The sequence below is a fragment of the Variovorax sp. GW821-FHT09B05 genome, assembly GCF_059418265.1.
In genome coordinates, this window is sequence record NZ_JBWKPN010000011.1 from 54,811 (window position 1) to 166,004 (window position 111,194).

Sequence of the window (111,194 nt, forward strand, 5' to 3'; positions counted from 1 at the left end):
CATCGCGCGCTCGGCCTTCGAGTTGGCGTTGACGCGCAAGCGCCACCTCACGCTCGTACACAAGGCCAACGTGCTGAAGATCGGCGACGGCATGTTCCTGGACATCTGCCGCGAGGTGGGCAAGGAATTTCCGGAGGTGCGGGTCGACGACTTCATCGTCGACGCGATGATGGCGCACGCGGTGCGCGCGCCGCAGCGCTTCGACGTGATCGTCACGACCAACATGTTCGGCGACATCCTCTCGGACCTCACGGCCGAACTCTCCGGCAGCCTTGGCCTGGGCGGCTCGCTCAACGCGGGCAGGGACCACGCCATGGGTCAGGCCGCGCATGGCTCGGCGCCCGACATCGCGGGGCACAACATCGCGAATCCGTATTCGCTGATCCTGTCCGCGGGCCAGTTGCTCGGTTGGCACGGGCAGCGCAAGAACCTGCCGGCCTTCACGGCAGCGGCCCAGGCCATCGACGCAGTGGCGACGGCAGCGATCCAGGCGCGCGAGGGCACGCGCGATGTCGGCGGCGAGCTGGGCACGGCCGAAGCGGGGCAGGCCTTCGTACGGCGGCTGCTGGCGGCGTGATGCCGATGGGCGGGCCCGCCGATTCGCGATTGCCGCCGAAGGCGTGCGATTGCCATGCGCACGTCATCGGACCCCGCAGCGCCTATCCGATGGTCGAGGACCGGCACTACACGCCGGGCCCGGCATCGCACGATGCATTGCTGGCGCACCTCGCGCTGCAAGGATTGCAACGCGTCGTCATCGTGCAGCCCAGCGTCTATGGCACCGACAACCGCTGCCTGCTCGACAGCCTGGACCGCCTGCCGGACACCGCTCGCGGCATCGCGGTACTGGACGAGGAGGTGGACGCCGTCACCTTGAGCCGCTTGCACCGGCGCGGCGTGCGCGGGCTGCGCGTGAATGTCGAAAGCGCGGGCGTTCGCGATGCGCGGGCCGTGCAGTCGGCGCTCGCGCGATGGGCCGACCGCATCTCCGGCCTCGGCTGGCATCTGCAGGTCTACGCGGCGTTGGACACCGTTGCCGCGCTCGCCGAGCCGTTGGCGCGCCTGGCCGTGCCCGTGGTGCTGGACCACTTTGCGATGCTGCCGGCGGATACCGCGCCCGATGACGCGCGCGCGGCCGCGCTGGTGGAACTGCTGCGCTCGGGCAATGGGTACATCAAGCTCTCCGCGCCCTACCGGCTCTCTCCTTCCGGCGCACCCGACCCGCAGCGTGTGACCCATTGGGCTGGCGCGTTCGTGCAGGCCGCCCCCGAGCGTGTGCTGTGGGGCAGCGACTGGCCTCACACGTTCAGGGAGGCCGGCAAGGCTCCTCACGAAGAGAGCCGCTACCGCACGCTGCCCACGGGCTGCCTCGGCGAATCGATCGCCGACTGGCTGCCGACGCCCGCGCTGAAACAGCAGGTCCTCGTGGAGAACCCGGCGCGCCTCTACGCGTTCTGAGCACGGGACGCGCCCCTGCGCGCTGGCGTAGCATTGCCCGATGTTTGCCGCCGCCATCTTCGACATGGACGGGCTGCTCATCGACTCGGAGCGGCCCATCATGGCCGCCTGGATCGAGGCGGCCCGCACGCTCGACATCGAGCTCTCCCGCACCCAGTACCTGCAGGTCGTCGGTCTCGCCACGGTGGAGTCCGAAGTGATCCTCGGCACGCTGCTCGGCGGACCCGAGGCCTACCGCCATGCGATCGCGCATGTGCGCAAGCTGCTGCAACTCGAACGCTCCGACGGCACGCCGCTGTTCCCCATCAAGCCCGGCGCGGCCGAGTTCCTGGGCGCCCTGCGCGCGCGCGGCACGCGCTGCGCCGTGGCCTCGTCCTCGACCAGCGGGCAGATCCAGGCCTGCCTCGGCAGCCTCGGCGTGCTGCATCACTTCGAGGCTTTCGCGGGCGGCGACGAGGTGCCGCGCGCCAAGCCCGACCCGGCGCTCTACCTGCTCGCGGCTTCGCGCCTGGGCGTGGACCCGACGCAGTGCATCGCCTTCGAGGACAGCGAGAACGGCGCCAAGTCGGCGCTGGCCGCGGGCCTGCGGGTGGTGATCGTGCCGGACCTCAAGCACCCGCCGGCGGCGATCGTCGAGCAGGCCTTCCATGTGCTTGAGTCGCTGCACGACGCGAACGCGCACCTGCCGCGCTGGTTTCCCGGCGAGATGGTGCGGCCGTGATCAGGATCGGCACCCTGTGCCACGTGCTCGACAGCTGCCTCGCGTCGCCGATGACCGAGCGCGCGGTCGGCCGCATCGTCGAGGTGGTCTCGGCGCCCTATGAAGCGCCCAGCGAGCGCTACCTGCCCGGCACCTACTACGACGTGCTGTTCGAGGGCTGGACCTTCTACTGCCGCAGCGACAAGCTGGTGCCCATTTCCGATCCCGGCGCGGATGTCGGGCGCTGGGAAGACGAGTTCCTCGACCTTCCCGCGAGCGCGCCTCAGAGCACTTCGTCGCGCAGCTGCGGGAACACCTTCGACACCTTCGCCAGCAGGTAGTCGCCGTAGCGGCCGCTGAAGGCGTGCACGTTGGCGCGGTCCCAGCGCTCGGCGCTGTCGTCCGCGGCCACCGCGCCCGCGAGGCCCTCGATGCGCTGCACGCGCGCCTCGAAGTTCGGATCGAAGAACAGCGGGAACGACAACCGGTTGCGCCCCGAGGTGTTGCGCTTCACGCGGTGCGGCGTCGACTTGTAGAGGCCGCCGGTCATGCGGTCGAGCATGTCGCCGATGTTGCAGACGAAGGAGCCCGCGATCGGCGGCGCATCGATCCAGCCGGCGGGCGTGTGCACCGCGAGGCCGCCCACGCTGTCCTGGTGCAGGATCGTCAAGAGGCCGTAGTCGGTGTGCTCGCCCACGCCCCATTGCACGTCGAGGCCCTCGGGCACCGGCTGCGAGGGATAGTCGAAGAGCCGGAACAGGATCAGCGGATCGCCCGTGTAGCGCGCCGCGAAATAGTCGGCCGGCAGGCCGAGGCTCAGCGCGATGCCTTCCATCAGGTGGTGGCCGAGCTGCGTCACGGCCGCCATGTAGCCGAGGATGGTGTCGCGGAAGTCCTCGAGGCCCGGCGCGTCGGGAAAGAGGTTGGGCCCGTGCACCGGCGTCCTGGCCTGCACCAGCGGATGCGTGGCCGGCAGCTCGGTGCCGAGGTAGAGCCCTTCCTTCCAGTCGGGCCGGCCCGAGGTCAGTTCGCCGCCGAGCGGGAAGTAGCCGCGCCAGGCGCGCCCGCCGAGCGCCATGCGCCACTGCATCTTGGTCGCCTCGGGCAGGTCGAAGAAGCGGTGGCTCAGGGTCTCGAGCCGCGCCACCAGCGCGGGGTCGACGCCATGCCCCGTCACGTAGAAGAAGCCGTGCGCGCGGCAGGCCTCGCCGATGCGCGCGGCCACGGCCTCGCGGCCCGGCGCGTCGCCGGCCACCAGCGGCGCGACGTCGATCACGGGCAGGGTCTGGAGGGAAGCGGTGTGGGTCATGGGATGCGTGCGAAGGGCGAGCGGATGTCGGACAGGAACTGCTGCGCGCGCGGATGCTGCGGGCGGTTGAAGAAGTCGTCGGGCGTGGCGCGCTCGAGCACCTTGCCCTCGTCCATGAAGAGCACGCGGTCGGCGACCTCGCGCGCGAAGCCCATCTCGTGCGTCACGCAGACCATGGTCATGCCGTCGCGCACCAGGTCGCGCATCACCAGCAGCACCTCGCCGACCATCTCGGGGTCGAGCGCGCTCGTGGGTTCGTCGAACAGCATCACCGGCGGCTGCATCGCGAGCGCGCGCGCGATCGCCACGCGCTGCTGCTGGCCGCCCGACAGCTCGCTGGGCCAGGCCCGGGCCTTGTTCGCGAGGCCCACGCGCGCGAGCAGCGCCATCGCGCGCTCCTCGGCCTGCGCGCGCGAGAGGCCGTGCAGCTGCATCGGCGCCATGGTGCAGTTCTGCAGCACCGTGAGGTGCGGGAACAGGTTGAACTGCTGGAACACGAAGCCGATGCGCGAGCGGAAGGCGTTCACGTCGGTGCCCGGCGCGTGGATGTCCCGGCCCTCGATCAGGATGCGGCCCGACTGGATCGCCTCGAGCCGGTTGAAGGTGCGGATCAGCGTGGACTTGCCCGAGCCCGAGGGGCCGCAGACCACGACCACCTCGCCCTTGTGGATGGTTTCGCTCACGTCCACGAGCGCGTGGTAGCTGCCGTACCACTTGTTGACGTTCTGGAGTTCGATCATGCGGAAGCCTTGCGGGCGGCGGCCCGGCCCTCGGTGACCGCGACCACCGGCAGGCCGCGCCGCGCGAGGCGGCGCTCGAGCCAGTAGGCGAAGCGCGAGAGGCCGAAGCAGAGGATGAAATAGGTCAGCCCGAGGATGCCGAAGACCTGGGCCGGCTTGGTGAACACCTGGGTGTTGATCTGGGTGGCGATGAACGAGACCTCGGCCAGGCCGATGATGTAGCCCAGCGAGGTCTCCTTGATGGTCGAGACGAACTGGTTCACCAGCGAGGGCAGCATGCTGCGCAGCGCCTGCGGCAGCACCACCAGGCGCATCGCGCGGCTCCAGCTCAGGCCGAGCGCGCGCGCGGTCTCCATCTGGCCGCGCGGCAGGCCCTGGATGCCGGCGCGCACGATCTCGGCCAGGTAGGCGGCGTCGAACACCACCAGCGCGATCAGCATGGTGGCGAACTGGTCGGTCTTCACCCCGGTGACGCTGGGCAGGAAGAAGTAGGCCCAGAAGATCACCATCAGCAGCGGCAGCCCGCGCACCACGAACACGAAGCCGCTGACCGGCCAGCGCAGCCAGCGCCACGGGCTCACGCGCGCCAGCCCGAGCACGATGCCCAGCGGCAGCGCGAGCACCAGCCCGCACGAGGCCAGCAGCAGGGTCAGCACCAGCCCGCCGAGCGGGCCGTTGGGGTACTGGCCGATCAGGAAGTAGAGCCAGTAGTCCTGGATCAGCTCGATCATCGCGAAGCCTCCGTGCGCATCACAGCGTCCTCACCGGGAAGCGGTGGTGGTACCAGCTCGCGAGCGCCGTGATCGCGAGCGAGACCGTGAGGTAGGCCGCGCTCGCGAAGGCGAAGGACTCGAAGCTGCGGAAGGTCGCGCTCTCGACCTGGCCGGCCTGGTACATGAGTTCGGCCACGCCGATCACGGTGGCGATGGAGGTGTTCTTCCACAGGCTCAGGGTCTGCGAGATCAGCGGCGGCACGGTCACGCGCAGCGCCTGCGGCAGCACCACGCGGCGCATCGTCGCGAGCCAGCCGAAGCCCAGCGCGCGACCGGCCTCGAACTGCACCGCGGGGATCGAGCGGATGCCGCTGCGCATGTCCTCGGCCATGAAGGCGGCCGTGTAGAGCGACAGCGCGACGATCGCGCTGTAGGCCTCGATATGGCCCGCGTAGAGCCATTGCTTGAAGCCTTCGGGCAGCAGCTCGGGCGCGCCGAAGTACCAGAACAGCATGTGGGCCAGCAGCGGGATGTTGCGGATCGATTCCACGTAGGCGAAGCCGAGCCAGCGCAGCGGTGCCAGCGGCGCGAGCCGCAGCATGGCCACCACGAGCGCGATCGGCAGCGCGCACACCAGCGAGGCCGCGAGCAGCTGCAGCGACAGCCACAAGCCCGCGACGAGCATGTCGTGGTACTTGCCGGTCAGCAGCAAGGAATAGTCGAACAGGGGCATGGGGGCGACAGTATCGCTGCCGCGTGGGGGGATTGGCTCCCTCCCCCGCCGGGGGAGGGTTGGGGTGGGGGCACCGGGCGGTCGGTGCGCAGGCTGCGTGCCCCCATCCCGGCCTTCCCCCGGCGGGGGAAGGAGAAACGCGGGATCAGTCGATCTTGTCGCTCTCGAGCTTGAAGTCGCGCGTCTGGAAGCCCGAGGCGGTGTTCGGGCCGTACCACTTCACGAAGATCTTCTCGGCCTCGCCCGACTTCTCGAGCTCGCGCAGCGTGTCGTCCACCACCGCCTTCAGGCCGCTCTCGCCCTTCTTGATGCCGATGGCCAGCGCCTCGGTGCTGAGGTTCTGCTTGAGCACCACGTACTGGGCCTTCTGCGGGCCGAGCTTGGCGTAGCTGCGCAGCAGCGCGGCCTCGTCGTCGACGTAGCCCACGCCCTTGCCCTGCTGCAGCGCCTGGAAGGCCTGCTGGCTGGTGTCGAAGGTCACGACGTCGGCCGTGGGCACGGCCTTGCGGATGTTGGGTTCCTGGGTACCGCCGCGGATGGTCAGTACTTTCTTGCCGCCGAGTTGCGATACCTCGGCGATGCCGCTGTCCTTCTTCACGATGGCCTTCTGGCCGGTCACGAAGGTGGTCAGCGAGAAGTCGATCTGCGCCTCGCGTTCCTTGTTGTGCGTGAGGCCGGCGGCGACCAGGTCGACGTGGCCCTGCTGCAGCTCGGGAATGCGCGCGGCCACGGCGATCTGCTTGAGCGTGGTCTTCACGCCGATCTTCTTCGCGATGGCGTTGGCGAGGTCGACCTCGTAGCCCACGATCTGGCGCGTCTTGGGGTCGATGAAGGTGGCGGGCTCGTCGGTGCCGAGCACGCCGACCACGAGTTCGCCCTTCTTCTTGATGTCGGCCAGCTGGTCGGCGTGGGCGACGGTGCCCGCGAGCAGGGCGGAGGCGGCGAGGGCCGCGGCGAGGATGTTCAGGCGCATGTGTTTCTTCTCCTTCTGTGAATGCAAGGGCGGCACCTTATCAACAAAACTTCGGTTCATTAAATGGTCAATCCATATATGTACATGGCCGCATGGGAATGAACGTGCGGTAAATTCGCGCCCGCGCGCCCGTCAAGAGACCGGTGCCCGGCGCCTCGCGCGCCACCGTCCTTTTTCTTTCCCCAGACTTGCCTTCCTTCCCATGATCATCCAACCGCGCGTGCGTGGCTTCATCTGCGTCACGACCCATCCCGTCGGCTGCGAGGCCAATGTCCGGCAACAGATCGAGCACGTGCGGGCCCAGGGCCCGGTCGCGGGCGCGCCGAAGCGGGTGCTGGTGATCGGTGCCTCCACCGGCTATGGCCTCGCGGCGCGCATCGTCGCAGCCTTCGGCGGCAGCGCCGACACGCTGGGCGTGTTCTTCGAGCGCGCCGGCAGCGCCACCAAGACCGGCACGCCCGGCTGGTACAACACGGCCGCCTTCGAGCGCCTCGCCACGGCCGAGGGCCGCTATGCGAAGAGCATCAACGGCGACGGCTTCTCCGATGCGGTGAAGCAGCAGGTGATCGAGACCATCCGCCAGGACCTGGGCCAGGTCGACCTGGTGGTCTACAGCCTCGCGGCGCCGCGGCGCACCCATCCGAAGACCGGCCAGGTCTTCAACTCCACCCTCAAGCCCATCGGCCAGGCAGTGAGCCTGCGCGGCATCGACACCGACAGCGGCACGGTCAAGGAGACCGTGCTCGAGCCCGCGACGCAGGAGGAGATCGACAACACGGTGGCCGTGATGGGCGGCGAGGACTGGCAGCTGTGGATCGACGCGCTGCACGAGGCCGGCGTGCTGGCCGAGGGCGCGAAGACCACGGCCTTCACCTACCTCGGCGAGAAGATCACGCAGGACATCTACTGGAACGGCTCGATCGGCGCGGCCAAGAAGGACCTCGACCGCACCGTGCCCGCGATCCGCGCCAAGCTCGCGGCCCATGGCGGCGGCGATGCGCGCGTGGCGGTGCTCAAGGCAGTGGTCACGCAGGCCAGCTCGGCGATCCCGATGATGCCGCTGTACCTCTCGCTGCTGTTCAAGGTGATGAAGGAAGAGGGCACGCACGAGGGCTGCATCGAGCAGGTCGACGGCCTGTTCCGCGAAGGTCTCTACGGCAGCGCGCCGCCGCTCGACGAGGAAGGCCGGCTGCGCGCCGACCGCAAGGAGCTCGCACCCGCGGTGCAGGCGCGCGTGCTCGAACTCTGGCCCCAGGTCACGAGCGAGAACCTGCAGGCGCTGACCGACTTCGCGGGCTACAAGGCCGAGTTCCTGCGCCTGTTCGGCTTCGGCATCGAGGGCGTGGACTACGCGGCCGATGCCAACCCCGACGTGCCGATCCCCGGCCTCGTGCAGGTGGGCTGAGCGATGCAGATCCAGGACAAGCCGCCCTTCGACACGCCCTTCGAATGGATCGGCGGCGAGGAAAAAGTGCGCGCGCTGGTCGAGCGCTTCTACGACCTGATGGACCTCGAGCCCGGCTACGCGCAACTACGCGCGGTGCACGGCAGCGACCTCGACAACGCGCGCCAGCGGCTGTTCTGGTTCCTCTGCGGCTGGCTCGGCGGGCCCTCGTACTACACCGACCGCTTCGGCCATCCGATGCTGCGCGCGCGCCACCTGCCGCAGAGCATCGGCGGCCACAGCATCGGCATCAAGGAACGCGACCAGTGGCTGGCCTGCATGGACCAGGCCATGGGCGAGACCGAGGTGCCCGAGGACCTGCGCGCGCGGCTGCGCGACTCCTTCTTCAAGACCGCCGACTGGATGCGCAACCGCGGCGGCTGAGAACAACGATTTTCGAAAGACTCACTTCATGAATTTCATCGTCATCATCGGCGGCGGCCACGCGGCCGCCCAGTTGTGCGCCGGCCTCGCCGAGGCGGGGCAGGGCGCGCGCGTGCACCTGGTCTGCGAGGAGGCCTGCGAGCCCTACCACCGTCCGCCGCTGTCGAAGGCCTTCCTCAAGAGCGCCGAGGAAGCCACGCAGCCGCACAAGGCGGCCGACTGGTACCGCGAGGCCGGCATCACGCTGCACCTGGGCGATGCGGCCGTGGCCATCGACCGCGAGGCGCGCAACGTGACCCTGCGCTCGGGCGCGGTGCTGCCGTGGGAAGCGCTGGTGCTGGCCACCGGCACGCGCGCGCGCCGGATCGCCGCGCTCTCGCACGAGCTGGTCAACGTCGCGAGCCTGCGCGCGGCCGACGAGGCGCATCGGTTGCGCGCGCGGCTGGCCGAGGCGCAGCGCGTCACGGTGCTCGGCGGCGGCTTCATCGGCCTCGAGGTCGCGGCCACCGCCAAGGCGCTCGGCAAGGAGGTGCAGGTGATCGAGAGCGCGCCGCGCCTGCTGGGCCGCGCGGTCTCGCCCGAGCTCTCGGACCACGTGCTGGCCACGCACCGCGCCGCCGGCATCAACATCGTGCTAGGCGCGACCGCCGACGGCTTCGAGGTCGAGGGCGATCGGCTGGTGTCGCTGCGCGTGAACGGCGCGCAGCAGCCGGTCGACCTGCTGCTGCTGGGCATCGGCGCGGTGCCCGAGACCGCGCTCGCGCAGGCCGCGGGCATCGAGTGCGCCGACGGCATCGTGGTCGACGAACACATGCAAACCAGCGCGGCCGGCGTGCTCGCGGTCGGCGACTGCACGCGATTCCCCGACCGGCGCGCGGGCCGCGCGCTGCGGCTCGAGTCGGTGCAGAACGCCAACGACCAGGCGCGCACCGCCGTTGCCACCCTGCTGGGCACGGCGCGCGCGCACGACGTGGTGCCGTGGTTCTGGTCCGACCAGGGCGGCATGCGGCTGCAGATGGTGGGGCTGGTGCCGGCCGAGGGCACGCCGGGCCATGTCACGGTGCGCCGTGCGGGGCCGAAGCCCGATGCCTTCTCGCTGTTCCATTACGTCGACGGGCAGCTCGCGTGCGTGGAATCGGTGAACGCGCCGGTCGATCACATGATGAGCCGCAAGCTGCTCGACGCGGGCCGCAGCCCCGACCCCGCGGCGATCGCGGACGCCTCGGTACCACTTAAGAATCACCTCGCGTAAACATCCGGTCACGGCTTGTCGCAACGCCGCTGCATTTCAGGATTCATTCACCGGACTGTCACCTCGGCTCCAGAGACTGGTCTTCCTTGAACAGGAGGGAGACCTTTCGATGAAGCCACTTGCAAACACCCGCTTTCCACGCACCGCGTCCATGACCGCCTGTGCCGCACTGATCGCCACTGCCATGCTGAGCGCATGCGGCGGCGGCGATGGCGGCGGCGGCGTGTTCCTGCCGGTGCCGCCGCCCGCGCCGGCGCCGTCCCCGGCGCCCGCCCCCGCGCCGATCGCGGCCGGCACGCGCGCCACCGTCGCGCTGCTCGAGACCACCGACCTGCACTTCAACGTGCGCAGCTACGACTACTTCAAGCTCGCCGAGGACAAGTCCTATGGCTACGAGCGCACCGCCACCCTGATCGCGGCCGCGCGCAAGGAGTTCGCGAACACGCTGCTGTTCGACAACGGCGACACCATCCAGGGCACAGCGCTGGCCGACTACGAGGCGCTGGTGAGCCGCATCCCCTGCACCCAGCCGCTGTCGATGTACAAGGCGATGAACGCCGCCGGCTTCGACGCCGGCACGCTGGGCAACCACGAGTTCAACTACGGCCTCGACTTCCTCAACCAGGCGATCGGCGGCGGCCTCGACGTCGAGGGCGTGGACGGCACGAAGAAGTGCGCCGGCCCGAACTTCCCGCTGGTGCTGGCCAACGTGCAGAGCGTGAAGAGCGGCAAGCCGCTGCTCGCGCCCTACACCATCGTCAACAAGAGCTTCACCGCCACCGCGCCCGACGGTTCGCGCGTGACGGTGCCGCTGAAGGTCGGCGTGATCGGCTTCACCACGCCGGGCATCATGAACTGGGACAAGCGCTATCTCGAGGGCAAGCTGCGCACCGAGGGCGCGGTGGAAGCCGCCACGCGCTACATCCCCGAGCTGCGCGCCAAGGGCGCCGACATCGTGGTCGCGCTGCAGCACGGCGGCCTCGACGCCGCGGCCTACACGCCGACCATGGAGAACCCGGGCCTGCACCTGTCGAAGGTGCCCGGCATCGACGCGCTGCTGATGGGCCACCAGCACGGCGTGTTTCCCGACCGCGGCGCCAACCCCGGCTTCAAGCAGCCGGGCGTGGACAACGCCGCCGGCACCGTGAACGGCGTGCCGGCCGTGATGCCGAGCTCGTGGGGCAAGGCGCTGGGCGTGATCAAGCTCGAGCTGTCGTGGGACGGCAAGGCCTGGGCCATCGACAAGAGCAAGACGGCGGTCGAGGCGCGCTCCACGCAGACCGGCAAGGACGACGCGGGCAAGGCGGTCTACGTCGATGCCGACCCGGCCATCGCGCCGCTGATCGAGACCCAGCACCAGGCCGCGATCGACTACGTGAAGACGCCGATCGGCAGCACCGACTTCCGCATGAACACCTACTTCGCCGACGTCGGCGACCCGGGCGCGATCCAGATCGTGAACCAGGCCCAGGCCGACTACGTGAAGAGCTACATCCAGGCCAACCTGCCGCAGTACGCGAGCCTGCCGGTGCTGTCGGTCAGCGCGCCCTTCAAGTCGGGCTACGAGGGCGGCCGCGACTACACCGACGTGGCCGTGGGCAACCTCGCGATCTTCAACGCCGCCGACCTCTACCTGTACCCGAACACCGTCTACGCGGTGAAGGTCACGGGCGCCGAGATCAAGGCCTGGCTCGAGGCCGCGGCCAAGCGCTTCAACAAGATCAGCACCACGGCCACGGCCGACCAGCAGTTGATCAGCACCTTCCCGGGCTACAACTTCGACATGTTCGCCACGCCCGACGTGCAGTACGAGATCGACGTGACGCAGGAGGTCGGCAGCCGCATCCGGAACCTCACGTACCTGGGCGCGGCCATAGATCCGGCCAAGGAATTCGTGATCGCCACCAACAACTACCGCGCCACCAGCGGCGCGAGCTTCATCCCCGCGCTCGACGGCCGCGCGACGATCTACGCCTCGCCCGATGCCAACCGGGACGTGCTGATCGCCTACGTGAAGGCGAAGAAGACCATCACGCGCGCGGCCAACGGCGCGGCGCGCAGCTGGCGCTTCACCAAGGCCACGACGGCCGGCAACGTGGTGTTCACCTCGGGGCAGGGCCAGCTCGCGTCGGCGACGGCGGCGGGGCTGGACAACGTCTCGCTGCTGATGGCGGACGATGGGAGCGGGAAGGGGCGCTCGGTCTACAAGCTCGATCTGAGCAAGTGAGGGTAGTGGCTCCCTCCTGCCGGAGGGAGCCGCTCAGCGCTTGACGGGCGCCAGCAGAACCACCAGCGCTCCGGCCCCGCCCTCGGCCGGCTTGGCCTGCACGAAGGCCAGCACCTCGTTCTTCTGGATCAGCCAGCGCTGCGTCTTGGTCTTGAGCACCGGCTGCTTGCCGGGCGAGCCCAGGCCCTTGCCGTGCACCACGCGCACGCAGCGCAGGCCCTGCTTGTGCGCGTTGCGGATGAAGCCGCCGAGCGCCTCGCGCGCCTCGTCGCTGCGCAGGCCGTGCAGGTCGACCTGGGCCTGGATCGTCCAGTCGCCCTTGCGCAGCCGCGCGGTCACGTCGGTGCCGATGCCGGGCCGGCGGAAGCTCATGGCGTCGTCGACGTCGAGCAAGGTGGTGACGTCGAACTCGTCGGACAGCGATTCGCGCAGCACGCGCTGCTCGTCGAGCTGGTGCTGCACCGGGATCGGCGCCGGCGGCTCGGGCGCGAGCGGCACGGTGCGCGTCTTCTGGCGCAGCGGCTCGGTGGCGCCGACGGCGCGCGCGAACAGGTCCTTTTCGGCCGCGCGCTTGCGCTCGGCCACGGCGCGCGCCGCGGCCTCGGCCGCTTCGCGTTCGCGGGTTTCGGCGAGCTGGCGCTGCACCTGCTTGAGGTCGGCCAGGTTCTTCAGGCTCTTGGGCGCTGGCGCCGGCGCGGCGCCGGGGGAGGGCGGACGTGCGGCGGCCATCAGAGCAACCCCTGTTCGGCCATCGAGAAGCTGCGGCCCACGCCCACGATCACGTGGTCGAGCACGCGCACGTCGACCAGCGAGAGCGCGGCGCGCAGCGTCTGCGTGAGCGCGTCGTCGGCGCGCGAGGGCTCGATGCTGCCGCTCGGATGGTTGTGGGCCAGCACCACCGCGGCCGCATGGTGGTGCAGCGCGCGCAGCACGACCTCGCGCGGATAGACGCTGGTCTGGGTCAGCGTGCCGCGGAACAGCTCCTCGAGCACGATCAGCCGGTGCTGCGCGTCGAGGAACAGCACCGCGAACACCTCGTGCGGGCGCGTGCCGATGTGCATCTGCACGTACTGCCGCACGGCCTCGGGCGCATCGAGCACGGTGCGCTGCGAGAGCTGCTCGGCCATGGCGCGGCGCGCGAGCTCGAGCACCGCGATGAGTTCGGCGCGCTTGGTGGCGCCGCCCATGCCGCGCACGCCGCGCAACTGCTCGGGGCTGGCCTGCAGCAGGCCCGCGAGGCCGCCGAAGCGCTCGTGCAGCTCCTGCGCGAGCTGCAGCACGTTCTTGCCGGCCACGCCGGTGCGCAGCAGCAGCGCGAGCAGCTCGGTGTCGGCCAGCGCGGCGGCGCCGCGCGCGATGAGCTTCTCGCGCGGGCGGGCATGTTCGGGGAGATCCTTGAAAGCCATGGAGAGCCTGCTAAACCTTGAACGGGGCGGGTGGAAGCGCCCGTCCTTAAAATGCAGCCCAGTTTATCGGGACACCCGTCTTGTCTTTGTCAACCATTGCTGCCTCCATGTCCCAAACGCCCCACGTCGTCACCCCCGGCTCCTTCCTGACCCTGCACTACCGGCTCTCCGGGCCCGCGGGCGACATCATCAACACCTTCGCCGACAAGCCCGCCACGCTGTCGCTGGGTACCGGCGAGCTGTCGCCGGCGGTCGAGCAGCGCCTGCTGGGCCTCGAGGAGGGCGCCCACGCCACCTTCGAGCTGCCGGCCGGCGAGGCCTTCGGCGAGCGCAATCCCGAGATGCAGCAGTGGGTCGCGAAGAAGCTGCTGGCGCAGATCGGCGACCCCGACGAGCAGTACGCCGTGGGCGACGTGGTGCAGTTCCCCACGCCCGACGGCACCGGCAGCTATGCCGGCGCGGTGATCGAGTCCAACGAGACCGGCGTGCGCTTCGATTTCAACCATCCGCTCGCAGGCCAGCCCGTGACCTTCGAAGTGCAACTGATCGGGGTGTTGTGATGGCGCGCGGCACCGCGGCCGGGGAGGCACGATGAACGAAGGCATCGAGGAAGTCATCCTCGCCGAGCCGCGCGGCTTCTGCGCCGGCGTGGACCGCGCGATCGAGATCGTCGAGCGCGCCATCGCCAAGTTCGGCGCGCCGATCTACGTGCGCCATGAGATCGTGCACAACACCTACGTGGTCAACGAGCTCAAGTCCAAGGGCGCGATCTTCATCGAGGAGCTGTCGGACGTGCCGCCCGGCGCCACGCTGGTGTTCAGCGCGCACGGCGTGAGCAAGGCGGTGGAGCAGGAGGCGCGCGACCGCGGCTTCGAGATCTTCGACGCCACCTGCCCGCTGGTGACCAAGGTGCACGTCGAGGTCGCCAAGCTCGCCAAGGAAGGCTACGAGTTCATCATGATCGGCCACAAGGGGCATCCCGAGGTCGAGGGCACGATGGGCCAGCTCTCGAGCGGCATCCATCTGGTGGAAGACGTGGAAGACGTCGCGCGCGTCGCGCCGGGCCAGACCGAGAAGCTCGCGGTGGTCACGCAGACCACGCTGAGCGTGGACGACGCGGCCGAGATCGCCGCCGCGGTGCGCGCGCGCTTTCCGGCCGTGCGCGAGCCCAAGCAGCAGGACATCTGCTACGCGACCCAGAACCGCCAGGACGCGGTGAAGATCATGAGCCCGCAGGTCGACCTCGTGATCGTGGTCGGCAGCCCCACCAGCTCCAACAGCAACCGCCTGCGCGAACTGGCCCAGCGCCTGGGCACCGAGAGCTACATGGTCGATTCGGCCGACGAGCTCCAGCCCGAATGGTTCGAGGGCAAGACCCGCATCGGCCTGACCGCCGGCGCCTCGGCGCCCGAGGTGCTGGTGCGCGAGGTGATCGAGCGCGTGCGCGCGTTCGGCGCGGTCTCGGTGCGCAAGATGGACGGCATCGAGGAAACCATCAAGTTCCCGCTGCCCAAGGGCCTCAAGCTGGCCGACATTCCTCCTCCTGGACACATCTCTTGACCGCTGCTGCAATCACCGAATGGCGCTCTGAAATCGATAGCGCCTGGCAACGCCTGAATGAACGTTCGGGCCACTTCCTGCGCCAGACCCCGCTGTGGAAGCTGCCCGCGGCGGCGCTCGGCGTCGCGGCGCCCGGGGCCGAGGTCTGGCTCAAGCTCGAGCACCTGCAGGTCAGCGGCAGCTTCAAGGCGCGCGGCATGATGAACCGGCTGCTGGCCAACGCCATCCCCGAGAGCGGCGTGATCGTCGCCTCGGGCGGCAATGCCGGCATCGCCACCGCCGCCGCGGCGCGCGCGCTCGGCGTGCGCTGCGAGGTCTACCTGCCCGGCGTCTCGCCCGAGGCCAAGCGCGCGCGCCTGCGCGCGCTGGGCGCCGAGGTGGTGGTGGTCGGCCAGCTCTATCCCGATGCACTGGCCGCCTGCCTGGCGCGCCAGGCCGAAACCGGCGCCCTGCTGACCCATGCCTACGACCAACCCGAGGTGGTGGCCGGCGCCGGCACCCTGGGCCGCGAGATCGAGGCCCAGGGCGGCCTGCCCGATGCCGTGCTCGTGAGCGTGGGCGGCGGCGGCCTGATCGGCGGCCTCGCCGGCTGGTTCGAGCAGCGCGCGCGCGTGATCGCGCTCGAGCCCGAGGGCGCGCCCACGCTGTTCCGTGCCCGCGAGGCCGGCGCGCCGGTCGACGTCGAGGTCGGCGGCATCGCGGCCGATTCGCTGGGCGCGCGCCGCATCGGCGCCATCGCCTGGGACATCGCGCAGCGCCACGTCGCCGATGCGCTGCTGCTGTCCGACGAGGCGATCCGCGCCGCGCAGCAGTGGCTGTGGAAGGAAATGAAGCTGGCCGTCGAACCGGCCGCCGCGCTGCCGCTGGCCGCGCTGCAGACCGGCGCCTACGTGCCGCGCGCGGGCGAGAAGGTGTGCCTGATCGTCTGCGGCGCGAACGTCGATCCGGCCAGCGTCGGCTGAACGAGCCCCGCGCGGGGCGTAGTGCGGGCGCGCCCACCTAAAATCGGGCGATGCTCGACATCACCCTGCTCCGCAAAGACCTGGCCGCCGCCGTGGCCGGCCTCGAAAAACGCAAGAAGAACCAGCCCTACCTCGACGTCTCGGCCTTCACCGCGCTCGAGGCCGAGCGCAAGACGCTGCAGACCCGCACCGAGGAAATCCAGGCGCGCCGCAATACGCTGAACAAGCAGATCGGCCCGCTCAAGGCCAAGGGCGAGTCGGTCGACGCGCTGATGGCCGAGGTCAACGCGCTCAAGGGCGAGCAGGAATCGCAATCGAAGCGCCTCGACGAGATCCAGCCCGAGCTGCAGGCGCTGCTGCTGGCCGTGCCCAACCTGCCGCACGCCAGCGTGCCGCTGGGCGAGGACGAGACCGGCAACGTCGAGCAGCGCCGCTGGAGCCCGCAGGGCGGCGCCGGCGCCTCGGCCACGCCGCTGGGCTTCGCGCCCAGGGACCACGTCGACCTGGGCGCGCCGCTCGGCCTCGATTTCGAGATGGGCGCCAAGCTCTCGGGTTCGCGCTTCACCGTCATGAAGGGCCCGATCGCGCGGCTGCATCGCGCGCTTGCCCAGTTCATGCTCGACATCCAGACGCAGCAGCACGGCTACACCGAGTGCTACGTGCCCTACATCGTCAATGCCGCCACCCTGAGCGGCACCGGCCAGCTGCCCAAGTTCGAGGGCGACCTGTTCGCCGCCAAGAAGGGCGGCCAGGACGGCGAGCCCGCGCCCGACCTGTCGGCGCTCTACCTGATCCCGACCGCCGAGGTGCCGCTCACGAACTTCGTGCGCGACGAGGTCGTGCCCGAGGCGCAGCTGCCGATCCGCCTCACGGCCCACACCCCGTGCTTCCGTTCGGAAGCCGGCAGCGCGGGCCGCGACACCCGCGGCATGATCCGCCAGCACCAGTTCGACAAGGTCGAGATGGTGCAGGTCGTGCATCCCGAGAAGAGCTACGAGGCGCTCGAACAGATGACCGGCCATGCCGAGGTGGTGCTGCAGGCGCTCGAGCTGCCGTACCGAGTCGTGCTGCTGTGCACCGGCGACATGGGCTTCGGCTCGACCAAGACCTACGACCTCGAGGTCTGGCTGCCGGCGCAGGACACCTACCGCGAGATCAGCTCGGTCTCGAACTGCGAGGCCTTCCAGGCGCGGCGCCTGCAGGCGCGCTTCAAGAATGCCCAGGGCAAGAACGAGCTGGTGCACACCCTCAACGGCTCGGGCCTGGCGGTCGGCCGCACCCTGGTCGCGGTGCTCGAGAACCACCAGAACGAGGATGGCTCGATCAACGTGCCGAAGGCGCTGCGGCCCTACCTGGGCGGCACCGAGGTGCTGCGCGGCTGACGAAAAAACGACAGGGAAATCGCGGCACGGGGTGGTTGTGTCGATTTTCCTGGCTATAATCGCAGGCTCGACAGAGCGACCGGAGAGGTGGCAGAGTGGTCGAATGTACCTGACTCGAAATCAGGCGTACTAGCGATAGTACCGAGGGTTCGAATCCCTCCCTCTCCTCCAAGAATGGCCCCGCAAGGGGCTATTTTTTTGCCTGCTCGCCATCGGAACCCGACAAGCGTGGCCTCCTGCCACGAAGAAGAAGCGTAAGCGGCCAGCCAAGTCATGTTGACGTCGCTCGGCGCCTATACCGCTACGTCGCGAGATTGGCGCCGGCTGGAACCTCGCCGCGCAGGAACGCTTCCCGCTGGGCCCTATCGCCCAGTTCCATCTCGAAGTGAACCCAACGACCTTCCTTGTGCAGGCCCATCCACCATGACCCGCGGACGTTCTCAGAGAACTGCCAGACGACGTGGTATCCCTCTTCGTTCGAGAACCCTTCGCCATCTGCCTGAAAGATTCCGCCGAGGTCGTTCCACAGTTTCGTCTTGACCGCTGCAATGGCTGACCAGCCGTCATTCACCTCGGCGCCGCTCAGGATTTGAAAGGCATAGATGGTCTTCACCTTGGGAAGGAAACCCCGCAGCCACTCCGCACCTGAGGTAGGTTTGAGCTCGTGGGACTCTTCCAGGAATTCCTGCAATTCCTCGGCAGCCATCGATTCATGGCCAACCGTGTTTCGCTCAATAGCAGCGATCTCACGACCGTTCGTGTGTGCGAGGAGCAATTGGCCCCATGCGTCATCGGTCCCGCTTTCTACCGTCAGCGTCGAACTTTCGAGAGACGTGACAAGGTCGCGAACTGGAATGACTTGATCGGAGGTGCTAAGAAGGCGGACGTAGTAGGCCATGCGCTTTTGGGCTTTTAGTTGAGGTGAGCTTGCAAAGGTGACATCCCCATTCATTCTCTGGCCTCGCAGGACAGGCGAGACTACGCGCCGGGCGGGCCAATGACTATGAGGCAGATAAAGGAGCCCAATGTTGGGGCAGTAGCTCGTCGATATTGCGGGCGGACTGCGTCGGCAGCCGCTGCAGGATGTCACGCAGGTACGCATACGGGTCATGCCCGTTGAGCTTCGCCGTCTGGATGAGGCTCATGATGGCCGCCGCCCGCCGCCCTGCGAGCAGCGTCCCAGCGAACAGTCAGTTCTTGCGCCCCGTGGCCCATGGCCTGATCTGCTACCTGCGCCACCGGCGCCGCGCGCGTTTGTCGTTCTCGCAAGCGATCCTCTGCTGCCTTCACTTCCCGCTCGATGCCGTAGAGCTGCCCGATGAACTCGATGGCGGTGGCCGCTAAGGTGCTCTTGTTGGTCAGGTGCAGCTCCACGAACTTGCGGCGCGCGTGGGCCATGCAGCCCGCCTCCTTGATGCCGCCGTCGAGGAACAGCGCCTTGTAGCCGGCGTAGTCGTCGCACACGAGGCTGCCCTTCCAGCCGCACTCCGTGCCGTGACCAAGGAAGGTCCGTGGATGCTGGTCAGAGCGGCTCTCGGTCTCATGCACCCAACGCCGCAGCAGGTTGGCGTTGATGCCGTGAGCCATCGCCACGGCCGCCATCGAGACACCCGGCTGCTGCGAAGCTTCCACAGCCTGGGACTTGAACTCTGCGCTGTGTACTCGCCGCCGGCGACCTGGCGATGCTTGGTCCATAGTGCGTACGTATCCATCAAGTCGTTGATGGATACGAGCATCTTAGGCGCGGCTCAACGGATCAACATGACTTGCCTGGACGCTTACGAAGAAGCGCCCGAAGACCGCGTTCAGGGAGGGCCGGCTGCCGATGGCCGTTGCCGGCCCCGGCGTCACAGGGCAGGCAACCCGTCCATCACCAGCTTCACGCCATCCGCGAGTTCCTTGGCGCTGACATCCGAAACCTTGCCGGCCTTGCGCAAGGCTTCCACGCCGTCGGCATAGCTCTTCAAGTCGTTGCGGATCGAGTCGTAGACAAACTGCGAGCCGCTGCTCTTGTCCGCGAGTGCCACGTTCTTCGCGATGCGGGCCGCCCGATCCATGTAGGCGTCGAGTTGAGCCGGGGTGCTCCAGAGATAGAAGTAGGTGATCTCCAGCAGATCCTGCGCGGCCATGTAGGCCGCGGTGTTCTCCGGCCGTGTCGTTCCTCCATCGAATTCCAGCTGATCCGCCACGAATTTCGTGTGCTTGGCATCCTCGGGAACCAGGATGCCGGCCTTCACGCTGTCATCGATCGCCAGCGAGACCAGATCGGTGTAGCGCCGGCGGGACGGATAGAGCTGCTCCGTGTAGGCCGGAGAGAAGGGGTAGTAGCTGCCATAGAGGCTGCAGAACGTCCCGCCCTCGCCGCCGGGCCTGGCGCTGTTGCCGGTGCCGGCGTTCCATGCGGTGGGAACCAGCATCTCGGGAAGGCGCACGCCGCCCTGCGAGTTCTTGTCCTCGTGGCCAGGGTCGGTGTCCCGGACGATCGTGGTGCCGCTGGTGAGGATCGCCGGCATGCGCGGCGGGTTGTATGAGGGGTTGTCCATCCACTTGACGAGATGGTCGTAGACGGCATTGGTCACGTGCTGGACGGGCACGCGCGGATGGACCGGGTAGACGCAATCGACACCCGTCAGCGGCCAGTCGTCGCGTGCGGCGAGCGGCCGGGAATTCAGCGCGGTGCGTCGTCCCGAGTGGGTGGCGCCAGCGACTTCCCAGCTGCGGTAGTTGCCTGCTTCATCGTTGCCCGTCGGGCGAGAGGCCACCTGGCCGGCGACATCGGTCTCGGAGATCACCTTCCAGACCGGGACGGCGAGGTTCCGGTTGAGGTAACCGCCCGCGATGTAGACCATGTAGGAGTCGATCGGACCCTTGTTGTCGGGTGTGCGTGCGTTGCCATAGATCGGATCCAAGCTGTTGACGATCCGTTGCAGGTAGCCGCCCGACTGCGACACGCCAGTGACGATCATTTTCCTGGCCCGCAGCGGGCCCAGGGGATTGATGCCCTTCCCGGGGTATCGGATGGCCTGCAGCGCCTGCAGGAAGACGTCGTGGGAGATCGCATTGCCCAATGTGCTGGAGCCGCCGCCCACATCGAGCGAGTCGTAGCGCCCGCTGAAGCCGTCGGCCTTCGCGCTCCACTTCTTCAGTTGATTGACGCCCACGGGCTGGGCCGAGATGCCCACATAGACATAGCCCTCGCGAATCATGTGCTCGAACCCGGAGCCCCACAGGGCATCGAGGTCGTAGCCCGCGGTGACGTTCTGCCACTCGGCGATCACCGTGCCATTGAACTTGTCCGCCGACGCCGGGCGGCGGACGAGGATGCGCGTCTTGTAGCGGTTGCCGGTCGTCGCCACGGTGGCCGGCACGCCGACCGTCGTGGCGCTGTTCGCGGCGCTGTACGACGCGGGAAAGTTGTAGGTGTTCGCGTTGCCCTCGATGAAGTATTCCTCTTCGACGTAGCCGACGGCCGCCAGGTTGTGCATGGTGGCCAGCCATGGGTAGTCGTGTTCCTTGTGTCCCTGCGCCGTACCCGGCATCGCCCCCTTCGCGATGGGGCCCGTCACGACCGGGTTGGGCACCTTCGACGTGGTGGCTTCCGGTTGCGGTTCGACCTCCGGTTGCGTCCCGGGCTGGGGCTGCGGTTGCGTCTGCACCGGGGGAATGAACGGAACGTTGCCGGAGCCGCCGCTGCCGCCGCAGCCCGCGATCAGCGCGCCGACGGCCATGCCGACAATGCCCAGCCTCGGACTCCAATGGAACGGCGCCGATCGCGCACTGGATCCTGCAATCTGCCTCTGCATCGATGTCTCCTTGAAACTGAATGAAATGCGGTGCGTTCGATCCAACGCCGTATGCATCCGAATCAGTCTAGGAAGCGGTCGCGCGACGCGCTTGTATGCAGTTGTCATGCGGTCTAAGGAATTTCCCCAGGCAAGACTCGAGGGGACCACGATCCTTCCGCTTCGCCATCCGCTCGAAGCACGCGCTGATTTTTTTCAGCGATGCCTCTTGCTCGGTCCCCGAGCTACGTCTGGGCAGGCAACCCGAGCTCCGCCCGCATGCCCGAAACCCGCCGCACATAGAACTCCACGAAGGCCCGGATCCGCATCGGCATGTGTTCGCGGCTGGGATAGCAGAGGTAGTGCGCCCGCCCCTGGGGCGCATAGGCATCGAGGCAACGGACCAGCCGGCCGGCGCGCAGATCGTCTGCGACTTGGTAGCCCGCGACCTGGGCGATGCCCAGGCCATCCCGCAAAGCGCCCACCACCAGCTCCGGATCGCTGTAGATCCGGCTGCCCTTCGGCATGAGCTTGCGCACCCGGCGACCGCCGCGCTCGTCGTCCGCGGGCGGCTCCATGAACTCCCATTCGTACAGCCCGCCCGACCCGAGACGGAACTGGATGCACGCGTGGCGCTCGATGTCCTCGAGCGTCTCGGGCAGGCCGTGGCGCGCCGCGTAGGCGGGCGATGCGCACACCATCATCTCCATGGGCGCGAGCTGGCGCGCGATGATGCTGCTGTCCGCGAGGCGGCCGTTGCGGAAGCTGACGTCGATGCGGTCGGCGGTGAAATCGGTGATCCGGTCGTCGAGGATGAGCTCGACGTCGATGCCGGGATGCAGCCTGTAGAAATCGGCCAGCAGCGGACCGACGATCCTGCGGCCGAAGCCGATCGTCGAACACACGCGCAACTGCCCGCGCGCGGGTCCGTCCTGCAGTTCGTGCACCTGCTGCATCGCCTGCATGATCTGCTCGACGCCCGGGCGGCTGAGCTCGTAGAACATCTCGCCCTCGGGCGTGAGGGCGACATTGCGGGTCGAGCGCTGCAGCAGCCGTGTCTTCATCTGGGTCTCGAGCCGCTGCACGTTGCGGCTCACGGCCGAGCGCCCGAGGCCCAGGCGGTGGCCTGCCTTCATGAAGCTCAGTTCCTCGGCGACCGCCATGAACGACAGCACGCCGGTGTAGCTGGCGGCCAATCCGGAAGCCAGTGCATCGGGCATCGAAGGGGTGAGGACGGGATTCTTCATGGTCGATGGGTCGGGTGGAGCGGCGCAGGCAAAAAGCATCGCGCGGCCTCGCCGGCAGGAGCGCCGGCGAATCATGGGAGGTAGGAGCGCCGATGTCGGTGCGCGTTCGCACAATCGGCGCGTGGTGGCCGGGCATTGGTGATCAAAGCTGGATATCGGATTGCATCGGAGCATGCCAATTTGCGCGGGCGTGCCTCCTACGATGACCGTTTCAGACGGATCCCCCCGCCATGGCGCTCGCCCTTCATCGTCCCGCTCTTTTCTCCTCCAGCTCGGATCTCGCCTGGTCATGGCTGCCGCCATTTGCCGCGGTGCTCGCGTATCCGCATCTGCTCGCGGCGTTCTACCAACGCTTCAATGCACAGGACGGCAGTCCGGTGCTCGCCGTGCTCGCCATGGCATCGGCCTTTGCGGTCACCGCCTTGGGATTCGCTTTCGCGTGGCGGCTGGGACACGCGCCACATCCGACGGCGCGATCGCTGACCGCGCGCCGCTTCGCGTACCTCACGGTGGCGGCGCCGCCGCTGTTCACGTTCATGGGGGTGCTGCTGTACCTGATGAAGATCGATGGCGCGGACGCGGCGGTCTGGACCGGCCTGTGGACGGCCGCGGCGGCATGGGTCGCGATGCTGCAACTCACGCGGCGGTCCGATGGGGACGCCGTCGATGAAGCCGGTGCCCCGGCGGGCATGCAGGCCACGCGCGGACTCGCGGCATTGCGAGTCACCCACGGCATCTCGGCGGCCGCGCTGATCGTCGTCTTCCTCGCGCCTCATCTGTTCAACCATCTCGTCGCCTGGCTGGGCGACCAGGCGCACCAGTCGCTGATGCTCCAACTGCGCAAGCTCTATCGCCATGCCTGGGTCGAGCCCGCGATGCTGCTCGCGATGGCGTTCCAGTTGCTGTCGGGACTGGCGCTGTGGTTGCCGAAGACGCGCCGGAAGGCGAATCCCTTCGATGTGCTGCAACTGGCTTCGGGCATCTATCTGACTTTCTTCATTGCCTCGCATGTCAACTCGGTGTTCGTGCTGGCCCGTCATTTCGGTGTCGACACCAATTGGGCCTGGGCCGTGAGCGCACCGGCCGGACTCACGGGCGACGCATGGAGCGTGCGGCTGATTCCCCACTACGCAATCGCGGTGTTCATGCTGCTCGGGCACCTGGCCTGCGGCCTGCGCGTCGTTCTGCTGGGGCATGGCGTGAGCGATGCGAGGGCAGGGCACTGGGCCTGGATCGCGCTGGCGGCGGCAACCATCGTCGCGATCACCATTTCCGCGGCAATGCTCGGCGCCCGACTGTGAGCGCGGGAATCGGCATGCCCGGACTCCGAATGCGCATGCCAATTGCGGAGTTGTTGAATTATTCTTTGGAGTCGATTGAACAAATAGCGTAAAGAATAATTTCTCCAAAATCGGAAAAACATTGACCCGGATTCGCCGCATTCATAGCATCGCCCCCGCTATTGAAGTGACTCCAAATCTTTTTTCTGATCAAGGGGAGATAGATGATATTTCGGTCGACTGTTCTTCATTTGACATTGCTGTTGAGCATTGTCACCAGCGGCTGTTCGGACGGCAACGCCAACGCGTTCTTCTACAGCAGCACATTGGACCAAAGAACCAAGGACGAGCAGCCCGCGGTGCTCAAGACCCTGGAGGAATTGGTCAATATCGAAAGCGGCACCAATGACGCCATCGGGATTCCCGAAATGGGCAATTACCTCGAAGGGCGTCTCAAGGCACTCGGTGCCGAGGTCACGAGGACACCCGCCAGCAGCGGCGTGGTTGGCGACATCATCGTCGGCCAATTCAAGGGCAGCGGCGGTCGCCACATCCTGATGATGGCGCACATGGACACGGTCTATGTGCGCGGCTCGCTGGCCAAGGCGCCATTCCGCATCGATGGCGACCAGGTTCTCGGCGCCGGCATTGCCGATGCGAAGGGCGGCATCGCGACCATCCTGCACACGCTGGCCTTGTTGAAGGCGCAGAGCTTCCAGCAGTTTGGCACCATCACCGTGATGTTCAACACCGACGAGGAAAAGGGCTCGCTGGGGTCGAACGAACTGATCCAGAAGCTCGCGGCGCAGAGCGACATCGTGCTGTCGTACGAAACCGGCTTCATCTACGAGGGCCAGGAGTTCTTCGTCACCGGCACCTCGGGCGTGGCGGTCGTGGAGGCACGGGTTCACGGCAAGGCGTCGCATGCGGGGGCCGCGTCCCCGACGGCGGTGAATTCCATGACCGAGGCCGCGGACCTGATCCTGCGAACCCAGGACCTGCAGGACCCGCAGCAGGAGCGGCTGTTCAACTGGACGACCATCAAGGGCGGCAGCGCCACCAACATCATTCCGGACCTCACGGTCGTCTCGGCCGACATGCGCTATGGCCGCAACGAGGATCTTCCGCTGCTGGAGGCCGCGCTCGCCGAGCGTGCGCAGAAGAAGCGCCTCGAAGGGGCGCGCATCGATCTCCAGGTGACGCGCCTCATCCCGCCGTACAACGCCACGGACGCCGCCCGGGGCGTGATGAACAAGGCCGTCGCCATCTACGCCGAAGTGGGCGCGAAGCTGGTGGCCGCCAACGTGCGCACCGGCGGCGGCTCGGACGCGGGCTGGGCCGCGCTCTCGGGCAAGCCGGTACTCGAGAACCTGGGCCTGCCCGGCGGCAACCAGCATGCCGATGCCGGTGAGTACGTGCTGGCCTCGGCCATCCCGCGCCGGCTCTACCTGTCGGCGCGCCTGGTCTCGGAGCTCGGGCAAGGGCTCTGAGCGAGGACCAAGGTCTACCGATTCAGTCGATTACCGACCGATCCGGTAAGCGCCTGCGATAGACTGCAGGCCGATGCCCAAGCCCACCCGCTCCCAGATCGACGCCGAAATCATCGACCGCGCCGCGGGTCTGTTCGCCAAGCACGGCTTCGCCCACACCTCGCTCCAGCAGATCGCGGATGCGGTCAACTATTCGAAGGCCGGGCTATTGCATCACTTCCCGAGCAAGCAGGCGATCTACGATGCGGCGCTGCAGACCTGCCGCGACCAGGCGCAGGCGCTGCTCGATGCGGTCGGGCACCTGCCGCCGGGCGCGGCGCGCGAGCGGGTGGTGGTCGAGGCCTCGGTCGACCAGACCTACGAATGGCCCGGCGTGTCGGCGCTCGCGAACCGGCTCGCCGACAACGGCAAGGGCACCGATCCCGCGCTGACCGAGATGGCGTTGATGGTCTACAAGGCTCTCGGCATCGACCTGCAGGCCACCACCATGGAGCGCATCGTGCGCGTCACGAGCGCGCTGTCGGGCCTCGGCGCGTCGGCGATGGTCGCGGCCCACGTGGGGCTGCAGCGCGAATGGCGCACGCCCATCATCGAAGCGGCCATGGACGCGCTCGGCCACGGCGGCAAGCCGCAGCGCCCGGCGCGCAAGCGCGCCTAGTCTTTCTTGCCGGGCCGGCGCCTCAGAGGCCGCCGATCAGTCCGCTGAGCTTCGGCGCGAAGACGCCGTAGCCCATGCTCACCGACACGCGCAATTCGGGCATGAAGGCCGCGAAGGACATGCCGAACCCGACCAGCCCGCCGACCACCAGACCGAGCACGGCGAGCGCTCTCCCGTGCTGCTTGAGGATCGACAGGGTGGCGTGGAGGAAGGTCAATGCGGTGTTCCTTGAAGGCGGAGCACCGGATTATTCAACCAATTTGGTTGGACTTCAACCATTTTGGTCGAAATCGATGGGGAGACCTTTCAAGCCGCGGGCAGAAACTTCCTCACATGCGCCGCGAATGCCGCGGTCAGGGCGGTCGGTGCCTCGCGCGCCAGGGCCAGCGTGACGCCCACGCTCGGCAGCTCGGGAAAGCCGTCGCTCGCGTCGAGGATCTGCAGGTCCTCGGGAACGGCCGTGCGCGTGAGCACGGTGACGGCCTGGCCCGAGCGCGCCATGCCCACCAGGCCCGACAGGCTGCTGCTCGCATAGGCGAGCCGGTAGGCGCGGCCCGCGGCCTCGAGCGCGCGCCGCGGCAGCAGGTGGTCGAGCGCATCAGGCGCGCCGAGCGCGAGCGGCAGCGGAGCGAGGGCGACGGCGGCGCTGCCGCGCTGCGCCACCCACACCAGCGGTTCGTGGCGGATCAGGTCGGCGCCCGCGGCATCGGCGGCCACCGACACCAGCGCGAGGTCGACCGCGTGCCGCGCCAGCAGCTCGTGCAGCCGCGGCGTGGGCGCGCATATCACCTCGAGCTGCACGCCCGGATGCAGGCTCGCGAAGCCCTGCAGCAGGTAGGGCAGGAACACGACCGCGTAGTCGTCGGGGCAGCTGAAGCGCAGCACGCCCGACAGCTGCCGGCCGCGCAGCTCGGCCAGCGCCTCGTCGTGCCGGCGCAGCAGTTCGTTGGCGCGCACCAGCAGGCGTTCGCCGGTCGCGGTGAGCGTCACGCCGCGGCCGGTGCGGTGCAGCAGCGGTTGCTCGACGATGCCCTCGAGCTTCTGCATCTGCATGCTCAGCGCCGATTGCGTGCGGCCCACGCGCAGGGCGGCCTGGCCCAGCACGCCGGTCTCGGCGATGGCGACGAAGCTGCGCAGCAGGTCGATGTCCAGCGATTGGCTCACGGCATGAGTTCCCTTGATAGCTGATCTCAAAACAATTCGCTTCCACGCGCGCGGGGCGCCGCGTAACGTGGGCATTTTGATCGGGAAGCACCCCATGAGCAGGAACGACGACCCCCAGTTCTGGCAACAGGCACAGCGCCATCTCGTGCGCTACGGCGGCAGCTTCGAGCCGCTGATCATCGAGCGCGCGCAGGGCTGTTTCGTCTACGACGCCGACGGCCGCGCCATCCTCGACTTCACCTCGGGCCAGATGAGCGCGCTGCTCGGGCATGCGCATCCCGAGATCGTCTCGGTGGTGTCGGAGCACGTGCGCACGCTCGACCACCTGTTCAGCGGCATGCTGTCGCGCCCGGTGGTGGCATTGGCCGCCGAGATCGCGCGCCATGCGCCCGGTGCGCTCGAACGCTGCCTGCTGCTGAGCACCGGCGCCGAATCGAACGAAGCGGCGCTGCGCATGGCCAGGCTGGTGACCGGCGGCCACGAGGTGGTGGCCTTCACGCAGTCGTGGCACGGCATGACCGGCAGCGCGGCGGCCGCGACCTACAGCGCGGGCCGCAAGGGCTACGGCCCGGCGGCGGCCGGCTCGTTCGCGATCCCGGCGCCCAATGCCTACCGGCCGCGTTTCACCACGAAGGAGGGCGAGCTCGACTGGCGCCGCGAACTCGACGACGGCTTCGAGCAGATCGACCGCCAGTCGACCGGCGCGCTCGCGGCCTTCATCGCCGAGCCCATCCTCAGCAGCGGCGGCATCCTCGAGCTGCCGCCGGGCTACATGGCGGCGCTCAAGAAGAAGTGCGAGGAGCGCGGCATGCTGCTGATCGTGGACGAGGCGCAGACCGGCGTGGGCCGCACCGGCCTGATGTTCGCGTGCGACCGCGACGGCGTGGCGCCCGACATCCTGACCCTGTCGAAGACCCTGGGCGCGGGCCTGCCGCTGGCCGCGATGGTGACCACGGCCGCGATCGAGGACGAGGCCCATGCGCGCGGCTTCCTGTTCTACACCACGCACGTCTCCGACCCGCTGCCCGCGGCGGTCGGCCTGAAGGTGCTCGAGGTGGTCGAGCGCGACGGGCTGGTCGAGCGCGCGCGCGTCGCGGGCGAGCGGCTGCAGCAGGGGCTGCGGCGGCTGCAGTCGCGCCACGAATGCATCGGCGACGTGCGCGGGCGCGGCCTGCTGCTCGGCCTCGAGGTGGTCAAGAGCCGCGACACGCGCGAGCCGGCCTTCGAACTCGGCGAGGCCGTCACGCGCGAATGCATGAAGCTGGGCCTGAGCATGAACATCGTGAAGCTGCCCTCGATGGGTGGCGTGTTCCGCATCGCGCCGCCGCTGACGATCAGCGACAGCGAGATCGACCTCGGCCTCGAGCTGCTCGACAAGGCCATCGCCAAGGCGGTGCGTTTGCAGCCGGCTTCCTGAGCGATCGCCCGGACCTTCAGCCCGGCTTAAGTTTCGCGAACGATACTGGCTTCGACGGTCTTTCGGCGTTGGTAGAGGGCGCTTCGGCACCCGCTGGCTTGCAGCGGTTCCTCGAGCCTGAGGTCGTCACGAATTCCGCGGGACGGCGCACAGGATTGCGCCGGCGCCGACAACCGGCGCCTGCCGTCTTCCTACGTCCCGCCCGACGCGCCATCGCAGGATGGCCCCATGACAAAGGCATCCGCGGACCCGGCGGTCCACATCGGCATCTCCGGCTGGCGCTATGCGCCGTGGCGCGGCAAGTTCTATCCCGCCGGGCTCGCGCAGCGGCAGGAACTCGCCTTCGCCTCACGCGTGCTGCCGACCATCGAGATCAACGGTTCCTTCTATTCGCTGCAGCGGCCTTCGTCGTACGAGGCCTGGCGCGACGACACGCCCGCGGGCTTCGTGTTCGCGGTCAAGGGGCCGCGCTACATCACCCACCTGCGGCGCCTGAACGACGTGCGGGTGCCGCTCGCCAATTTCTTCGCCTCGGGAGTGCTCGCGCTGGGCAACAAGCTCGGGCCGATCCTGTGGCAGTTCCCGCCGCGCATGGCCTGGGAGCCCGAGCGCTTCGAGGCCTTCTTTTCGCTGCTGCCGGCCACCACCGCGGCCGCGCTGAAGCTGGCGCGCGAGCACGACGACAACGTGGCGGGCCGTACCTGGCTGCACGGCGGCGGTCGGCGGCGCCTGCGGCATGCGGTCGAGGTGCGCGACCCCAGCTTCGTCGACCCGGCCTTCATCGCGCAATTGCGCCGCCACGGCATCGCGCTCGTGGTGGCCGACACGGCGGGCCGCTGGCCGCTGCTCGAGGACCTCACGGCCGACTTCGTCTACCTGCGACTGCATGGCGACAAGAAACTCTATGCGAGCGGCTACGGCGAACCGGCGCTCGCGCACTGGGCCCGGCGCATCGCGGCCTGGCGCCAGGGACGGCAGGTGCGCGACGCGAAGCGGGCCTCGAAGGTGGCGGCACCGCGGGGCGCGCGCGAGGTGTTCTGCTACTTCGACAACGACATCAAGGTGCATGCGCCCTACGACGCGGCGCATCTGGCGCAGGCGCTCGGCCTGCCGGCACGGCTGGAGGAGGGCGCGCGCGACCGCTTCGCGCTGCCGCCGGGGATCTCGCTGCGGCCGGCGCGGAAGAAGAAGGCGTAGGACGCCCGCACGGCCATGCTCGCCTGCCAAGTGCATCCAGGTTGCAGCAGCGTCCTACAGGAGGGGCGGAGGACGCGCCCTACTTTCGGTGTCCCGAGGTCACCGACGAGGCGCACATGCCGAGGCCGAACGAGCAGGACGAAGACCGCGCCGGCGCCAGCGCAGGCGCGCAGCCTCCCGCCAAGCGCGGCTTCCTGAACCGCCTCGGCCCGGGCCTCATCACGGGCGCCGCCGACGACGACCCCAGCGGCATCGCCACCTACACCCAGGCCGGCGCGCAGTTCGGCTACGGCATGGGCTGGACCCTGCTGCTGACCTATCCGCTGATGGTGGGCATCCAGCTCGCGAGCGCGCGCATCGGCCGCACCACGGGGCGTGGGCTCACCTCGGCCTTCGCCGCCCTGTGGCCACGCCCGGTGGTGTTTCTCTCGGTCGTGCTGCTGCTGGTTGCCAATGTCGTGAACCTCGCGGCCGACATCGGCGCCATGGCCGAGGTCGCGCGGCTGGGCCTGGGCGGACCCGAGGCGCTCTATGCGCTGGGCTTCGGCCTGCTGTCGCTGGCGCTGCAGGCCTGGCTGCCCTACCACCGCTACGTGCGCGTACTCAAGTGGCTCACGCTCTCGCTGCTGGCCTACATGGGCGTGGCGCTGGTGGCGCACGTCGACTGGAGGGCCGCGCTCGTGGGCGCGCTGGTGCCGCGCATGCACTGGGATGCCGAGAGCATCAAGATGGTGGTCGCGATCCTCGGCACCACGATCAGCCCCTACCTGTTCTTCTGGCAGGCGGCGCAGGAGGTGGAGGAGATCGAACGCATCCCCGAGGACCATGCGCTCAGGACCCACCCCGCGCAGGCGCGCGCGCAACTGCGCCGGCTGCGGCTCGACACCTGGGTCGGCATGGGCTTCTCCAACGCGATCGCCTTCTCGATGATCGTGGCCTCGGCCGCCACCCTGCATGCCCATGGCCAGACCGACGTGAGCTCGACCGCGCAGGCGGCCGAGGCCCTGCGCCCGGTGGCGGGCAGCGCGGCCTTCGCGCTGTTCGCGCTGGGGATCATCGGCACGGGCCTGCTGGCGCTGCCGGTGCTCGGCGGTTCGGCCGCCTATGCCTGCGCCGAATTCCTGCGCGTGCGCCGCGGGCTCGAGCAGCCGGTCGGCGCGGCGCCGGCCTTCTACGGCATCCTCGCGGCCGCCATGGTCTGCGGCATCGGCATCAGCCTGTGCGGCGTCGATCCGATGAAAGCGCTGGTGTGGGCGGCGGTGATCAATTCGCTGATGTCGGTGCCGATCATGGTCGGCGTCATGTGGGCCGCCGGCAGCCGCCGCCTCATGGGCGAGCTGGTGCTGCCGCTGCACTGGCGGGTGCTGGGCTGGGCCGCGACCGCGGTCATGGCGCTGGCGACCCTGGCCTTTCTCTGGACCAGCCTGCGGTCCTGAGCGCTGCCCGCCCCCGGCCCGGGCCCCCGTTCTCACTCCCACCGATTCCCGTAGGACTTAGTCGGGTTTTGTAATCTAGTGTGTTTAATTGCAACGAGTGTTATATTTTTGGCGAGAAACACTATTTAACACTTAGGCATTCAATCAATGGCGGGCCGCGAGGCTTTCCGGGGATGTTTCATCGATGGAAGCGCTTGAATTGCCATTCGGATCGCCAAAAAGCCCCAGTTTGGTGCATCGCCTGCCGGCCGACCGCCGGTCCTCCGCGGACCACGCATGACCGGTTTCAGCGCCTCGCCCCGCGACCGTCGGCCGCTGCTGAGCTTCAGCATCGAAGGGCTGCCGGCCCGTGACGAACTGCTCTTCAAGTCGCTGGTGCGGCTGCTCGACCACCGCACCCACCAGCACTGGGCCTGGCAGGTCGAGGGTGCCGACCTGCGCGTGGTGGGCGACCGGGCCGCGGTGCTGTCGGCCGAGGCGGCCGATTCGCCGCTGCCGCCCGTGCCGCTGCTGACGGTCGGCGACACGCCGCCGCCGCGCGGCCCCTTCCTGCGGCTGCCGCTGCATGCCGATGCGCTCGAGGCCATGCTCAACCGGCTCGGCGCGATGGTGGTCCATGCGCGCGAACTCGGCCTCGCGGCGTCGGCCGAACGCGGCGCGCGCGGCGAGGAATACCGGCTGCTGCGCTGGCCTTCGGTCGCGCTGCTCGACTCGCCCGTGCGCATGAAGCTCGCGACCCTGCTCGCCAGCCGCCCGTCCACGCTGGCGGCGCTGCAGCAGCGCTCGAACGCCAGCGCGCAGGAGTGCGCCGACTTCATCGCCGCGCTCGAGCGCGCCGGCTTCGTGGCGGGCCATGGCGGCGCTGCTTCGCGCGCGCCCGAATCGATCTGGCCCGATTCGCAGGTGCATCCCGGCAGCGAGGCGCCGCCCCCCGCGCGCGAAGGCGTGCAGCCCGGCCTGCTCGCGCGCATCCGCAGCCGCCTCGGGCTGCTGTCCTCGGGATCGCGCGCCTGATGCGCCGCGATCCGCCCCGCATGACCCCAACCGATTCCGATTGAGCGTGGAGCACAAGATCCTTTTCACCGGCACCATGGGCGCCGGCAAGACCACCGCCATCGCGGCGGTGAGCGAGATTCCGCCGGTCAGCACCGAGGTGCGCAACAGCGACACCTCGGTCGCCAAGGCCACCACCACCGTCGGCCTGGACTACGGCGAGCTCACGCTCGACAACGGCGAGAAGCTGCGCCTGTACGGCACGCCCGGGCAGATGCGCTTCGACTTCATGTGGCGCATCCTCGCGCGCGGCGCGCTCGGCCTCGTGATCCTGGTCGACAACAGCCGGCCCGATCCGCTGGCCGATCTCGAGGTCTACCTCGACGGCTTCGCCGAGCTCATCGAGCAGACCGCCTGCGTGGTCGCGGTGGGCCGCACCGAGACCCATCCCGAACCCGGCCTCGACGCCTATGCCCAGCGCATGCAGGACAAGGGCGTGCTGTGCCCGGTGCTGCCGGCCAACGTGACCGATCCGCAGCAGGTGGTGCAGCTGCTCGAACTGCTCCTGATCCAGCTCGAAGCCTGAGCGCCGCCCCTTTCTTTCCTTTCTCTTCCGACATGAACATCCCACCCCGCCTCAAGGACGCCGCCGAGTCCGCCGTCGACACGCTCATGCGCGAGATCAAGGGCGTGAAGGCCGTCGTGATCTCGACCGAGGACGGCCTCGAGCTGGCCGCGCGCGTGGAGAACACCGCGCAGGTCGCGCGCCTGTCGGCCATCGCGAGCTCGCTGGCCGCGCTCGGCGCGGTGGCCGGCGAGGAGAGCGGCCTGGGCCAGTGCGAGAACGTCGCCATCGAGTCCGCGCTGGGTCACATCCTGATGCTGCAGGCGCGCCACGACGAGGCCGACCTGATCGTGAGCGTGGTCGCGGGCAAGGACGCGGTCATCGGCCAGGTCCTGTACTTCGCCAAGCAGGCGACGCTGGCGCTGCAGCGCGCCTGAGGCACGGGCCTTCCCTTCACTGTTACCAACCGGCCGCCGCTCATCACTCGCCCGGGTGGCGGCCGATCCTCAGGGCGATGGACTACGAAAGACACCGATGGCAAATATCAAGCAATCCATGGACGAACTGATGACGATCGACGGCGCGCTGTGCGCGGCGCTGGTCGATTCCGGCAGCGGCATGATCCTGGGTCAGGTCGGCTCGGGCGTGGACCTCGAAGTGGCGGCCGCGGGCAATACCGAGGTGGTGCGCGCCAAGAACAAGACCATGCGCGCGCTCGGCCTGAACGACGTGATCGAGGACATCCTGATCACTCTCGGCCGCCAGTACCACATCATCCGCCCGCTGCAGAAGCACGAAGGCCTGTTCGTCTACCTGGTGCTCGACAAGTCGAAGTCGAACCTCGCGCTCGCGCGCCGCAAGACGCAGGACGTGGAGCAGAGCCTGGCGGTCTGACGCGGCGCGCGTCGGCAACGGACAATGCCGGCGGCACGCACCACGCCGCCGACCCCACGCCGGACTCCGCCGATTGAAGCCCTTTCCCCCCGCCCCGCCGTACCGCATCGTCGCAGCGGACCAGTTGCCGCCGGACCTCGAACAGGCCGCGCCGGCCCTGCCGCCGGCCGCGAGCTGGGCGCTCTACGACCTCGCGGCCGACCGGCTGCTGGGCCACGAGCCCGCGGCCGGCAGCTATCCGCCGGCCGGCCTCGCCAAGCTAGCGACCGCGATGCTGGTGGAGCGCAAGCTGGTCGCCGAACGGCGTGACCGCCGCGCCGAGCGCACGCCGGTCGCGGTCGGCGCCGAGGCCATGGTGCGGCTGTCGGTGCAGCGCCTGCTCGAAGCCGTGCTGATCGCCTCGTCCGACAGCGCGGCCTTCGCGCTCGCCGCCTGGCACAGCGGCACCACCGAGGCCTTCGTCGAGGCCATGAACCGGCAGGCCGCGGCCTGGGGCCTGCGCGACACCCGCTTCGCCTGCCCCGCGGGCCAGGACGAGAGCGCGCGCAGCAATGCCGGCGACGTGCTGCGGCTGGCCGCGCGGCTGATGCACGAGCATCCGGCGCTCGCGGCCATCGCGGGCAAGACCCGGCTCGATCCCTGGGAGCAGGCGCTGCCCAACGTCAACCTGCTGCTGGGCACGGTGCGCGGTGTCGACGGCCTGGCCGCGGCCTTCTCGCCGGCGACGGGCGCGCACCAGATCGCCACCGCGGCGCACGAGGGCCGGCGCCTGCTGGCCGTGGTGCTCGGCGCGCCGGACCGCGTGGTCTGTGCCCGGCTCGCGGCGGCGCTGCTGCGCAAGGGGTTCTCGATGCCGGCGGCGGCGGCGCCGGCCTGAGCGCGGCGGCTCGCTGTCAGGCGCGGCCCGACATCGGCCACAGCCGCACGGCCAGCGCCGCGGCCGAGGAGACGATCGCCAGCGCCGTCACCGCGGCCCAGCCCCATTGCGCGAGTGCCAGCGCACCCACCGCGGAGCCGATCGCCATGCCGATGAACATGGCCGTGAACAGCACCGCGTTGAGCCGGCTGCGCGCGCCGGGTTCGATGCCATAGACGATGGTCTGGTGCGCGATCAGCGTGGCCTGCACGCCGAGGTCGAAGCCGACCACCGCCACCACGATCACCGCGAGCTGCGCGCCCGGCGCCATCAGCGGCGCGAGCGCCATCACCGCGAACGAGACCACCACCAGCGCGGCGCCCAGCCGCGTCACCAGTTCCGGGCCGCGGCGGTCGGCCAGCCGGCCCGCGAGCGGTGCGGCCAGCGCACCGGCCGCGCCGGCCAGGCCGAAGGCGCCGGCCGCGGTGCTGCCGAGGTGGAAGGGTTCGCCGTGCAGCATCACGGCCAGCGTGGACCAGAAGGCGCTGAAGCCGATCGAGATCAGGCCCTGCGCCCAGGCTGCGCGGCGCAGCGCGCCGTGGCGCTGCCACAGCGTGGCGAGCGAGCGCAGCAGCGCGCCGTAGGCCAGGTGCGTGGTGGCCTTGAAGCGCGGCAGCCCGCGCCAGGCGGCCGCGCCGATCAGCGCGATGCTGGCGGCGGCGGCCACGAACATCGTGCGCCAGCCGAAGTGCTCGGCCACGAAGCCGCTGACCACGCGCGACAGCAGGATGCCGAACAGCAGCCCGGTCATCACCGTGCCCACGGTCTTGCCGCGGCTGGCCTCGGGCGCCAGCGTGGCGGCGGCGGGCACGATGTCCTGCGCCATGGTGGCGGCCAGCCCGATCGCCAGGCTCGCGGCCAGCAGCATGCCGACCGAGGGCGAGGCGCCCGCGAGCAGCAATGCCACGCACAGCACGGCCGCCTTGGCGAGGATGATGCGGCGCCGGTCGTAGCGGTCGCCCAGCGGCGCCAGGAACAGGATGCCCAGCGCATAGCCGAGTTGGGTCAGCGTGGGCACGAAGCCGACCGTGCGCGTCGGCGCGCCGATGTCGGCCGCGAGCACGCCCAGCATCGGCTGGCTGTAATAGAGGGCGGCCACCGCGAAGCCGGCGCCGCTGGCGAGCAGCAGCACCAGCGAGGCGGGCAGGGCCGGGGCGGCTGGCGCCAGCGGTTCGGTACCCGCATGCGCTGCTTGAATGGAAGACATGGTATTTACCCTTGGATTCGGCGGAAAGTGCGCGGAGTTTGCAGGGCTGAGCGCTCGAACGGTAGTCCTCGGCGGCGAACAACGTATATACGTCTGATGCATACAAGGCGCAAAATCGCGCCATGGCAACGAATTCCGCCCCCGCCACGCCCGCCGTTCCGGTCGCCAGCGCCCCGGCCGACCGTGTCGAGCTCATGCAGACCTTCGTGCGCATCGTCGAAGCCGGCAGCCTGTCGGCGGCCGCGGCCCAGCTCGGCATGAGCCAGCCCACCGTGAGCCGGCGGCTGCAGGCGCTCGAGCGTTCGCTCGGCCTGCGCCTGCTGCGGCGCTCCACCCATGGCATGAAGCTCACCGAGGACGGCGAGCGCTGCTTCGAGCGCGCGAAGGAGCTGCTGGCCGACTGGGCCGCCTTCGAGGACGAGCTGCGCGGCGCCGGCCGCGCGGCCGAGGGCACGCTGCGCGTGATCGCGCCGCATGCGCTCGGGCAGGACCTGCTGATGCATCCGCTGCACCGCTACCTGCGCGAGCAACCGCGCGTGGACGTCGAATGGCTGCTGCACGACCGGCGCCCCGACTTCATCACCGAGAACATCGACTGCGCGATCCAGGTCGGCGAGATCGACGACCCCTCGGTGGTGGCGCTCAAGCTGTCGGAGATCCCGCGCATCGTGGCCGCCGCGCCGGCGCTGATGGAAGGCCGGCCGCCGATCGCGCATGCCGCCGAGCTCGCGGCGCTGCCCTGGCTGGCACTGCGCACCTTCTACCGCACCGAGCTGCGGCTCTCGCACGTGACGACCGGCGAGGAATGCCGCGTGCCGATCCGCCCGCGCCTGAGCACCGACGGCCTCTACGCGCTGCGCAACGCGGCCGTGCTGGGGCTCGGCGCCTGCATGGGCTCGGCCTGGCTGCTCAACGACGACATCGCGCGCGGCCGGCTGCTGCGGCTGGTGCCGCAATGGCAGGCGCCGCCGCTGCCGGTGTACCTGGTCTATCCGCAGACGCGCTTCCAGTCGGCCAAGCTGCGGCACTTCATCGAGGCGGTGCGCGCCGCGCTGCCGCGCGCGATCGACGTGGCCGATTCGCTCGCGGGCGTGGTGGCCTGAGGCACGGCGACGCCGGCGGAGGACTTCATGCTCACCCACAAGCAGTTGCGCTACTTCGTCGACATCGTCGATGCCGGCAGCTTCAGCCTCGCGGCGGAGCGGCTCTACATCGCGCAGTCGGCGCTGAGCCGGCAGGTCAAGGAGATGGAAACGCAGCTGCAGGTGCCGCTGCTCGAGCGCGGCACGCGCCAGCTCGAGATGACGCCGGCCGGCCGCTCGTTGTATGCCGACGCGCGCCAGATCCTGCGCGCGCTCGATGCCGCCGCGCTGGGCGCGCGCCAGGCGCAACGCGGCATCGAGGGCACGGTGCAGCTGCTGCATTCGAGCTCGGTGCCGCTGTCGCCGGTGCTGCTCGGCGCGCTGCGCTCGCATGCGCTGCGCTGTCCGGGCGTGGCGATCGAGGTCGCGCAGGCCTCGTCCGAGCACCAGGCGCTCGACATCGCCGAGGGCCGCGCCGACATCGGCCTCGCGCGCGCGCCGGTGCTGCGCCGCCATCCGGGCGTGGGCCATGCGCCGCTGTTCGACGAGCCGCTGGTGGTGCTGCTGCCCGCCGCGCATGCGCTGGCCGGGCGCGCGCGGCTGCGGCTCACCGAGCTGCGCGCCGAGCCCTTCGTCGCGCTGCCGCACCGCGAGCGCGGCGGGCTCAGCCATGCGGTGGCCGAGCTGTGCCGCGCCGAGGGCTTCGAGCCCGTGGGCGCGCAGGTGCGCTCGCGCAAGTGGTCGCAGCTCGCGCTGGTGCAGGCCGGCTTCGGCCTCGCGATCGTGCCGGCCTCGATGGCCGCGCAGGCGCCCGCGGGCGTGCGCGCGCTGCCGCTCGACGGCGAGGGCTGCCGCAGCGGCGTGCTGGTGCTGTGGCGCGAGGGCGGGCCGCGGCATGCGCTCGCGCTGCGCGAGTCGCTGCAGGCCGCGTTCGCGCCATCGATCTGATTTCGAGATCGCCGCGCGTCGCATTCGGCATTGGCGCGGCGCGCCGCGAGCGCCTAGATTCGCGTTCGCCCCCACGAAGCGAGCGCCCATGACCTTTTCGTCGTCCCTGCAGCACCTGCTGCCCTTCACGCCGCTGCAGCTGCTGGCCATCTGCGCCGGCATCGTCGCGGCCTACGTGATCTTCGGCATCGCCGGCTTCGGCACCGCGCTGGTCGCCGGGCCGGTGCTCGCGCAGTTCGTGCCGGTGGCCACGGTCGTGCCGCTGCTGGCGCTGCTCGATTTCGTCGCGGCCGTGATCAACGTGAGCCGCGATGCCGGCGCGGCCGACCGCGCCGAGCTGCGCCGGCTGGTGCCGCTGATGGCGTTCGGCAGCCTCGTGGGGGCCGCGCTGCTACTGCTGGGACGGCCGCAGTCGATGCTGCTGGCGCTGGGCATCTTCGCGGTCGCCTATGCGCTGTATGCGCTCAGCGGCTGGCGGCCGGTCGCGCGGCTCTCGGCGCGCGCGGCCGTGCCCTTCGGCTTCGTCGGCGGCATCTTCTCGGCCATGTTCGGCAGCGGCGGCTTCATCTATGCGATCTATCTCGCGGGCCGCATCGACGAAAAGGAACGCGTGCGCGTCACCCAGTCCACGCTGATCGGCCTCAGCACGCTCACGCGCGCGCTGCTGTTCCTGGTGGCGGGCGTGTATGCCGAGGTCTCGATCCTCGCGCTCGCCGTGCTGCTGCTGCCCGCGATGCTGCTGGGCACCGCGCTGGGCCGGCGCATCACGCTGCGGCTGTCGCGCGAGCAGTTCCTGCGCGTGGTCGCGCTCGCGGTGCTGTGCTCGGGCGCCTTCCTGATCGTGCGCTACGCGATGGGCTGAAACCCGTGCGCTCAGGCCGCCTGCAGCCGGGGCGGCGCGACCTCGGGTTCCGCGCGCAGCTCGGCGCGCCGCGCGGCGATCGCTTCGGCGAGGAATTCCGCGTCGCGCGCCACGCCCGAGAAACGCCCCGAGCCCCAGGTGTGCAGCCACGGCAGCCCGAGGAAGTACAGCCCCGGCTCGCGCGTGACGCCGCGCTGGTGCACCGGGTGGCCGCGGCCGTTGAACACCGGCGCGTCGACCCAGGCGAAGTCGGGCGAGAAGCCGATGCACCACAGCACGCTGGTGATGCCCGCGGCCGCGAGATCGAGCCGGGTGCGTTCCTCGGCCGGCTCCCACACGGGCGCGTAGACCGAGGGCGGCGGCGCCTCGATGCCGTTGGCGGCGATGAACTTGTCGATCGAGGCGTTGATGCCGTTGTAGATGCGGTCGGCATGGTCGAGGTGCTCGCGCAGGTTGGGCTGGAACTGCAGCACGCCCTGGTCCAGGTCGGTCAGCAGGCCGAACAGTTCCATGCCCTCGCGCGCGAAGCGCCGCAGGTCGATGTCGCGCCCGCCGTCGCGGCCGGTCACGTAGTGGTTGGTGTTGTCGCGCACGCCCTCGCGCAGCGGATGGGCGGTGACCGGCATGTCGTAGTACTGCATGTCGGCCAGCCAGTCGACCACCTCGCGGCCGCGGTAGAAGCGCGCGCAGCGCGGCGCATCGCCCGTGGCCAGGTAGACCTTGCGGCCGGCCAGGTGCAGGTCCTCGGCGATCTGCGCGCCCGACTGGCCGCAGCCCACCACCAGCACCGCGCCCTCGGGCAGCTGCGCGGGGTTGCGGTACTGCGCCGAGTGGTACTGCGCCACCGAGGCCGGCAGCTTCTCGGCCAGCCGCGGCACGATCGGCTTGTGGTAGCCGCCCGAGGCCACCACTACCTGGTCGGCGGTGTAGAGGCCGGCGTCGGTCTGCACCTCGTAGCGGCCGCGCTCGCCGCTTTGCGGCACGTGCACCACGCGTTGCACCGTCACGCCCTCGAGCGCGGGCGGCTTCACCTGCGCCACGAAGCCCGCGAGCCAGTCATTGATCTGGTCCTTGACCATGAAGCCGTGCGGATCGTCGCCCTGGTAGGACCAGCCCGGCAGCTGGCACTGCCAGTTGGGCGTGACCAGGCAGAACGAATCCCAGCGCTGCGTGCGCCAGCTGTGGACCAGGCTGCGCTTCTCGATCACGAGGTGGTCGATGCCGCGCTGCTGCAGGCAGTGGCTCAGCGACAGGCCGGCCTGGCCGCCGCCGACGATCGCCACGCTGTAGTGGCTGCGGCCGCCGTAGGGATGCTCGGGATGGGTGGGGTGGGACATGGGGTCTCTCTTTCTCGATGGGGGCGCAAGGGGGAGGTCAATCGAAGGCCAGCACGGTGACTTCGGCGGCGGGCTCGAAGCGCGCGGCGATGCGTTCGATCTCGGCGAGCTGGTCCATCGCCTGCGAACAGGCGAAGCCATACTTCGCGCGCACGCGTTCGGAGGCGATGCCGAGCGCCTCGCGCGTGCGCCGCAGGAAATCGTCGAGCGCATAGCGTTCGCCGGGCGCGAGGAAGTCGCGCACCACCAGCGAGGGCGAGTAGCAGTGCGATTCGCTGGCATCGGGCCAGCGCACCTGGAAATGCATCACGGGCATGGGGCGGTCCTCGTCTCGATGGCGTGGGGGCGGCGCAGGCCTTCGCGGTAGAGAGCGACGTGCCGCTGCGCGCTCTCGGCCCAGCTGAAGTGCCGCGCGAGCCGGGCCGCCGATCGCGCGATGCGCGCGTCGTCGCGCCGCGCGAGCGCCTCGGCCAAGGCCTGCGCGATCGAGCCCGCATCGAGCGGGTCGGCCCAGCTCACGTCCTCGGGCGCGAGGTAGTCGGTGAAGGGCGCGATGCGCGAGGCCACCACGGGCCGCCCGCTCGCCAGGCCTTCGAGCACCACCAGGCCGAAGCCTTCGCGCAGCGAGGGCATCGCGACCACGTCGGCCAGGCGATAGAGCGCGGGAATGTCCTCGTCGGCCAGCGGCCCGGTGAGCCGCACGGCGCGGTCCGGGCCTTCGGCCAGCCCGAGGCGCGCGAGCGCGCTGGCGAAGGCCTGCATGGTGGCGCTGTGGTCGAGCAGGCTCGCGCCGCCCGCGATCACCAATTGCGCATCGGCCTGGCCCGGGCGCTGCCGCAGCAGTGCGAAGGCCTCGAGCAGGCGCAGCGTGTTCTTGCGTTCCTCGACGCCGCCGACGGCCAGCACCACCGGCGCGCCGGTGCGCAGCCCGAGCCGCCGCGCGAGCGCCGCGTCGCCGGCCTGCATGCGCGGCGAGAAGCGCGCGGTGTCGATGCCGTTCGCCACCTCCTGCGCCGCGATCCCGTGGTGCCGAGCGAGATGCTCGCACCACAGCCGGCTCACGCAGAAAACCTGCCGCGCGCGGACGAAGGCCTGGTGCTGCCAGTGCGCGAGCTGCGCATCGGCGAAGTCGTCGAGGTGATGGACCGTGCGCACGAAGCCCTCGATGCGGCCCATGTCCTGCAGCCGCGCCAGCGCGTTGCCGCCGATCGAGTCGTGGGTGTGGAGCACGTCGAAGCGCTCGTGCTCGAGCAGCGTGCCCAGGTGGTCGACGAAGGCCGCGATGCGCGTGCGCACCATCGCCACCGTGTCGGCCGGCGTGCCGTGCACCGGCACGAGCTCGGCGCGGCAGGGCGGTTCGCGGAAGAAGCGCTGGCCCGGCGCGGCCGGCGCGAACACGGTGACGGCATGGCCGGCCTCGTGCAGCGCACGCGCGAGTTCCAGCGTGTGGACCACGCCGCCGCGCGGGTTGACCGAATGCGTCAGCATCCCGATGCGCAGTGGGCGCTCGAGGTCGTCGTCAGCCATGGCGGGCCTCCTCGCGCAGGGCGGACGGCGCCGGCGGCTGGATGAAGGCATCGCGGCCGAAGTCCCACAGCAGGGCCTCCTCGCCATCGGCGCGCAGGCGCACGGTGCGGCTGGGGTCCACGGTGCCGATCACGCCGCAGGCGATGTCGCGCGCCGCGAAGCGCGCGAGCACGCGCGCTAGCTGCGCGGGCGCGACGCTGAGCACGAAGCCGTAGCTCGGGAACGACGACAGCCAGCGCAGCAGCGGCACGCCCTCGGGCGTCGGCAGCGCATCGAGCTCGATCGAGGCGCCCACGCCCGAGCATTCGAGCAGCATCATCGCGGTGCCGACCGCGCCGGCCATGCTGATGTCCTTGCCGGCGCGGCACAGGCCGGCCTCGGCCAGCGCGGGCAGCAGCTCGAGGTCGGCGCGCAGCCGCGCGGCCGGCGCGCGCGTCGAGGCGTTCCAGTAGGGGAAGGGCTCCTCGTAGGCGCCGCGCAGGTCGGCCGCCATCACCAGCAGGTCGCCGGGCCGCGCATCGAAGCTCGTGATCAGCCGGCGCGCATGGCCGAGGATCGCGACCGCGAGCTGCGGCCGCTCGCTGCGGTTGTTGCTGTGGCCGCCGACGATCGGCACGCCGTAGCGCGCCGCGGCCTCGGCCATGCCGCCGAGCACCTGGTCGGCCGGGTTCATGCCGCTGCTCCACAGCGCGTCGACCACCGCGGTCGGGCGCCCGCCCATCGCGTAGATGTCGCTCACGTTGACCATCACGCCGCAGTAGCCCGCGAACCAGGGCATGCGCACGATGAAGTCCTCGACCAGCCCCTCGATCGCGAACAGCAGGTAGCCGCCGCGGCCGTCGGGAATGGCGGCGCAGTCGTCGCCCACGGGCACGGCCTGCGCGAGCGCCGCGTGGCCGCCGGGCAGCGAGCGGCCCAGCGCGGCCACCACCTCGCTGATGTCGCGCTTGTGGGCGAAGCCGCGCGTGGCGCGCAGCGCTTCGGCGATCTCGGCGGCGCGGCTCATCGCGGCACCTTCGCGCGCGTGACGAAGCCGCTGACCGGATCGTGGCAGGGCGGATAGAAGCCGAGGTCGGCGCGCATGCGCGCATGCGGGCGGCTCTGCACCTCGCATTCGCCGAGCGTGGTCCAGCCGAGCTTGCGGAACAGCGGCTCGTTCTGCAGCTGCACCTGCGCGAGGAACAGCGTGCAGCCCAGCGCATGGGCGCGCGACACCGCGAGCCGGATCAGCGTCGCGCCCAGGTGGCCCTGGCTGCGGAAGGCCGGGTGCACCGCGAGCCGCGAGCCCCACCATTCACCCGCGGCCGCGCCGCGATGGATGCGCACCGTGCCCACCACCTGCTCGGGCATGCCGGCGTTGCACGACATCGCCACCAGCAGCAGCGCATGGTCGTCGATCGCGTCGCGGTCGTCGCGCGCGAAGATGCCCTGCTCGATGCAGAACACGGCGCGGCGCAGCGCCATCGCCTCGTCGCGCTCCCATTGCTGGGAGGCCTCGCGCACGAGGTATTCGACCGGCGCGTAGGCCAGCGGCAGCTCGCTCCAGGCTTCGGCGGTCTTCATCTCAGGCCTCGTAGACGGACAGCGACGAGCAGGCGCCGCACTTGCCGCAGCCGGCCTTGATGTCGGCCGAGCGCAGGCCGGCCGCCGCGACGCGTCGGCCCAGCGGCTCGAGCAGCGACTTCATGAACTCGGGCGTGGGGGCGGGATGGTCCTCGAGCGGCGTGCCGCTGATCGGCACGAAGGGCACGACGAAGGGGTAGACGCCGCGCGCGAGCAGTTCGTCGCAGACCGAGAGGATGGCCTCGCGCGAATCGCCGAGGCCCGCGAGGATGTAGGTGCTGACCTGGCCGCGGCCGAACACCGCCACCGCGGCCTCGAAGGCGCTCATGTAGCGCGACACCGGCACGCTGGCCTTGCCCGGCATGATGCGTTCGCGCACATCGGGCGTGACCACCTCCAGGTGCATGCCCAGCGTGTCGATGCCCGCGGCCTTCATGCGCTGGAACCAGCGGTCGTCGTCGGGCGGCTCGCACTGGCCCTGGATCGGGATGTCGACCGCGGCCTTGATCGCGAAGGCGCTCTCGCACAGCACGGCCGCGCCGCGGTCAGTGGCGTTGGGCGTGCCGGTGGTCAGCACCATGTGCTTCACGCCGTCGAGCAGCACGGCCGCGCGCGCCACCTCGGCGAGCTGCTGCGGCGTCTTGTGCGCGATGGTGCGGCCGGCCGCGAGCGACTGGCCGATCGCGCAGAACTTGCAGCTCTTGCGCCGGCTCTCGTAGCGGATGCAGGTCTGCAGCACGGTGGTGGCGAGCACGTCGCTGCCGTGCAAGGTGGCGATGTGCGAATAGGGCACGCCATCGAAGGTCTGCATCGCATAGAAGCGCGGCTGGCGCGGAAAGGCGATGTTCGCGATCGGGATGCTGCCGCGCATCACGCGGCTCACGCCCTGCGCGTTCGGCGCCTCGGCCGTGAACGGCGAATGCCAGGCGCTCGCGGTGTGCACCGGCACCATGATCGTGTGGCCGTCGACCAGCACGGCCTTGTGGTCCGAGGGGCCGGCGCCGCCGCGGCGGCTGGCGGCGCCCGCGCCGGGATCAACCAGCCGCAACCCGAAGGACTGGAGCTCCGTCATCAGCTGGCGGCTGTCCACCGGCGCGGAATTCGGTGCGGGATTCGGTGCGAGGGCGGCGGTCGTCGTCATGGTCGGGGCTCCGTGGGTGGGAAGAAAGGGTGTGCATCGGCACGGTGGTGGCCGCGGGCCGGTCGTCGATGGCGAGCGAGAGCAGCTCGGGGCGCGCGTAGTGGCCGACCGAATCCATCATTCGCTTGCGCTTGGCGATCAGCGCCATGTCGAGGTCGGCGATCACCATGCCTTCGCCCTCGGTGAGCGGCGGCGCGAGATGCCGGCCCTCGGGCGAGACGATGGCGGTGTGGCAGCCGCCGCGCAGCGCCTTCTGCAGGTTCGGGTCGGGCGTGACGCTGCGGATCTGCTCGTCGCTGAGCCAGCCGGTGGCGTTGACCACGAAGCAGCCCGACTCGAGCGCGTGGTGGCGGATCGTCACCTCCATCTGCTCGGCGAAGATCGGGCCCACCAGCGAGCCTGGGAACTGCGCGCAGTGGATCTCCTCGTGCTGCGCCATCAGGCTGTAGCGCGCCAGCGGGTTGTAGTGCTCCCAGCAGGCCAGCGCGCCGACGCGGCCGATGGCGGTGTCGACCACCTTGAGCCCGGCGCCATCGCCCTGGCCCCAGACCATGCGCTCGTGGTAGGTCGGCGTGATCTTGCGGCGCTTGAGCGCGAGCGTGCCGTCGGCGTCGAATACCAGCTGCGTGTTGTAAAGGCTGCCGTGGTCGCGCTCGTTCACGCCGAGCACCACCACCACGCCGCGGGCGCGCGCCCGCTCGGCCACGGCCTGCGTGACCGGGCCGGGCACCACCACCGCGCGCTCGGCCAGCAGCAGGTGCGGCGCGCCCTGCAGCACCGGCGGCAGCACGAAGCTGAAGTAGGGGTAGTAGGGCACGAAGGTCTCGGGGAAGACCGCGAGCTGCGCGCCCTTCGAAGCGGCCTCGTCGATCGCGCTGCACACCCGATCGAGCGTGCCGTCGGGACGGTCGAAGTCCGGCGCGATCTGGATCGCCGCGGCGCGGACGATGCGGGAAGAATTGGAGGTCCCCATCGCCGCACCTCAGCACGATGCCGCGGCGAGCGCAGCGAGGCCCGTTCGGGAAACACCGCGGAACCGGCTTTGCCGGGCCGCTGGTGTTGCCCCCTTGAGGGGGGAGGCGGCTACACGAAGTGAGCAAGCAACGGGGGTGGGCATCACAGCGTCCAGGTGTCGAGGATGAAGGCGTTCTGCTTGCGGTGCAGCAGGATCAGGTCGAGCACGTCGAGCGGGTTGATCGGCTTGATGCCCTCGATCAGCGCGCCCTCGCCATGGCCGTAGAGCGCCTGCAGCGCGAAGCGGCAGGCGTAGACCTTGCCGCCCTCGGCGATGAAGGTGGCGATCTGCTTGTTGAAGTTCTGGTGGCCCGGGAAGGCCTCGTCGCCCAGGGTCGGGAAGCCGCGCTGCACGCCCAGCGTGACACCGGGGCCGTAGAGAAGGATCGAGGTCTCGAAGCCCTTGCGCTTGAGGCGCGTGGCCTGCAGCAGGTTGACGAAGCCGATCGAGCCTTCGAAGGCCACGGTGTGGAAGGTCACGAGCGCCTTCTCGCCGGGCTCGGCCTTCACGTCTTCGAACACCTTCTCTTCGTAGTCGACGAGGAACTCGCCTTTTTCGTTGCGGGGACGGGTCACGGTGGGCATGGGGTACTCCGGTGAAAGGGATGAAGGAGAGGAACGCAGCAGCGTCTGCGCGCCTTCTTCTTCGCATGCCATGTGCCAAGGCGCGGGGCCCGCGATGCAATCAAGTTGCGATCAAGGCGCAGCGGTGCCGCATGCGGGCGCGAAAAAATTTCCGCGCGGGTGCCGCGGACGCGTCGCGCGGCGTTCGCGGCGGGCCGGGCCGCACCGTGGCGAAGCGTTCGGCGTGCGATCAATGCACCCGATCAATGGGGTTGATCGCACCCGTTCGAGGCATCGCTGGCCCTCGGAGCCCCCGGGGGACGGGCACGTTTCCTGCGGGTTGATCGGTCTCCCGATGCAATCAATGGATGCAATCAAGTGGCCGCCACCGACACCGCCCCGATCGCCCCCATCACGCTGCACTGGCGCAAGCAGCTGCGCGCCAGCGCCAAGCCGGCCTACCTGCTGCTGGCCGACCTGATCGCCGACGACATCCGCACCGGCCGGCTCGGCGCGCGCGACCGGCTGCCCACGCTGCGCGAGCTGGCGGCGGACCTGCAGCTCAACTACACGACCGTGGCGCGCGGCTATGCCGAGGCGCGCAAGCGCGGGCTGATCGACTCGCGCGCGGGCACCGGCACCTTCATCCGCACCGGCAGCCCGAGCCTGCGGCTGCGCGGCGGCAGCGGCGCCGAGATGACGATGAACATGCCGCCCGAGCCGCGCGACGAGCACCTGGTGGCGCGCATGCACGAGGGCGCCGCGCAGGCCTTCGCGCAGGCCGACCTCTACGACCTGCTGCGCTACCAGGACTTCGGCGGCACGGTGCACGACCGCGAGGCCGCGATGCAGTGGCTGCGCCCGCACGTGCCCGAGGCCGGCGTCGACCGCATCCTCGTGTGCCCCGGCATCCACGGCGTGCTGACCGCGCTGATCTCGCAGCTCGCGCGGCCCGGCGAACTGGTGTGCGTGGAGTCGCTGACCTATCCGGGCATCAAGGCCATCGCGGCCCAGCTCGGCGTGCAGCTGCATGCGCTGCAGCTCGACGACGACGGCCCGATCGCCGATGCCTTCGAGCACGCCTGCAAGACCCTGAAGCCCAAGGCGCTGTACTGCAACCCGACCCTGCTCAACCCCACCACCGGCACCGTGAGCCGCGCGCGGCGCGAGGCGCTGGCCGACGTGGCGCTGCGCTACGCCGTGCCGATCATCGAGGACGACGCCTACGGCATGCTGCCGCGCCAGATGCCGCCCACGCTCGCCACGCTGGCGCCCGCGCTGACCTACTACGTCACCGGCTTCTCCAAGTGCTTCGGCGCGGGGCTGCGCAGCGCCTACGTCTGCGCGCCGACCGCGCGCCAGTCGCAGCGGCTCGCGGGTGCCCTGCGCGCCACCACGGTGATGGCCTCGCCGGTCACCAATGCGCTGACCACGATGTGGGTCGAGGACGGCACGGCCGACGCCATGCTGCAGGCGGTGCGCGCCGAATCGGCCGCGCGCCAGCTGCTGGCCGCGCGCCACCTCGGCGGCCACGGGCTGCAGGCCCATCCCGAGGGCTTTCATGCCTGGCTGCCGCTCACGCCGGGCTGGAGCCCGGTCGAGTTCGCCTCCTTCCTGCGCACGCGCAACGTGGGCGTGGTCGCCAGCGCGGCCTTCTCGACCGACGGCGATCCGCCCGACGCGGTGCGCATCTGCCTCGGCGGCCCGATGTCGCGCGAGGAGTGCGACGACGCGCTGCGGCTGATCGCGGACACGCTGACGCATCCGCTGCATCCGCACGCGACGGTGCAGGAAAGAGCCTTCTAGCTATGCAGGGTCGTGGCAGCAGACGCAGAGCTTGTTGCCGTCGGGATCGCGGAAGTAGGCGCCGTAGTAGTTGGCGTGGTAGTGCGGGCGCAGCCCGGGCGGGCCTTCGCAACGCCCGCCGTGGGCCAGCGCCACGGCATGGACGCGGTCGACCGTGGCACGGTCGGCCGCCAGCAGCGCGACCATCTGGCCGTTGCCCACCGCCGGCTCCTGGCCGTCGAAGGGCGCGCCGATCAGGAACAGCGGGCGCGGCGCGTCGGGGCGCTGCCAGCCGGCCCAGGGGCGGCTGTCGTCGCGAAAGCGCAGCACATGGCCGAGCTCGGCCATGAGGGCGGCATGGAAGCCGAAGGCGCGCTCGAAGTCGCTCACGCCGAGGAATACGTGGGAAAGCATGGCGGCAGGCCCGGGAAGCGAGGGGGACGGCTATCGTGCCTCAAAGGCCGCGCTATCCCGGCCGGTTGTTACGGCGTGAAACACCGGACTACAGCCCGGTAAGATCGCCGGACTGGCCGGAACGCCGTTCCGGCCGCCGGCTCCACCCGCATCCTCATCCATGGTTTTGGCCCGCTACCGAAGAAAAGGCGCTGCCTGATGGCGACCGCCGCCTCGATCACCAGCCTCACGCCCGTGCCGGCCTCCGCCGACGAGGCCGAGGCCTGGGTGCGCGGCGAGCTGATCCGCAGCCTGATGCGCTCGGCGCGCGGTTCCTACCTCGTGTCGGGCACCTTGATGGTCGGCATGGCGGCGCTCAACTGGTCGGCGCTGCCGCGCTGGGAGGTCCTGACCTGGCTCACCGCCGGCCTGATCTCGATGGCCTGCCGGGCCTGGGCCGCGCGCGTGTACGCGGTGCGCTACGTCGGGCGCAGCGCGCTGGCGCAGCAGCAGTACGCCGACCGCTATGCCTTCGTCTGGACCGCCAGCGCCTTCGTCTGGGGGCTGTCGGTGCTGCTGTTCTTCGAGCGCGTGCCGCAGGTCAACCAGTTCATCAGCTGGCTGGTGATCGCGGGCGTCGCGACCTCGCCGCTCAACGGGCTGGCGCTGCACCCGCCGCTGCTCAAGCGCTTCGTCAACACGCTGTTCGCCACCGTGCTCGGTTCGGTGCTGGTGCGGCTGGTGGTCATCAACCTCGAGCATCCGCAGTTCCAGTACGGCTTCCTGCTGCCGATCCTGCCTACGCTGCACTGGTACCTGCTGCTGCGCGCCGGCCATCACATCCACGAGACCGCGCGCAACAGTCTGGAGCTGCTGTTCCACAACCACATCCTGATCAAGTCGCTGACCCAGCAGCGGCAGGCGGCGGTGGCGGCCGTGGCGATGAAGAACCGCTTCCTCGCGAGCGCCGCGCACGACATGCGCCAGCCGGTGCTGGCGCTGTCGCTGTATGCCGACTGGCTGCGCAACGAGCCCGAGCTGGTGCTCGAGCTGGCGCCGAAGATCGTGCGCGCCACCCATGCGGTCAATGCGCTGTTCGATTCCATGTTCGACCTCGCGCGCATCGACTCGGGCCAGGTGCGGCTGCACATCGAGCGCGTGGACATCGCCGAGCTGCTGCAGGACCTCGAGCTGCAGTACCGCCCCGTGGCCGAGAGCAAGGGGCTCGACTTCCGCGTCCACGTGACCGAGGGCAGCTTCCTCACCGACCCGATCCGGGTGCGCCGCATGATCGGCAACCTGCTGGCCAATGCGATCAAGTACACGCCCGAGGGCGGCGTACTGTTGGCCTCGCGCCGCACCCGCGAGGGCATGCGCGTGGAGGTCTGGGACACCGGCATCGGCATCGCGCCCGAGCACCTGCGCGACGTGTTCCTCGAGTTCTACAAGGTGGCCGACCATGCCGGCACCTCCGACGGCTTCGGCCTCGGCCTGGCGATCGTCGCGCGCCTGTCGCACGTGCTGGGCCACCCGGTCAGCGTGCGCTCGCGCCTGGGCAGCGGCAGCGTGTTCCGCGTGGCGCTGCACGATGCGGACGAGGCGGTGGCGCAGGCGCGGGTGAGTGCGGCGGTGGGCTGAGAGCCTCCGCGTCACCAGGCCGACCTGGGGATTTGGCGCAGGGCCGAGGTGCCCGCTGCTGTTATCTTCCCCGCCATCTCGAAACGGAACCGCAGAGCCGCATCCAGCAGGCCGTTTCCGTTCTTTCAAGACAGGGCACGGGAGGGCCCGCAGAGATGATCCACAAGTTCAGATACGCCGTGGGAGCGGCCATGGTCGCGATGCTGTGCGCATGCGGTGGCGGAGGCGGCGGTGGTTCCGCCGGTTTCGCTTTCCTGCCGCCGGTTGCTCCGCCCGCGACCGGCGGGCCTTCCGGTCCCTCCGGCCCCTCGGAACCCGAAACCCCCACGCCCACCGACAACGCGCCGCCGGTCGCCGCGGCCGCGAAGGCTTCGGCGGGCACGCTGGGGCTGGTCGCCACGCTCGATGGCAGCGGCAGCAAGGCTTCGGCGGGGCGGTCGCTGAGCTATGCCTGGATCCTGCAGTCCAAGCCATTGGGCAGCCAGGCGGTGCTGGCCGATGCGAATGGCGCGAAGCCGTCGCTGCTGCTCGACGAGCAAGGCGACTATGTCGTGCGGCTGGTGGTGAACGATGGCGTGAAGGACAGCGAGCCGGCGTATATCACCGTCACACCGGCCGTTCCGGCCACGACCGGTCCGATCTACAAGTTCGCGTTGATCGAGACCACACCGACGCCCGACACCGATCGGCGGGGGCAGTACGCGTTCTGCGAATTCCGTCGCCAGGAAGGGCGTGCGCAGGACTTCTGGCCCGCCGGGGGCGATGCCATCAGATACTGCTCCGTGCTGCTTCCCGGCATGGAGCAGGGCGCGGCGAGGGGGCTTGGCACCATTTCCGGCATCGCGCCCGACAGGCTGCCTTCCTTCGTTCACACCTCCATCGGGACGCCCAGCTTGGGGGCCTATCCGGCAGACACGCCGGCCATGCCGGTCGGCATGAGCTACGACATATCGCCGGACGTCGTCAGGATTGCACGAACGCCGCTCGGAAAGAGCGTCGGCGAGTCGCTGGGATTCACGCTCGAGGGGATCCGGGGTGCGTTCGGGAAGGGCCGCTACAGGATCGCCGGTGCGGTCCTTGCGCAGAATGCGCCGCCGGGCTGGGACGCCGCGGTGGAGATGACGGTGCGGGTCCGCATGGCGGCCTACGACCGCGGCACGCTCGTCGCGAACTTCGACATCTATTCGAAGCGGTTCACCGCGGATTTCTCGGACGACGTGGAGTTCGATCTCGCCGCGAGTGCCTACCAGGTGCAGGCGCCCGGCGCGACGCAGGTGGTTCAATCGCTCGAGGTGACCCAGCAGGTCGCCTATTCGCGCAAGACGCCCTGAGTAGCTGGGGGTGCCGCCCCCGCGGCGCCCCCAAAAGAAAAAGCCGCGCACACGGCGCGGCCCCTTCACGACGCTGCAGCCGGCCTCAGCCCGACAGCAACCCGTTCGTGCGCGCGTAATGCAGCGCCTGCGTGCGGCTCTTCACGCCGAGGCGGCGGAACAGGCGCCACAGGTGCACCTTCACCGTGTGTTCGCTGATCTCGAGGTCGGTGGCGATGTCGCGGTTGCTCATGCCCTTGTCGAGCATGGCGATCAACTGGGTCTGGCGCTTCGAGAGCTTGCTGTTGCTGGCCAGCGGCGGCTCGTCGGTTTCTTCCGAACCGGCCATCAGCAGGCCGCGCAGGGCCGCCGCCAACTCGGCCGAGCTGGCCGACTTCTCGATGTAGGTGTCGGCACCGGCTTCGATGCAGGCGTCTTCCATGTCGGCCGAGGGCGCCGCCGAATAGACGGCGATCGGCACGTTGGGATAGACCTGCTTGACCGCGATCACGCCCGAAACGCCGTTGGTGTCGGGCAGCTTCAGGTCGAGACAGAAGAGCGTGGGCGCTCCGCGCTGCGCGACGGAACTCGCGAGCTTGTCGAGCCGTTCGAGCTCGACGATGTTCTCGGCCGGACGAAGGCGCCGCAGGACCATCACGATCGCGTCGCGCATCAGGGGGTGGTCGTCGATGACATATATGCTCATGTTTTCTTCCTTTGTGATCGCACCGTCTTCTCTCTTCACGTCCACCGGCGGATGGGCCGATGGCGGTTGCCGGATCATCCGCCCTTGGTGGTGGCGGTGGCCTCCGACAGTGCCTCCAGCGCCTCGCTCGCGGCGCGCAATCCTTCATCCGTGGCGATCGGCTCGAGCCGATCCGCATAAGTCGTCAAGGCCGCACCGCGCTGCTCCTGCAGCGCCGCGATGGTACGGCCGGCCTCCTGCGGCGAGGCGAATGCTCGGCTCTGCAGCAGGGTTTCGCCGCTCGCGTCGAGCAGCTTGAAATAGAACATCCCGTCGCGTTCGCGGTACTGCTTGAAGCCGGCCTTGCCGGCCCCCTTGCCGCCCTTGCGCGCCTTGGCGCCGTCGCCCGCGTCGGCCAGGTTGCGCAGTCCGACGGCATGGCGCAGCCGCGTCATGAACGGGCGCGACAGCGCGCGCGCCTTGTCGGCACCGACGAGCAGCGTGCGCTCGATCTGCGCCGGGTCGGCCATCAGCGCCTCGTAGCGCTCGCGCAGCGGCGCCACCTCGCGGTCGATGCGCTCGAACAGCACCTGCTTGGCGTCGCCCCAGGCGATGCCCTCGGCGTAGGACTTGCGCAGCGCCTCCGTTTCGTCGGCGCTCGCGAAGGCCTGGTAGATCTGGAACAGCGCCGAGCCCTCGGTCTCCTTGGGCTCGCCGGGCGCGCGCGAGTCGGTCACGATGCTCGCGATCTGCTTCTGCAACTGGGCGCGCGGCGTGAACAACGGGATCGTGTTGTTGTAGCTCTTGCTCATCTTGCGGCCGTCGAGGCCGGGCAGGGTGGCGACGGCCTCGTCGATCTCGGCGTCCGGCAGCGTGAAGTGATCGCCGTAGAGGTGGTTGAAGCGCTGCGCCATGTCGCGCGCCATCTCGATGTGCTGCACCTGGTCGCGGCCCACGGGCACCTTGTGGGCGTTGAACATCAGGATGTCCGCGCCCATCAGCACCGGGTACATGAACAGGCCCGCCGTGACGTCGGCATCGACGTCCTCGCCCTTGGCCGTGTTCTTGTCGACCTGGGCCTTGTAGGCATGGGCGCGGTTGAGGATGCCCTTGCCGGTGACGCAGGTCAGGAACCAGGTGAGCTCGGGGATCTCGCCGATGTCGGACTGACGGTAGAAGGTGACGCGCTCGGGATCGAGCCCGCAGGCCAGCCAGCTGGCGGCGATCTCCAGCGTGGAGCGCTGGATCTTCGCGGGCTCCTGCACCTTGATGAGGGCGTGGTAGTCGGCCAGGAAGAAGTAGCTCTCGACGCCGGGTGCGACGCTCTGGCGCACCGAATGGCGGATCGAGCCGACGTAGTTGCCGAGATGGGGCGTGCCGGAGGGCGTGATGCCGGTGAGGACGCGCAGCGGGGAGGGGGAGGACGAAGCCATGGTCGGAACTGGAAACTAACGCAACATCAACGCAACAGGGCCTGCAGCGGCCCGATCAGCAGATCGAGCACCTCGTAGCCCACGCTCATCAGCGGCATCAGCCAGAACTTGCTGACGATGCCCGCGAGCACCAGGCCCATCACGATGAAGAAACCGTAGGGCTCGATGCGAGCGAGGAAATTCTGCGCCGGCCCGTTGGGCAGCAGCCCGGCCAGCACGCGGCCGCCGTCGAGCGGTGGCAGCGGGAAGAGGTTGAAGGCCCACATCACGAGGTTGACCAGCACGCCGCCCTGCGCCATCTTGACGAAGAAGGGCTCCTGCACGCCCACGCCGATGAGCACCGCCCAGACCACGGCCCAGAGGATCGCCTGGATGAAGTTCGAGGCCGGACCGGCCAGGGCCACCCAGACCATGTCGCGCTTGGGATGGCGCAGCCGGCCGAAATTGACCGGCACCGGCTTGGCATAGCCGAACAGGAAGGCGCCCGAGGTCGCGAAGTAGAGCATCAGCGGCATCAGGATGGTCCCGATGGGGTCGATGTGCTTCATCGGATTGAGCGTGACGCGGCCCATGACCGCCGCCGTGTTGTCGCCGAGGTAGCGCGCCACGTAGCCGTGCGCGGCTTCGTGCACGGTGATCGCGAAGATCACGGGCAGCGCATAGATCAGGACCGTCTGTATCAGATTGGAGATATCCACTGCGAGATTGTGTCAGACGGAACAAGAGAAGAACGAGGGTCGCATCACAGGCCCAGCACCGAGAGCGCCCCGCGCCCCTGCCGCACCACCACCGGATCGTCGCCGCTGCCCATGGGCGTGAGGTCGACCACGGTGGTCGGCTGGGAGGGGCAGGCGCCGGCGTCGATCACGCCCGCGATCTGCTTCTCGAAGCGCTCCCGGATGACCTCGGCGTCGTTGAGCGCCTCGGTCTCGCCGGGCGCGATCAGCGTGGTGGCCAGCAGCGGCGCGCCATGCAGCGCCAGCAGCTCGAGCAGCACCTTGTGGTCGGGCACGCGCAGGCCGATGGTCTTGCGCTGCGGATGGCTCACGCGCCGCGGCACTTCCTTGGTGGCCTCGAGCAGGAAGGTGTAGGGGCCGGGCGTGGCGGCCTTCAGCAGGCGGTATTGCTTGTTGTCGACGCGCGCGTAGTTCGCGAGCTCGCTGAGGTCGCGGCAGATCAGGGTCAGGTGGTGCTTGTCGTCGACCTGGCGGATGCGGCGCAGCTGGTCGACCGCGTCCTTGTCGTCGAGGTGGCAGGCCAGCGCGTAGCTGGAGTCGGTGGGCACGGCGACGATCTCGCCGCGCTGCAGCAGCGCCGCGGCCTGCTTGAGCAGCCGCTGCTGGGGGTTCTCGGGGTGGACTTCGAAGTACTGGGCCATGAAAAACGCTCCTGATCAGGATTCCGCCGGTTCGATCGGCACGCGGCGCTCGCGCACGGTAAGCCAGGCACCGGCCGCGCCGCAGACGGCGATCATCGCCATGCCGACCAGCGACACGACATCGGGCACGTGGGAGAACATCAGCCAGCCGCCGAGCATCGCGAACGCGATCTGCGCATAGAGGTAGGGCGTGAGGGTGGAGGCCGGCGCGCGCTGGTAGGCGAGGATCAGCATGAAGTGTCCCACCGTGCCCATCAAGCCCATGAGGCACAGCAGCGCCCACCAGTGCCACGAGGGCAGCGCGGTCCAGGCGAAGGGCACGGCCAGCGAGGCCAGCAGGGTGCCGACCCAGCCGGTGTAGAAGTGCATGGTCAGCGGGTTCTCGGTCTGCGCGAGCTTGCTCGTGAGCACCTGGAACCAGGCGTTGGTCATCACCAGGCCGATCGGCAGCAGGATGGCCCAGCTGAAGGCGCCGCCGCCGGGCCGCAGGATGACCAGCGTGCCCGCGAAGCCACCCGCCACCAGTGTCCAGCGCAGCGGCGAGACATGCTCCTTGAGCGTGGTGGCCGCCAGCAGCGTGATCACCAGCGGCGCGATCAGCACGATCGAGGTGAACTCGGCCAGCGGCATGTAGCGCAGGCTCATGAAGGCGAACAGGCTCGAGCCCAGCAGCAGCGCCCCGCGCAGCGCCTGGTAGCGCGGATGGGCGGTGCGCAGCAGCGCGGTGCCGCGCAGCGGCAGCAGCACGGCGGTGGTGGCCACGGCCTGGAAGGCATAGCGGAACCACACGCCCATCAGGATCGGCACGCTCGCGGTCGAGATCTTGGTGGCGGTGTCGAGCGTGGCGAAGCAGGCCACGGCCAGCACCACGAGGCCGATGCCGGCCAGGATGCGTTCGGATTCACGGCTGGAGGCGGCCTGGGCCGCGGCGCGGGCCTGGGCCAGCGCCTGGGTGGCGGCGCTCTCGGTCGCGGTCCCGGACAGCTGGCTCACGCTTGTATTCGGTGAGCGAGCAGTTCCCATACCGGCGTGAGCGAAGCGTGCAGCGGCGGCAGCTTGCCGAGGTCGCAGTGGCTCTCGTCGGGGCTGTGGAAATCGCTGCCGCGCGAGGCGGCGAAACCGAACTCGAGCGCCTTGTCGGCGTACTCGACGTACTCGGCCGGGGTGTGGCTTCCGGTGACGACCTCGATCGCCTGGCCGCCATGCGCCTTGAACTCGAGGAACAGCGCGTACTCCTCGTTGGCGCTGAACTTGTAGCGGCCCGGGTGCGCGATCACGGCCAGGCCCTTGGCCGAGGTGATCCAGTGCACCGCGTCCTTCAGCGTGGCCCAGCGGTGCGGCACGTAGCCGGGCTTGCCCTCGGTGAGGTACTTGCGGAACACCTCGGGCGTGTCGCGGCAGTGGCCCTGCTCGACCAGGAAGCGCGCGAAGTGAGTGCGCGAGATCAGCTCGGGGTTGCCGACGAACCGCAGCGCGCCTTCGTAGGCGCCCTGGATGCCGACCTTGGCCAGCCCCTCGGACATTTCCTGCGCGCGCTTGCCGCGGCCGCCGCGGGTGTCGTACAGGCCCTGGGTCATGGCGGCGTCGTCGGGGTCGAAGCCCAGGCCGACGATGTGCACGGTCTCGCCCGCGAAGGTGACCGAGATCTCGGTGCCGGTGAGGTAGCGCATGCCGTTCTCGCGCGCGGCGGCGGCGGCGCGGTGCTGGCCGCCGATCTCGTCGTGGTCGGTCAGCGCCCACAGGTCGACGCCATTGCTGGCGGCGCGCACGGCGAGTTCTTCGGGCGTCAGTGTGCCGTCGGACACCACGGAGTGGCAGTGCAGGTCGGCATTGAGAATGGAGGACACCGGTCGATTCTAGGCGCTCCGGCCTGTCGACACGGTCGCATGGGTGCTCGTATTTGCTACTAGATAAATAGCATTAACCGCAGCGGTGGAGCGGCTCAGCGCTTCTTCCTGAAAGCGGCCCAGGCGGCCACCGCGGTGAAGGTGGCGACGATCGCGACCACGATCCAGAAGCCGTGCTTGTGCTCGGCCAGCGGGATGCCGCCGACGTTCATGCCGAACAGGCCGGCCAGGATGTTGATCGGCAGCGCCAGCACCGTGACCACCGTCAGCACGAACAGGCTGCGGTTGTTGTCCTCGTTGACGTTGGCGGCGATCTCTTCCTGCAGCAGCTTGATGCGCTCCTGCAGCGCCTGCATGTCGCGCAGCACCACCGAGAATTCCTCGGTCGCGCCGCGCAGCTCCTGCGTGTCGTCCTCGGCCATCCAGCCCGGCGGGCGCTGCAGCAGCCGGAACAGCGCCGCCGGCTCGGGCGCCAGCAGGCGCTGCAGCCGCACCAGCAGCCGGCGCATCAGGCCCAGGCGGGCGCGCTTGTTGTCGAGTCGGCCGGCCAGCAGTTCGTCCTCGATGCGGTCGACGCGGCCGGTCACGCCGCGCACGATCTTCACCAGCACGTCGGCCTGCGCGCGCAGCAGGTGCTCGAGCAGCTCGGTGCTCGAGCGCGGCGCGTCGCCGGCCTTGACCGCGGTGCGCAGCGCGTCGACCGAGCGCAGCGGCTTGCTGCGCGCGGTCACGACCAGCCGCGCGCCGACCGCGATCCACAGCGTGGAGATGTCCGAGGGCTCGAAGCTGAAATCGAAGTGCACGTCGTTGATGACCGCGATCAGCGCATCGTCGGCGCGCTCGATGCGCGTGGAGGGAAGGCCGTCGTGCAGCGTCTCGTAGAAGGTGTCCGACAGCCGCGCATGGCGCTGCAGCCAGCGCTCGGCCTGGGCATGGCTCAGGTTGAAGTGCAGCCACGCATAGGGGCCCGCGTAGGCGCCCTCGGAAGGCGCGGCGGCCAGTTCCTCGTCGGGCGGCAGGGCGTCGAGCCAGACCGCGGCCTGGTTCGAGTCGATCTCGCGCGAGGCGTCGGGACCCGACGCGCCCGGGTCGAACAGGTAGCCGCAGATCAGCCCGGCTTCGTCGCCGCCATACGAATTGGCGGCCAGGTCATGGAGTGCCGGCAAGGTGCGCGATGCTTCAGAACAGGTGCGTGAAGAACCAGTACAGCCCGCCCGACAGCAGCATCGCCGCCGGCAGGGTCAGCACCCAGGCCAGCGCGAGGTTGCGCAGCGTGGACATCTGCAGCCCCGAGCCGCTCGCGGTCATGGTGCCGGCCACGCCCGAGGACAGCACGTGCGTGGTCGAGACCGGCAGGCCGTACATGTCGGCCGCGCCGATGGTCACCATCGCCACCACCTCGGCCGAGGCGCCCTGGGCATAGCTCAGGTGGGTCTTGCCGATCTTCTCGCCCACGGTCACCACGATGCGCTTCCAGCCGATCATGGTGCCCAGGCCGAGCGCGATCGCCACCGCCACCTTCACCCACAGCGGGATGAAGCGGGTGGCGTCGTCGAGTTCCTGGCGCAGCGCGCCGACGCGAGCCTTGGTGTCGGCGTCGAAGCGCGCGGCACCGCTCTTGTCCAGGTGGCGGATCGCCTCGGAGGTCAGGTACATGTCGTTGCGCACGTTGGCCACCGCGTCGGCCGGCAGGCGGGCCAGCGAGCCGTGCTGCTTGACCTGCTGCGCGATGCTGCCGGTGACCGAGGCCAGCGCGGGCACCACCGTGTCGTTGAACTCGCGGGTGCGCACGTAGGTCGCGAGCGAGTCGCGCGCGGCCGCCGGCTGCAGCGCGGGCAGCGAGGTCGGCAGGCTGCGCTGCATCGCGCCCTGCGCCACCTCGGCCACGGCGACGAACTTCACCGTCTGGTCGGCCGGCATGGCGCGGTTGAGCGCATAGGCCATCGGCACCGTGCCCACCAGGATCAGCATGATCAGGCCCATGCCCTTCTGGCCGTCGTTGGAACCGTGCGCGAACGAGACGCCGGTGCAGGTCAGGATCAGCAGGCCGCGGATCCACCACGGCGGCGGCTCGCTGCCCTTGGGTTCTTCATAGAGCGCGCGGTTCTTGACGAAGGCGCGCAGCGCCAGCAGCAGCAGCGCGGCGCAGCCGAAGCCCACCAGCGGCGACAGCAAGAGCGAATAGCCGACCTTGGTGGCTTGCGCCCAGTCCACGCCGCTGGTGCCGTCGCGGCCGTGCATCAGCGCGTTGGCCACGCCCACGCCGATGATCGAGCCGATCAGCGTGTGCGAGGAGGAGGCCGGCAGCCCCAGCCACCAGGTGCCGAGGTTCCAGATGATGGCGGCGATCAGCAGCGCGAACACCATCGCGAAGCCCGCGCCCGAGCCCACCTGCAGGATCAGCTCCACCGGCAGCAGCGCGATGATGCCGAAGGCCACCGCGCCGCTGGAGACCAGCACGCCCAGGAAATTGAAGAAGCCCGACCACACGACCGCGAAGTTCGGCGGCAGCGAGTGGGTGTAGATCACGGTCGCCACCGCGTTGGCGGTGTCGTGGAAGCCGTTGACGAACTCGAAGCCCAGCGCGATCAGCAGCGCCACGCCCAGCAGGATGTAGGGCACCCAGGTGGTCATGGGCGCGCCGGAGTCCGACACGTCGCTCACCAGGCTCCAGGCCGTGTAGAGCAGGCCGACGGCGAGCAGGCCGACGAAGGTGATCAGGGCGACCGGACCGGGCCGGGCGTCGAGCTTCGGGCGGTGGGCTGCGGACCCTGCCGGCGCGGCCGGCATGTCCGTATTCGGGGCGGCGAGCGTGTTCATGGGAGCGTTCTGGAGTGTTGTAGTGGGGAGAAATGGTGTTCGCGCCGTGTGACAACGGCGTGTCGGCCTACGGGAATCGGCCGCAAAACCGTCACGCCGGCGTCATCTGGTCCATGCAGCATGGTTTTCCCCGATCCCGCCACTCTTGCCCTTTCACCATGCCGACGAGCGCCCTTCCCGACCACGAAGAACTGATGCAGCGCATCGCCCGAGACCTCATCGACAGCTACGACGAGGAGCTCGAGCTGGAGATCGAGGACCGCAACATCGACGGCCTCGACGGCGAGCCTGCCAGCACCAACAGCGCCTCCGACAAGGCGGCCCGCCAGGCCTATTTCAAGGAACTGTTCCGCCTGCAGGGCGAACTGGTGAAGCTGCAGGACTGGGTCCAGCACAGCAAGCAGAAGGTCGTGATCCTGTTCGAGGGCCGCGACGCGGCCGGCAAGGGCGGTGTCATCAAGCGCATCACCCAGCGCCTGAACCCGCGCGTGGCCCGCGTGGCCGCGCTGCCGGCGCCGAACGACCGCGAACGCACCCAGTGGTACTTCCAGCGCTACGCGGCCCACCTGCCGGCGGCCGGCGAAATGGTGCTGTTCGACCGCAGCTGGTACAACCGCGCCGGCGTCGAGCGCGTGATGGGCTTCTGCTCGGACGACGAGTACGAGGAGTTCTTCCGCACCGTGCCCGAGTTCGAGAAGATGCTCGTGCGCTCGGGCATCAAGCTCATCAAGTACTGGTTCTCCATCACCGACGACGAGCAGCACATGCGCTTCCTCGGCCGCATCCACGATCCGCTCAAGCAGTGGAAGCTCAGCCCGATGGACCTCGAGAGCCGCCGTCGCTGGGAGGAATACACCAAGGCCAAGGAAACGATGCTGGAACGCACCCACATCCCCGAGGCGCCGTGGTGGGTGGTGCAGGCGGTCGACAAGAAGAAGGCGCGCCTGAACTGCATCAGCCACCTGCTGGGCCAGCTGCCCTACGAGATGGTGCCCCATGCGCCGGTGGAGCTGCCGGCCCGCGTGCGCCATGCCGACTACCTGCGCCAGCCGGTACCTGCCAGCATGATCGTCCCCGAGGTCTACTGACTTCGCCGGGGCAGCGGGCGATCGCTGTCCCGTCGCGGCGCCATGCGTCACACTGCGCCATGGCCCGCCGTTCCACCGCTTCCGTCTTCGCCCGCGCCTACGAGCGCAACCTGAAGGCGCTCACGAAGCTCACGCTGCGCAACAGCAAGCGCGTGGCGGGCCAGGTGCAGCGCGCGACGGCCAAGCGGCTCAAGCCGCCGCCCGGCAAGGGCGACTGGCTCGGCGGCATGGCGATCGGTCCCGGCGGCGCGCGGCGCTATCACCTGTTCCGTCCCGCCGACCTGCATCTGCAGCCCGGCGAGAAGCTGCCGCTCATGGTCATGCTGCACGGCTGCGGCCAGACCGGGCGCGACTTCGCGGCCAGCACGCGCATGAACGCGCTGGCGGCGCGCCAGCGCTTCCTGGTGCTCTACCCCGAGCAGGACCGGCTCGCGCATCCCCAGGGCTGCTGGAACTGGTATGAGCGCCGCTCCGGCAAGGCCGATGCCGAGGCCGCGACGCTGATGGCCGCGGTCGACCAGGCCTGCATGCTCTACCCGGTGGACCGCGAGCGCGTCGCGCTGGCCGGTCTCTCGGCCGGCGCCAGCATGGCGGCGCTGCTGGCCACGCGCTATCCGCAGCGCTTTCGCGCGGTGGTCATGCATTCGGGCGTGGCGCCCGGTGCGGCCAAGTCGTCGGCCACCGCGCTCGGCGCGATGCGCGGCCAGAACGTGCCGCCGATGCCCGTCACCGCCGTCGGCAAGGCGATGGGCGCCGCGGCCGTCCTCGCGACCCTGCCGCCGATGCTCGTGCTGCACGGCGATGCCGATGCCGTGGTCGTGCCCAGCAATGCCGTCAACAGCGCCGCCGTGTGGGCCACGGCCATGGGCGCGCGGCCTGGCGTGGCGCGCGACGTGCAGCGCGGCAAGCGCCGCCCGATGCGCGTGACCGACTTCAAGCGCAAGGGCCGCACGGTGGTCTCGCTGTGCGAGATCGCGGGGCTGGGGCATGCGTGGAGCGGCGGCGCGTCGAAGCTGATGTTCAGCGATGCGGCCGGGCCCGATGCCACGCGGATGGCCTGGGCCTTTGCCATGACGCAGTTCAGGCACGCGGCCAAGCAGGCCTGAGGCGCTCTTTCACGCCGTGGCGTTCTCGCGCGCCGCGGCGCGCCATGCACCGGGCGCCATGCCCTTCTCGCGCTTGAAGGCCTTGCTGAAGGCGGCTTCCGATTCGTAGCCCACCGCGCCGGCGATGGTGCCCAGCGCGGCGTTGCCCTGGCCCAGCATGTTGCCGGCCTTGAACATGCGCCACTGCGTGAGGTATTCCAGCGGCGCCTGCCCCACGCGCTCGCGAAAGCGCTGCGCGAAGGCCGAGCGCGACAGGCTCGCGGCCGAGGCCAGCGATTCCACCGTCCAGGCGCGTGCCATGTCCTTGTGCATCGCGCGCAGCGCGGGACCGATGCGCGCATCGGCCAGCGCGGCCAGCCAGCCGGTCTGCGCATCGCCCGCGGCCGCGACATGCGCGCGCACCGCCTGCACGAACACGATGTCGGCCAGCCGGCTCACGAGCAGGCCGGAGCCCAGGCCGGGCTCGCCGGTCTCCATGGCCAGCAGTTGCAGCGTGCCCTGCAGCGCGAGGGCGCGCGCCTGTTCCATCTTCACGTGCAGCAGCACCGGCAGCAGGTCGAGCAGCGGACGCGCGGCGCGCTGGTCGAAGTGGAACCAGCCGCAGATCACCGAGGCCGCGGTGCCCGTGCCGCCCAGCTCGACGACGCCGCCGATGCGGTCGCGCACGACCGAGGCGCAGCTCACGGTGGGCGTGGTCGGATGGTCGCGCAGCACATAGGGCGTGCCGTGGGCGAGCACGTAGCAATCGCCCGCGGCGAGCGCGACGGGGTGGTCCGCCCCCTCGACCTCGAGCAGGCAACCGCCGCGCACCACGAGGCCGAAACGCGCGCTCTCGCCGCCGGCCAGGCGCACGCCCCAGGGTGCACCGGCCTCGAGCCGGGCATACAGGGCGCTGCGCACGCGCATGGCCGCGAAAACGTCGTCGAGGGGGTCCATGAAGGCTCCGGTGGCGGTGGACGAATGGACAAGATTGTCGGCTTTACAGGCATTCACTGTCCATCGAGTGCGGCAGAAACTGCCGCTTCACTCTCACCGCACAGGAGCACACGCCATGCATGCCAAGACCCGCTTCACCGAACTGGCCGACCGCTACGTCGCCCTCTGGAACCTGACCGACGCCGACGCCCGCCGCGACGCCATTGCCGCACTGTGGGTGCCCCAGGGCGAGCACTACGTGCGCACGCTGCAGGCCAAGGGTTACGAGGCGCTGGCGCGGCGCGTCACCGGCTCGCACGAGAAGAACGTGCGCGATGGCGGCTTCCGCTTCATCGCCACCGGCGATGCGCAAGGGCTGCACGACACCGTGATGTTCCATTGGCAGATGGTCCCCGCCGCGGGCGGTCCCGTGGCGGCGCTCGGGCTCGAGTTCCTGCGGCTGGCCGAGGACGGCCGCATCGCCGTCGACTACCAGTTCATCCTGCCGACCCCCGGCGTCTGATCGCTTGACCTCCGGGGTCATTGCCGCAGCGCGCCCTCCCTCCAAGACTCGAGCCCACCATGACGCAGTCCAACATCGCCGTTCCGGCGGCATCGCTTTCCTCCACGGCCGGCCAGAGCGCGGACGCGGCCAGGCCCGGCCGGCTAGCCCTGTGGGTCATGCTCAGCGGCACCTTCCTGGTGGTGCTGGACTTCTTCATCGTCAATGTCGCGCTGCCCTCGATGCAGCGCCAACTGCTCGCGAGCACCGCCACCTTGCAGCTGGTGGTGGCGGGCTACGGTCTCGCCACCGCCGCGGGCCTGATCACCGGCGGCCGGCTCGGCGACCTCTTCGGGCGCCGCCGCATGTTCATGGCGGGTCTGCTGCTGTTCACGCTGGCCTCGGCGGCCTGCGGCCTGGCGCCCAATGCCGAGCTGCTGGTGGCGGCCCGCGTGCTGCAGGGCCTGGCCGGTGCGCTGCTGCAGCCGCAGGTGCTCGCGATGATCGGGCTGGTCCATACCGGCGAGGACCGTGCCCGCGCCTTCGCCGCCTACGGCCTCACGCTCGGCCTCGGCGCCACGCTGGGCCAGCTAGTGGGCGGGCTGCTGATCCAGGCCGACCTCTGGGGCCTCGGCTGGCGCAGCTGCTTCCTCATCAACCTGCCGATCGGCCTGCTCGCGCTGCTGCTGGCGCCACGCGTCATTCCGCCGCTGGCCAATGGGGGCCACCAGAGCCGGCTCGATCCCGCCGGCATGCTGCTGGTGGCCGCGGCGTCGGTGGCGGTGGTGCTGCCGCTGGTCGAGGGCCGGCAGCAGGGCTGGCCGCTGTGGAGCTGGCTGTGCCTCGCGGCCGCGCTGCCGCTCGCGCTGCTGTTCGCCTTCCAGCAGCGCCGGCTCGCCGCGCGCGGCGGTGCGCCGCTGGTGGCGCCGGTGCTCATGGCCGATGCGCGCTTCGTCAACGGCCTGCTGACCACGCTGGCCTTCTATGTCGGCAATGCCTCGCTGTACTTCGTGCTCGCGCTGTACCTGCAGCAGGGCCTCGCGCTCGGCGCGCTGCGCTCGGGCCTGGTCTTCACCGCGCTGGCGCTCGGCTTCTTCGCCACCTCGATGGGCGGCGCCCGCATCGCGCGCCGCTTCGGCGGCAAGCCGCCGATCGCGCTCGGCGCGCTGCTGCTCGCGGCCGGCCATGCGCTGCAGTACCTCAACGTCGCGGCCTTTGCGGGCCATGCCCACCTGCTCGCGTGGATGGTGCCGCTGCTGCTGGTGCAGGGCGCGGGTCTGGGCCTGGTGATGGCGCCCCTGGTCTCGAGCGTGCTCGCCGGCCTGCCGCCACAGCATGCGGGCGTGGCCTCGGGCGTGCTGTCGATGGTGCAGCAGGCGGGCAATGCGCTGGGCGTGGCGCTGATCGGGATCCTGTTCTACGGGCGGCTCGGCGAGCGGGGCGATGCGGCGGCCTACGCGGCGGGGCTCGGGGTGGCGCTGGTCTATCTGATGGGGTCGGCGTTGCTGGTGGCGGTGTTGCATCGGCGGGGCGCGCGGCGGCCTTCGACGAGCCGCTGACGAACCTGCCCAATTTGGGCACGAGCCTGCCCAAATTGGGTCAATGGAGGGCTCTCGGGGCGCATGTCACACTGACCGCCCCTCCAGAAAAGCCACCATGGATTCCGACCTCCAGACCCTCACCCAGGCCCTGCGCGACTTCGCCCGCGAGCGCCACTGGGAACCCTTTCACTCCCCCAAGAACCTCGCTGCGGCGCTCTCGGTCGAGGCCGCCGAGCTGCTCGAGCATTTCCAGTGGCTCACCGAGGGGCAGAGCCGCGAGCTGCCGGCCGACAAGCGCGCCGAGGTCGGCGCCGAGATCGCCGACGTGCTGCTCTACGTGCTGCAGCTGGCTGACCAGCTCGGCATCGATCCCGTCGAGGCCGCGCGCAGCAAGATGGTCGCGAACGCGCGCAAGTACCCGGCGCCGTAGCCCCGCGCGCCGTTGACGCGCCTGAGTACCTCCGTGTACGCCACCCGGCGTATTTCTCCTTCCTGGTGCATTCCGCAGACTCCCTCCCATCGCTCGGCACCGCGCCGGCGAACAGGTTCAACCCACCGGAGCAGGAGTCCACATGCAACGTCGTTTCACTCTCAAGGCGCTCACCGCCGCCGTCGCGCTGGCCAGCATCTCCGCTGTGCCGGCATTCGCCGCCGACACCATCAAGGTCGGCGTGCTGCACTCGCTGTCGGGCACGATGGCCATCTCTGAAACCGTGTTGAAGGACACGGTGCTGATGGCGATCGACGACATCAACGCCAAGGGCGGCGTGCTCGGCAAGAAGCTCGAGCCCGTGGTGGTCGACCCGGCCTCGAACTGGCCGCTGTTCGCCGAGAAGACCAAGCAGCTGCTCGGCCAGGACAAGGTCTCGGTGATCTTCGGCTGCTGGACCTCGGTGTCGCGCAAGTCGGTGCTGCCGGTGGTCGAGGAAATGAACGGCCTCTTGTTCTACCCGGTGCAGTACGAGGGTGAAGAGCTCTCGAAGAACGTGTTCTACACGGGTGCCGCGCCCAACCAGCAGGCGATTCCGGCCGTCGACTACCTGATGAGCAAGGAAGGCGGCGCCGCCAAGCGCTGGGTGCTGCTGGGCACCGACTACGTCTACCCGCGCACCACCAACAAGATCCTGCGCGCCTACCTCAAGAGCAAGGGCGTGAAGGACACCGACATCGACGAGAAGTACACCCCCTTCGGCCACAGCGACTACCAGACCATCGTCGCCGACATCAAGAAGTTCTCGGCCGGCGGCAAGACGGCCGTGGTGTCGACCATCAACGGCGACTCCAACGTGCCCTTCTACAAGGAACTCGGCAACGCCGGCCTGAAGGCCAAGGACGTGCCGGTGGTGGCCTTCTCGGTCGGCGAGGAAGAACTGCGCGGCGTGGACACCAAGCCGCTGGTCGGCCACCTGGCCGCGTGGAACTACTTCATGTCGATCAAGAACCCGACCAACACGGCCTTCATCAAGCAGTGGAGCGACTACGCCAAGGCCAAGAACATCGCCGGCCACAAGGACAAGCCGCTGACCAACGACCCGATGGAAGCCACCTGGATCGGCATCCACATGTGGAAGCAGGCGGTCGAGAAGGCCAAGTCGACCGACACCGACAAGGTGATCGCCGCCATGGCCGGCCAGACCTTCACCGCGCCCTCGGGCATCGTCTCGAAGATGGACGAGAAGAACCACCACCTGCACAAGAGCGTGTTCATCGGCGAGATCAAGGCCGACGGCCAGTTCAACGTGGTGTGGAAGACGCCGGGCCCGGTCAAGGCCAAGCCGTGGAGCCCGTACATCGAAGGCAACGACAAGAAGCCCGACTACCCGGCCGGCAAGTCGATGTAACTGCGTTCCTCCCTCCCCCGCCCGGGGGAGGGCCTTTCCTACTTCCGCTTCAAGATGCTTCGACGAACCCTCCACTGCGCATTCGCCGCCATGCTGTTCATGGCAACGGCCGCCCAGGCGCTGACCGCCGACGAAGCCCGGGCCATCGCCGCCGGCGATTCCGAAGCCCGCATCGCTGCGCTCAACAAGGCCGTCACCAGCGCCGACGAGAAGACCGCCGCCTTCATCCAGGCGATGTCGGACGACGCGGTCAAGTACACCGAAGACAAGGTCTTCGTGATGAAGGACGACAAAGGCTACGACCCCGTGACCGGTGCCGAGCTCAAGGTGCCCGACACGGCCGAGGACGTGGTCAACAACAACCTGATGCGCGGCGCGCTCGATGCCGCGCAGGCCGCGCTCAAGCTCGGCAGCAAGGACGACGCGGTGCGCGCCGAGGCCGCGCAGGCGCTGTTCAAGGAGCCCGACGAATCGCGGCTGCCGCTGGTCGAGAAGGCGCTGGCCGCCGAGACCAACCCGAAGATCAAGGCGCGGCTCGAACTGGTGCGCGCCGCCAGCATGCTCGGCAGCGCCGACAAGGCCAAGCGCCTCGTGGCCGCGCGCGAGCTCGGCGAGAGCCGCAGCCCCGACACCAAGCTGCTGCTCAACCAGCGCCTGGCCGACGAGACCGAGGCCGACGTGAAGGCCGCGATCGTGGCCTCCATCGCCAGCATCGACGGCTCGCTGGTCTGGGGCGACCGCCTCAATGCCGTGTTCAGCGGCGTCAGCCTGGGCTCGGTGCTGCTGCTGGCCGCGCTGGGCCTGGCCATCACCTACGGCCTGATGGGCGTCATCAACATGGCGCACGGCGAGCTGATGATGATCGGTGCCTACGCCACCTACGTGATGCAGGGCATCTTCCAGAAGTACCTGCCCGAGGCCGCCTTCGGCTGGTACCTGGTGGCCGCCATTCCGGTCTCGTTCCTGGCCTCGGCGCTGGTGGGCGCGGTGCTCGAGCGCGGCGTGATCCGCTTCCTCTACGGCCGCCCGCTCGAGACCCTGCTGGCCACCTGGGGCATCAGCCTGATGCTGCAGCAGCTGGTGCGCTCGCTGTTCGGCGCGCAGAACGTGGGCGTGGAGAACCCGGCCTGGATGAGCGGCGGCCTGTCGCTGCTGTCGAACGTCACGCTGCCGTGGAACCGCCTGTGCATCATCGTCTTCGCGGTGCTGGTGCTGCTGGCCATGGGCTGGCTGATCGGTCGCACGCGGCTGGGCCTGTTCGTGCGCGGCGTGACGCAGAACCGCCCGATCGCCTCCTGCATGGGCGTGAACACCGCGCGCATCGACACCTACGCCTTCGCGCTCGGCTCGGGCATCGCCGGCCTCGCGGGCTGCGCGCTGAGCCAGATCGGCAACGTCGGCCCCGACCTGGGCCAGAGCTACATCGTCGACAGCTTCATGGTGGTCGTGATGGGCGGCGTCGGCCAGCTCGCGGGCACCGTCTACGCGGCGCTGGGACTGGGCATCCTCAACAAGTTCATCGAAGGCTGGGCGGGCGCGGTGCTCGCGAAGATCGCGGTGCTTGTCTTCATCATCATCTTCATCCAGAAGCGGCCGCAGGGCATCTTCGCGATGAAGGGCCGGAGCGCAGAGGCATGAGCAAGGTCGTACTTCCAACCAAGGGGCCGCTGCTGAGCGGCAAGGGCTGGACGGCCTTCTTCGTCGCGCTGATCGTGGTGTGCGCGGTGGCGCCCGTGCTCAACATGTGGGTGCCGGTCGACAGCCCGCTGCACATGAGCGACTACGCGGTGGCGCTGGTCGGCAAGATCATGTGCTACGCGATCTGCGCGCTGGCCATGGATCTGATCTGGGGCTACACCGGCATCCTCTCGCTGGGCCACGGCCTGTTCTTCGCGCTCGGCGGCTACATGATGGGCATGTACCTCATGCGCCAGATCGGCCGCGACGGCAACTACAAGAGCGACCTGCCCGACTTCATGGTGTTCCTCGACTGGAAGACGCTGCCCTGGCACTGGACCTTCAGCGACAGCTTCATTGCCACCTTGGTGCTGATCGTCGCGGTGCCGGGCCTGATCGCCTTCGTGTTCGGCTTCTTCGCCTTCCGCTCGCGCATCAAGGGCGTGTACTTCTCGATCATCACGCAGGCCCTGACCTTCGCGGCCATGCTGCTGTTCTTCCGCAACGAGACCGGCTTCGGCGGCAACAACGGCTTCACCGACTTCAAGCGCATCCTCGGCATCCCGATCGCCACGCAGGAGATGCGCATGACCATCTTCGCGCTCACCGGCGTGACCCTGCTGGCCTTCTTCCTGTTCGCCAAGTGGCTGATCGCGAGCAAGTTCGGCCGCGTGCTGCAGGCCATCCGCGACGCCGAGTCACGCGTGATGTTCTCGGGCTACAACCCGCTGCCCTACAAGCTCAGCATCTGGGTCATCTCGGCCGTGATGTGCGGCGTGGCGGGCGCGCTCTACGTGCCGCAGGTCGGCATCATCAACCCGAGCGAGATGAGCGCGGCCAACTCGATCGAGATCGCGATCTGGGCCGCGGTGGGCGGGCGCGCTACCTTGATCGGGCCGATCATCGGCGCCTTCATCGTCAACGGCGCGAAGAGCTGGCTCACGGTGGCCTATCCCGAGTACTGGCTGTACTTCCTCGGCGCGCTGTTCATCGCGGTCACGCTGTTCCTGCCGAACGGCATCGTGGGGCTGGTGCGCCAGTGGCTGTCGCGCGAGAAGGCGGCGCCCGTTGCGGCATCGCCGGCGCGCGCCGAGGCCCAGCGTTCGCTGGCGACCGAACAGGGCATGGAGCCCGAGGCGATCGCCGCGCCGCTGCATGCGGAACCGAAGGGAGCCCGCGCATGACGCCCGACCTGATGGAAGCCGGCGCCGAGCGCGCCTCGCGCGCCAAGGGCCAGCCGCACGACACCGGCGCCACCGAATCGGGCGGCCGCACGGCGGGCTTCAGCCGCATCGCGACGCCCGGCGAGGTCGACGTGACCCACGGCCGCATCCTCTACCTGGAAGACGTGAGCGTGAGCTTCGACGGCTTCAAGGCGATCAACAAGCTGTCGCTCGACATCGCGCCGGGCGAGCTGCGCTGCATCATCGGGCCCAACGGCGCGGGCAAGACCACGATGATGGACATCATCACCGGCAAGACCCGGCCCGACGAGGGCACGGTGTTCTTCGGCAGCACCATCGACCTGCTGCGCCACAAGGAGGCCGAGATCGCGCAGCTGGGCATCGGCCGCAAGTTCCAGAAGCCGACCGTGTTCGAGCATCTCACGGTGTTCGAGAACCTCGAGCTCGCGCTCAAGACCGACAAGGGCGTGCGCGCCTCGATGCTGTTCAGGCTCGACTCGGCGCAAAGCGACCGGCTGGCCGAGGTGCTCGAGACCATCCACCTCGCGGCCAGCGTGTCGCGCATGGCGGGCAACCTGAGCCATGGCCAGAAGCAGTGGCTCGAGATCGGCATGCTGCTGATGCAGGACCCGAAGCTGCTGCTGCTCGACGAGCCCGTGGCCGGCATGACCGACGAGGAGACGGCGCGCACGGCCGAGCTGTTCCTCACGCTCAAGGGCAAGCATTCGCTGATGGTGGTGGAGCACGACATGAGCTTCATCCGCACCATCTCCGAGATCGTGACCGTGCTGTGCGACGGCTCGGTGCTCGCGCAGGGCTCGCTCGACGAGGTGCAGGCCGACGAGCGCGTGATCGAGGTCTACCTGGGCCGCTGAGGAAAACACGCCATGCTGACAGTCAAGAACATCCACCAGTACTACGGCGGCTCCCACATCCTGCGCGACGTGAGCTTCGAGGCCACGCTGGGCAAGGTCACGGTGCTGCTGGGCCGCAACGGCGTGGGCAAGACCACGCTGCTGAAGTCGCTGATGGGCCTGGTGCCGATCAAGAGCGGCAGCATCGAGCTCGAGGGCCGGCCGATCCACAAGGCCACGCCCTACGACCGCGCTCGCGCGGGCATCGGCTTCGTGCCGCAGGGGCGCGAGATCTTCGCGCGCCTCACGGTCGAGGAGAACCTGCGCATGGGCCTGGCCTACAAGCGCGGCGGCACGCCGATCCCGGTCGAGCTGTTCGAGCTGTTCCCGGTGCTCAAGCAGATGATCGGGCGCCGCGGCGGCGACCTCTCGGGCGGCCAGCAGCAGCAGCTCGCGATCGCGCGCGCGCTCGCGCCCAAGCCGAAGCTGCTGATCCTCGACGAGCCCACCGAGGGCATCCAGCCGAGCATCATCAAGGACATCGGCCGCGTGATCCGCATGCTGGCCGACCGCGGCGACATGGCGATCGTGCTGTGCGAGCAGTACTACGACTTCGCGCAGGAGCTGGCCGACGACTACCTCGTGATGGAGCGCGGCGAGGTGATCGCGCGCGGCCTCGGCAAGGACATGGAGGCGCAGGGCGTGCGCCAGTTGGTGGCGATCTGACGCTTCAGCGCGCCCAGTCGCGGCGCAGGTCGGCCGCGAGGCGCAGCAGCAGTTGCGCGTGCGCCTCGATGGCGTCCGCCGACACTTCCTCCGCGGTGGGGAAGCTCACGTTCATCGCATAGAGGCTGCCCGAAGGCGCGCGCAGCGGCAGCGCCACCGCGGTCATGCCCGCGGCCCAGTTCGCGTGGCAGAAGCCGCGTTCGCGCACCGCTTCGAGCGCGGCCTCGACCCGCGGCTGCAGCGCGCGCCATTCGGCGCCGTGCGCCTGCCGCAGCCGGCCCAGCAGGGCCTTGCGCTCCGCGGCCTGCATGCCGGCGAGGAAGGCGCAGCCCAGCGAGGTGCTCGCGATCGGCAGCCGCGAGCCCGGGAGGATGCGCCGGAAGATCCCGAGCCGGCTCAGGCGCACCGACTCCAGGTAGACCATCTCGAGCTGGTCGGCCACCGCGAGGCCGACGTTGACGCGCCGGCCCTCGGCCAGCGCGCGCATCAGCGGCAGCGCGCGCGCCAGCGTGGCCTCCGAACTGCGGAAGGACAGCGCGAGGCTCAGGCAGGCGGCCGTGAGGCGGTAGCCGCGCTGCTCGAGGTCGTAGGCGAGAAAACCCGTATCCACCAGCGAACGCGTGAGCCGGCTGACCGTGGGCCGCGGCAGCTGCGTGCGGTCGGCCAGCTCGGCGTTGGTCAGCACGTCCACGCCATGGCGGAAGGCGCGCAGCAGCGCGAGGCCGCGTTCGAGCGAATGGCTGCCGGGCGTGCTGCGCACGAAGGTGCCGGTGGCCTGCGTGCGGGCGCGCGTCGAGCCGGCGGTGGAGGGGCGGGGCATGGCCATGATTTCGTTCTCCGAAATTCTAAGGTTGTAGCCGCCGGGGCCCGCCGGAATACTGGCCGCACGCCCATCGCAGGGCGCAACAGACCAGGAGACACGCTTGGATTTCACGCAACTGAGGTACGCGGCGATCGGCCGCGTGGCCTCGATCACCTTCGACCGGCCCGACCGGCTCAATGCCTGGACACCCACGCTCGAGGCCGAGCTGCGCGCGGCCATCGCCCATGCCGAAGCCGACGACGCGGTGCGCGCCATCGTGCTCAGCGGTGCCGGCCGCGCCTTCTGCGCCGGCATGGACATGGCGGTGCTGTCCGACCCCGGCCGGCCACCCGTGCCGCAGGCCGATTCAGATGAAGACGCGGCGCAGCGCTACGGCTACCTCGGCGCGCTCGCCAAGCCACTGGTCGCCGCGATCAACGGCGCGGCCGCGGGCGTGGGCCTGTGCATCGCGCTGCATGCCGACCTGCGCTACGTGGCGGCCGGCGCGAAGCTCACGCTGCCCTATGCGCGCCGCGGCCTGGTGGCCGAGCACGGCACGGCGTGGCTGCTGCCGCGGCTGATCGGCCCGATGCATGCGGCCGACCTGCTGCTGACCGGCCGCACCCTGCAGGCCGAGGAGGCCGATCGCATGGGGCTGGCCTGCCTGCTGCCGGCCGAAGGCTTTCTCGATGCGGTGCTCGCGCGCGCCACCGAGATCGCCGAGCTGAGTTCGCCGCGCGCGGTGCGCATCATCAAGCGGCAACTGGTCGAGGCCCGCTACCAGACCCTCGGGCAGGCCACGCGCGTGGCCGACCGCGAGATCGCGGCCTGCCGCGACACCGAGGATTTCCGCGAGGGCGTGCGGCACTTCGTCGAGAAGCGCGCGCCCCATTTCACGGGACGCTGAACCATGGCGGACGACACGAACAGCAGCACCGCGCTGCCGCTGGCCGGCATCAAGGTCATCGAGCTCGGGCAGAACATCGCCGGGCCCTACGCGGGCGAGATCCTGTCCTCGCTCGGCGCCGAGGTGGTGAAGATCGAGCGGCCCGGCACGGGCGACGACGCGCGCGGCTGGGGCCCGCCGTTCTGGCGCGGCACCGCGACCACCTTCCAGGCCATGAACCATGGCAAGAAGAGCATCGCGCTCGACCTCAAGGACCCGGCGCAGGCGCAATGGCTGCGCGAGCGCGCGGCCGAGGCCGACGTGTTCGTGCAGAACATGCGGCCCGGCTCGCTCGAGGAACTGGGGCTCGGCCCGGATGCGCTGCGCGCGCTCAATCCGCGGCTGGTGTACTGCTCGCTCTGGGCCTTCGGCCACAAGGGGCCGATGCGCCTCGCGCCGGGCTACGAGCCGATGGTGCAGGCCTTCGCGGGCATCTTCAGCATCAACGGCGCCGAGAGCGGGCCGTCGGCGCGCGTGGGCATGCAGGTGCTCGACCTGGGCACCGGCGTCTGGGCCGCGCTGGGCTGCATCGCGGCATTGCTGCGCCGCGCTTCGACCGGGCAGGGCTGCGTGGTCGACACCTCGCTGTTCGAGACCGCGCTGGGCTGGCTGCAGGTGATGATGGCCGGCTTCCATGCCACCGGGAAGCAGCCCGAGCGGCACCGCAGCGGCAATCCCAACGTGGTGGTGTTCCAGGCGCTGCCGACCGGGGACGGCGAGATCGTGGTGGCCGCGGCCAACGACCGGCTGTTCGCCAAGCTCGCGCGCGCGGCCGGCCACGAGGAATGGACGCGCGACGAGCGCTTCGCGAGCAATGCGCTGCGCGTGCAGCACAAGGCGCTGCTGATCCCCGCGCTCGAGGCGGTGTTCCGCACGCGCTCGACGCAGCAGTGGCTCGAGGCGCTCGAGGCCCTGGGCATTCCCTGCGCGCCGATCCAGGACTTCGCGCAGGTGCTCGCGCAGCCGCAGACCGAGGCCATCGGCATCCTGCAGACCATTCCCGGCGAGGAGCTGCGCATCGTCGGGCTGCCGCTGTCCTTCGACGGCGAGCGGCCGCGGGTGCGGCACCGCGCGCCCGGCGTGGGCGAGCACAACGAGGCGCTTGGCGCGAAGGCCCCCGGCTGAGCGCGCCCTTCCATCGACACCAACAACAGGAGACGACATGCAGAGAAGACAGTGCCTCGCCGCGCTCGCGGCCTTGCCGTTCGCGGCCGCGATGGCGGCGGACAACCACAAGCCGATCCAGATCGTCGTGCCCTTCGGCCCCGGCGGCTCGGGCGACATCTCGGCGCGCATGCTGGCCGAGTTCCTCACGCGCAAGACCGGCCGCGCGGTGGTGGTCGACAACCGCCCCGGCGGCAACGGCATCATCGGCGTGGAGGCGGTGCGCAATGCGCCGGCCGACGGCTCGGTGCTGCTGCTGGCCACCACCTCCACCCACTTGGCCAATCCCAGCCTGTTCCGCAAGCTGCCCTACGACCCCGGGCGCGACTTCCGGCTGGTCGGCTCTTTCGGGCCCGGCTCCACCTACATGCTGGTGCGGCCCGACGCGCCCTACAGGACGCTGCAGGACTTCGTCGCCGCCGCGAAGAAGGCGCCGGGCACGATCAACTACGGCCACTTCAACGCCACCTCCAAAGTCACGGCGGCGCTGTTCGCGCACGAGGCCGGCATCGAGCTCGCCGCGATTCCGTACAAGCAGGTGAGCCAGGCGATGTCGGAGCTGATCGCGGGCCAGATCCAGGTGGTGTTCACCGACACCGTGGCCGGCGATGCCTTCGTGGCCTCGGGCCAGTTGCGCGCGCTCGCGGTGCACAGCGACGCGCGGCTCAAGCGCTATCCCGAGCTGCCGCTGATCGCCGAGAGCTATCCGGGCTTCAGCATCCGCGGCGGCTTCCTCGGCATCGCGGTGCCGGCCGCCACGCCGGTGGCGCTGCAGCAGCAGCTCAACCAGTGGATCAACGAGGCCGTGACCACCGACCCGATCCGCGCGCGGCTCGAGGGCTTCGCCTTCGCGCCCGCGAAGGTCAGCCTGGCCGAGCTCGCGAGCTTCGAGCGCCAGGAGCGCGAGAAGTGGAAGGGCTACGTCGACATCGCGAAGCTGGAGGTGCAATGAGCGCGGTCGCTTCGCTGGAATCGGGCCATGCGCACGTGGCGCTGCTCGAGCTGCGGCGCGCGCCGTTCAACTACCTCGATGTGGCGCTGCTGCGCGAACTGGCCGACCGGCTCGCGCAGCTCGATGCCGACCCCGATTGCCGTGCCGTGGTGCTGGCCGCCGAAGGCCGGGCCTTCAGCGCGGGCGCCGACTTCAGCGGCAAGGACGATGCGCGCGACCCCGCGCCGCTCTACGAGCAGGCCATGCGCCTGTTCGGCAACGCCAAGCCGCTGGTGGCCGCGGTGGATGGCCCGGCCATCGGCGCCGGGCTCGGCCTCGCGCTGGCGGCCGACTTCCGCGTGGGCTGCGCCGAGGCACGCTTCAGCGCCAACTTCAACCGCCTCGGCTTCCATCCGGGCTTCGGCCTGAGCCTGACCTTGCCGCGGCTGGTCGGCGCGCAGCAGGCCGCGCTGCTGTTCTACACGGGGCGCCGCGTCGGCGGCGAGGAGGCGCTGCGCATCGGGCTGGTCGACCAGCTGGTGCCGGCCGCTGAAGTGCGCACCAGCGCGCTGGCGCTCGCGGCCGAGATCGCGCTGTCGGCCCCGCTCGCGGTGGAATCGACGCGCGCGACCTTGCGGCGCGGCCTGGCCGAGGCGGTGGCCGCGGCGAACCGGCACGAGCGCGAGCTGCAGTGCGTGCAGTTCGCGAGCGAGGACTTCAAGGAGGGCGTGCAGGCCATGGCCGAACGCCGCGCGCCGCGCTTCCTGCGTCGTTGAGCGGCAGGGGCAAAAAGGTATCGGGCGGGGCGCAAGACCTCATCAGCGCGCGTTAAGGGTTTACCCTAAAATCGGGCTTTGCCCGCGCTCGCCGGGCATCCCCCCAGGAGCTCCGGCCTTGAACGCCCCACCATCCGCCCTCGAAGGCGCGGACACCCCCGCCATTCCGCCCGTCTCGTCGGCCCAGTTCCTGCGCGCCGTGCTCGCGCTCGGTGTCGGCGGCTTCGCCATCGGCACCGGCGAGTTCGTGATCATGGGCCTGCTGCCCGAGGTCGCGAACGACATCGCCGTCAGCATCCCGCAGGCCGGCCACGTGATCAGTGCCTATGCGCTGGGCGTGGTCATCGGCGCGCCCGTGCTCGCGGTGCTCGCGGCCGGCTGGCGCCGCCGCGCATTGCTGATCGCGCTGATGGCCGTGTTCGCGGCCGGCAACTTCGCGAGCGCGATGGCGCCCGGCTACACCTCGCTGAACCTGCTGCGCTTCGCGACCGGGCTGCCGCACGGCACCTACTTCGGCGTGGCCGCGCTGGTGGCCGCCACGCTCGCGCCGCCCGGGCGCCGCGCGCGCGCCGTGGGGCTGGTGATGCTGGGGCTCACGGGCGCCACGCTGGTCGGCGTGCCGATCGCGGCCTGGCTCGGCCAGCTGTTCGGCTGGCGCGCGGCCTTCGTGTTCGTGGGCGTGATCGCGCTCATCGCCGTGGTGCTGCTGCGCCGCGACATCCCCGACCTCGCCGCGCCCGCGGGCGCCAGCCCCTGGCGCGAACTCGGCGCGCTCAAGCGCAAGCAGGTCTGGTTCACGCTGGGCATCGGCGCCATCGGCTTCGGCGGCATGTTCTCGGTGTTCAGCTACATCAAGCCCACGCTGATCGAGGTGGCCGGCATGCCGCTGGGCGGCGTGCCGCTGGTGCTCGCGCTGTTCGGGCTCGGCATGGTGGTCGGCAACCTGGTCGGCGCGCGGCTGGCCGACAGGTCCCTGATGCGCACCATCGGCGGCCTGATGGCCTATGCGGCGCTGGTGCTGGCGCTGTTCACCTTCTCGGCGCACAACATCTACACCGCGGGCTTCAACGTGTTCCTGATCGGCACCACCGTGGCCATCGGCCCGGCGCTGCAGATCCGGCTGATGGACGTGGCCGGCGATGCGCAGACGCTGGCGGCCGCGCTCAACCATTCGGCCTTCAACATGGCCAATGCGCTCGGCGCCTGGCTCGGCGGCGTGGCGATCGCCGCGGGCTTGGGCTGGACCTCGACCGGCTGGGTCGGCGCGCTGCTCGCGCTCGCGGGCATGGGCGTCTTCTGCTGGGCCGTGGCGAGTGCGCGCGCCGATGCGCGGCGGCCGCGCGTGGCGGCCTGCGAAGGCTCGGCGAGCTGAAGGTCTCCGCCTAACGGGGCTTCAGCTGCTCGCGCAGGATGCGCCGGATCTCGAGGATCGCGAGCGGGTTCTCCTGCACGCTGTGCGCCGACGGGATCACCAGCTCCGAGGCCGCGCCGTCGAGGTGCGCGCTGGCATAGGGCACGATGCCGTCGCTCGACAGCGCCTGCGCCAGGCCCGGCGTGTCGTTGCCGATGATCGAGTGGAAGCGCACGCGCGGATTCATCGGCAGGCCCGAGGAGAGCCGCACGAAGGGATCGCGGTCGCTGAGGTTGTCGATGCTGTTGGGAATGCGCAGCGGCCCCGCGTCCTGCCGGCCCGGCGCGATGCGGATCAGCTCGCGCGAGATGTCGCTCAACTGCCCCAGCATCGCCACCGGCAGCGTGATCAGGTTGGCGACCCAGCGCGAGATGCGGTTGTTGGCGAAGTCGGTGCCGCGGTGCGGCGAGGCGATGAAGATCGCGTCGCTGACCTGCGGCAGCGGCTCGAAGCGCAGGTAGGGCGCGAGCTTCTCCTCGATGCGCCGCTGCTGCGCGCCCTGCATGGGGTAGCTGGCCAGCAGCGCGTCCCAGAGCTTGTCCTGCGACGACGACACCATCAGCCGCGACAGCACGCCGCCCATGCTGTGGCCGATCAGCGTGATGTTCTTCGAGGCCGGGGCCTGGCCCGTGGGATCGAAGTGCTGCAGCGTCTGCGTCACGGCCTCGCGGATCGCGAAGTTGTTGAGCGGCAGCGGCGCATTGGTCGGGTAGTAGACCTGCCAGATCTGGTAGCGGCGGCGCAGGGTCTCGTCGCCGAGCACCTCGTTGGCCACGTTGATCCAGGCCTCGGGGCTGCTCGCGAGGCCGTGCAGCATGATGACCGTGCGGCGCTCGGGATCGTAGGGCTGCATCAGGTAGATGCGCGGCTGCGTGAGCCCGTCGCGGCCGCCGAACAGGCTGCGCAGCGCCTGCAGCGCGAAGTCGGAGCGGGCCAGCCACAGGCCGTAGCCCGAGGTGAAGTTGGCGGCCAGCGGCACCTCCTGCCCGGCCAGTTGCACGTTGGCGGTGCGGTAGGGGTCGTAGGCCGCGATGCGCAGCGTGCGCGTGGCCAGCACCTCGGCGAGGTTGCCGCCGTCGAACAGCAGCAGCGCGGTGACGGCGGGGAAGGGCATCTCGCGGTAGGGCGGGCGCGGGTCGGCGGTAGCGAGCGCGGGCGCCTTCTCGTCGGTGCGCTGGCTGTCGGCCGCCACCAGCTCGGCACCGAAGCCGTCGCGCCGGTAGGTGTTGCGCAGGCCCGAAAAGGTCAGCGAGGCGGCGGGGATCAGCTCGTCGGGCAGCGGCGCGTCGGCGGGCAGGCGCAGGCCCGAGACGTCGGCCTCGATGCGCCAGTCGCCCACGCGCGGCACCTGCGGCTGTGCCGCTGCGTTGCGCCGCACGCCGCGGTACAGGCCCGTGATGGCCTGCTGCACCGCGTAGTTGTAGTAGTCGCGCACCTGCGTCTGCCGGTCCTCGAAGGCGCGGTCGCGCGGCTTGCGCGCGGTGAAGAACAGGTAGGCATAGGCATGGCGCGCGCTCTCGAGCCAGGCCTCGATGGCGGCGGTGTCGGCGCGCGAGCCCGGCGGCGTCGCGCTGCCGCTCTTCTCGGCCGCGATCGCCACCTGCAGCCACACCTCCGACAGCGCCGACAGCCGCTGCTCGTCGCTCAGCCCCGGCGAGTCGGCCAACGCATTGCGGCAGGCCGGGCCGTCCTTGCCGCACAGCTCGGCGTCGGAGCCGATCACGCGCAGCACCTCCTCGGCCGAGGTGCTGAGCCGGCCCGTGGTGAGCACGTCGCCGCGGCGCTGCGCGAGGTATTCGGCGGGCGAGATCGAGCCCACCTTCACGCCCGCGCAGCCCGCGAGCAGCGCGGCGGCGCACAGCAGGGCCGCCAGGCCGGGAAGACGCGCGCGCATCGTCACGGGGCCTCGGCGCCCGGCAGCCCCTGCCGGATCGCGCGCGAGAAATCGACGCCCGGGGTGGCATCGCTCGCGATCGCGCGCTGCGTGATGCGCCCGTTCGCGCGCAGCGCCTCGAGGCTGTAGCCCGGCGTCAGCCCGCCCACGTCGTACAGGTAGTCGGGCAGGTAGCCCGAGGCCAGCAGCCGCCAGTCCATCGGCAGGCCCGGCACGATGCGCCTGGCGAGGTCGTAGACGATGGTGGTGCAGTTGGCCGTCAGCGTGTTGTAGAAGCTCGGCGCGCGCAGCAGCGCGGCACTCTGGTCGAGGTAGGCCAGGAACAGCGAGCGCATCTCGGCCTGTGGCAGCCGCACGCGGTACATGTGGACGTCCTCGCCGCGCACGTTGGTGCGCACGCGCAGCACGTCGCGCTCCTCGGCCGCGACCAGGCTCAGCTCGAAGCGCCGGAAGAAGCCGCCGATCGACGAGAAGCTCTCGCCGCGCTCCTTGCGGATCTCGATCGAGAAGGTGAGGAAGCGGCCGTCGTCGAAGCCGAAGGACACCAGCGTGTGCGCGATCGCCGGGCCCATCCAGTACGAGACCGAGACATCGACCGAGCGCAGGCGCTCGAGGTCGTAGCGGCGCGTTTCCCAGCGCGGCGTGTAGTCGGTGTCGCTGCGCCAGTCGAAGTTGCGCACGTTCTCGAGCGTGACCATGTTGCCGTCGACACGCGCCACCAGCTGGCGCGCGACGTCGTCGGCCCAGTCGCGCTGCTGCAGCGGCACGATGGTGTTCCACCAGCCCAGCAGCAGCGCGAAGCCCACCGCGTAGGACAGCAGGGCGCGCGCGGCCCGGCCGCGCCACAGCAGCACGAGGGCCGCGAGGCCGAAGCCGCTCCACAGCACGGCGGCGAGGACCTTGCCCGTCTCGCCCACGGGCAACTGGTACCAGAGCGCGAGGCAGGCCCAGCCCGTCGACAGCAGCAGCACCAGCGAGGCCGCGACGCGGCCAACGATGCGCAGCAAGGTCCGGAACCCGGAGGTGGGATGCGTGATGGCTGGGGAGGAGGAGGGGCTCATTCGGGAAACGCGTGGATCGCCGCCGAGCTTAAACGCAGTCCCGCGCGACGACCACGACCGCGCGCGGTGTGCCGCAACGAAGACGGGTTCGGCCGCCCGATCCCGTCTTCAGCCGCTAAGGGCGCACCGCCGTCCTCGCGTGCAGCAGCGCCGCGAAGTGGCGCAACTCGGCCGCGTTGAGGTCCGACACGGCCCAGGCCTGCATGCCGCCCTGGGTCCAGTGCGCGAGCTGGTAGCCCTGGCGCGTCGAGAAGGCGGGAGCCTGCGGCTTCGCATCGGCCGCGGGCCAGACGAAGACATTGATGACGTGCGGACCCGAGCGATAGACCAGCGCCGCCACCGTGCGGCCGTCGAGGTAGTCGAGCCGCCCGCCCGTCAGCGCGAAGCCCTCGGCGGCGAGGTCCACCACCGGCGGCGAGAAGTCGAGCTTGCCGGCGAACCAGGGCTTGACCGTGTGCTGGTCGGTGGAGGCCACGTCGGCCAGGTGCGAGGCCATCAGCGAGCGCACGTGGTTGGCCGTGACCTGCGCGCCCAGCAGCTCGAGGGGCGCCGGCGATGCCAGCAGCACCAGCGCCAGGCCCCAGGCCGCGGCCGCGCCGGTTCCGAACCCGAGCAGGCCCTGCCACCAGCCGTGACGGCGCGGCGCCGGCGTTGCGGGTGCGCCGGCCTCGGAGCGCACCGACAGCGCGATGCGCTCGGCCAGGCCGGCGGGCGGCACATGGCGCGTGGCGTGTTGTCGCATCAGCGCTCCCAGCTCGTCGTCAGGAATTGGCATGCCGTGTCCTTTCCTGCGCCGGGCCCGGGCGCTCGTCGCGCAGGCTTTCGCGCAGCAGGGCCCGCGCGCGCGACAGCCGCGACATCACGGTGCCCAGCGGCACGCCGGCGATGCGTGCGATGTCTTCATAGCGCAGCTCCTCCAGTTCGCGCAGCACGATCGCTTCGCGGTAGACCGCGGGCAGGGCGTCGATCGCGGCATTGACGCGCTCGCCCTGCACGCGCCGCTCCCACAGCCGCGCGGGATCGCCGGCCTCCGGCGCCGTCGCGCCGGCCGACTCGCTGTCGCGCAGCTCGTCGAACTCCACCTGGTCGGCCAGCTGCCGGTTCTGCCGCATCCAGTCGTAGCAGGCGTTGCGCACGATGCCCAGCAGCCAGGGCCGCGCGTTCTCGCCGCGCAGCCCGTCGAAGAAACGGAAGGCCCGCAGGTAGGCCTCCTGCACCGCGTCCTCGGCCAGGCGGTCGTCGCGCAGCAGCCAGCGCGCGAGATTCCAGGCCGCATCGAGATGCGGCAGGGCGGCGGCTTCGAACTGGCGGGTGCGGTCGGTCAAGGGACGTGCTTTGGGGGCATGACGCGGCGGGCGCGCGTTTTATTCCAGCCTTGCGCGAAAAAATTTCGGGGAATAGACGAAAGGCACCGCGCGTCATGCCCTGTGCCGATTCTCTTCCTCTCTTCTTTCAGGAGTCTTTCCCCATGACCGCCTTTCCAGGATTCGCACGCCTGCTCGCCGTTCTCGCGGCCTCCGGCGCCCTGGCCTTCCCGGCGCTGGCCGCCGGCCCCAAGGCCTACGTCGGCAACTTCAAGGACAGCACGCTCAGCGTGATCGATACCGGCAGCGAGCGCGTGCTCGCCACCGTGCCGGTGGCCGCGGGGCCCGATGGCATCGTGATCTCCCCGAACCGCCAGCGCGTGTTCGTCAGCGGCTCCAGCGCCTCGGCGGTGAGCGAAATCGATGCCGCGACCGACCGCGTGACGCACACCATCGAGGTCGGCCAGGGCCCGCAGGGCCTGGCCACCACCGCCGATGGCCGCTGGGTGCTGGTGGCCGTCAACGGCGACGACCGCGTGGCCTTCATCGATACCGCGACCCATGCCGTGGCCGCGAGCGTGGCGGTGCCCAAGCCGCACACCATCGCCGTGCGGCCCGATGGCCGGCAGGCCTACGTGGCCTCGCAGGCACCGGGCCATTTCGCGCTCGTGGTGCTCGACCTGGCGACGCGCAAGGCGGTCTCGGAGATCGCGCTCGACAAGCCGCCGCGCGACCTCGAGTTCGGCCCCGACGGCAAGGCGCTCTACCTGACGCTGGCGGGCGTGCCCGCGGTGCAGGTGCTGGACGCGACCACCAACCAGTGGCTGGCGCCGATCCCCACCGGCGTGTCGCCCCACATCGCGCAGCACTTCGCGGGCATGGCGAGCGGCGTGGTCGTGGTGCAGGGGCCGGGCGAGGTGATGCTGTTCGATCCCGCGACGCGCGCGCCGGGCCGCAGCATCGCCGTGGGCAAGCAGCCACACTGGCTCGACATCTCGGCCGACGGCGGGAAGCTGTGGGTCAGCAACGAGGGCTCGAACGACGTGAGCGTGGTCGATCTCGCCGGTGGCCCGTCGCACACCGTGGCGGTCGGCAATGCGCCGCGCAAGGTGGCGGTGCAGCGCGGCGCGTCGGCTGGGCATGCGGGCGGTTCGGCGCACGTGGCGATCCGCAACTTCGCCTTCGAGCCGGCGCAGATCACCGTGAAGGTGGGCCAGCCCGTGCGCTGGAAGAACGACGATGGCGCGCCCCATGGCGTGGTGTTCAGGAAGGGCGGCCCCGCGGGCATGGACCTGATGCTGCCGGGCCAGGACTTCACGCAGACCTTCGACAAGCCCGGTGTCTACGACTACGCCTGCTCGGTGCATCCCTACATGACGGCGCGCGTCACGGTGATTGCACCCTGACGTGCAGGCCCGAGGCGGCCTGCCTATGATGGTCGTGCAGCCACGCGCGCCTGCGCGGTTCGGCCGTTTCACAGGAACCATCCACCATGAGCATTCCCACCACCCGCCTGGGCCGCACCGGCCTGACCGTCTCCCGGCTCGCGCTCGGCACCATGACCTTCGGCCTGCAGACCGACGAGGCCGTGTCGCACCGCATCCTCGACAAGGCCGCCGAGGGCGGCATCAACTTCCTCGACACCGCCGACGTCTACCCGCTGGGCGGCACGGTCGAGACCACGGGCCGCACCGAGGAGATCATCGGCAACTGGCTCGAGAAGCAGGGGCCCGCGGGCCGCCGGCGCTTCGTGGTCGCGACCAAGGCGGTCAACAAGGTCGGCCCCAATCCCTGGGACCAGGGCGCCTCGCGCAAGCACCTGCTCGATGCCATCGACCTCTCGCTCAAGCGGCTGAAGACCGACCACGTCGATCTCTACCAATTGCACATGGACGACCGCGAGACGCCGCTCGAGGAAAGCATCGAGGCGCTCGACACCATCGTGAAGTCGGGCCGCGCGCGTTATGTGGGCGTGTCGAACTTCCTGGCCTACCGGCTCGCGCGCGCGCTCGGCAAGTCCGACCTGCTGCGGCTCACGCGCTTCGTCTCGGTGCAGCCGCGCTACAGCCTGCTGTTCCGCGAGATCGAGCGCGAGCTGCTGCCGCTCGCGAGCGAGGAAGGCCTGGGCGTGATCCCCTACAACCCGCTGGCCGGCGGCCTGCTCACCGGCAAGTACAAGCCCGGCGCCAGCCCCGAGGCGAACACCCGCTTCACGCTCGGCACGGCCGGCAACATGTACCAGGACCGCTACTGGAACGAGCGCAGCTTCAACACCGTGACGCAGCTGCATGCGCTGGCCGACGAGGCGGGCGTGCCGCTCGCGACGCTGGCCGTGGCCTGGGTGATGGCGAACCCGCTGATCACGGCGCCGCTGCTCGGCGCGAGCCGGCCCGAGCAGCTCGACGCGACGCTCGCGGCGGCCGAGTACAAGCTCGACCCGGCGCTCAAGCAGAAGCTCGACGAGCTGACGGCCGAGTACCGCAAGGGCGACGCGCCGCGCTGAACGCGGCCGGAGGCGCCTTGCGCCTCAGCGCCAGCCGCGGTGCCAGCCCGCGTGCGGGTTGTACCAGCCCCAGCCATAGTGCGGGTGGTAGCGCCAGCCCCAGCCGGGGCCGGGCGAGACATAGGTCGGGCCGATGATCGCCACGCCCACCGGCGGTTCGATCGGCGCGGCATACACGGCCGCGCCGCGCACCGGCCCCACCGGTGCCACCACGCAGGCACTGAGACTGGCCGCCGCGGCGAGGGCCGCGGCAATCGCTGCGAGTTTCATGGGTTGCTCCTGAAGAATGCGTCGTTGAAGGCTTCGGCTTCTTCAATGCCGCGACCGGTGCGCGAGCCGACGCGGCGGCGGTAAAGATTTCTTAGCGCGCGCCAACTGACAGCTTTGTCAGGAAGTCGACAGCGAGCGGTTGGAAGGCGCGGCCTAGAGTGGCCGCACCATGGCTCGCTCCGCTGCAACATCCTTCCCCGACCTTCCGCGCCGCGCCCTGCGCGCGCCCGCCGCGGCCGCGCTGGCCGCGCTGCTGCTCGCGGGCTGCGCGGTCGGCCCCGACTACGTGCGACCCTCGATGGAGGTTCCCGCGGCCTACAAGGAAGACGGTGCGTGGAAGACCGCCACGCCGCAGGCCATCGATCCCTCGCATCCCTGGTGGGAGGCCTATGGCGACGCCACGCTGAACGGGCTGGTGGTGCAGGCCAATGCCGCCAACCAGAACATCCGCCAGGCCGAGGCCCAGTACCGCGAGGCGCGCGCATTGGCCTCGGCCGCGCGCGCCGGCTTCTATCCCACCCTCGGCCTCAACGCCGGCGCCAACCGCGCGCAGACCAACAGCACCGGCAGCATCGAGCGCCGCACCACCGACACCCTGGGCCTTGCCGCGAGCTGGGAGCCCGATGTCTGGGGCGCGGTGCGCCGCTCGGTCGAGGCCGGCGACGCCAGCACGCAGGCCAGCGCCGACGATCTCGCGGGCGCGCGCCTGAGCATCCAGACCACGCTGGCGCAGGACTACCTGCAGCTGCGCGCCATCGACCTGCAGCGCGCGCTCTACGCCACCACCACCGCCGCCTATGCGCGCGCGCTCGAGCTCACGCAGCACCAGTACGCGGCCGGCACCGTGCTGCGCTCCGACGTGGCGCTGGCCGAGAGCCAGCTGCGCACCGCGCAGGCGCAGGGCGTGGACCTCGAGGCGCAGCGCGCCCAGCTCGAGCATGCGATCGCGGTGCTGACCGGCCAGGCGCCGGCGCGCTTCACGCTGGCCGCGCTGCCGGCCAGCGAGAACCCCGCGCTCGCCAATGCGGGCACGCTCGGCGTCCAGCTGCCGCTCGCGCCCGCGGGCCTGCCTTCGGAACTGCTCGAGCGCCGCCCCGACATCGCCGCGGCCGAGCGCCGCGTGCAGGCCGCCAATGCGCAGATCGGCGTGGCCAAGGCCGCGTACTTCCCGCAGATCGTGCTGAGCGCGAGCGGCGGCTTCAGCGCCGGCAAGCTCGCTTCGCTGTTCGACACGCCGAGCCGTGTCTGGTCGCTGGGCGCGGTGCTCGCGCAGACCGTGTTCGACGGCGGCCTGCGCAAGGCCCACAGCGAACAGGCCGTGGCCGCCTACGACGCCTCGGTCGCGCTCTACAAGCAGACCGTGCTCGGCGGCTTCCAGCAGGTCGAGGACAACCTCGCCACCCTGCGCGTGCTCGACCACGAATCGCAGCTGCAGGCGCAGGCCGTGCAGGCCTCGCAGACGGCCGAGCGCCTCGCGCTTGCCCAGTACCGCGCGGGCACCGCCACCTACCTGAGCGTGGTGACCGCGCAGCAGCTCTCGCTGACCAACCAGCGCACGGCCGCGCAACTGCTGGCGCGCCAGCTCGCCGCCAGCGTGGCGCTGATCGCGGCCACCGGCGGCGGCTGGCATGCCGACGCCGCCGATGCCGCCACCACCGCCGCCGCTGCAACGACTTCCGGAACCTGATGCCATGACGAATCCCGCTCCTTCCCACACCGGCCCCGCCAGCGACGACGCCGGTCCCCCCGCGCGACGCAGCGTCGCCTGGTTCGCCATTGCCGCCCTCGTCGCCGTGCTCGGCGGCGGCGCCTGGACCCTGGGCCACAAGGCCTCGGCCGCCACGCCCGAGGCCAAGGCGCCGCCGGTGCTGGTGACCACCGCGCCGGTGCAGGCGCAGGACGTGCAGGTCTACCGCGGCGGCATCGGCACCGTGGCCTCGATGGCCACCGTCACCGTCAAGGCGCGCATCGACGGCCAGCTCGACAAGGTGGGCTTCGTCGAGGGCCAGGACGTGAAGGCCGGCCAGATGCTCGCGCAGCTCGATCCGCGCACCTTGCAGGCCCAGCTCGCGCAGGCCAGCGCCACCCAGGCGCGCGACCAGGCGCAGCTCGAGAACGCGCGCGCCGACCTCGCGCGCTACACCACGCTGATCGCGCAGGACGCGGCCACGAAGCAGCAACTCGACACCCAGAAGGCGCTGGTCAGCCAGCTCGAGGCCACTGTCAAGACCGATGCCGCGCAGGTGCAGTTCGCGCAGGTGCAGCTGAGCTTCACGCGCATCGACGCGCCGATCGACGGCCGCGTGGGCGCGCGGCTGGTCGACCCCGGCAACATCGTGCATGCAGCCGACACCGGCGGGCTGGTGGTCATCAACCAGATCGACCCGATCGCGGTGCAGTTCACGCTGCCCGAGGACGCGGTGCAGGACATCAACCGGCTGCAGCCCAAGGGCGCGGCGCCGCTCTCGGTGGTGGCCTACGACCGTGCCGGCACGCAGCTGCTGGGCACCGGCAAGCTGATCCTGCTCAACAACCAGATCGACACCACCAGCGGCACGGTGCAGCTCAAGGGCAGCTTCGCCAACCCGCAGCACACGCTGTGGCCCGGCCAGTACGTCAACGTGCGGCTGCAGCTCGACCGCCGCGCGGGCGCGCTGACCGTGCCGGCCGCGGCGGTGCAGCGCAGCCAGGACGGCACCTACGTCTGGGCCGTCGATGCCGAGAACAAGGCCAACTCGGTGCCGGTGCACGTGGTGCAGATCGCCGACGGCACGGCCGTGCTCGACCAGGGCGTGGCCGCCGGCCAGCGCGTGGTGGTCGACGGCCAGTACAAGCTGCGGCCCGGCGCCACGGTGGCCGAGAACAAGACCGCGGCCAAGGCCGCGCCCCCGGCCGCCGCGGCCGGCGGCAACAACCCGAGCGGGGTGCGCAATTGAGCATTTCCGCCGCCTTCATCAAGCGCCCGATCGGCACCACGCTGCTCGCGCTGGCCATCCTGCTGGTCGGCGCCGCGGTGTTCCCGCTGCTGCCGGTGGCGCCGCTGCCGCAGGTCGACTTCCCGACCATCCAGGTCTCGGCCAACCTGCCGGGCGCCAGTCCCGAGACCATGGCCTCGAACGTGGCGCAGCCGCTCGAGCGCCAGTTCTCGCTGATCGCGGGCCTGTCGCAGATGACCTCGACCAGCGGCCTGGGCAGCACCCAGATCACGCTGCAGTTCGACCTCGACCGCAACATCGATGCCGCCGCGCTCGATGTGCAGGCGGCCATCAATGCCTCCACCGGCCAGCTGCCGGCCAACCTGCCGAGCCCGCCGACCTTCCGCAAGGTGAACCCGGCCGACTCGCCGATCCTGATCCTGTCGGTGCAGTCGAAGACGCTGCCGCTGACCGAGGTCAACGACTACGCCGACAACATCCTCGCGCAGCAGATCTCGCAGATCTCGGGCGTGGGCCTGGTCAACATCGGCGGCGCGCAGAAGCCGGCCGTGCGCATCCAGGTCGACCCGGCCAAGCTCGCGGCGCTGGGCCTGAGCCTGGAGGACGTGCGCACCGTGCTGTCCTCGGCCACCGTGAACGCGCCCAAGGGCACGATCGACGGGCCGAACCAGAGCTTCACGGTCTACACCAACGACCAGCTGCTCAAGGCCCAGCCCTGGAACGACGTGGTGCTGGCCTACCGCAACGGCGCGCCGATCCGCGTGCGCGACCTCGGCGTGGCGGTCGACGGCCCCGAGAACGCGAAGATCGCGGGCTGGGCCTATGCCGGTGCTGCCGCGCCCGAGGGCAGCACGGTGCAGAACGGCCGCTCGATCGTGCTGGCCATCACCAAGCAGCCGGGCGCCAACGTGATCGAGACGGTGGACCGCATCAACGCCGCGCTGCCGCGGCTCAAGGCCTCGATCCCGCCGACGGTGGACGTCAACGCCATCATCGACCGCACCCAGACCATCCGCGCCTCGGTCAAGGACGTGGAGTTCACGCTGCTGTTGACCATCGCGCTGGTGGTGGCCGTGATCTTCGTGTTCCTGCGCAACGTGCCGGCCACGCTGATCCCCAGCGTGACGGTGCCGCTGGCGCTGCTGGGCACGGTGGCCGTGATGTACCTGCTGGGCTACAGCCTCGACAACCTCTCGCTGATGGCGCTGACCATCGCGGTCGGCTTCGTGGTCGACGACGCGATCGTGATGCTCGAGAACATCTACCGCTACGTCGAGGAGGGCATGGCGCCGCTGGAAGCCGCCTACAAGGGCGCGGGCGAGATCGGCTTCACCATCGTCTCGATCTCGGTCTCGCTGATCGCGGTGTTCATCCCGCTGCTGCTGATGGGCGGCATCGTCGGGCGGCTGTTCCGCGAGTTCGCCGTCACCGTCACGCTGACCATCGTGGTGAGCGTGGTGATCTCGCTCACGCTCACGCCGATGCTGTGCTCGCGCTTCCTCAAGAACGAGCATGCGCGGCGCCATGGGCGGCTGTACCTGCTGTTCGAGCGCGGCTTCGACGCCATGCTCAATGGCTACAAGCGCGGGCTGCACGTGGTGCTCGACCACCAGTTCATCACCTTGATGGTGTTCATCGCCACCGTGGTGGCCACGGGCGCGCTGTTCGTGGTGATCCCGAAGGGCTTCTTCCCGCAGCAGGACACGGGCTTCATCTCGGGCTTCGCCGAGTCGGCGCAGGACGCCTCCTTCGCCTCGATGAATGCGCGCATGCTCGAGCTGGCCGACGTGGTGCGCAAGGACCCCGACGTGACCGGCTTCGGCATGAACGGCAGCTCGTCGACCTACAACACCGGCAACTTCTTCATCAGCCTCAAGCCCAAGGACGAGGGCCGCACCGCCAACGCCGACGAGATCATCGCGCGGCTGCGCCCGCAGCTCGCGAAGGTGCAGGGCGTGAACCTGTTCCTGCAGGCCGGGCAGGACATCCGCGTGGGCGGGCGCTCCTCGCGCACCCAGTACCAGTACACGCTGACCGACTCGAACCTCGACGAGCTCAACACCTGGGCGCCGCGCCTGTTGGCCAAGCTGCGCCAGGTGCCCGAGGTGACCGACCTGGCGACCGACCAGCAGAACGCCGCCGCCTCGGCCGTGCTGACCATCGACCGCGACCGCGCCTCGAGCTTCGGCATCTCGCCGGCCGCGATCGACGCCACGCTGTACGACGCCATCGGCCAGCGCCAGGTGGCGCAGTACTTCACGCAGCTCAACAGCTACCACGTGGTGCTGGAAGTGACGCCCGCGTTGCAGCAGGACCCGGCGCTGTTCAGCAAGCTCTACCTGAGCTCGCCGATCACCGGCCAGCAGGTGCCGCTGTCGACCTTCGTGAAGGTCGACACCAGCAAGACCGCCTACCTCTCGATCAGCCACCAGGGCCAGTTCCCGGCCGTGACGATCTCGTTCAACCTCGCGCCCGGCGCCTCGCTGGGCCAGGCGGTCGACGCGATCAAGGCCGCGCAGTCCGAGATGGGCATGCCGCAGTCGCTGACCGGTGCCTTCCAGGGCACGGCCCAGGCCTTCCAGGATTCGCTGGCCTCGCAGCCCTACCTGATCGCGGCGGCGCTGGTGGCGGTCTACATCGTGCTGGGCCTGCTCTACGAGAGCTACATCCATCCGCTGACGATCCTCTCGACCCTGCCCTCGGCCGGCGTGGGGGCGCTGCTGATCCTGATGGCGGGCGGCTACGACCTCAGCGTGATCGCGCTGATCGGCATCATCCTGCTGATCGGCATCGTCAAGAAGAACGGGATCATGATGATCGACTTCGCGCTCAAGGCCGAGCGCGAGCAGGGCATGAAGCCGCACGAGGCGATCTACCAGGCCTGCCTGCTGCGCTTCCGCCCGATCATGATGACCACCATGTGCGCGCTGCTCTCGGGCCTGCCGCTGATGCTGGGTCATGGCTCGGGCTCCGAGCTGCGCCGGCCGCTGGGCTACGCGATGGTCGGCGGGCTGGTACTCTCGCAGGCGCTCACGCTGTTCACCACGCCGGTGGTCTACCTCTACCTGGACCGCGCCCACTACTGGTACCTGCGCCGCAAGGAAGCGCGCCGGATCCGCAAGGGCGGCCAGGCCCCGGCGGCGGCCGAGGCGCATTGAGCACCGGAGACAACGCACCGCCTCGCACCGCAGCACGCCACGCCATGAAGATCCTGATCGTCGAAGACGAGTTGAGAACCGCCGACTACCTCTCGAAGGGGCTGACGGAGCAGGGCTGCGCGGTCGACATGGCGCACAACGGCATCGACGGCCAGCACCTGGCGCTCACGCACGACTACGACGTGATCGTGCTCGACGTGATGCTGCCGGGCCAGGACGGCTTCTCGGTGTTGCGCGGGCTGCGCGCCGTGAAGCAGACGCCGGTGATCATGCTGACCGCGCGCGATCGCGTGGAGGACCGCGTCAAGGGACTGCACGAGGGCGCCGATGACTACCTGGTCAAGCCCTTCTCGTTCCTCGAGCTGCTGGCGCGGCTGCAGGCGCTGAACCGGCGCGGCCGCAAGCAGGAGCCGATGCAGCTGCGCATCGCCGACCTGCAGATCGACCTGCTCGCGCGCAAGGCCTTCCGCGGCGCCACCCGCATCGACCTCACGGCCAAGGAGTTCGCGCTGCTCGCGGTGCTGGCGCGGCGCCAGGGCGAGATCCTCTCGAAGACCGCCATCGCCGAGCTGGTGTGGGACATGAACTTCGACAGCAACACCAACGTGGTCGAGGTCGCGATCAAGCGGCTGCGCGACAAGATCGACGTGCCTTTCTCGCCCAAGCTGCTGCACACCATCCGCGGCATGGGCTACGTGATGGAGCTGCGCGAGGACGGCGCCACGCCATGAAGCGCTCGATCGCCGCGCGGCTGGTGCTGATGTTCGCGGCGGCGGCGCTCGCCACCTTCGCGCTGATCGGCGCGGCGTTGCAGGGCGTGCTGCTGCGCGAGCTCGAGCGCCACCAGTACGAGGAGCTCGACACCACGGTCAAGAGCCTGCAGTTCTGGATCCAGGCCATCGGCACGCCCGAACGCTGGTCGCGCGTGCAGGCGCGCATGGACGCGCTGACGCCCGAGGACGGCAGCACCCGCTTCTGGGTGCTCAGCGACGATCCGCGCTTCCAGTACGGCAAGGGCATGGCCGAGATCGACGCGCTCACGCGCGAGACCGGCCGCAGCCTGCTGCTGCCCGGCGAGGAGAAGCCCTACCGCACGCTGTCGGCCCACATCCCGCCGTTCGAGCAGCGTCCGGCCGTGCGGCTGATCGTCGGCAAGAACACCGAGCCCTATGCGCGCACGCGCCGCACCTTCCTCACGGCGCTGGTGTCGCTCGGCCTGGGCGCGGTGCTGGTGGTGGCGGCCGCCGGCTACTGGATCGCGCGCGTCGGCCTGCGCCCGCTCGACCAGCTCTCGCGCGAGGCGCAGGCGCTGCGGCCCAAGATGCGCTCGCAGCGGCTGCGCTCGGGCGCGCTGCCGGTCGAGCTGTCGGGGCTGGCCGAGGCCTTCAACGGCGCGCTCGCGCGGCTCGAGGAAGCCTATGGCCAGCTCGAGGCCTTCAATGCCGACGTGGCGCACGAGCTGCGCACGCCGCTGGCCAACCTGATCGGCAGCACCCAGGTCGCGCTGTCGCGCCAGCGCAGCGCGCCGCAGTTCGAGGAGGTGCTGCAGGCCAACCTCGAGGACCTGGAGCGGCTGCGCTCGATCGTCAACGACATGCTGTTCCTCGCGCGCGCCGACCGCGGCGAGGTCGCCACCGGCCTGGTGCTGACGCCGGTGGCGCAGGAGGTGCGCAAGACCATCGAGTTCTTCGAGTTCGTGCTCGAGGAGAGCGGCGCGCGGGTCGAGATCGAGGGCGACGTGCTGGCCGAGGCGCAGCTCGAGACCGCGCTGTTCCGCCGCGCCATGTCGAACCTGCTGCAGAACGCGATCGAGCATTCGCCGCCGGGCGCGCGCATCGCGGTGCGGCTGCGCGAGACGCCCGCGGCGACCTGGATCGGTGTCTCGAACCCCGGGGCGCCCATCGCCGAGGCGCACCTGCAGCACCTGTTCGACCGTTTCTACCGCGTCGACGCCGCGCGCAACGACGGCGGCGAGCACCATGGCCACGGGCTCGGGCTGGCGATCGTGCGGGCCGTGGCCAGCATGCACGGCGGGCAGGTCGCCGCGGCCAGCGCGGACGGCGTGAATACCTTCGAATTCAGCGTCGCCAGGCCGGCGGCCTGAACCCGTCGCGCGGGGGCCGGCCATGACCCCCGGAACGCGCCGCAACCCGCATGGCCAATGGCCTCCCGGCGACAGGCCCTTGCGCCATGCCGCAGAATCCATGCCGCCCATGACCACGTTCGCACCCTCTTTCGCCATCACGGAGCCGTTGCCATGGCACAGCTGATGTCGCTGCTGGTGCAGAACGCGATCCTGGTGGTGTTCGCCGCCAGCTTCGCCGCCCGCCTCGGCCTGCCGGTGCCGGCGGCCGCGGTGCTGGTGGTCACCGGCGCGCTGCTCGCGGCCGGCGACATCTCGCTGGCCGGCGTGGTGCTCGCGGCGGTGGCGGCCAACCTGCTGGGCGACGGCGCCTGGTTCTATGCCGGGCGGCGCTTCGGCTACCGCTTCATGCGCCTGCTGTGCCGGATCTCGCTGGCGCCCGACTCCTGCGTGCGCCGCGGCGAATCGCTGATCGGCGACTGGGGCGGCCTGTCGCTGGTGGCCGCCAAGTTCGTGCCGGGCGTGTCGGTGGTGGCGCCGCCGATGGCGGGCGCGCTCGGCATGTCGGTGCCGCGCTTCATCGGCTTCGACATCGGCGCCGCGCTGATCTGGACCGGCCTGTTCCTCGGCCTGGGCTGGGGCTTCCGCAACCAGATCCAGGACGTGCTCGCGGTGATGGCGCAGGCCGGCGGCATCGCCACCATGGCCCTGGGCGTGTTGCTGGTCGTGTTCCTGGTGGTGCGCTGGTGGCGCCGCCGCGCCTTCATGCGGCTGACCGGCATGCCGCGCATCTCGGTCGACGAGCTGCACGAGATGCTCGCGGGCGACGAGCCGCCGCTGGTGATCGACGTGCGCGGCGCGGCCGGCCAGCAGGTCGATCCGCGCCGCATCCCGGGCGCGCTGTCGTACACGCTCAAGGCGCTGCAGCAGCGCGGCCTCGACCTGTCGGCCGCGGCCGGGCGCGACGTGGTGCTGTACTGCAACTGCCCCAACGAGGTGTCGGCCGCGCAGGCCGCGCGCGTGCTGCTGGCACGTGGCGCGCGGCGCGCGCTGCCGCTGACCGGCGGGCTCGATGCCTGGGTGGCCTCGGGCCGGCCGACTTCGCCGCACTGATCCTCATGCGCGTCGGGCGCGTGCCATGACCAAGACCCGCGTGCCCGCACCGTCCATCGTCGCCGCGCTCGAGCACGCGCTGGGCCCGGTCCATGGCTTCGTGCCGCTGGCCGAGGGCGAGGAATCGCAGGCCTTCGCCTTCCGCGCCGAGGGCATGGGCAGCGCGGCCCAGGCCGAGCACGTGGTGCGCATCCACCGTTCGCGCGAGGGCTTCGACAAGGACGACTTCGCGGCGCGCCGCTTCGCGCGGCCGGGGCTGCCGGTGCCCGCGGTCACGGCCATCGGGCGCATCGAGGACCTGTCGTTCGACCAGAGCTTCGAGGGTCCGTTCTTCGGCAAGCCCTTCTATTGCGTGTCGCGGCGCCTGCCGGGCAGCACGCTGCAGGACCTGCCGATCGACATGCTGTCGCTGCTGGCCGAGCCGCTCGCGCGCACGCTCGAGGACCTGGCGGCCAGCGACCTCGCGGGCACCACCGGCTTCGGCCGTTTCGACGCCAACGGCACCGGCGAGCATGCGAGCTGGCGCGCTTTCCTCGATGCGGTCGCCGAGCGCGACTGGAGCGCGGCGCGGCTCGATGCGCAGGCCCTGTGGCGCGTCGAGCGGCAACTGGCGATCGTGCGCGGCCTCGCGCCGTCCTGCCCCGAGGTCCGCCGGCTGGTGCACGGCGACTTCGGCTCGAACAACGTGCTGACCGACGGCCGCGAGATCACCGGCGTCATCGACTGGTCGGAGGCGCTGTTCGGCGATCCGCTCTACGACGTGGCCAACGTCTTCTTCTGGCGCCCCTGGCTTGCCTGCATGGAGCAGCAGGCGCGCCACTTCGAGCAGGTCCTGCCGGCCGACCCCGGCACGGCCGAGCGGCTGCGCTGCTACCAGCTCCACATCGGCCTGCGGCAGATCCACGACTGCGCGCTGGCCGGCGAGGCCGAGGACCTGCTGTGGGCGCTCGAGCGCAACGCCCGGATCGCCGGCCAGGCCTGAGCCGGGGCCGCCGGCGGGGGCGGTGGTAGTCTTCGCGCCCGAGATGAACCTGCGCACCAAGATCGTGGCCCTGGCCGTCGCACCGCTGCTGGTGGCGCTGGTGCTGGTCGCGCTCGCCGTGCGGCACCAGGAACACGACCTCGCGCAGCGCGAGCGCGCGCTGATCGAGCAGAGCTACATGACCCAGCGGCGCAACGAGTTGCGCAGCTACGTCGACCTCGCGATCAGCATCGTCAAGCCGCTGTACGACGCCGGCCAGGACGACGAGGCCACGCGCGCCGAGGCGCTGCGCCGGCTGGCCGCGCTCGACTACGGCGACGACGGCTACTTCTTCGTCTACGACCTGCAGGGTCGCTCGCTGATGCACTCGCGCCAGCCCGACCTCGTGGGCCAGGACCTCTGGGGGCTCAAGGATTCGAGCGGCCGCTTCACGATCCAGGACCTGATCGCGCGCGCGAAGGAGGGCGGCGGCTACGTCGAGTACGAATGGCGCAAGCCCTCGAGCACGCAGCGCGCGCCCAAGCTCGGCTACGTGGTGGCGCTGCCGCGCTGGAACTGGATGGTCGGCACCGGCCTGTACCTCGACGACATGGAAGCCACCGTGCAGTCGCTCGACCGCCAGATCAGCGCCAACGTCACGACCACCCTGCTGTGGATCGCCGGCATCGCGGCGCTGTGCCTGGGCGTGGTCAGTGCCGGCGGCCTGCTGCTCAACCTCAGCGAGCACCGCGTGGCCGAGGCCAAGCTGCGCCTGCTCGCGCGCCGCGTGGTGCAGTCGCAGGAGGAGGAGCGCGGCCATCTCGCGCGCGAGCTGCACGACGGCACCAGCCAGACCCTGGTGTCGGCCAAGCTGCTGATCGAGTCGGCCGTCGATGCGCTCGACCGCGCGCAGCATCCCGCGCCGCCCGCGCTGGGCAAGGCGCTGCAGCGGCTCAACGATTCGCTGACCGAGGTGCGCCGCATCTCGCACCGGCTGCGCCCCGCGCTGCTCGACACGCTGGGCCTGCCGGCCGCGCTCGAGCGGCTGGTCGACGAATTCGGCGAGGAGGGCCAGGGCTCGACCGCCGCCTCGCTGATGGTCGAGGGCGAACCCTTCGAGCTGTCGCAGGAGGTGAAGACCGCGCTGTTCCGCACCACGCAGGAGGCGCTGACCAACGTGCGCAAGCATGCGCTCGCGCACGAGGTGCACATCGCGCTGGCCTTCGGCGAGCGCGAGGTGCGGCTCGAGGTCGGCGACGACGGCATCGGCTTCGACGTCGATGCCGTGCAGCTCGACCCGCGGCGCGGCATCGGCCTGCGCAACATGCGCGAGCGCGTGGCCTCGATCGACGGGCAGCTCGTGGTGCGCTCGGGCAGCGGGCGCACGCGCATCGTCGCGATCGTGCCCGCGGCGGCCGCGCGGGCCGTGGGCGGCGCCTCGGGCTGATCGGTCCGCGCAACCCCTTCCTTCATCCACCCCAACGAATGCCCCGACGATGACGACCGCCAAGGCCCGCACCCCGGCTCCGATCCGCATCTTCCTGGTGGACGACCATCCGCTGGTGCGCGACGGCCTGCGCGCGCGGCTCGGCGCGCTGCCCGGCCTGGAGATCGCGGGCGAGGCCGGCAGCGCGGCCGAGGCGCTCGCGCAGATGGACAGCGTGCGGCCCGACCTGCTGCTGGTCGACATCGGCATGAAGGACATGAACGGCATCGAGCTCGCCGCGCTGCTGCTCGAGCGCGAGCCGGCTCCGCACGTCGTGATGCTCAGCATGTACGACAACCCCGAGTACGTGCAGCGCGCGCTGCAGGCCGGCGCGCACGGCTACGTGCTGAAGGACGCGCCGGCGTCGGAGATCGTCGCGGCCATCGAGGCCGTGTCCGCGGGCGGTACCTTCCTGAGCCCGGCCGTGTCGAAGAAGCTGTTCCGCAACCAGACCCCGCGTCCGTTGCTCACGCCGCGCGAGAGCGAGATCCTCGCGGCGCTGGGCCGCGGCGAATCGAGCAAGCAGATCGCGCGCGACCTCGGCCTGAGCGTGCGCACGGTCGAGGCGCACCGCCAGAGCATCAAGCGGCGGCTCGGGATCGAGGGGCAGGCCGAGCTGATCAAGTATGCGGTGGAGCATGCGAGGGAGTTCGAGCGGCGCTGAGGCCGGGCTCTATCCTCGCGTGCGTGCCGTCGCGATGTCGGAGTCGACGAGGTCCGGGCTCCCCGCATGAGGGATCGGAACGACGATGCTTTCGTCGAAGCGCTCCATGGTCTGCGTGCCGGGTCCCATCGCCGCGGCATGGACCCGGACCGCGCACTGCCGCTGGTCGGTCCACGTCACCCAGACCTCGATCTGGAATTCCTCTCCCTGCAGCGCGAGCGCCATCGAGGCCGGCGGCTTGCCGATGCGATCGACCAGATCGTGCCAGGGGCGCAGCCGCCAGCGTTCCAACTCGGCGGCGACCGCGGGATAGGCTTGGGCGCGTTGCATGTCAGTGCTTGCTCTTCTTCTGCATGACTGGGGTGGCCGGCATTGTGCCGCGCGCGAAAAAGTTCCTGGGCGCGCGCATGCCTTGCGCACTTCGAGGTTTCCGAACGAAAGGGAGGTAAACGAATGATGGACATCCGGCCGCCGGCCGCACAACCCGCGCCCGCATGAGGTAGAACCGCAGCCTCGCCGCGCGGCGACGGATCGCTCCGAACCCGTGCATCGTTCACGCTGCCTCGCTTTCGCGTGCGTGCCGGCCGGAGGCCGGCGTAGCGCCCGTTAAATTCGAGCCGGTGCGTTCCCGCCGCTTCGCTGCGCGGGGGCGTCACCGAACTGTCATCCATCCACAAGGAATCACTCGTTTTGAACAAGACCGACCTCATTGCCGCCATTGCCAACGACACCAGCCTGAGCAAGGCCGACGCCGCCCGCGCCCTCGACGCGGCGCTCGACAACCTCTCGCGCGCGCTCGCCGGCGGCGACACGGTGCAACTGATCGGCTTCGGCACCTTCGCGGTGACCAGCCGTCCCGAGCGCACGGGCCGCAACCCGTCGACCGGCCAGCCCCTGACGATCAAGGCCAGCAAGGCCCCCAAGTTCACCGCCGGCAAGGCGCTGAAGGACGTGGTGAACGGCGTGGCACAGCAGGCCTGATCCCGTGCTTCGCGGCGCGCGGTTCACGCGCGCTGCACCCCAGCCCTCCGCGGGCCCGCGCATCCGATGCGCGTGGAACGCGGAGGGTTTGCTTTTGGCGCGCGGGCATTCGCGCTAGAGTGCGCGCACGTTCACAAGACCCGTCCATCGACATGCACGACGCACGCGCGCACGACTCCGGCCACCGCATCCCGACGCAACTGCATCGGTTCCTTGCCGCCGGGGCCTGCGCGGTGGCGATCCTGGCCGCGGGCTGCGCCAGCCGGCCCACGCCGCCGCCCTCGCCGTCGACGCCCACGGTGCGCAGCTCGCCGCTGAGCGACGAGCAGTCGAACAGCATCGCGATCCATGCATTGGGGCTGGTCGGCACGCCGTACCGCTACGGCGGCAACACGCCCGATGGCGGCTTCGATTGCAGCGGCCTGATCGGCTATGTCTACCGCGAGAGCGTGGGGCAGTCGACGCCGCGCACGGTGGCGCGCATGGCCTCGTTCGGGCAGGGCGTGCCGACCTCCGAGATGCGCACCGGCGACCTCGTGATCTTCGGCGCGGGCACGCCGACGCATGCGGGCATCTACGTGGGTGCCAACCGCTTCGTGCATGCGCCCTCGACCGGTGGCGAGGTCAGGCTCGACCGGCTCGACGGCATCTACTGGTCGCGCCAGCCGGTGCAGGTGCGGCGGCCCGGCTGAGCCGCGCGCTCACTCCTCGGCCTCGCGTCTCGCGCGCTGCTTGCGCCGGCGCCAGTCGGCCTGTTCGTCGTCCTCGGCCCAGCGCGCGAGCAGCGCGGCACGGGCCGTGCCGTGGGTCGCGCGCAGGGCCGCGGCATCGTCGCGGGTCAAGGGCAGCCAGTCGTTCGCCTGCATGAGGTAGAGCCACTGCGCGCCGCAATGGCTGCACGACGCGAGCCGCAGTTCGTGCCTGCCGGCGTGCCCGAGCAGCGCCTGCGTGCCCAGCGCGGGCGTGCCGCAGCAGGTCCACAGCAGCGTCATGTCGGGCCGGGCCCGCACCTGGCCGGCCCAGGCCGCGGCGCGGCGCCACAGGGCGTTGTTCGTGTTCATGCGCGTGCTCGCAGTGCTGGCATCGGAAATGCATCGAGTATGGAAAGCCGCGCATAAAAACGGCGTCGAATGCGCGGCGGGGTGCATCAAGAAGCCGTAAACGCCGCCGATCGCGCGGCCCCCGGGTTTTCCATTACGCAAAGCCACGCGCTTCGCCCGCGCGGTGCGACGGATGGCAGCGCGCACGCATCCGGCAAGACTCCCGGGGTTCGACAAATCCGAGGAGACAAAGCATGCAGAGCATCCGCCGCCACCTGGTGTGGCTCGTCATCGCGGTGTTCGGCGCCTTCGCGCTAGGCACCGTGGCCCTGAGTCGTGGGGAAACGATCAACGCGATCTGGGTGGTCGCCGCCGCGATCTGCACCTACCTGATCGCCTACCGCTACTACAGCCTGTTCATCGCCGACAAGGTGCTGGGCCTGGACGGCAATCGCAAGACGCCGGCGCACCGCCACAACGACGGCCTGGACTACGTGCCGACCGACAAGAACGTGCTGTTCGGCCACCACTTCGCGGCCATCGCGGGCGCGGGTCCGCTGGTGGGGCCGGTGCTGGCGGCGCAGATGGGCTACCTGCCCGGATTGCTGTGGGTGCTCGCGGGCGTGGTGTTCGCGGGCGCGGTGCAGGACTTCATCGTGCTGTTCATCTCCACGCGCCGCGACGGCCGCTCGCTCGGCGACCTGGTCAAGCAGGAGATGGGCGTGGTGCCCGGCATGATCGCGCTGTTCGGCACCTTCATGATCATGATCATCATCCTCGCGGTGCTGGCGCTGATCGTGGTGAAGGCGCTGGCCGAATCGCCGTGGGGCACCTTCACGGTGGCCGCGACGATTCCGGTCGCGGTCTTCATGGGCCTCTACCTGCGCTACATCCGCCCGGGCCGCATCGGCGAGGTGTCGATCATCGGCTTCGTGCTGCTGATGCTCGCGATCTTCGGCGGCCAGTGGGTCAGCCAGGACCCGGTCTGGGGCCCGGCCTTCACCTTCGACGGCAAGGCGCTGACCTGGATGCTCGTGGGCTACGGCTTCGTCGCCGCGAGCCTGCCGGTGTGGCTGCTGCTCGCGCCCCGCGACTACCTGTCGACCTTCCTGAAGATCGGCACCATCATCGCGCTGGCGATCGGCATCGTGGTCGTGGCGCCCACGCTGCAGATGCCCGCGGTGACGCAGTTCGCGCAGGGCAACGGCCCGGTGTGGTCGGGCAACCTGTTCCCGTTCCTGTTCATCACCATCGCCTGCGGCGCGGTGTCGGGTTTCCATGCGCTGATCTCCTCGGGCACCACGCCCAAGATGCTCGACAACGAGCGCCATGCGCGCTTCATCGGCTACGGCGGCATGCTGGCCGAGTCCTTCGTCGCCGTGATGGCGCTGGTGGCGGCCTCGTGCATCGAGCCCGGCATCTACTTCGCGATGAACAGCCCCGGTGCCCTGATCGGCACCACGGTGCAGCAGGCGGCGCAGACCATTTCGGGCTGGGGCTTCGTGGTCACGCCCGAGATGCTGCTGCAGACCGCCAAGGACGTGGGCGAGACCACCATCCTGGGCCGCGCCGGCGGCGCGCCCACGCTCGCGGTCGGCATGGCGCACATCCTGCACCAGGTGATCGGCGGCCAGGCCATGATGGCCTTCTGGTACCACTTCGCGATCCTGTTCGAGGCGCTCTTCATCCTGACGGCGGTCGATGCCGGCACGCGCGCGGGCCGCTTCATGCTGCAGGACCTGCTGGGCAGCTTCGTGCCCGCGCTCAAGCGCACCGACTCGCTGCCGGCCAACCTGGTCGCGACCGCGCTGTGCGTGGCGGCCTGGGGCTACTTCCTCTACCAGGGCGTGGTCGATCCACTGGGCGGCATCAACACGCTGTGGCCGCTGTTCGGCATCTCGAACCAGATGCTGGCCGCGGTGGCGCTGCTGCTCGGCGTGGTGGTGCTGTTCCGCATGAAGCGCGAGCGCTATGCCTGGGTGGCGGCGGCGCCGGCCGTTTGGCTTTTGGCCTGCACGCTGACCGCGGGCTGGCAGAAGATCTTCTCGAGCGATCCGAAGATCGGCTTCCTCTCGCATGCGGCGAAGTACAGCGAAGGCCTGGCCAACGGCGTGCTGGTGGCACCGGCCAAGACCACGGCGGCGATGGAGCGCATCGTCTTCAACGACCGGCTCGATGCCGCGCTGTGCGCTCTCTTCATGTTCGTGGTGCTCAGCGTGCTGGTCTACAGCATCAAGGCCTGCATCGCGGCGCGCGCGGCCAACCGGCCGACCGCGCACGAGACGCCGTTCGAGCCGATGGGCGGCGCGGTGGCGGCGCGCGGCGCGCACTGAGTGCGCGAACCGCAAGGGAACGCACGATGCCCATCGATGAAGCGCTCGCCACCACGGAAGGCCGCGGCCTCGCGGACACCGGGCGCTACATCGCGCGCTCGATCCGGCAGTCGCTGCGGCTGATGGTCGGGCTGCCCGACTACGACGTCTACCTGAGCCACATGGCGGCCACGCATCCCGACCGGCCGCCGATGAGCTACGAGGCCTTCTTCCGCGAACGGCTCGAGGCGCGCTACGGCGCGGGCAAGGGGCGCTGCTGTTGAGCTGGGCGAGAATGGTCCGCTGACGATCACCACGCTTCCGAAGGAAGCGTTTTTTCATTCATGCAAGAAGAGTTGGAGACGGCGATCGACCTGCTGAACGCAAGCCGGCGCGTCGTCGTTTTTTCCGGCGCGGGGCTGTCCCGCGCCTCGGGCATCCCGACCTACCGGGACGCCGATGGGCTGTGGATGCAGCAGAACGCGATCCAGTTCTCGCATGCGGAGGACCTGGCGCGCGATCCGGCGGGCTTCACGAAGTTCTGGGGGCAGCGGCTGGCTGTGATCGAGGAGGCGGCGCCCAATCCGGGGCATCGGGCGTTGGCTGCGCTGCAGCGGTTGCGGCCGGCTACGCGATTGATCACGCAGAACGTCGATGGGTTGCTGACACAGGCGGGGTGTGTCGACGTGCTCGAGTTGCATGGGAATCTGCGGCGGTGGCGGTGCGATCGGTGCGGGAATCGGCATGGGCCGTGGCCCTTTCATCGCTGCTTGCGGTGTGGGGGGCATGCGCGGCCGGATGTGGTGATGTTTGGGGAGATGCTGAATCCGGGGGTGTTGATGGATGCGCAGGAGGCTTCTGGCGACTGCGATCTGTTCTTGCTCGTGGGGAGTACGGCTGTGGTTTATCCGGCGGCGGATTTGCCTGTGTTGGCGATGGGGCACGGGGCTGCTTTGATTACGCTGAATCTCGAGCCTGTTGGGCATCTGGATGATCGGGCGCTTGTCGTGCTTAGAGGGGCTTCGGAAGTCTTGTTGCCGTTGATGGTGGAGGGGTTGGGGGTGGGGTGAGATTGCAGGCCGGGATTTCGCCCCGGCGGGCGAGTCACTTTCTTTTGTCTCGCCAAAAGAAAGTAACCAAAGAAAAGGCGACCCCACTGTCTGCGACCCTTCGCTTCGCTACGGGCAACCTGCGGTGCTCGCGTTTCGCGGGGTCTCGCAGAACTCGCTTCGCTCAAACAGCTGCGAGCCCTTATCCGCGAAACGCTGCGCTCCTCGGCGCAGCCAGAGGGGGTGACCCGGGCCTTTGCTTCGCTCGGCCTTGCAATGCCGCTCGGGCCATCGCTTCGCTCGGCCTTGTGTTTGTCTTGTCCCCTCTCCCTCTGGGAGAGGGTTAGGGTGAGGGCTCCGGGCCTCGCAATTGGACCGAGCCAGCCCATCGCTGTACTCGCACGGCGCTACGACGCGGCAGGAAAGCGGTGGTACATGAAGTACTTGCTGTCCTGCTCCCAGCCTTGCCGTTCATAGAGCTGCTGCGCCGACACGTTCTCGCGTGCGACGTTCAGCGAGATGCGCGCGGCACCCAGTGACCATGCATACGACTCGAGGGCCGCGAGCAGGCGCGAGGCGACGCCCTTGCGGCGTCCGGCCGCGGCGACGAACAGGTCGTTGAGGATGAACACGCGCGTGAGCGAGACCGACGAGAAGATCGGGTAGAGCTGCGCGAAGCCGACGGGCACGGTGCCGTCGTGGCAGAGGAAGACCACCGATTCGCCATGGTCGAGGCGCTCGCGCAGGAAGGCGCGTGCGGCGGGCAGGTCGCGGGGCTGGCCCTGGAACTGGCGGTACTGGTCGAACAGCGCGGCCAGTGCATCGAGGTCGGCCATCACGGCCTGGCGGACGGAGATCGTGGTCATGGGGCTGTCGGATGAGATGAAGCGCGCAGGGTAGCAAAGCACCCCGCGCGCTGCGAACTCAGCGAGGCTCGCCGCGCCAGACGGGGCGCAGTGCATCGTCGATCGCCCAGTGCGCTTTGCGGGGCTCGATGCGCACGCCGCCGATCCAGCGTTCGTGGCTCGCATGGTCGATCCAGTACCTCTCGCCCGCGAGCACGCGCCGGCCCAGTGTCGTGAGTTCGAGCGGGCGCTGGGGCCAGTCGCGCTGTGCATCGGATTCCACGATCAGCGGCTCGGCCGCATCGATCAAGGGACGCACGAGCGCATGGAACATCAGGTCGCCGAGAAAGGGCAGCGGCTCGCGGTGCTCGTTGAGTTCGGCGTAGACCTGGCCGAACGCGAGCCGGTCGTGCTCGTCGATGGTCTGGAGCACCAGGCGCTCGGTCAGCGAGAGGCCGTCGCGCAGCGAGGGCAGCTCCTGCAATTGCCGCCGCAACGCGGGCGCGAGGAAGGGCAGGGCGGGCGTCTCGCCGTGCGCGATGTCGGCCCAGGCTTCGGGCGAGGGCGCGCGGTAGGCGCGCCATGCGTTGCGCGCGAGTTCGAGCGCAGGCGCATCGATGGGCCTGCGGCGCGGCCACAGCCAGGCCAGCACGGCGGGTGCGAGCTGGCCGATGCCGATGAAGCGGTCGACGCCGGGCACGCGATCGATCTCGATCAGCTCGAGCTTCGCGGGCAGGCGCTCGAGCCGCGCGAGCACGGCGATCAGGAACAGCTGGTCGTAGGCATCGGCCTCGCACCAGAGCACGGCGCGGCTTGCATCGGGCAGGCGCGCGAGCGCTTCGTATTCGCCGCGCATGCGGCCGCGTGCATCGTCGGGCGGCAGGCCGAAGGTCCGGGCGACGAAGGCGCTGCGCGTCTCGATGAAGGCGGCTTCGGGCTGCTCGGGCACCGGGCCCATGCACAGCGGGTCCGCGAACATGTGGAAGTCGCCGCGGAAACCGGCGAGCTGCAGGGTGTGGGCGATGTCGTTGCCGCAGCGCCAGTGCCGGGTGCCGGCCTCGTCGTCGGCCACGAAGCCCGGATGCGCCGCGGCGAAGTCGACCGCGTCGACATGGGCCTTGAGCCGGGGCCAGCTCGCGAAGCCGAGCTCGCGCGCGATCAGCCATTGGGCGTCGGCCAGCCGTGGTGCCGAAGCGCTCCGACGCGAAGGACGGGACGCTGGCGCAGCGGCGCTGCCATCGGCGAGTCGCGCGAGCAGTTCCTTGGCGCGCTTGCGCTGCTGCTCGAGGTTGATGTGGCCGCTGCGGGCCGAGGCGCGATGGGTGTCGCGAGGGGTGTTGGACATACGAACTCCAGTGTCGGCCGTGTCCGCTGTCTGGCCGGGAGTCGCATGGGCATGCGATGGGGGATGAAACCTGGGCGCAGCCCTTTCCGCGGACGGGAGGCGTGGAAGACGCCGGCCCGCATTCTAGGACGCGCCCCGGCCTCGCTACCAGGCGTAGCCGACCTGCACCCGCGTGGCCACGTGGTTGGCGCTGCCGCTGGTTCCGGTCGACACGCCCAGCCCCAGGTTCAGGCGCTCGCTGACCTGGTAGCCGAAGGCCATGCCCAGCGCGGAGGCGCCCGCGTAGTTGCCGACCGCGGCGCCCACCCAGCGCTGTCCGGGCGCGAGCATGGGGATGCCGGGCATGGCCAGTGCCGATGCGATGCCCTGCGCGGCGAAGCTGCGGACTTCGTTGGTCGCGGTGGCGACGGCCTGCTGCATCTGGCCGAGGTTGACGGCATCGCCGGGCAGCACGCCCGGCGCGACGTTGGTGATGGTGCGCGCGAGCCCGGTGGCCTGGTTGCCCACCGACACGCTGTTGTCGCGTGTGGCGACCGACCCCTGGCCCAGTGCCACGGCATTGCGGCCGGTGGCGAGCGTGTTGGCGCCGAGCGCGACCGAATCGTTGCCGAGGGCCTGGGCGTTGTTGCCGACCGCGGTGGTCGGATCGGCCAGCGCGCGCGCGCCCGCGCCGATGGCGACCGAGCCCGCATGGCTGGCCTGCGCGCCGTTGCCGACCGCCACGGTGTCGTTGCCGTTGGCCTGCGCGTTCGGGCCGAAAGCGGTGGCGCCCTGGCCGCTGGCGCTCGCGCCCGTGCCGCAGGTGACGTTGCCGCCCGAGAAGCTGCACAGCCCGTTCGAAAACGCCTGGTTCATCAGTGTCTGCAGTGCCATGACCTGCTGGCTGGTGAAGTTGTTCGCGCTGCTGATCGCGCCTTGCTGGGCCTGCTGCACCTGGCCCACGTTGGCGGCGTCGGTGGCGGCCTGGCCCGCGCGCACGTTGCCGATGAGGGTGCCGGCGCCGCCGTTGGCATTGAGCGAGACGCTGCCGCCGCCCGCGTCGTACTGCACCGAGTTCTGCGCCAGGCCGAGCGCGTTGTCGGCGGTGCCCTGCGCCTTGTTCGCGCTGGCCTGCGCCGCATTGGCCGCGCCGAGCGCGGTGTTGGCCGTGCCCTGGGCCGAGGCCGCGGCGACACCGGCCGCGTTGGCCGTGCTCTGCGCCTGCGCAGTCGAGGTCGACAGGCTGGCGACCGAGTTGGCGGTGGACGTCGACAGCGTGGCCACGCCGGTCGAGAGGTTGTTCAGGCCGGTGTTCAGTGTCGCGACGCCGGTGGAGAGCGAACCGATGCTGGTGGAGGTCGATGCCGACAGCGCGCCGACGCTGGTGGAGAGCGAACCGATGCTGGTGGCGGTCGAGGTCGACAGTGCACCGACGCTCGTGGAGATCGAAGCGATGCTGGTGGAGGTCGAGGTCGACAGTGCGCCGACGCTCGTGGAGAGCGAGCCGATGCCGGTGGACGTCGACGCCGACAGCGCATCGACGCTGGTGGACAGCGCGCCCACGCCGGTGGACAGCGAGCCGATGCTGGTGGACGTCGATGTCGACAGCGTGCCGACCCCGGTCGACAGGTTCGCCACGGCGGTCGACAGGCTCGAGGTGTCGAGCACCGCCGTGCTCAGGCTCTGGCTCAGTCCGTAGACCTGGCCGCCGGTCACGGCGTCCGTGCTGCCGGCGGCGATGTTGCCGGCGCCGACGTTGGTGATCACGCGCGTGGTGCCGTTGCCGCCGACCGAGACCGTGTTGTCGCCGCTCGCGACCGAGCCCTGGCCCAGCGCCACCGAGTTCTTGCCCGAAGCCAGTGCGCCGTTGCCCAGCGCGGTGGCGTTGTCGGCCGTCGCGCGTGCGCTGTTCATGCCGGCGTTCGAGCCGCCGATGGCCGTCGTGTAGTTGCCGCTGGCCACGGCGCCGCTGGCACCCGACTGGCTGGGTCCCGTGCCCGAAGCGCCGCTGCCGATGGCCGTGCTGGCGATGCCGCTGGCCTGGGCGCCATTGCCGCCGTTGCCGCCGCGAAGGTCGTCGCTGACACCGCTGCCGCCGCTGCCGATGGCCGTGGCACCGCTGGCCGTGGCACTGGCGCCGTTGCCGCCGACACCACCCGTGAAGAAGCCGCTGCCGCCGCCACCGCCGCCGCCGATGGCCGTGGCGCCGCCGACGCTGGCGAGCGCGCCGCCGCCGCCGGCACCGGCGGCGTCGATGCTCGGCGCGTTGGCGCCGTTGGCGCCGATGCCGATGGCCACGGCGCCGTTCGCCGCGGTGCTGCCGCCGCCGCCGCCCGCGGACAGCCAGGCCGGGCCCGCGCCCTGGCCCGGCGCGCCGCCCTGGCCCAAGTTGTTGGTCAGGTAGCCGTTGCTGCCGGCCGCGCCCGGCGCGCCGCCCGCACCGCCCGCGCCGTTGCTGCCGGCACCGCCATTGCCGCCGCTGCCCAGTTGCACGCCTTGCGCGAGCACGGCCGATGGCGCGGCCGCCAGCAGCAGCAGGGCCGCGCTCAGGGCCGACAACGCGATGCCGTGCGAGCGCGGCCGCCGCGACGGGCGGGAGAAAGAAGAAGCAGCAGTGAGACGGCCGGACATGCGAACTCCCAGAATCGAGTCGTGAAAAAAAGACGGTTGCGAAACAGCGTGCGTACTCTGCGTGCAAGCCCGTGGCCGCTCAATCCCCGAAAACAAGTAAAAAAGTTCGTGTGCTCCTCGGCCGGTACGTGGAGGACAGGTCGCTCCGGTCTGTCCGCGGACCGTTCGGCATCGGAGAATTTTTAGACGTCGTATAAACTTGGACGACGTTCAATATCAAGGTTTCCGCCTTGCCATCGCCCAAACTCCCCGAACCTCCCGGCCGTCGCGAGCGGCGGCGCGTCCAGACGCTCGACCACGTGGCGACCACCGCCATGCGGCTGTTCGAGACCCAGGGCTACGACGCCACCACGATGGAGCAGATCGCGCTGCAGGCCGACGTGGCCAAGGGCACGCTCTACAACCACTTCGCGACCAAGGAAGCGGTGCTCGCGCACTGGGTCCACATGGCGCTCGCGGCCGATACCGCGCGGCTGGCCGAGCTGGTCGGCGCGCCCGGCGGCTTCGAGGCGCGGCTCGCGCGCCTGCTCGAGGCCTCGGCCGCATGGTCGCAGCGCCATCGCGCCTACCTGCTCGACTACTTCCGTTTCCGCTTCCTCAACATCGAGTCCGAGATCGACGGCGGCGGCGATCCCGAGGGCCGGCCGCGCGACCTGATCGGGCTGTTCGCGCTGCTGATCCGCGAGGCGCAGCACGAAGGCAGCCTGCGCGCCGACCTCGCGCCCGAGCATCTCGCGCAGCTGCTGCACCACCTGTACTTCGGCGCGCTGATGCGCTGGCTCACGCTGCCGGGCCTGGAACTGGGCGAGGAGTTCGCGGCGATCGTCGCGGTCTTCGTCGACGGCACGCGCGCCGCCGGCAGGCCCGCGAGGAGGAAGCGCGCATGAAGATCGCGGTCGTCACCTACGGCACCGAGGGCGATGCGCGTCCGCTCGCCGCGCTGTGCCATGCGCTCGACGTGGCCGGCCATTCGACCTTGCTGCTGGCCGATGCGTCCACACTCGGCACCGCGCAGCGCCTGGGCGTGCGCTCGCAGGCGCTGGCCGGCGACATCCAGGGCGCGCTGGGCGCGAGCGGCGCGATCGCCAACGTGGTGGCGCAGAGCCACAACCCGGGCGCGGCCGCGAAGGCGCTCGCGGCCATCGCCAATGCCAATGCCGCAACCTGGCTGCGGCAGACCGTCGAGGCGGCGCGCGGCTGCGACGCCATCGTGTCGGCGGGCCTCGCGGCCTTCGTCGGGCTCTCGGCCGGCGATGCGCTGCGCGTGCCGGTGATCGGCGCGGGGATGTTTCCGCTCACGCCCACGCGCGATTTCGCCACGCCCTTCTTGCCGCCCGCGAAGGTGCCGCGCTGGCTGCACCGCACCAGCCACCGCTTCGTCAACGCGATGCTGTGGCGTGCCTTCCGCCCGGCGATCAATGCGGCGCGCGCCGAGGTCTGCGGCCTGCCCGCGCGCCGGAAGATCTGGGACGGGCACCCGATGCTCTACGGCTTCTCGCCGAGCCTGCTGCCGCGTCCGGCCGACTGGCCCGGCAACGCGGTCGCCTTCGGGCAGTGGATGCCGCCCGCCAGCGCGTGGCAGGTGCCCGCGGCGCTGCAGGCCTTTCTCGACGCCGGCGAAGCGCCGGTCTACCTGGGCTTCGGCAGCATGACGGGCTTCGATGCGGTGCGCATGCGCGCGACCCTGGTCGAGGCGATGGCGGGCCGGCGCACGGTGTTCAACCCGGGCTGGAGCGGCATGGCGGTGCAGGGGCTGCCCGCCAACTTCCACGCGGTGGGCGACGTGCCGCACGACTGGCTGTTCGCGCGCATGGCGGCGGTGGTGCACCACGGCGGTTCGGGCACCACGCATTCGGCGGCGCGTGCCGGCGTGCCCTCGGTGGTGGTGCCGTTCGCGGGCGACCAGTTCTTCTGGGCCCACCAGCTCGCGCGCGCCGGCGTGGCCCCCGCGGCGGTGGCCGGCACGCGGCTCACGGCGCAAAACCTGGCGCGCGGCATCGCCTGGACCGACGACGCGGCGGTGCGCTCGCGGGCGCGCGAACTCGGCGAGCGCATGCGCGCCGAGCAGGGGCTGGCGCGCGCCGTGGCCTTCATCGAGGCCACGCTCGCGCGCTGATCAGGGGCGCACCAGCGGGATCTGCAGGTTGGTCGGCCGGTTCTGCTCGGTGTCGAAGCCGCGGCCGTCGATGTGGCGCGCGCCCCAGAACAGCATGTCGCCGTGCAGGTAGACGAGGTCGTACTCCATGAAGTGGCGGCCCGCGGCCAGGCCGAAGGGCGCGAAGCTCTTGCCGAACACGCTCTGCGTGCCGTTGAGTTCCCACTTCGCATAGCCCTGGCTCGCCACCTGGTTCAGCAGGTCGGCGAAGCCCTGGATCAGCGGCGTGACCTCGTAGGCCTCGTCGGCCACGAAGTCCACCTTCTGCGCGCCGGCCGCGATCGGGTGCGCGCAGCGCCACAGCATGTGGCCCTTGATGAGGATGCGTGCGAGCGGTACCGCGCCATTCGGGTCGGCCGAATTGACGATGGCGAGCTCGAAGCGGTCGTCGGGCAGGGCCTTGAAGGCACGCTTCAGGTAGAAGGGCTTGAGCGTGCCGTCGGCGTTCTTCGCGGCGCTGGGCCGGACTTCGGGCGCGATGCTGATCCAGTCGCCTTGAATGGCTTGCTTGGTCTGTTCCTCGGTCATGGGTCTGCTCTGGTTGGAAGAAGAAGAGGGAAAAGAGGGAAGGGCGTTCGGCGCCGTGCCGCAGCCGGCAAGCGCCGCCGCGCAGGCGACCAGCGCCGTGGTGAAGGCCTTGCGGCCATGCGATGCAAGCGTTGTAGCCATGGTCGGACTCCAGGGAGGCCGGCAGTGTGCGGCGGGAGGCCGAACGCTCGTTAACCCAAATCGGCAAAATGCACGGGCCGGCGTACGCTGGCAGCCCACCGCCCCTTTGCCCACGCATGGCCCTCACCCTCGACCTGTTCGACGACTTCCATCTGCATGGCGCCTCCGCGCCCGAATGGCAGCAGCGCTACCTGCAGCTGTCGCAGGGCGTGATGCGCAGCACGCTGGCCGAGGCGGTCTCGGGCGGGGTGCACGTGTTCCGCAAGTGGATGAGCGAGCGCGTGGTGCAGCAGGGCTGCCTGCCCGCGGGACGGCTGTGCTTCGCGGTCGGCAACGGCCAGGGCGCGGGCGTTCCGCGCGTGCAGGGCCGCGCGCTCGAGGACCACAGCCTGTTCCTGCTGCGCGCGGGCGACGACTTCACCTTGCAGCGCCCGCGCGGCATGGAGCTGCTGGCCGTGACCTTCGAGGCCGAGCAGTTCCGCCGCCTGCTCGATGCGCGGCCGTTGCCGCCGCAGGCGCTGCGCCTGCTGTCGCAACCGGTGCTGCGCGCGCCGGCCGAAGCCGTGGCGCAATTGCGGCGCGCCTTGCTGGGGCTGGTGCAGGGCGGCGATGCCGCGGCCGAGGAAGCCGCCGCGCGCATCACCTTCGAGGCCTTGCATGCCGTGCTCGAGGGCGCGGCCGGCGCGCCGCCGGGCGTGGCGGGCAGCTCGGCCAGCTTCATCGTCTCGGAGTGCCATCGCATCGTGGCCGCCAGCGGTGCCGCGCCGCCCGACATCGATGCGCTGTGCCGGCGCCTGCGCACCAGCCGGCGCAGTCTGCAGAACGGCTTCCGGCAGATGGCCGACACGACGCCGGTGCATTACCTGCGCAGCCTGCGGCTCAATGCGGTGCGCGATCGCCTGCTGGCCACATTGCCCGCGCAACTGAGCGTGTCGCAGGCGGCCGAGGCGCAGGGCTTTCATCAATTGAGCCATTTCTCGCAGCGCTACAAGGCGCTGTTCGGCGAGTTGCCGTCAGCGACGCCGCGCGCCGGGGCGTAGCGATCTCGCAATTCCCGACGACACGGGGACTCTTCGGGCGATGCTCAATTGAGGCCAGCGCCGGTTCGCATCCGGCGCGGTGCCGAGATGAAGACAGACCGTCGATCGATGTCTCTGCGTCGCTGCGCAATTCAGGTCAGCCCAAAAAAAGACATGCGGCCGCAAGGGCCGCATGTGCAATTCGAAAACGCCGAAGCGGGCTTCGGGATGGCGCGCTGGTGGTAGCAGGGCTTCCCGAAGACCGTCGCTTTATTTCGCGAGCAGTTCGTCGGGCGACTTGCCTGCTTCGAGCGCGGCCTTGAACCAGCCGGGACGCGGACCACGGCCACTCCACACATTGCCCTGGTCGTCACGGAACTTGGGCGCATTGCCCGTGGCTGCCTTGCGACCTTTGCGGCCCTTGCGCGCGGCGGGCTTCGCCGCGGCGGCCGGACGGCCCGGCGAGCGACCGAAACCCAGTTCGGCGGCCGTGAAGCCATACACCTCGATGGCTTCGCGGATGCGTTCGAGAACGCCGTCCGCTTCCTTCTTGCGAAGCTGATCCGCTTCTTTCTGGAGTTGTTCGATTTGCTTCTGGACCTGTTGGAATGTCTTGGCCATGGAGATGCTTTGTATTGGAGTGAAGAGAGAGGAGAGCAGGCGAGATTAGGCCGCGAACGCATTTTTCGTTGTCAGCAATTGTCGCAAGATCGAAATCAGGACAGGTTGCCGACAGGTGGTCTGCAAAAAAAGCATCCGTTGGCCGATCGCCAATCCGTGCCGGCTTTCGGATCCGGCCCGCCGACTTTATCTGATTGGCAACCGGAATTCGGATTCCATTTTGGGAATTGGGGAGTTTGCCAACGCATCGACCGGCGCATTGGGAATCCGGCCGGCGGCAGTCGTGGCCGGGTGCGGACTGCACATCAATAGCTTCCCCGATCGATGAATGCATTCGACTTCATCGCAGCCGCGAGTGGCTCGGCATTGTGCGGCGCGCCATTCGCGCGGATCTTCGAGTCCGCAATTGGGCGGGCACAAAGAACGCCGCCGGGAATATTCAGATCCTCGTGTTCGGGGCGCGATCGGAAATCCCAATTCGCAAAGTCCACCCAATTCCGGTGGGGATCGCGAGACCCGCCGTCAGCCGGGGGTTATCGCCCGTCGGCCAGGAACGATCGCGGATCGACCGCGCGCCCGCCCACGCGAACCTCGAAATGCAGCTTGACCCGGTCCGCGTCGGTATTGCCCATCTCGGCGATCTGCTGGCCCTTCTGCACGGTCTGGCCCTTCTTCACCAGCGCGGTGCGCAGGTGGGTGTAGACCGTCATGCGCGAGCTGCCGTGGTCGATCATGAGCACGTTGCCGTAGCCGCGCAGGGTCTCGCTGACCGTGACCACGCCCCTGGTCGCGGCGACCACCGGCTCGCCGAGCTTGCCGGCGATGTCGACGCCCT

Annotated in this window: 108 protein-coding genes, 1 tRNA gene and 2 pseudogenes (2 of these 111 only partly in view); 64 read left to right on the forward strand and 47 right to left on the reverse strand. The window is 70.0% G+C overall.

Going from position 1 to position 111,194, the window contains the following annotated elements:
- The 4 genes in view from AC07RM_RS26240 to AC07RM_RS26255 are tightly spaced (at most 40 nt apart) and all read left to right on the forward strand, a layout consistent with a single transcriptional unit that may run on beyond the window.
- Positions 1-577, forward strand: partial view of an isocitrate/isopropylmalate dehydrogenase family protein gene (locus AC07RM_RS26240; protein ID WP_495336436.1) — the 3' portion only. Its footprint begins 485 nt before the window's first position; the window shows 577 of its 1,062 coding nt (coding positions 486-1,062); its start codon lies off the left edge, out of view; it ends in the stop codon at positions 575-577.
- A 5-nt stretch (positions 578-582) separates the two neighbouring features.
- Complete coding sequence (locus AC07RM_RS26245; RefSeq protein ID WP_495336437.1) at positions 583-1,458, forward strand: amidohydrolase family protein; 876 nt, start codon at positions 583-585, stop codon at positions 1,456-1,458.
- A gap of 40 nt (positions 1,459-1,498) precedes the next feature.
- A complete protein-coding gene (locus tag AC07RM_RS26250; RefSeq protein ID WP_495336438.1) occupies positions 1,499-2,179 on the forward strand; it encodes an HAD family hydrolase in 681 nt (226 codons plus the stop codon).
- Positions 2,176-2,499 (forward strand): hypothetical protein, encoded by a 324-nt coding sequence (locus AC07RM_RS26255; RefSeq protein WP_203202555.1) that lies wholly within the window; start codon positions 2,176-2,178, stop codon positions 2,497-2,499. Before AC07RM_RS26250 ends, AC07RM_RS26255 begins: the two co-directional genes overlap by 4 nt.
- Here the strand turns inward: AC07RM_RS26255 and AC07RM_RS26260 are convergent.
- The 5 genes from AC07RM_RS26260 to AC07RM_RS26280 all read right to left on the reverse strand — a co-directional run bounded on the left by AC07RM_RS26260 (position 2,442) and on the right by AC07RM_RS26280 (position 6,626).
- Entirely contained in the window at positions 2,442-3,467 is a 1,026-nt protein-coding gene (locus AC07RM_RS26260; RefSeq protein WP_495336439.1) for an isopenicillin N synthase family dioxygenase, read from the reverse strand. The two genes, AC07RM_RS26255 and AC07RM_RS26260, sit on opposite strands and share 58 nt — an antisense overlap.
- Positions 3,464-4,207 carry an amino acid ABC transporter ATP-binding protein gene (locus AC07RM_RS26265; RefSeq protein ID WP_208509390.1) on the reverse strand — a complete coding sequence of 248 codons (744 nt, stop codon included), beginning with the start codon at positions 4,205-4,207 and terminating at the stop codon, positions 3,464-3,466. The genes AC07RM_RS26260 and AC07RM_RS26265 overlap by 4 nt, the downstream gene beginning before the upstream one ends.
- Positions 4,204-4,938 carry an amino acid ABC transporter permease gene (locus AC07RM_RS26270; RefSeq protein ID WP_093340827.1) on the reverse strand — a complete coding sequence of 245 codons (735 nt, stop codon included), beginning with the start codon at positions 4,936-4,938 and terminating at the stop codon, positions 4,204-4,206. Before AC07RM_RS26270 ends, AC07RM_RS26265 begins: the two co-directional genes overlap by 4 nt.
- 19 nt (positions 4,939-4,957) lie before the next feature.
- Positions 4,958-5,653 carry an amino acid ABC transporter permease gene (locus tag AC07RM_RS26275; protein ID WP_093340825.1) on the reverse strand — a complete coding sequence of 232 codons (696 nt, stop codon included), beginning with the start codon at positions 5,651-5,653 and terminating at the stop codon, positions 4,958-4,960.
- A 145-nt stretch (positions 5,654-5,798) separates the two neighbouring features.
- Positions 5,799-6,626, reverse strand: a complete 828-nt coding sequence (locus tag AC07RM_RS26280) for an ABC transporter substrate-binding protein (protein ID WP_495336440.1) — start codon at positions 6,624-6,626, stop codon at positions 5,799-5,801.
- A gap of 202 nt (positions 6,627-6,828) precedes the next feature.
- Between AC07RM_RS26280 and fabV the strand changes: the two genes are divergently transcribed.
- From fabV to AC07RM_RS26300, 4 genes are all read left to right on the forward strand, one after another.
- A complete protein-coding gene (gene fabV / locus AC07RM_RS26285) occupies positions 6,829-8,031 on the forward strand; it encodes an enoyl-ACP reductase FabV (RefSeq protein ID WP_495336441.1) in 1,203 nt (400 codons plus the stop codon).
- A 3-nt stretch (positions 8,032-8,034) separates the two neighbouring features.
- Positions 8,035-8,454 (forward strand): group II truncated hemoglobin, encoded by a 420-nt coding sequence (locus AC07RM_RS26290; protein WP_495336442.1) that lies wholly within the window; start codon positions 8,035-8,037, stop codon positions 8,452-8,454.
- Between the two features lie 28 nt (positions 8,455-8,482).
- Positions 8,483-9,706: an NAD(P)/FAD-dependent oxidoreductase gene (locus tag AC07RM_RS26295; protein ID WP_495336443.1), complete on the forward strand. Its 1,224-nt coding sequence runs from the start codon at positions 8,483-8,485 to the stop codon at positions 9,704-9,706.
- A gap of 109 nt (positions 9,707-9,815) precedes the next feature.
- The gene (locus AC07RM_RS26300) at positions 9,816-11,933 is read left to right on the forward strand and encodes a bifunctional 2',3'-cyclic-nucleotide 2'-phosphodiesterase/3'-nucleotidase (protein WP_495336444.1); all 2,118 of its coding nucleotides are present in this window, start codon (positions 9,816-9,818) and stop codon (positions 11,931-11,933) included.
- 33 nt (positions 11,934-11,966) lie between these two features.
- Here AC07RM_RS26300 and AC07RM_RS26305 read toward each other — a convergent pair whose 3' ends face one another.
- The gene (locus tag AC07RM_RS26305) at positions 11,967-12,662 is read right to left on the reverse strand and encodes a Smr/MutS family protein (protein WP_296778747.1); all 696 of its coding nucleotides are present in this window, start codon (positions 12,660-12,662) and stop codon (positions 11,967-11,969) included.
- Complete coding sequence (gene radC, locus AC07RM_RS26310) at positions 12,662-13,339, reverse strand: RadC family protein (RefSeq protein ID WP_495336445.1); 678 nt, start codon at positions 13,337-13,339, stop codon at positions 12,662-12,664. The genes AC07RM_RS26305 and radC overlap by 1 nt, the downstream gene beginning before the upstream one ends.
- Before the next feature lie 107 nt (positions 13,340-13,446).
- Here radC and AC07RM_RS26315 point away from each other — a divergent pair, with 107 nt between their 5' ends.
- The 5 genes from AC07RM_RS26315 to AC07RM_RS26335 all read left to right on the forward strand — a co-directional run bounded on the left by AC07RM_RS26315 (position 13,447) and on the right by AC07RM_RS26335 (position 17,414).
- The gene (locus AC07RM_RS26315) at positions 13,447-13,899 is read left to right on the forward strand and encodes an FKBP-type peptidyl-prolyl cis-trans isomerase (protein ID WP_093340809.1); all 453 of its coding nucleotides are present in this window, start codon (positions 13,447-13,449) and stop codon (positions 13,897-13,899) included.
- Between the two features lie 31 nt (positions 13,900-13,930).
- Positions 13,931-14,899, forward strand: coding sequence for a 4-hydroxy-3-methylbut-2-enyl diphosphate reductase (ispH, locus tag AC07RM_RS26320; protein ID WP_093340807.1), 969 nt, complete (start codon positions 13,931-13,933; stop codon positions 14,897-14,899).
- A gap of 11 nt (positions 14,900-14,910) precedes the next feature.
- Positions 14,911-15,861, forward strand: coding sequence for a threonine/serine dehydratase (locus AC07RM_RS26325; protein WP_495336576.1), 951 nt, complete (start codon positions 14,911-14,913; stop codon positions 15,859-15,861).
- A gap of 50 nt (positions 15,862-15,911) precedes the next feature.
- Positions 15,912-17,243 carry a serine--tRNA ligase gene (gene serS, locus AC07RM_RS26330; protein WP_093340804.1) on the forward strand — a complete coding sequence of 444 codons (1,332 nt, stop codon included), beginning with the start codon at positions 15,912-15,914 and terminating at the stop codon, positions 17,241-17,243.
- Positions 17,244-17,324: 81 nt separating this feature from the next.
- Positions 17,325-17,414, forward strand: a tRNA-Ser gene (locus AC07RM_RS26335).
- A 130-nt stretch (positions 17,415-17,544) separates the two neighbouring features.
- On the opposite strand, the gene AC07RM_RS26340 is transcribed toward AC07RM_RS26335, so the two are convergent.
- The 5 genes and pseudogenes from AC07RM_RS26340 to AC07RM_RS26360 all read right to left on the reverse strand — a co-directional run bounded on the left by AC07RM_RS26340 (position 17,545) and on the right by AC07RM_RS26360 (position 22,272).
- Positions 17,545-18,195 (reverse strand): hypothetical protein, encoded by a 651-nt coding sequence (locus tag AC07RM_RS26340; RefSeq protein ID WP_495336446.1) that lies wholly within the window; start codon positions 18,193-18,195, stop codon positions 17,545-17,547.
- Positions 18,196-18,244: 49 nt separating this feature from the next.
- A pseudogene (locus tag AC07RM_RS26345) lies at positions 18,245-18,776 on the reverse strand (IS66 family transposase); the annotation flags it as partial.
- Positions 18,777-18,815: 39 nt separating this feature from the next.
- A pseudogene (locus AC07RM_RS26350) lies at positions 18,816-18,938 on the reverse strand (transposase); the annotation flags it as partial.
- A gap of 152 nt (positions 18,939-19,090) precedes the next feature.
- Positions 19,091-21,046, reverse strand: coding sequence for an alpha/beta hydrolase domain-containing protein (locus AC07RM_RS26355; protein WP_495336447.1), 1,956 nt, complete (start codon positions 21,044-21,046; stop codon positions 19,091-19,093).
- A 224-nt stretch (positions 21,047-21,270) separates the two neighbouring features.
- Positions 21,271-22,272: a LysR family transcriptional regulator gene (locus tag AC07RM_RS26360; RefSeq protein WP_495336448.1), complete on the reverse strand. Its 1,002-nt coding sequence runs from the start codon at positions 22,270-22,272 to the stop codon at positions 21,271-21,273.
- A 230-nt stretch (positions 22,273-22,502) separates the two neighbouring features.
- Between AC07RM_RS26360 and AC07RM_RS26365 the strand changes: the two genes are divergently transcribed.
- From AC07RM_RS26365 to AC07RM_RS26375, 3 genes are all read left to right on the forward strand, one after another.
- Positions 22,503-23,573, forward strand: coding sequence for a hypothetical protein (locus AC07RM_RS26365; RefSeq protein ID WP_495336449.1), 1,071 nt, complete (start codon positions 22,503-22,505; stop codon positions 23,571-23,573).
- Positions 23,574-23,776: 203 nt separating this feature from the next.
- On the forward strand, positions 23,777-25,042 hold the full coding sequence (locus tag AC07RM_RS26370; protein ID WP_495336450.1) for a glutamate carboxypeptidase: 1,266 nt from the start codon (positions 23,777-23,779) through the stop codon (positions 25,040-25,042).
- Positions 25,043-25,115: 73 nt separating this feature from the next.
- Positions 25,116-25,700, forward strand: coding sequence for a TetR/AcrR family transcriptional regulator (locus AC07RM_RS26375; protein ID WP_398498509.1), 585 nt, complete (start codon positions 25,116-25,118; stop codon positions 25,698-25,700).
- Between the two features lie 22 nt (positions 25,701-25,722).
- On the opposite strand, the gene AC07RM_RS26380 is transcribed toward AC07RM_RS26375, so the two are convergent.
- Both AC07RM_RS26380 and AC07RM_RS26385 read right to left on the reverse strand, forming a co-directional pair.
- Positions 25,723-25,917, reverse strand: coding sequence for a hypothetical protein (locus tag AC07RM_RS26380; protein WP_093340795.1), 195 nt, complete (start codon positions 25,915-25,917; stop codon positions 25,723-25,725).
- An 89-nt stretch (positions 25,918-26,006) separates the two neighbouring features.
- Positions 26,007-26,864, reverse strand: a complete 858-nt coding sequence (locus tag AC07RM_RS26385; protein ID WP_495336451.1) for a LysR family transcriptional regulator — start codon at positions 26,862-26,864, stop codon at positions 26,007-26,009.
- 94 nt (positions 26,865-26,958) lie between these two features.
- Between AC07RM_RS26385 and AC07RM_RS26390 the strand changes: the two genes are divergently transcribed.
- The 8 genes from AC07RM_RS26390 to AC07RM_RS26425 all read left to right on the forward strand — a co-directional run bounded on the left by AC07RM_RS26390 (position 26,959) and on the right by AC07RM_RS26425 (position 34,243).
- Positions 26,959-28,281, forward strand: coding sequence for an aspartate aminotransferase family protein (locus AC07RM_RS26390; protein WP_495336452.1), 1,323 nt, complete (start codon positions 26,959-26,961; stop codon positions 28,279-28,281).
- A 228-nt stretch (positions 28,282-28,509) separates the two neighbouring features.
- The gene (locus tag AC07RM_RS26395) at positions 28,510-29,478 is read left to right on the forward strand and encodes a DUF72 domain-containing protein (protein WP_495336453.1); all 969 of its coding nucleotides are present in this window, start codon (positions 28,510-28,512) and stop codon (positions 29,476-29,478) included.
- Between the two features lie 116 nt (positions 29,479-29,594).
- Positions 29,595-30,914, forward strand: coding sequence for an Nramp family divalent metal transporter (locus AC07RM_RS26400; protein ID WP_495336454.1), 1,320 nt, complete (start codon positions 29,595-29,597; stop codon positions 30,912-30,914).
- A 276-nt stretch (positions 30,915-31,190) separates the two neighbouring features.
- The gene (locus AC07RM_RS26405; RefSeq protein ID WP_495336455.1) at positions 31,191-31,928 is read left to right on the forward strand and encodes a hypothetical protein; all 738 of its coding nucleotides are present in this window, start codon (positions 31,191-31,193) and stop codon (positions 31,926-31,928) included.
- A gap of 46 nt (positions 31,929-31,974) precedes the next feature.
- On the forward strand, positions 31,975-32,493 hold the full coding sequence (locus AC07RM_RS26410; protein ID WP_093340785.1) for a GTP-binding protein: 519 nt from the start codon (positions 31,975-31,977) through the stop codon (positions 32,491-32,493).
- Positions 32,494-32,525: 32 nt separating this feature from the next.
- On the forward strand, positions 32,526-32,909 hold the full coding sequence (locus AC07RM_RS26415) for a roadblock/LC7 domain-containing protein (RefSeq protein ID WP_093340783.1): 384 nt from the start codon (positions 32,526-32,528) through the stop codon (positions 32,907-32,909).
- Between the two features lie 97 nt (positions 32,910-33,006).
- Entirely contained in the window at positions 33,007-33,366 is a 360-nt protein-coding gene (locus tag AC07RM_RS26420) for a hypothetical protein (RefSeq protein ID WP_093340782.1), read from the forward strand.
- A gap of 73 nt (positions 33,367-33,439) precedes the next feature.
- Positions 33,440-34,243, forward strand: a complete 804-nt coding sequence (locus AC07RM_RS26425; RefSeq protein ID WP_495336456.1) for a D-alanyl-D-alanine carboxypeptidase family protein — start codon at positions 33,440-33,442, stop codon at positions 34,241-34,243.
- A gap of 16 nt (positions 34,244-34,259) precedes the next feature.
- Here the strand turns inward: AC07RM_RS26425 and AC07RM_RS26430 are convergent, their stop codons facing one another.
- Positions 34,260-35,489, reverse strand: a complete 1,230-nt coding sequence (locus tag AC07RM_RS26430; protein ID WP_495336457.1) for an MFS transporter — start codon at positions 35,487-35,489, stop codon at positions 34,260-34,262.
- 122 nt (positions 35,490-35,611) lie between these two features.
- On the opposite strand from AC07RM_RS26430, the gene AC07RM_RS26435 reads away from it, so the two are divergent.
- From AC07RM_RS26435 to AC07RM_RS26445, 3 genes are all read left to right on the forward strand, one after another.
- A complete protein-coding gene (locus AC07RM_RS26435; protein ID WP_495336458.1) occupies positions 35,612-36,592 on the forward strand; it encodes a LysR family transcriptional regulator in 981 nt (326 codons plus the stop codon).
- A 27-nt stretch (positions 36,593-36,619) separates the two neighbouring features.
- Entirely contained in the window at positions 36,620-37,519 is a 900-nt protein-coding gene (locus AC07RM_RS26440) for a LysR family transcriptional regulator (RefSeq protein ID WP_495336459.1), read from the forward strand.
- Positions 37,520-37,607: 88 nt separating this feature from the next.
- On the forward strand, positions 37,608-38,381 hold the full coding sequence (locus AC07RM_RS26445; RefSeq protein WP_495336460.1) for a sulfite exporter TauE/SafE family protein: 774 nt from the start codon (positions 37,608-37,610) through the stop codon (positions 38,379-38,381).
- A gap of 11 nt (positions 38,382-38,392) precedes the next feature.
- Here AC07RM_RS26445 and AC07RM_RS26450 read toward each other — a convergent pair whose 3' ends face one another.
- The 8 genes from AC07RM_RS26450 to AC07RM_RS26485 form a co-directional block, all read right to left on the reverse strand.
- Positions 38,393-39,718, reverse strand: coding sequence for an MSMEG_0569 family flavin-dependent oxidoreductase (locus tag AC07RM_RS26450; RefSeq protein WP_495336462.1), 1,326 nt, complete (start codon positions 39,716-39,718; stop codon positions 38,393-38,395).
- Positions 39,719-39,755: 37 nt separating this feature from the next.
- Positions 39,756-40,034, reverse strand: a complete 279-nt coding sequence (locus AC07RM_RS26455; RefSeq protein ID WP_495336463.1) for an MSMEG_0570 family nitrogen starvation response protein — start codon at positions 40,032-40,034, stop codon at positions 39,756-39,758.
- A complete protein-coding gene (locus AC07RM_RS26460) occupies positions 40,025-41,245 on the reverse strand; it encodes an MSMEG_0565 family glycosyltransferase (RefSeq protein WP_495336464.1) in 1,221 nt (406 codons plus the stop codon). The genes AC07RM_RS26455 and AC07RM_RS26460 overlap by 10 nt, the downstream gene beginning before the upstream one ends.
- Complete coding sequence (locus AC07RM_RS26465; RefSeq protein ID WP_495336465.1) at positions 41,238-42,251, reverse strand: sll0787 family AIR synthase-like protein; 1,014 nt, start codon at positions 42,249-42,251, stop codon at positions 41,238-41,240. Before AC07RM_RS26465 ends, AC07RM_RS26460 begins: the two co-directional genes overlap by 8 nt.
- Positions 42,248-42,808 carry an MSMEG_0567/Sll0786 family nitrogen starvation N-acetyltransferase gene (locus tag AC07RM_RS26470; RefSeq protein ID WP_495336466.1) on the reverse strand — a complete coding sequence of 187 codons (561 nt, stop codon included), beginning with the start codon at positions 42,806-42,808 and terminating at the stop codon, positions 42,248-42,250. Before AC07RM_RS26470 ends, AC07RM_RS26465 begins: the two co-directional genes overlap by 4 nt.
- A 1-nt stretch (position 42,809) precedes the next feature.
- Positions 42,810-43,880, reverse strand: coding sequence for an MSMEG_0568 family radical SAM protein (locus tag AC07RM_RS26475; RefSeq protein WP_495336577.1), 1,071 nt, complete (start codon positions 43,878-43,880; stop codon positions 42,810-42,812).
- Positions 43,843-44,922, reverse strand: a complete 1,080-nt coding sequence (locus AC07RM_RS26480) for a Nit6803 family nitrilase (protein WP_495336467.1) — start codon at positions 44,920-44,922, stop codon at positions 43,843-43,845. The genes AC07RM_RS26475 and AC07RM_RS26480 overlap by 38 nt, the downstream gene beginning before the upstream one ends.
- A gap of 143 nt (positions 44,923-45,065) precedes the next feature.
- Entirely contained in the window at positions 45,066-45,548 is a 483-nt protein-coding gene (locus tag AC07RM_RS26485) for an MSMEG_0572/Sll0783 family nitrogen starvation response protein (RefSeq protein WP_057594427.1), read from the reverse strand.
- A gap of 381 nt (positions 45,549-45,929) precedes the next feature.
- Here AC07RM_RS26485 and AC07RM_RS26490 point away from each other — a divergent pair, with 381 nt between their 5' ends.
- Positions 45,930-47,333, forward strand: coding sequence for an aminotransferase-like domain-containing protein (locus AC07RM_RS26490; protein WP_093341244.1), 1,404 nt, complete (start codon positions 45,930-45,932; stop codon positions 47,331-47,333).
- Here AC07RM_RS26490 and AC07RM_RS26495 read toward each other — a convergent pair whose 3' ends face one another.
- A complete protein-coding gene (locus AC07RM_RS26495; protein ID WP_495336468.1) occupies positions 47,334-47,726 on the reverse strand; it encodes a VOC family protein in 393 nt (130 codons plus the stop codon).
- Positions 47,727-47,924: 198 nt separating this feature from the next.
- Between AC07RM_RS26495 and shkS the strand changes: the two genes are divergently transcribed.
- Both shkS and AC07RM_RS26505 read left to right on the forward strand, forming a co-directional pair.
- Positions 47,925-49,343, forward strand: coding sequence for a surface-behavior sensor histidine kinase ShkS (shkS, locus tag AC07RM_RS26500; protein WP_057594426.1), 1,419 nt, complete (start codon positions 47,925-47,927; stop codon positions 49,341-49,343).
- A gap of 191 nt (positions 49,344-49,534) precedes the next feature.
- Entirely contained in the window at positions 49,535-50,674 is a 1,140-nt protein-coding gene (locus AC07RM_RS26505) for a PKD domain-containing protein (protein WP_495336469.1), read from the forward strand.
- A gap of 85 nt (positions 50,675-50,759) precedes the next feature.
- Here AC07RM_RS26505 and AC07RM_RS26510 read toward each other — a convergent pair whose 3' ends face one another.
- The 8 genes from AC07RM_RS26510 to AC07RM_RS26545 all read right to left on the reverse strand — a co-directional run bounded on the left by AC07RM_RS26510 (position 50,760) and on the right by AC07RM_RS26545 (position 58,816).
- Entirely contained in the window at positions 50,760-51,359 is a 600-nt protein-coding gene (locus AC07RM_RS26510) for a response regulator transcription factor (RefSeq protein ID WP_057594424.1), read from the reverse strand.
- 74 nt (positions 51,360-51,433) lie between these two features.
- Positions 51,434-52,771 carry a tryptophan--tRNA ligase gene (locus tag AC07RM_RS26515; RefSeq protein WP_093340754.1) on the reverse strand — a complete coding sequence of 446 codons (1,338 nt, stop codon included), beginning with the start codon at positions 52,769-52,771 and terminating at the stop codon, positions 51,434-51,436.
- Positions 52,772-52,797: 26 nt separating this feature from the next.
- Positions 52,798-53,469, reverse strand: coding sequence for a site-2 protease family protein (locus tag AC07RM_RS26520; protein WP_093340752.1), 672 nt, complete (start codon positions 53,467-53,469; stop codon positions 52,798-52,800).
- A gap of 44 nt (positions 53,470-53,513) precedes the next feature.
- Positions 53,514-54,149, reverse strand: coding sequence for an L-threonylcarbamoyladenylate synthase (locus tag AC07RM_RS26525; RefSeq protein ID WP_296787153.1), 636 nt, complete (start codon positions 54,147-54,149; stop codon positions 53,514-53,516).
- A 15-nt stretch (positions 54,150-54,164) separates the two neighbouring features.
- A complete protein-coding gene (locus AC07RM_RS26530; protein WP_398499679.1) occupies positions 54,165-55,142 on the reverse strand; it encodes a DMT family transporter in 978 nt (325 codons plus the stop codon).
- Entirely contained in the window at positions 55,139-55,996 is an 858-nt protein-coding gene (locus AC07RM_RS26535) for a 3',5'-nucleoside bisphosphate phosphatase (protein ID WP_093340746.1), read from the reverse strand. The genes AC07RM_RS26530 and AC07RM_RS26535 overlap by 4 nt, the downstream gene beginning before the upstream one ends.
- A gap of 95 nt (positions 55,997-56,091) precedes the next feature.
- Positions 56,092-57,162 (reverse strand): transporter, encoded by a 1,071-nt coding sequence (locus AC07RM_RS26540; RefSeq protein ID WP_495336470.1) that lies wholly within the window; start codon positions 57,160-57,162, stop codon positions 56,092-56,094.
- Between the two features lie 13 nt (positions 57,163-57,175).
- Positions 57,176-58,816 (reverse strand): inorganic phosphate transporter, encoded by a 1,641-nt coding sequence (locus tag AC07RM_RS26545; protein ID WP_093340742.1) that lies wholly within the window; start codon positions 58,814-58,816, stop codon positions 57,176-57,178.
- 158 nt (positions 58,817-58,974) lie between these two features.
- Between AC07RM_RS26545 and ppk2 the strand changes: the two genes are divergently transcribed.
- A complete protein-coding gene (gene ppk2 / locus AC07RM_RS26550; protein ID WP_093340740.1) occupies positions 58,975-59,904 on the forward strand; it encodes a polyphosphate kinase 2 in 930 nt (309 codons plus the stop codon).
- A 59-nt stretch (positions 59,905-59,963) separates the two neighbouring features.
- Entirely contained in the window at positions 59,964-61,010 is a 1,047-nt protein-coding gene (locus AC07RM_RS26555) for an extracellular catalytic domain type 1 short-chain-length polyhydroxyalkanoate depolymerase (RefSeq protein ID WP_495336471.1), read from the forward strand.
- A 9-nt stretch (positions 61,011-61,019) separates the two neighbouring features.
- On the opposite strand, the gene AC07RM_RS26560 is transcribed toward AC07RM_RS26555, so the two are convergent.
- Entirely contained in the window at positions 61,020-61,946 is a 927-nt protein-coding gene (locus tag AC07RM_RS26560) for an AraC family transcriptional regulator (protein WP_489041754.1), read from the reverse strand.
- Positions 61,947-62,061: 115 nt separating this feature from the next.
- Here AC07RM_RS26560 and AC07RM_RS26565 point away from each other — a divergent pair, with 115 nt between their 5' ends.
- From AC07RM_RS26565 to urtE, 8 genes are all read left to right on the forward strand, one after another.
- On the forward strand, positions 62,062-62,448 hold the full coding sequence (locus AC07RM_RS26565) for a nuclear transport factor 2 family protein (RefSeq protein WP_495336472.1): 387 nt from the start codon (positions 62,062-62,064) through the stop codon (positions 62,446-62,448).
- Positions 62,449-62,507: 59 nt separating this feature from the next.
- Entirely contained in the window at positions 62,508-63,986 is a 1,479-nt protein-coding gene (locus AC07RM_RS26570) for an MFS transporter (protein WP_495336473.1), read from the forward strand.
- Positions 63,987-64,083: 97 nt separating this feature from the next.
- Positions 64,084-64,398 (forward strand): nucleotide pyrophosphohydrolase, encoded by a 315-nt coding sequence (locus AC07RM_RS26575; protein WP_495336474.1) that lies wholly within the window; start codon positions 64,084-64,086, stop codon positions 64,396-64,398.
- 142 nt (positions 64,399-64,540) lie between these two features.
- On the forward strand, positions 64,541-65,809 hold the full coding sequence (gene urtA / locus AC07RM_RS26580) for an urea ABC transporter substrate-binding protein (RefSeq protein ID WP_057594412.1): 1,269 nt from the start codon (positions 64,541-64,543) through the stop codon (positions 65,807-65,809).
- Between the two features lie 90 nt (positions 65,810-65,899).
- On the forward strand, positions 65,900-67,447 hold the full coding sequence (gene urtB / locus AC07RM_RS26585) for an urea ABC transporter permease subunit UrtB (protein WP_495336475.1): 1,548 nt from the start codon (positions 65,900-65,902) through the stop codon (positions 67,445-67,447).
- Positions 67,444-68,670 carry an urea ABC transporter permease subunit UrtC gene (gene urtC, locus AC07RM_RS26590; protein WP_495336476.1) on the forward strand — a complete coding sequence of 409 codons (1,227 nt, stop codon included), beginning with the start codon at positions 67,444-67,446 and terminating at the stop codon, positions 68,668-68,670. The genes urtB and urtC overlap by 4 nt, the downstream gene beginning before the upstream one ends.
- Positions 68,667-69,545, forward strand: coding sequence for an urea ABC transporter ATP-binding protein UrtD (urtD, locus tag AC07RM_RS26595; RefSeq protein WP_296787128.1), 879 nt, complete (start codon positions 68,667-68,669; stop codon positions 69,543-69,545). Before urtC ends, urtD begins: the two co-directional genes overlap by 4 nt.
- Before the next feature lie 12 nt (positions 69,546-69,557).
- Positions 69,558-70,250, forward strand: coding sequence for an urea ABC transporter ATP-binding subunit UrtE (gene urtE, locus AC07RM_RS26600; protein ID WP_495336477.1), 693 nt, complete (start codon positions 69,558-69,560; stop codon positions 70,248-70,250).
- Between the two features lie 4 nt (positions 70,251-70,254).
- On the opposite strand, the gene AC07RM_RS26605 is transcribed toward urtE, so the two are convergent.
- Positions 70,255-71,070: an IclR family transcriptional regulator gene (locus tag AC07RM_RS26605; protein WP_495336478.1), complete on the reverse strand. Its 816-nt coding sequence runs from the start codon at positions 71,068-71,070 to the stop codon at positions 70,255-70,257.
- Positions 71,071-71,173: 103 nt separating this feature from the next.
- Between AC07RM_RS26605 and AC07RM_RS26610 the strand changes: the two genes are divergently transcribed.
- The 5 genes from AC07RM_RS26610 to AC07RM_RS26630 all read left to right on the forward strand — a co-directional run bounded on the left by AC07RM_RS26610 (position 71,174) and on the right by AC07RM_RS26630 (position 76,241).
- Positions 71,174-71,959 (forward strand): enoyl-CoA hydratase-related protein, encoded by a 786-nt coding sequence (locus tag AC07RM_RS26610; RefSeq protein ID WP_495336479.1) that lies wholly within the window; start codon positions 71,174-71,176, stop codon positions 71,957-71,959.
- A 3-nt stretch (positions 71,960-71,962) separates the two neighbouring features.
- Positions 71,963-73,123 carry a CaiB/BaiF CoA transferase family protein gene (locus AC07RM_RS26615; RefSeq protein WP_495336480.1) on the forward strand — a complete coding sequence of 387 codons (1,161 nt, stop codon included), beginning with the start codon at positions 71,963-71,965 and terminating at the stop codon, positions 73,121-73,123.
- Positions 73,124-73,160: 37 nt separating this feature from the next.
- Positions 73,161-74,114 carry a Bug family tripartite tricarboxylate transporter substrate binding protein gene (locus AC07RM_RS26620; protein ID WP_495336481.1) on the forward strand — a complete coding sequence of 318 codons (954 nt, stop codon included), beginning with the start codon at positions 73,161-73,163 and terminating at the stop codon, positions 74,112-74,114.
- On the forward strand, positions 74,111-74,869 hold the full coding sequence (locus AC07RM_RS26625) for an enoyl-CoA hydratase/isomerase family protein (RefSeq protein WP_495336482.1): 759 nt from the start codon (positions 74,111-74,113) through the stop codon (positions 74,867-74,869). Before AC07RM_RS26620 ends, AC07RM_RS26625 begins: the two co-directional genes overlap by 4 nt.
- A 118-nt stretch (positions 74,870-74,987) precedes the next feature.
- Entirely contained in the window at positions 74,988-76,241 is a 1,254-nt protein-coding gene (locus tag AC07RM_RS26630; protein WP_495336483.1) for an MFS transporter, read from the forward strand.
- A 10-nt stretch (positions 76,242-76,251) separates the two neighbouring features.
- On the opposite strand, the gene AC07RM_RS26635 is transcribed toward AC07RM_RS26630, so the two are convergent.
- From AC07RM_RS26635 to AC07RM_RS26650, 4 genes are all read right to left on the reverse strand, one after another.
- Positions 76,252-78,174 (reverse strand): esterase/lipase family protein, encoded by a 1,923-nt coding sequence (locus AC07RM_RS26635; protein WP_495336484.1) that lies wholly within the window; start codon positions 78,172-78,174, stop codon positions 76,252-76,254.
- A gap of 2 nt (positions 78,175-78,176) precedes the next feature.
- Positions 78,177-79,235 (reverse strand): Lnb N-terminal periplasmic domain-containing protein, encoded by a 1,059-nt coding sequence (locus AC07RM_RS26640; protein WP_495336485.1) that lies wholly within the window; start codon positions 79,233-79,235, stop codon positions 78,177-78,179.
- A gap of 115 nt (positions 79,236-79,350) precedes the next feature.
- Positions 79,351-80,010, reverse strand: coding sequence for an anti-sigma factor family protein (locus AC07RM_RS26645; RefSeq protein ID WP_495336486.1), 660 nt, complete (start codon positions 80,008-80,010; stop codon positions 79,351-79,353).
- Positions 79,997-80,560: a sigma-70 family RNA polymerase sigma factor gene (locus AC07RM_RS26650; protein WP_208507814.1), complete on the reverse strand. Its 564-nt coding sequence runs from the start codon at positions 80,558-80,560 to the stop codon at positions 79,997-79,999. The genes AC07RM_RS26645 and AC07RM_RS26650 overlap by 14 nt, the downstream gene beginning before the upstream one ends.
- Positions 80,561-80,703: 143 nt before the next feature.
- Here AC07RM_RS26650 and AC07RM_RS26655 point away from each other — a divergent pair, with 143 nt between their 5' ends.
- Together AC07RM_RS26655 and AC07RM_RS26660 are read left to right on the forward strand one after the other, a co-directional pair.
- Positions 80,704-81,945 carry a YVTN family beta-propeller repeat protein gene (locus AC07RM_RS26655; protein ID WP_495336487.1) on the forward strand — a complete coding sequence of 414 codons (1,242 nt, stop codon included), beginning with the start codon at positions 80,704-80,706 and terminating at the stop codon, positions 81,943-81,945.
- A gap of 86 nt (positions 81,946-82,031) precedes the next feature.
- A complete protein-coding gene (locus tag AC07RM_RS26660) occupies positions 82,032-83,042 on the forward strand; it encodes an aldo/keto reductase (RefSeq protein WP_296799121.1) in 1,011 nt (336 codons plus the stop codon).
- A 24-nt stretch (positions 83,043-83,066) separates the two neighbouring features.
- Here AC07RM_RS26660 and AC07RM_RS26665 read toward each other — a convergent pair whose 3' ends face one another.
- A complete protein-coding gene (locus AC07RM_RS26665; RefSeq protein WP_495336488.1) occupies positions 83,067-83,312 on the reverse strand; it encodes a hypothetical protein in 246 nt (81 codons plus the stop codon).
- A 169-nt stretch (positions 83,313-83,481) separates the two neighbouring features.
- Here AC07RM_RS26665 and AC07RM_RS26670 point away from each other — a divergent pair, with 169 nt between their 5' ends.
- From AC07RM_RS26670 to AC07RM_RS26710, 9 genes are all read left to right on the forward strand, one after another.
- On the forward strand, positions 83,482-84,999 hold the full coding sequence (locus AC07RM_RS26670; protein ID WP_495336489.1) for an efflux transporter outer membrane subunit: 1,518 nt from the start codon (positions 83,482-83,484) through the stop codon (positions 84,997-84,999).
- Between the two features lie 4 nt (positions 85,000-85,003).
- The gene (locus tag AC07RM_RS26675) at positions 85,004-86,248 is read left to right on the forward strand and encodes an efflux RND transporter periplasmic adaptor subunit (RefSeq protein ID WP_495336490.1); all 1,245 of its coding nucleotides are present in this window, start codon (positions 85,004-85,006) and stop codon (positions 86,246-86,248) included.
- Positions 86,245-89,406 carry an efflux RND transporter permease subunit gene (locus AC07RM_RS26680; RefSeq protein ID WP_093340692.1) on the forward strand — a complete coding sequence of 1,054 codons (3,162 nt, stop codon included), beginning with the start codon at positions 86,245-86,247 and terminating at the stop codon, positions 89,404-89,406. Before AC07RM_RS26675 ends, AC07RM_RS26680 begins: the two co-directional genes overlap by 4 nt.
- A gap of 44 nt (positions 89,407-89,450) precedes the next feature.
- Entirely contained in the window at positions 89,451-90,137 is a 687-nt protein-coding gene (locus AC07RM_RS26685) for a heavy metal response regulator transcription factor (RefSeq protein WP_057597212.1), read from the forward strand.
- Entirely contained in the window at positions 90,134-91,510 is a 1,377-nt protein-coding gene (locus tag AC07RM_RS26690; RefSeq protein ID WP_431510167.1) for a heavy metal sensor histidine kinase, read from the forward strand. The genes AC07RM_RS26685 and AC07RM_RS26690 overlap by 4 nt, the downstream gene beginning before the upstream one ends.
- A 153-nt stretch (positions 91,511-91,663) precedes the next feature.
- Entirely contained in the window at positions 91,664-92,602 is a 939-nt protein-coding gene (locus AC07RM_RS26695) for a DedA family protein/thiosulfate sulfurtransferase GlpE (protein WP_296787097.1), read from the forward strand.
- A 25-nt stretch (positions 92,603-92,627) separates the two neighbouring features.
- The gene (locus tag AC07RM_RS26700; RefSeq protein ID WP_495336491.1) at positions 92,628-93,584 is read left to right on the forward strand and encodes a phosphotransferase family protein; all 957 of its coding nucleotides are present in this window, start codon (positions 92,628-92,630) and stop codon (positions 93,582-93,584) included.
- A gap of 43 nt (positions 93,585-93,627) precedes the next feature.
- Entirely contained in the window at positions 93,628-95,010 is a 1,383-nt protein-coding gene (locus tag AC07RM_RS26705) for a cache domain-containing protein (protein ID WP_177239237.1), read from the forward strand.
- A gap of 49 nt (positions 95,011-95,059) precedes the next feature.
- Positions 95,060-95,713 carry a response regulator gene (locus tag AC07RM_RS26710; RefSeq protein ID WP_093340682.1) on the forward strand — a complete coding sequence of 218 codons (654 nt, stop codon included), beginning with the start codon at positions 95,060-95,062 and terminating at the stop codon, positions 95,711-95,713.
- Positions 95,714-95,722: 9 nt separating this feature from the next.
- Here AC07RM_RS26710 and AC07RM_RS26715 read toward each other — a convergent pair whose 3' ends face one another.
- On the reverse strand, positions 95,723-96,043 hold the full coding sequence (locus AC07RM_RS26715; protein WP_208508969.1) for a hypothetical protein: 321 nt from the start codon (positions 96,041-96,043) through the stop codon (positions 95,723-95,725).
- A gap of 360 nt (positions 96,044-96,403) precedes the next feature.
- Here AC07RM_RS26715 and AC07RM_RS26720 point away from each other — a divergent pair, with 360 nt between their 5' ends.
- Both AC07RM_RS26720 and AC07RM_RS26725 read left to right on the forward strand, forming a co-directional pair.
- Positions 96,404-96,694 (forward strand): HU family DNA-binding protein, encoded by a 291-nt coding sequence (locus AC07RM_RS26720; protein ID WP_093340680.1) that lies wholly within the window; start codon positions 96,404-96,406, stop codon positions 96,692-96,694.
- Between the two features lie 152 nt (positions 96,695-96,846).
- Positions 96,847-97,386 carry a C40 family peptidase gene (locus AC07RM_RS26725; protein WP_495336492.1) on the forward strand — a complete coding sequence of 180 codons (540 nt, stop codon included), beginning with the start codon at positions 96,847-96,849 and terminating at the stop codon, positions 97,384-97,386.
- Positions 97,387-97,395: 9 nt separating this feature from the next.
- Here AC07RM_RS26725 and AC07RM_RS26730 read toward each other — a convergent pair whose 3' ends face one another.
- Positions 97,396-97,755: a hypothetical protein gene (locus AC07RM_RS26730; RefSeq protein ID WP_093340676.1), complete on the reverse strand. Its 360-nt coding sequence runs from the start codon at positions 97,753-97,755 to the stop codon at positions 97,396-97,398.
- 233 nt (positions 97,756-97,988) lie between these two features.
- On the opposite strand from AC07RM_RS26730, the gene AC07RM_RS26735 reads away from it, so the two are divergent.
- The 3 genes from AC07RM_RS26735 to AC07RM_RS26745 are packed head-to-tail and all read left to right on the forward strand — an operon-like array spanning position 97,989 to position 101,116.
- Positions 97,989-100,067 (forward strand): carbon starvation CstA family protein, encoded by a 2,079-nt coding sequence (locus AC07RM_RS26735; protein WP_296787083.1) that lies wholly within the window; start codon positions 97,989-97,991, stop codon positions 100,065-100,067.
- A 26-nt stretch (positions 100,068-100,093) separates the two neighbouring features.
- Positions 100,094-100,330: a YbdD/YjiX family protein gene (locus AC07RM_RS26740; protein ID WP_093340672.1), complete on the forward strand. Its 237-nt coding sequence runs from the start codon at positions 100,094-100,096 to the stop codon at positions 100,328-100,330.
- 60 nt (positions 100,331-100,390) lie between these two features.
- Positions 100,391-101,116 (forward strand): SIR2 family NAD-dependent protein deacylase, encoded by a 726-nt coding sequence (locus AC07RM_RS26745; protein ID WP_495336493.1) that lies wholly within the window; start codon positions 100,391-100,393, stop codon positions 101,114-101,116.
- A 386-nt stretch (positions 101,117-101,502) separates the two neighbouring features.
- Here AC07RM_RS26745 and AC07RM_RS26750 read toward each other — a convergent pair whose 3' ends face one another.
- From AC07RM_RS26750 to AC07RM_RS26760, 3 genes are all read right to left on the reverse strand, one after another.
- On the reverse strand, positions 101,503-101,961 hold the full coding sequence (locus tag AC07RM_RS26750) for a GNAT family N-acetyltransferase (protein ID WP_495336494.1): 459 nt from the start codon (positions 101,959-101,961) through the stop codon (positions 101,503-101,505).
- A 58-nt stretch (positions 101,962-102,019) separates the two neighbouring features.
- Positions 102,020-103,285, reverse strand: a complete 1,266-nt coding sequence (locus tag AC07RM_RS26755) for a DUF1835 domain-containing protein (protein WP_495336495.1) — start codon at positions 103,283-103,285, stop codon at positions 102,020-102,022.
- A 144-nt stretch (positions 103,286-103,429) separates the two neighbouring features.
- Complete coding sequence (locus AC07RM_RS26760; protein WP_495336496.1) at positions 103,430-105,895, reverse strand: YadA family autotransporter adhesin; 2,466 nt, start codon at positions 105,893-105,895, stop codon at positions 103,430-103,432.
- A 230-nt stretch (positions 105,896-106,125) separates the two neighbouring features.
- Here AC07RM_RS26760 and AC07RM_RS26765 point away from each other — a divergent pair, with 230 nt between their 5' ends.
- Positions 106,126-106,782, forward strand: coding sequence for a TetR/AcrR family transcriptional regulator (locus AC07RM_RS26765; RefSeq protein WP_495336497.1), 657 nt, complete (start codon positions 106,126-106,128; stop codon positions 106,780-106,782).
- Positions 106,779-108,011, forward strand: a complete 1,233-nt coding sequence (locus AC07RM_RS26770; RefSeq protein WP_495336498.1) for a glycosyltransferase — start codon at positions 106,779-106,781, stop codon at positions 108,009-108,011. Before AC07RM_RS26765 ends, AC07RM_RS26770 begins: the two co-directional genes overlap by 4 nt.
- Here the strand turns inward: AC07RM_RS26770 and AC07RM_RS26775 are convergent, their stop codons facing one another.
- Complete coding sequence (locus AC07RM_RS26775; protein ID WP_495336499.1) at positions 108,012-108,719, reverse strand: hypothetical protein; 708 nt, start codon at positions 108,717-108,719, stop codon at positions 108,012-108,014.
- A gap of 116 nt (positions 108,720-108,835) precedes the next feature.
- Here AC07RM_RS26775 and AC07RM_RS26780 point away from each other — a divergent pair, with 116 nt between their 5' ends.
- Complete coding sequence (locus AC07RM_RS26780) at positions 108,836-109,759, forward strand: helix-turn-helix domain-containing protein (protein WP_495336500.1); 924 nt, start codon at positions 108,836-108,838, stop codon at positions 109,757-109,759.
- 249 nt (positions 109,760-110,008) lie between these two features.
- Here AC07RM_RS26780 and AC07RM_RS26785 read toward each other — a convergent pair whose 3' ends face one another.
- Both AC07RM_RS26785 and AC07RM_RS26790 read right to left on the reverse strand, forming a co-directional pair.
- Positions 110,009-110,359: an H-NS histone family protein gene (locus tag AC07RM_RS26785; protein ID WP_093340656.1), complete on the reverse strand. Its 351-nt coding sequence runs from the start codon at positions 110,357-110,359 to the stop codon at positions 110,009-110,011.
- A gap of 533 nt (positions 110,360-110,892) precedes the next feature.
- Positions 110,893-111,194 carry the end of a peptidoglycan DD-metalloendopeptidase family protein gene (locus AC07RM_RS26790; RefSeq protein WP_256222326.1) on the reverse strand. It continues 412 nt past the right edge of the window, so the window shows 302 of its 714 coding nt (coding positions 413-714); its start codon lies off the right edge, out of view; its stop codon occupies positions 110,893-110,895.

Bases quoted from the DNA above. Each gene is read 5' to 3' on its own strand.
- AC07RM_RS26415 (WP_093340783.1), top strand. From the start codon at position 32,526: ATGAACATCCCACCCCGCCTCAAGGACGCCGCCGAGTCCGCCGTCGAC.
- AC07RM_RS26355 (WP_495336447.1), bottom strand. From the start codon at position 21,046: ATGCAGAGGCAGATTGCAGGATCCAGTGCGCGATCGGCGCCGTTCCAT.
- AC07RM_RS26300 (WP_495336444.1), top strand. From the start codon at position 9,816: ATGAAGCCACTTGCAAACACCCGCTTTCCACGCACCGCGTCCATGACC.
- AC07RM_RS26615 (WP_495336480.1), top strand. From the start codon at position 71,963: ATGGCGGACGACACGAACAGCAGCACCGCGCTGCCGCTGGCCGGCATC.
- AC07RM_RS26545 (WP_093340742.1), bottom strand. From the start codon at position 58,816: ATGAACACGCTCGCCGCCCCGAATACGGACATGCCGGCCGCGCCGGCA.
- AC07RM_RS26250 (WP_495336438.1), top strand. From the start codon at position 1,499: ATGTTTGCCGCCGCCATCTTCGACATGGACGGGCTGCTCATCGACTCG.
- AC07RM_RS26290 (WP_495336442.1), top strand. From the start codon at position 8,035: ATGCAGATCCAGGACAAGCCGCCCTTCGACACGCCCTTCGAATGGATC.
- AC07RM_RS26470 (WP_495336466.1), bottom strand. From the start codon at position 42,808: ATGAAGACCGCCGAAGCCTGGAGCGAGCTGCCGCTGGCCTACGCGCCG.
- AC07RM_RS26785 (WP_093340656.1), bottom strand. From the start codon at position 110,359: ATGGCCAAGACATTCCAACAGGTCCAGAAGCAAATCGAACAACTCCAG.
- serS (WP_093340804.1), top strand. From the start codon at position 15,912: ATGCTCGACATCACCCTGCTCCGCAAAGACCTGGCCGCCGCCGTGGCC.
- AC07RM_RS26515 (WP_093340754.1), bottom strand. From the start codon at position 52,771: ATGGCTTCGTCCTCCCCCTCCCCGCTGCGCGTCCTCACCGGCATCACG.
- AC07RM_RS26465 (WP_495336465.1), bottom strand. From the start codon at position 42,251: ATGAGCCGCGCCGCCGAGATCGCCGAAGCGCTGCGCGCCACGCGCGGC.
- AC07RM_RS26700 (WP_495336491.1), top strand. From the start codon at position 92,628: ATGACCAAGACCCGCGTGCCCGCACCGTCCATCGTCGCCGCGCTCGAG.
- AC07RM_RS26565 (WP_495336472.1), top strand. From the start codon at position 62,062: ATGCATGCCAAGACCCGCTTCACCGAACTGGCCGACCGCTACGTCGCC.
- urtE (WP_495336477.1), top strand. From the start codon at position 69,558: ATGCTGACAGTCAAGAACATCCACCAGTACTACGGCGGCTCCCACATC.
- AC07RM_RS26455 (WP_495336463.1), bottom strand. From the start codon at position 40,034: ATGCCCGTGATGCATTTCCAGGTGCGCTGGCCCGATGCCAGCGAATCG.
- AC07RM_RS26705 (WP_177239237.1), top strand. From the start codon at position 93,628: ATGAACCTGCGCACCAAGATCGTGGCCCTGGCCGTCGCACCGCTGCTG.
- AC07RM_RS26570 (WP_495336473.1), top strand. From the start codon at position 62,508: ATGACGCAGTCCAACATCGCCGTTCCGGCGGCATCGCTTTCCTCCACG.
- AC07RM_RS26390 (WP_495336452.1), top strand. From the start codon at position 26,959: ATGAGCAGGAACGACGACCCCCAGTTCTGGCAACAGGCACAGCGCCAT.
- AC07RM_RS26375 (WP_398498509.1), top strand. From the start codon at position 25,116: ATGCCCAAGCCCACCCGCTCCCAGATCGACGCCGAAATCATCGACCGC.
- AC07RM_RS26440 (WP_495336459.1), top strand. From the start codon at position 36,620: ATGCTCACCCACAAGCAGTTGCGCTACTTCGTCGACATCGTCGATGCC.
- AC07RM_RS26340 (WP_495336446.1), bottom strand. From the start codon at position 18,195: ATGAATGGGGATGTCACCTTTGCAAGCTCACCTCAACTAAAAGCCCAA.
- AC07RM_RS26575 (WP_495336474.1), top strand. From the start codon at position 64,084: ATGGATTCCGACCTCCAGACCCTCACCCAGGCCCTGCGCGACTTCGCC.
- AC07RM_RS26505 (WP_495336469.1), top strand. From the start codon at position 49,535: ATGGTCGCGATGCTGTGCGCATGCGGTGGCGGAGGCGGCGGTGGTTCC.
- ppk2 (WP_093340740.1), top strand. From the start codon at position 58,975: ATGCCGACGAGCGCCCTTCCCGACCACGAAGAACTGATGCAGCGCATC.
- AC07RM_RS26315 (WP_093340809.1), top strand. From the start codon at position 13,447: ATGTCCCAAACGCCCCACGTCGTCACCCCCGGCTCCTTCCTGACCCTG.
- AC07RM_RS26365 (WP_495336449.1), top strand. From the start codon at position 22,503: ATGGCGCTCGCCCTTCATCGTCCCGCTCTTTTCTCCTCCAGCTCGGAT.
- AC07RM_RS26635 (WP_495336484.1), bottom strand. From the start codon at position 78,174: ATGCGCGCGCGTCTTCCCGGCCTGGCGGCCCTGCTGTGCGCCGCCGCG.
- AC07RM_RS26675 (WP_495336490.1), top strand. From the start codon at position 85,004: ATGACGAATCCCGCTCCTTCCCACACCGGCCCCGCCAGCGACGACGCC.
- AC07RM_RS26430 (WP_495336457.1), bottom strand. From the start codon at position 35,489: ATGTCTTCCATTCAAGCAGCGCATGCGGGTACCGAACCGCTGGCGCCA.
- AC07RM_RS26265 (WP_208509390.1), bottom strand. From the start codon at position 4,207: ATGATCGAACTCCAGAACGTCAACAAGTGGTACGGCAGCTACCACGCG.
- AC07RM_RS26670 (WP_495336489.1), top strand. From the start codon at position 83,482: ATGGCTCGCTCCGCTGCAACATCCTTCCCCGACCTTCCGCGCCGCGCC.
- AC07RM_RS26245 (WP_495336437.1), top strand. From the start codon at position 583: ATGGGCGGGCCCGCCGATTCGCGATTGCCGCCGAAGGCGTGCGATTGC.
- AC07RM_RS26725 (WP_495336492.1), top strand. From the start codon at position 96,847: ATGCACGACGCACGCGCGCACGACTCCGGCCACCGCATCCCGACGCAA.
- ispH (WP_093340807.1), top strand. From the start codon at position 13,931: ATGAACGAAGGCATCGAGGAAGTCATCCTCGCCGAGCCGCGCGGCTTC.
- AC07RM_RS26775 (WP_495336499.1), bottom strand. From the start codon at position 108,719: ATGGCTACAACGCTTGCATCGCATGGCCGCAAGGCCTTCACCACGGCG.
- urtB (WP_495336475.1), top strand. From the start codon at position 65,900: ATGCTGTTCATGGCAACGGCCGCCCAGGCGCTGACCGCCGACGAAGCC.
- AC07RM_RS26475 (WP_495336577.1), bottom strand. From the start codon at position 43,880: ATGACGGAGCTCCAGTCCTTCGGGTTGCGGCTGGTTGATCCCGGCGCG.
- AC07RM_RS26450 (WP_495336462.1), bottom strand. From the start codon at position 39,718: ATGTCCCACCCCACCCATCCCGAGCATCCCTACGGCGGCCGCAGCCAC.
- AC07RM_RS26460 (WP_495336464.1), bottom strand. From the start codon at position 41,245: ATGGCTGACGACGACCTCGAGCGCCCACTGCGCATCGGGATGCTGACG.
- AC07RM_RS26555 (WP_495336471.1), top strand. From the start codon at position 59,964: ATGGCCCGCCGTTCCACCGCTTCCGTCTTCGCCCGCGCCTACGAGCGC.
- AC07RM_RS26745 (WP_495336493.1), top strand. From the start codon at position 100,391: ATGCAAGAAGAGTTGGAGACGGCGATCGACCTGCTGAACGCAAGCCGG.
- AC07RM_RS26690 (WP_431510167.1), top strand. From the start codon at position 90,134: ATGAAGCGCTCGATCGCCGCGCGGCTGGTGCTGATGTTCGCGGCGGCG.
- AC07RM_RS26715 (WP_208508969.1), bottom strand. From the start codon at position 96,043: ATGCAACGCGCCCAAGCCTATCCCGCGGTCGCCGCCGAGTTGGAACGC.
- AC07RM_RS26685 (WP_057597212.1), top strand. From the start codon at position 89,451: ATGAAGATCCTGATCGTCGAAGACGAGTTGAGAACCGCCGACTACCTC.
- AC07RM_RS26625 (WP_495336482.1), top strand. From the start codon at position 74,111: ATGAGCGCGGTCGCTTCGCTGGAATCGGGCCATGCGCACGTGGCGCTG.
- AC07RM_RS26735 (WP_296787083.1), top strand. From the start codon at position 97,989: ATGCAGAGCATCCGCCGCCACCTGGTGTGGCTCGTCATCGCGGTGTTC.
- AC07RM_RS26275 (WP_093340825.1), bottom strand. From the start codon at position 5,653: ATGCCCCTGTTCGACTATTCCTTGCTGCTGACCGGCAAGTACCACGAC.
- AC07RM_RS26755 (WP_495336495.1), bottom strand. From the start codon at position 103,285: ATGTCCAACACCCCTCGCGACACCCATCGCGCCTCGGCCCGCAGCGGC.
- urtD (WP_296787128.1), top strand. From the start codon at position 68,667: ATGACGCCCGACCTGATGGAAGCCGGCGCCGAGCGCGCCTCGCGCGCC.
- AC07RM_RS26655 (WP_495336487.1), top strand. From the start codon at position 80,704: ATGACCGCCTTTCCAGGATTCGCACGCCTGCTCGCCGTTCTCGCGGCC.
- AC07RM_RS26665 (WP_495336488.1), bottom strand. From the start codon at position 83,312: ATGAAACTCGCAGCGATTGCCGCGGCCCTCGCCGCGGCGGCCAGTCTC.
- shkS (WP_057594426.1), top strand. From the start codon at position 47,925: ATGGCGACCGCCGCCTCGATCACCAGCCTCACGCCCGTGCCGGCCTCC.
- urtC (WP_495336476.1), top strand. From the start codon at position 67,444: ATGAGCAAGGTCGTACTTCCAACCAAGGGGCCGCTGCTGAGCGGCAAG.
- AC07RM_RS26260 (WP_495336439.1), bottom strand. From the start codon at position 3,467: ATGACCCACACCGCTTCCCTCCAGACCCTGCCCGTGATCGACGTCGCG.
- AC07RM_RS26645 (WP_495336486.1), bottom strand. From the start codon at position 80,010: ATGCCAATTCCTGACGACGAGCTGGGAGCGCTGATGCGACAACACGCC.
- AC07RM_RS26400 (WP_495336454.1), top strand. From the start codon at position 29,595: ATGCCGAGGCCGAACGAGCAGGACGAAGACCGCGCCGGCGCCAGCGCA.
- AC07RM_RS26395 (WP_495336453.1), top strand. From the start codon at position 28,510: ATGACAAAGGCATCCGCGGACCCGGCGGTCCACATCGGCATCTCCGGC.
- AC07RM_RS26270 (WP_093340827.1), bottom strand. From the start codon at position 4,938: ATGATCGAGCTGATCCAGGACTACTGGCTCTACTTCCTGATCGGCCAG.
- AC07RM_RS26695 (WP_296787097.1), top strand. From the start codon at position 91,664: ATGGCACAGCTGATGTCGCTGCTGGTGCAGAACGCGATCCTGGTGGTG.
- AC07RM_RS26405 (WP_495336455.1), top strand. From the start codon at position 31,191: ATGACCGGTTTCAGCGCCTCGCCCCGCGACCGTCGGCCGCTGCTGAGC.
- AC07RM_RS26420 (WP_093340782.1), top strand. From the start codon at position 33,007: ATGGCAAATATCAAGCAATCCATGGACGAACTGATGACGATCGACGGC.
- AC07RM_RS26370 (WP_495336450.1), top strand. From the start codon at position 23,777: ATGATATTTCGGTCGACTGTTCTTCATTTGACATTGCTGTTGAGCATT.
- AC07RM_RS26480 (WP_495336467.1), bottom strand. From the start codon at position 44,922: ATGGGGACCTCCAATTCTTCCCGCATCGTCCGCGCCGCGGCGATCCAG.
- AC07RM_RS26495 (WP_495336468.1), bottom strand. From the start codon at position 47,726: ATGCTTTCCCACGTATTCCTCGGCGTGAGCGACTTCGAGCGCGCCTTC.
- AC07RM_RS26620 (WP_495336481.1), top strand. From the start codon at position 73,161: ATGCAGAGAAGACAGTGCCTCGCCGCGCTCGCGGCCTTGCCGTTCGCG.
- AC07RM_RS26640 (WP_495336485.1), bottom strand. From the start codon at position 79,235: ATGAGCCCCTCCTCCTCCCCAGCCATCACGCATCCCACCTCCGGGTTC.
- AC07RM_RS26510 (WP_057594424.1), bottom strand. From the start codon at position 51,359: ATGAGCATATATGTCATCGACGACCACCCCCTGATGCGCGACGCGATC.
- AC07RM_RS26560 (WP_489041754.1), bottom strand. From the start codon at position 61,946: ATGGACCCCCTCGACGACGTTTTCGCGGCCATGCGCGTGCGCAGCGCC.
- radC (WP_495336445.1), bottom strand. From the start codon at position 13,339: ATGGCTTTCAAGGATCTCCCCGAACATGCCCGCCCGCGCGAGAAGCTC.
- AC07RM_RS26485 (WP_057594427.1), bottom strand. From the start codon at position 45,548: ATGCCCACCGTGACCCGTCCCCGCAACGAAAAAGGCGAGTTCCTCGTC.
- AC07RM_RS26605 (WP_495336478.1), bottom strand. From the start codon at position 71,070: ATGCCCCGCCCCTCCACCGCCGGCTCGACGCGCGCCCGCACGCAGGCC.
- AC07RM_RS26660 (WP_296799121.1), top strand. From the start codon at position 82,032: ATGAGCATTCCCACCACCCGCCTGGGCCGCACCGGCCTGACCGTCTCC.
- urtA (WP_057594412.1), top strand. From the start codon at position 64,541: ATGCAACGTCGTTTCACTCTCAAGGCGCTCACCGCCGCCGTCGCGCTG.
- AC07RM_RS26280 (WP_495336440.1), bottom strand. From the start codon at position 6,626: ATGCGCCTGAACATCCTCGCCGCGGCCCTCGCCGCCTCCGCCCTGCTC.
- AC07RM_RS26750 (WP_495336494.1), bottom strand. From the start codon at position 101,961: ATGACCACGATCTCCGTCCGCCAGGCCGTGATGGCCGACCTCGATGCA.
- AC07RM_RS26740 (WP_093340672.1), top strand. From the start codon at position 100,094: ATGCCCATCGATGAAGCGCTCGCCACCACGGAAGGCCGCGGCCTCGCG.
- AC07RM_RS26730 (WP_093340676.1), bottom strand. From the start codon at position 97,755: ATGAACACGAACAACGCCCTGTGGCGCCGCGCCGCGGCCTGGGCCGGC.
- AC07RM_RS26710 (WP_093340682.1), top strand. From the start codon at position 95,060: ATGACGACCGCCAAGGCCCGCACCCCGGCTCCGATCCGCATCTTCCTG.
- AC07RM_RS26760 (WP_495336496.1), bottom strand. From the start codon at position 105,895: ATGTCCGGCCGTCTCACTGCTGCTTCTTCTTTCTCCCGCCCGTCGCGG.
- AC07RM_RS26360 (WP_495336448.1), bottom strand. From the start codon at position 22,272: ATGAAGAATCCCGTCCTCACCCCTTCGATGCCCGATGCACTGGCTTCC.
- fabV (WP_495336441.1), top strand. From the start codon at position 6,829: ATGATCATCCAACCGCGCGTGCGTGGCTTCATCTGCGTCACGACCCAT.
- AC07RM_RS26295 (WP_495336443.1), top strand. From the start codon at position 8,483: ATGAATTTCATCGTCATCATCGGCGGCGGCCACGCGGCCGCCCAGTTG.
- AC07RM_RS26445 (WP_495336460.1), top strand. From the start codon at position 37,608: ATGACCTTTTCGTCGTCCCTGCAGCACCTGCTGCCCTTCACGCCGCTG.
- AC07RM_RS26305 (WP_296778747.1), bottom strand. From the start codon at position 12,662: ATGGCCGCCGCACGTCCGCCCTCCCCCGGCGCCGCGCCGGCGCCAGCG.
- AC07RM_RS26770 (WP_495336498.1), top strand. From the start codon at position 106,779: ATGAAGATCGCGGTCGTCACCTACGGCACCGAGGGCGATGCGCGTCCG.
- AC07RM_RS26435 (WP_495336458.1), top strand. From the start codon at position 35,612: ATGGCAACGAATTCCGCCCCCGCCACGCCCGCCGTTCCGGTCGCCAGC.
- AC07RM_RS26525 (WP_296787153.1), bottom strand. From the start codon at position 54,149: ATGGCCCAGTACTTCGAAGTCCACCCCGAGAACCCCCAGCAGCGGCTG.
- AC07RM_RS26780 (WP_495336500.1), top strand. From the start codon at position 108,836: ATGGCCCTCACCCTCGACCTGTTCGACGACTTCCATCTGCATGGCGCC.